This window comes from Oceanobacillus bengalensis, assembly GCF_003628445.1.
GTDB classification, from domain to species: domain Bacteria; phylum Bacillota; class Bacilli; order Bacillales; family Amphibacillaceae; genus Oceanobacillus; species Oceanobacillus bengalensis.
This window is the reverse complement of the sequence record NZ_RBZO01000008.1, coordinates 1-115,343: the sequence shown is the minus strand read 5'-3', so window position 1 is coordinate 115,343 and position 115,343 is coordinate 1. Positions and strand designations below refer to the sequence as shown.

The window sequence follows — 115,343 nt, the reverse complement described above, 5'->3', positions numbered from 1 at the left end:
TATTAGTCTTAGCTTTTAACTTGTTGGGAGATGCATTACGAGATTTCTTGGATCCAAAACTCTCTTCATAGTAGGTGTGTCAAAATATAAACTAGTTGTAAGCGAGGGGGACATAATATGTTAAAAAATTGGAAGCTATTATCAGCTGTATTCTTGTTTGGGATGCTGTTATTGGTATTAAGTGCTTGTTCATCAGAGGATAATGGTGGAAATAGTTCAGAATCACAACCATCGAATGATGAGGAAGGGTCATCAGAGCCAAAACATGGGGGGACATTTACAATGGCTACCCCTGCTGATCCTGATACATTGGATCCACATCGTCAATCATCTATTTATACACATCAAATGGCTGGATTTGTTTATAACAAATTGGTTACGTATGAAACAGGGCCAGATGTTGAATACACGGACTATAATGTTGTACCAGATCTTGCAGAAAGCTGGGATATTTCAGAGGATGGAACGGTATACACTTTTCATTTGCGTGAAGCATACTGGCACGATAAGGAACCCGTAAATGGCAGGCAAGTTGTTGCGGAAGACGTTATTTCAACGATGGAGAGAATTATAAATCTACCAGGTCATCAAGCCGCATTACTATCTGAAGTAGAAAGTATGGAGGCACTAGATGATAAAACCGTTGTATTTACATTAAAACAGCCATTTGCACCATTCTTAAACTTTATGGCAAACCATTTTATGTGGATTCTACCAAAAGAAGCGATAGACGGTGAGATAGACTTATCAACAGATGCTATTGGTACTGGACCATTTGTATTAGAGGAATGGGAAGACAATGTTCAAGCAACTTATTCACGTAATCCAAACTTTTTCGAAGAAGGTAAACCTTATTTAGACGAACTCATCTATAAGGTTGTACCTGATCAAGGGGCTCGTATTGCAGCATTCAGAACAGGTCAGTCTGATGCAATCGGTGGAATTTCACCTGAAGAGTTAAATACTCTAACTAAAAGCAATCCAGATACAATCGTAAAAGAAGTATTGTTTGCTACACAGGAACAAGTATTTGTGAATATGGAACGTGAACCGTTTGACGATTTAAATGTTCGTAAAGCAATCAGTATGGCTATAGATCGTCAATCTATGGTCGATAGTATTTACGGTGGAGGAGAAGTGAGTGGACCGGTTAATCCTTCCTTAGGTAAATGGGCATTACCATTAGAAGAAAGGGAACAACTCCAACCGTATGATCCAGAAGGAGCCAAAGCCCTTTTGGCAGAAGCTGGATTCCCTAATGGGTTTGATACAACGTTAATGGTAACAGATGGATATGGTGAACAATTAGTTCGTGTTGCACAATGGATTGCTGAAGATTTAAGAAATGTTGGTATTAATGCAGAGATTGAAGTTGTAGAATATGCAACGTATTTTTCCGAAAAATGGCCGAACGTTGATTATGATATCGGTGTAGGTTATCAAACGTATTTCCAAGAACCGGATGAATGGCTACGTACACAAATGCACTCTGAAGGCACGCGAAACTGGTTTAACATCAGTGATCCAGAATTAGATGTAATGCTTGATGAACAACGAATGATTATAGATGAAGATGAAAGACGTGAAATGGTATATGACATTCAACGATATGTATTAGAAAATGTTGTAAATCCAATTCCAGTTTCAACTTACTATGTTCAGAGTCCTCAACAGCCATATGTGAAAAATTGGGAACCGCATTCTTCCTATGGTTATATTCACATGAAAGATGTTTGGTTGGATAGATAATTAGTTAAAACTGCAAAGGGAATTTTTTTCTCCCTTGCAGTTTTTAACAAATGTTTGCAGATTCTATGAACATAAAAATCTCTTTAAAAAGGATTTGAATGAAAAGATGGTGCAAAGAGTAGAAAAAATAGAATTGACAACTAATTTTCCAATAGGACCTGTTAATGTATATCTATTATTTGGGGAGAAACTAACTTTAGTAGATGCAGGGTTAAAAACAGAGCAGGCCTGGAAGGAATTAAATGATGGCCTCCATAATCTGGGTCTGACGCTTAATGATATAGAGCAAATAGTGTTAACACATCACCATAATGATCACATGGGATTATTAGAGTGGATTTTAGAGAAGAATCCTGTGCCAGTCTATGCACACAAAAATACAGAAACTTATCTTTGTGATGAAGACTATATGTATTGGTGTGGGGAGTTTTTTGAAAAACTTTTCTATGAATTTGGTCTTACAGCTGAAATGGCAAAGAAATGGGCCTATCGTAAACGTGATAGGGATTTATTAGTAGGATTGAAGATAAACAAAGGGTTACAGGAGGGGGATGAGATTCCCGGATTACCTGGTTGGGAAGTTATTGAAACACTAGGGCATTCGCAGGATCATATCTCTTTATACTACGCTAAGGAAAAAATATTTATTTGCGGGGATCATGTAATTGATGGCATTCATGCGGGGATTTTTTTAGATGCACCGTTTCGTGGTAAGAAACGCGCAAAACCACTTTTGCAGTATATGGAGAACTTAGAAAAATGTGTAAGTCTACCTGCTCAGATAACTTATTCTGGACATGGGCCAGATATTTACAATTTAAGAGACGTTATTTATACCCAATTTGAAAGAACAGAAAAGCGCGCAAACAGAGTGAAAAGTGTTCTTGCAAAAGCTAGTGGAACTGGACTTGACATTATTAAAGAAATGTACCCTGATAGATACAAAAAGGGAGTAATAACTTTTGTTTTTGAAATAACTAGTGTGCTTGACCTTTTACAGGAACGTCATGAAATTACTGCTGAAAAGAAGAATGGAATCTATGTTTATAGCCTTTTATAGGGATGTAAATCTATTAATGATTCTAATTCTATGTTCTAAACCTACTAATCAGTTAGTATCCTTGTATTAATAAGTATTTTCTAAGGGAAATAAAGAATGATGGGAGAGATCTTTATGCATTTACGTCTATCAGAAGAACAAAAAATGGTTCAAGAAACAATTAGAAAATTTGTTGAGAAGGAACTCATGCCACTGGAAAATGAGGTACTTAGAAATGAGAGAGAAGGAAAACCAAGTTTGCCTGCAGCAACGTTAAAAGAGCTTCAATTAAAAGCGAAAGAAGCAGGGTTTTGGGGAATTAACACACCAGCAGAGTATGGAGGAGCGGAACTTGGTCAAATGATGCAGGCAATTGTAATGATGGAGGTAGCCAAAACTTTTGTTCCATTTGGCTTTGGTGGATCTGCTGATAACATTCTTTACTACGGAAATGAAGAGCAAAAGAAGAGATATCTTATTCCTACCATAAATGGTAAGAAACGCTCATGCTTTGCTATGACAGAGCCAGGGGCTGGATCTGATACGAGAAATATTAAAATGACTGCAGTTAAGGATGGAAATGAATGGATCCTAAATGGAGAGAAAACATTCATTACCGGTGGAAATGAAGCTGACTTTGTAATGGTGATAGCTATTACAGATAAGGAGTTACATGAGAAGACGAAAGGCAGAGACGGGGTTACTTGTTTTATCGCTGATCGCGATATGGGGTGGAAATCGGAATATATTCATACGATGGGCGAATGGGGACCAGCTGGACTAGTATTTGATAATGTCCGTGTACCTGAAGAGAATATCTTAGGTGAATTGCACGGGGGATATCGATTAGGTTTAGAGTGGATTGGTTTTGCAAGATGGATTGTTGGTGCACGTGCTGTTGGTAGCGCAGAACGATTATTACAAATGGCAATTGATTATGCAAAAGAGAGGGAAACATTTGGAAAGCCAATTGCTGAGAGGCAGGCAATTCAATGGCAAATAGCCGATTCTGCCGTAGAGATAGAGGCAGCAAAGTGGTTAGTATTAAATGCTGCATTTACGCTCGATAATGGAGAAGATAATAGACATTTAGGTTCTATGGCTAAGTTATACGGATCAAACATGGGCAATAGAGTGGTAGATCGTGTTTTACAGATTCATGGAGGCATGGGTTATACAAGAGAGTTGCCAATAGAGCGTTGGTATCGAGAGGCACGCTTATGGAGAATCTATGATGGAACAGATGAAATTCAACGATGGATTATTTCTAGGAATCTACTAAAAGGTAATGTGAAAATCGGAGAATTTGTATAAATTCAAAAATATAGGAGGAATTAAAATGGCAGGAAGATTTGACGGAAGAGTAGCTTTTGTAACTGGTGGAAGTCGTGGAATCGGAAAAGGAATTACTCAGGCATTTGCAGAAGAAGGAGCCAAAGTAGCGATTATCGATATCAATGAGGAAGCATTAAAGGAAACAGAGAAAGAATTTAAGAATAATGGTTATGACATTCTAGCTTTACAAGCGGACGTTGTAAATGCAGAAGAAGTAGAGTCTGCAATGGAGGAGGTTGTCAATAAATTTGGATCCCTTGATATCTTAGTAAATAATGCTGGTATTATCAGAGATAATCTGCTATTTAAAATGACAGACAATGACTGGCAACAAGTAATTGACGTCCATTTAAAGGGATCGTTTAATGCTAGTCGTGCAGCACAAAAATATATGGTCAAACAAAAATATGGACGAATTATAAATATATCTTCTACGTCTGCTCTTGGTAATAGAGGTCAGGCAAACTATTCAACAGTTAAAGCAGGTATACAAGGATTTACGAAAACACTTGCTATTGAGTTAGGGAAATATGGAATCACTTCTAATGCTGTTGCGCCAGGCTTTATTGAAACGGAAATGACGAAGGCAACTGCTGAAAGAATTGGGGTACCATTTGAGGACTTTGTGAAAGCTGGTGCTAGTAAAATTCCAGTTGGGCGAAGTGGAAAACCTTCAGATATTGCAAATACAGTTGCATTTTTTGCAGATGAGAAAAGCTCTTTTGTTAGTGGCCAAGTAATTTATGTAGCTGGAGGACCAAAAACTTAATGAAAGAGGAGATAAATGATATGTACAAAGAGCTAATTGGTAAAAAATCTAAAAAAGTAAAAAACACGATTGAAAGAGGATTGGTGAAACGTTTCGCCGAATCTATCGGAGACTTGCATCCAATTTATGTAGATGAAGAGGTAGGGAGCAATTCAAGATATGGGACGAATATTGCACCACCAACCTTCCCGCGTGTCCTAAGTTCTGGTGCCATAGAAGGGTTAAAACTCCCTAACAAAGGATTGATTCACGGGGAGCAAATCTATCATTATAAACGTCCATTATTAGTAGGAGAGGAAATATACTCTTATTCTGTAATTGAAGATTATTATGAAAAACAAGGTAGTAATGGATTAATGGGCTTTCTAGCAACTAAAAGATACGGGGAAGACGCACAAGGAGAAATAATATTTACAGAAGAATCGATTACAATTATTACTGAAACAGTAAGAAAGGCGATGAAAGTATGAATAACGTTTTAGAATTACGTAAAGGCGAATCACTGCGTATTACGCTAGATCCTGTTTCAAGAATGGATTTAATAAAATATTCAGGTGCTTCTTTAGACTTTAACCCGATTCATACGATTGATGACGAGGCAAAAAAAGCAGGTTTACCAGGTATTATTGCACATGGAATGTGGACAATGGGGAATTTATCTAAACTGTTCACACCTTATTATGAGAGAGGGTTTATCCAAGACTATCAAATTCGTTTTTCTGGTATGGTCTTTTTAAATGATGTTATCACACTTAAAGCTGATTTAGAGGATAAAACGGAAGAATACCTGGATTTTAATGTGAGAGCGCTAAATCAAAAGGAAAAAGAAGTAATTAAAGGTAAGGTCCGCTTCTCAATCTATTAATTGTAATGTAGCTAATGAAAGGTTTGTATCTCAGAAACGAATAGATGCAAACCCTTTCATCTATGCGGTTTATATGGAATTGCTAATAAGATGTAGGAACTATTAAAAAGGGAGAAATGATAAATTTTGCAAAATAGATTATTGCCCTAGAATAGATTGCAAACCAGTAATTTAATTGAAAAATATTGTTTATTAACTCTTAGATAAGGACTAAATCAATTTCGATGGATTAATTGGGGGTATCATAATGCATGTTAAAGAATTGTTTGATATCACAGGTAAAACGGCAATTATAACTGGTGGTGGACGAGGATTAGGAGAAGTGATTTCGGAAGGTTTTGCAGAGGCAGGGGCGAATATCGTTGTCTGCTCAAGAAAGGAGGAAAACTGCAAAGAAGTTAGTGAAAAATTAAAGAAACAATATGATGTGAAAACCCTGGCAATAAAATGTGATGTTACTAATCCAGAGGATATTAAAAATGTCGTTAATAAAACAGTCGAAGCGTTTGGTAGGATTGATATTTTAGTTAATAATAGTGGTGCTACATGGGGAGCACCAGTTGATGAAATGCCAATAGAAGCTTTCCAAAAAGTAATGAATGTTAATGTCTTAGGGACATTTTTAATGTCACAAGCGGTAGGGAAAGTAATGACGAAGCAAAAATCTGGAAAAATTATCAATATCGCCTCAGTGGCTGGCTTAAAAGGGTCAAATCCAAAGTATATGGATGCTATTGGATATAACTCTAGTAAAGGAGCAATTATTACATTTACGAAGGACTTAGCTGTGAAATGGGGAGAACGAGGTATTTATGTTAATGCGATCGCTCCTGGTTTCTTTCCGACTAAAATGACTAAGGTTTTGTTAGAGAGAGGCGGAGAGTCTATGACAAGCCGAACACCAATTCAAAGGTTTGGTTCAGCAGATGACTTGAAAGGTGTTGCTCTGCTATTGGCATCGAATGCTTCAAATTATATAACCGGTGAAACCATAGTCGTCGATGGTGGATCCAATGCAATGTAATTGTCAAACTAAAAATATGTTAGGAGTGTGTTGAACTATGAAAAGAGATGCTGTTATTGTATCAGCAGTCCGAACAGCTATTGCGAAACAAGGGGGAGCATTAGCAAGTGTTTCCGCTCATATTTATGGAGCAGAGGTAATAAAAGAAGCCGTGAGTCGAGTAAATATTGACCCAGAAACAATTGATGATGTCATTTTAGGAAATGTCTTAAGTGGCGGAGGGAATATTGCTAGATTAACAGCATTACAATCTGGGTTACCGGTAACTACACCAGGATTGACTGTAGACAGACAGTGTGGCTCAGGTATCAATGCAGTTGTTCTTGCGGCTCAAGCCATTCAGTCAGGAGCGGGGGATATTTATGTCACAGGTGGAATTGAAAGTATGACTCGAGCACCATATTTATTGGAACGTCCTGAACGTCCGTATAGTTCAGCACCACCGAAATTTCGTCAAACATTACTTGCTCCGCAGGAAATAGGTAATCCTCCTATGGGGATTACAGCTGAGAACTTAGCAAATAAATACAATATCTCAAGAGAAGAACAAGATGAGTTTGCATATCGTAGTCAACAAAAAATGGCAAAAGCAATGGAAGAAGGACGGTTTGATGAGCAAATTGTTCCTATAAAAGTTCCCGTAAGAAAAGGAGAACCAATTATCTTTAATAAAGATGAACATCCAAGGCCAAATACTAGTTTAGATGCACTTTCTAAATTATCTCCTGCTTTTCTGAAGGATGGTACAGTAACTGCAGGAAGTAGTTCGGGATTGAACGATGCAGCATCTGCTCTTGTTGTAATGTCTAGGGAAAAGGCAGAAGAATTAGGACTTACACCATTGGCAACTGTCCGTCAGTCTGCAATTGCTGGTGTCGATCCGAATATCATGGGGATAGGCCCTGTTCCTGCTACCAAAAAGGTGATGGAGAAATCTGGACTTCGTTTAGAGGATATGGATATCGTTGAGCTTAATGAAGCATTTGCTGCGCAAGTCCTTGCCTGTAACCGTGAATTAAATATTGATCCAGAAAAGCTAAATGTAAATGGTGGTGCTATCGCCCATGGCCATCCATTAGGAGCAACAGGGGGTATTCTAATTGCAAAAGCTGTATATGAGCTGAAACGTATAAGTGGGAAATATGCTCTTGTAACTGCTTGTATTGGTGGTGGGCAAGGTATTGCAGTAATACTAGAAAAAGAATAGACTACCTGAATGAATTAATATTAGTCGACTAGTATCTATAAGATTATGTTAAATAAAATATAAAAATAAGGGAGCCTGGTATGAGAGACAAGATTATAAATGAGAGTATAGATTTATTTGATACTAAGGGATTTAAAGAAACATCTATTCAAGATATAGTCGACAATATTGGTGTGACAAAAGGAACTTTTTATTATTATTTTAAAAGTAAACAGGAACTTTTAAAGGATATTCATCTATCCTTTATTGTGGATTTACTGAAAAGACAGGAAGAAATTATAGGTGATTCGAATAAAAACAATTACGATAAACTTTACGACATTATTTATTTGATAATAAGTAGAATAAAGACGCACGGAAAAAGTGCTCGAATCACTTTTAGAGAGATGAGGCATGTAGAAGAGCAGCATCTTGTTGAGATAAAAAGGAAACGTGAAGAATTTCGATTGAACCTAGAAAAATTACTAAAGGAAGGTATTACAAAAGGTGAGTTTAGAAATAAGGTAGAACCAGATATCCTTTCCTTCGCCATATTAGGAATGGTGAATCGTAGTTACTTCTGGTACAATCCTGATGGTGAATTATCGGAAGAAGAGCTGGTGAAGTCGTATAACGAAATCTTACTGAATGGATTGAAAAATGAAGAACCTTATACTCAAGGGATTCTCCATTAAGCATAGCATACAAAAGCTTATTAAAGGAGGGATATCTCTCGTGATTCCTAATCATGAAACGCAGGTATATGTTAGATTTGGAGAGACAGATGCAGCTGGACACGTGAATAATACGAGTCATTTTTTATATTTTGAAGAAGGTCGAACCAAATTCTTTAAGGAGTTCTTTTCAAAAAGAGACACATCTACAGGTTTTATTTTAGCAGCGATTAAATGTGATTATATAAATCAGGCCTATGCAGGTCAAATACTAAAAGTAGTTAGTAGTGTTATTAAAGTTGGTTATAAAAGTTTTACAATAGAACAGAAACTTATAAATACTGTTAACGGCCAAACAACAGCTATTGCTGAGGCAGTATCTGTTTTCTTTGATTATACGGAACAAAAGACAATCCCCATTCCAGAAGACTATAAAGAAATATTGTTGTCCCTAAAAATTGCGAAATCTTCTTGAAAACTGTTGATGAAGTATTCGAATTAAAGGAGGAACAGTAAGTGACAACTTTTAATAGAAGCATTCTTTTAGCTAGTAGACCAGAGGGTATGCCGAAAAGGGGGAACTTTCAATTAATAACAGAATCAATACCCATCATACAAGAGGAGGAAATGTTAATCAAATCAATCTATTTGTCTGTTGACCCTTATATGCGTGGAAGAATGCGCGGTATTAAAACCTACGTCGCCCCATATGAATTAAACGAAGTATTGACTGGTGGTGTTGTAGGGGAAGTTATTGACTCGAAAAATCCCATTTATAATGTTGGAGATATTGTGGAAGGGCGTTTAGGGTGGGCAGACTATTCTGTTTCAAATGGAAAAGGTATTCGAAAAGTTGATCCAAATCTAGCACCTATTTCAACAGCATTAGGAGTAGTCGGAATGCCGGGATTGACGGCGTATTTTGGTTTACTGAATATTGGAAAGCCAAAAGTTGGGGAGACCGTAGTCGTTTCTGGAGCTGCAGGGGCTGTTGGAACGATAGTTGGGCAAATAGCAAAACTAAAAGGCTGTCGAGTTGTAGGGATTGCAGGTACGGAAGAAAAAGTAAAGTATTTGAAAAAGGAACTAGATTTTGATGTAGTGATAAACTACAAAACAGAAAATGTTTTAGAGTCGCTGAAAAAGGCCTGTCCTAATGGAGTAGATATCTATTTTGATAATGTCGGAGGGGAAATTTCTGATTCGGTCATGTCATTAATCAACTTCTATTCTAGAATTGTAATTTGTGGACAAATTTCGTCCTATAATAAGGAAGCTATTGCTACAGGTCCGAGGGTGCAAGGGCAATTAATTCAACGGAGTGCTCTAATGAAAGGTTTTATTGTTGGCGACTATGCTGAGCAGTTTGAAGAAGGTTACTCACAATTAGGAGAATGGGTGAAAAATGGTTTATTAAAGTACCGAGAAAATATAGTTGATGGTTTGGAAAATGCCCCAGAAGCCTTTATGGGACTGTTTAGAGGAGATAATATCGGAAAACAATTAGTAAGAATATCTAACTGATTTTAGCATTGTAGTAAAGTTTAATGAAAGACATATTATAAATCGGTAACTCGAATTTGGAATTATATGAGGAGATTCATCAATAGGGAAATATTTGTGCCAAAGGAACCGTAGTTTATGTGAATTATAATGTTGAAAAACAGGTATCTGAACCGATACCACGGGGAATAAGAGAGCAGTTAGAGAGGCATTTATATAATGAAAATGAATTTGTTCAATATTAAAAATAAACGATTATCTCCGTTTTAGTACTGGGGGATAATCGCTTTTTTTCTCTAAAAATTTACTTTTTAACCCAATTTGATTTAACTTCAACACCAGCATCAATTAATAAGTTATACAATGGACATCTTTGCTCTACAGTTTCGGCTAATTTCTGTAATGCTTCATCACTTTCTTCTGTTTCCACAACAATATCAATTTTCACGGATTGGAAGTAAGTTAATACTCCTTCAACACCTTTAAACCCACGTGGATCAAGTGTGCCATCAGTAGAATACGTTACATCCTGATAAGAGAAATTTAAATCCTTTGCTGTGTAGGATAAAATGATGGATGTACATGCAGAAAGTGCGCCTAAAAAGTATTCTAATGGATTAGGCCCAGCATTGGTTCCACCTAATCGTTCTGGTTCGTCAACTATAAAAGCTGGTAAGTCACGTACTTGAACCGAATTTTTCAGACCTGATTCCAGTTTTCCATTTACGGAAAGGGTTGCTAAAGTTGGATTTGTCATGTTTATTCTCCTTTTGATAGACTTAATATAATTATAGCTTTAGTGTGTTGAATTGCAAAAAAACAGTTTTCTGTTCATTTGATAAAGGAGAATTTTCATAATATGTTAAAATAGATAAAAATGAATCACCAGAAGGAGGAAGCAACATGATCAGCAGTCTTAAGGATACAGTCACATTAAACAATGGAGTAAAAATGCCAGGTTTTGGTTTAGGTGTATATAAAATGGATGACGATATTACAGTAGAAGCGATACAAACAGCGATAAAAAATGGCTACCGATTAATTGACACTGCATCGTACTATAAAAATGAAGAAGCAGTAGGCAAAGGGATTAAGGAATCTGGAATTTCTAGAGATGAGATTTTTATAACATCTAAAGTATGGAATGACCAACAAGGATGTGAGAATACATTACAGGCGTTTGATGAGAGCTTGCGTAAGTTAGATTTAGATTATCTTGATTTATACCTTGTCCACTGGCCAGTATCTGGAAAATATAAAGAAACATGGCGGGCATTGGAGAAGCTTTATGCAGATGGGAAAGTTCGTGCAATTGGTGTATGTAATTTCCAAACCTACCATTTAGAAGACTTGCTAAAAGATTGCAAAGTGAAACCGGTAATTAACCAAGTCGAATACCATCCACATCTTACGCAAGAAGAGGTAAAAGCATTTTGTGAAAAAGAAGATATTCAGATGGAAGCTTGGGCACCGCTTAAACGTGGTGGCGTATTTGATGAGCCAGTCATTGTAGAGCTAGTTGAAAAATATGGGAAAACGCCTGCACAAATCGTGCTTCGCTGGGATATCCAAAATAATGTAATTACCATTCCGAAATCTGCTACAGAAAGTCGAATTATTGAAAATGCGGATATCTTTGATTTTTCTTTGACAGATGAGGAAATGACTCGAATTGGCTCTTTAAATAAAGATGAACGAACAGGTCCAAATCCAGATGATTATTGATTCTTTTAACCCTGTAGCTGTATGATGCTACGGGGTTTTTCTGTGTTATGAGGTCAAATTTCGAGCGACAGCGCTGAGAAATCGCGCGCCCCCCCTCGGGAAATCGAGCGACAGCCCTGGAAAATCGCGCGACAGCCCTCGAAATACGAGCGACAGCGCTGAGAAATCGCACGCCCCCCCTCGAAATACGAGCGACAGCGCTGAGAAATCGCACGCCCCCCCTCGAAATACGAGCGACAGCGCTGAGAAATCGCGCGCCCCCCTCGGGAAATTCGAGCGACCCTCCCTGATAACTTCACAATTAATTAAAATCATATTAGTTCCAACTTTTCCAAAAATAGCTTACAATTTTAGTAGTTATTTTTCATACATAAGGAGTACACAGAATGAAAAAAATAGGTGTAATCATTGGTATATCAACACTATTTTTACTTAGCGGATGCATGAATCCAACATCCGTTAGAATTGTTGAAGATATGTACCGAGCAGCAATTATGGAAGAGGATACAAAGGTAGAGTCTTATTTTTCAGAGGAATTTATGCTCGAGAATGAACCTTTTTCTGAAGTCAAAGATAAAATCCATACCGATGCAATTAACATGAAAGGTATTGAATTTATGAATACGACGGAAATACGTGAAAAAGATTTGAATCCAGAAATTGCAGAAGGCTTAAATGATACATTTGACGAGTGGAGTTATATTGTTACGCAAATAGATGAAGACCAAATAATGACGTGGGTCGTACAACGTGGGGAGACACAATACTATATTGTGGAAGGAAAAGCGTATCCTATTGACGCGTATAATGAAGAGGTTTTAGAGAATAGCTAATGTTAGATTCCAAGCCAAATTTTGGCGCAAGAGACTTTTAGATGTTATATTATTGGATAGACTGTAACCATATTGCTGGACAAAGGAGACATTATAATGAAAGTTAAAGTTAATCGCAATGCAGCTAAAGAATTGAAAAAAATGTTAGAAACCGAAGAAGCACAAGGAAAAATGATTCGCATCCATATCGACCATGTTCATGGAGATCATGCACATTATGGCATTAGCTATGATACACCTGGTGAGCATGATGAAGTTGTACAAACAGATAAAGATATTGATATTCTTGTAGATACGCGTGAAGATTTCTTAGATGGCATTTGGATTCAATATTTCTATGTGGATGATCAAGGATTTGTTATCACAAATCCATCAAAAGGTGGACATCATCATTAAAAAAATTGGACTCTGACTGTAGAAGGTAGTCAGTCGAGTGAGTTTTCTTTAAAATAAGGTCTGAGTAGAGAAGCGAATGGTTTTGAGCATTTGCTTCTCTATTTTTATTTGGAGCGTGAATATCAGTAGATTGTACGGGATATCAGCAGATGGAGCAAGAGAATCGACAGATGGAGTGACGAGCTTATATCCCGAGAAGCGAGAATATATCCCGAGAAGAGAGAATATATCCGTAGAAGCGAGCTTATATCCCGAGAAGCGAGAATATATCTGTAGAAGCGAGCGTATATCCCGAGAAGCGAGCTTATATCCCGAGAAGCGAGCGTATATCCCGAGAAGCGAGCTTATATCCCGAGAAGCGAGCGTATATCCCGAGAAGCGAGAATATATCCGTAGAAGCGAGCGTATATCCCGAGAAGCGAGAATATATCCCGAGAAGCGAGCGTATATCCCGAGAAGAAAGCGTATATCCCGAGAAGAAAGCCTATATCCCGAGAAGAAAGCCTATATCCCGAGAAGCGAGAATATATCCCGAGAAGCGAGCTTATATCCCGAGAAGAAAGCCTATATCCCGAGAAGAGAGAATATATCCCGAGAAGAGAGCTTATATCCCGAGAAGAGAGAATATATCCCGAGAAGCGAGCGTATATCCCGAGAAGCGAGAATATATCCCGAGAAGAGAGAATATATCCTGAGAAGCGAGCGTATATCCTGAGAAGCGAGAATATATCCGTAGAAGCGAGTGTATATCCCGAGAAGCGAGAATATATCCCGAGAAGCGAGCGTATATCCCGAGAAGCGAGCATATATCCCGAGAAGCGAGCGTATATCCCGAGAAGCGAGAATATATCCGTAGAAGCGAGCGTATATCCCGAGAAGCGAGCTTATATCCCGAGAAGCGAGCTTATATCCCGAGAAGCGAGAATATATCCGTAGAAGCGAGCGTATATCCCGAGAAGAAAGCGTATATCCCGAGAAGCGAGAATATATCCCGAGAAGCGAGCGAATATCCCGAGAAGCGAGAATATATCCCGAGAAGAAAGCCTATATCCAGAGAAGAAAGCTTATATCCCGAGAAGCCACCACATCCCCGAGCAATACACCACCTCCCAAAACCACACAAAAAAAGAACCAGCCCAAAGCCGGTTCCACACCTATTTAAACACTATTCCTCATCATCCAACACATTATATGCCATATCGTATAATGTCATTTGGCTATCAATCACTTCGACCCCAGGTTTACGTTCAACATAATGGTATGTTCCGTCACTAGTTTGCTCTCTAGCTTTTACGTTATCATTTAAGATGATGGTTAAAATTTCTTTGATTCTCATTTTTAGGTCCTTTTCGTATATTGGAAATAATAATTCTACACGTTTGGCCATATTCCTCGTCATCAAATCAGCAGATGATAGGAAAATTCTTTCGTCACCATTACTATGGAAATAATAAATACGGGTATGTTCTAGGAATCTTCCGACAATACTACGTACACGAATGTTTTCACTGACACCTTCAATTCCAGGCTTCAGACAACAAATTCCACGAACGATTAAGTCAATTTGGACGCCCGCCGCTGAAGCCTCGTAAAACTTTTTAATAAGCTCCTTGTCCGTTAACGAGTTCATTTTAGCGATAATCCGTCCATTCCCTTTCTTTTGATGGAAGCGAATTTCCTCATCAATGTACTGAATAAAATCTTTATGAATATCAAATGGGGCCATTGATATATGATGAAAATCTGGCTTTTCCGTAAATCCACTTAGGTAGTTGAAAAAGTTTGTTGCATCGATACCGAACTTGCGCTTTGTCGTTATTAGTCCCATATCGGTATACCCTTCTGCTGTTTTATCATTATAATTTCCTGTTCCCAAATGAACAAAACGCTCAATTTTATCTTTTCGTTTGCGAACAATTAATGTTATTTTACTGTGAGTCTTTAAGGAATTCATGCCATATATAACATGACAACCAGTTTTTTCAAGTTCCTTTGCCCAATGGACGTTCTGCTCTTCATCAAAACGTGCTTTTAACTCGACAAGAACGGTTACTTGCTTTCCGTTTTCTGCTGCCTGTTTCAACCCATTGATAATTGGAGAATTACCACTTACTCGATATAAGGTCTGTTTAATTGCGAGAACATCTGGATCATTCGCAGCTTCCGTGATCAGTTCTACGACAGGTTCAAAAGACTCGTATGGATGATGTAATAGGATGTCTCTTTTTTCTGCAGCTTCAAAGATCGTTTCATCCTCGTCGATATCTTGTGGATGTTGCGGAATTAAGGTTCGATAGCTTAAATGTTCTCCTTGGGCTTCTACTGCCTTTACAAAACCGAAAAGGAAAGTAAAATCGAGAGGTCCATCAACAATATATAAATCATTTTCATGTATTTCTAAAACGCGAAGCAAGAATGTAATAACATCATCATCATACTTCCCATCACGAACCTCTAATCGAACTGCCGCACCCCATTTTCGCTTTTTAACTTCCTTCTCAATTTCCTTTAAGAGATCCCGAGCACCTTCTTCGTGAATCGTCATGTCAGCATTTCTTGTAATGCGAAATTCAGTGATCGATTTCACGTGATAACCTTTAAATAACTTATGAATAAAATGAGAAATAATATCTTCTAGTAAAACATAGCGATGGCTATTTTCAATTCGGATAAATCGATTAAGTAAGGCTGGAACCTGTACGATTGCATTCTTTGTTTGACAAGCTACATCACGCACATCTTCGAGAACAATGGCTAAATTAATGGATTTATTCATTAGCATTGGAAATGGATGGTAAGCATCAATTGCTAGCGGAGTGAGAACAGGGAAGATTTGTTCGTCAAAATACGCTTCTAAATAATTCTCTTCTTCCAGGGTGAGTTCATCGATAGAAATAAGAGAAATAGCTTCTTCCTCTAATAACGATGCTAATTGTTTGAATGCTTTATATTGTTGCTCAACAATCACATGATTTTCTTCTGCAATTGCTTTTAATTGTTGTTTTGGTGTTAAACCAGCTTTATTCTCTGGTTTATTAAAGCCAGCTTTTACTTGGTCCTTTAATCCAGCGACACGAACCATAAAAAATTCATCTAAATTAGATGAACAGATCGCTATAAATTTTAGTTGTTCAAGAAGAGGATTTCTTGTGTCAAAGGCTTCTTCTAGAACGCGTTTATTAAATGCTAACCAGCTTAATTCCCGGTTGTTATAATATAAAGGATTGTCCAAACTTATCGCTTCATTCACTTTTTCCATTTCTTATCACCTTCTTAACTACAATATATTAATTATACTATAGAAGAATTCAGGGAAATGTAAAAATACTCTAAAGTTTTTGTGTCCTCTCTCCATTACCCTAATATAAACTGGAGGTTTATATCTTTATGCAATGCTTTTTCAAGATGTTTCTTCTGTTTATTGGTCTGGTATTGTTCTGGGTGAAAGTCTTTATCACAATAAAGGGTAATCGTAAGTTCTCTATCGTTCATCTCAATATCTAAATCCTTAACTACCTGCCTTTTCGTGGCGTCAAGGCAGTAGGAAAACTTCAGTAAGGCACCTAACACGCTTAGTTTTTCTTTTTCTTCTTTTAAAAACCACTCCTCGAAGGGACCTACAAACTGTTTAAAGGTATTCTTACTCTTAAAGGAAGCAATTAGAGCTAATCTTAAGCGATCAATATGCATTAGGCCATCAATTGTCCGGTTAGCAAGTAGGTAAAATGTGTGCTGTGCGCTGGATTCAGAATCAATATAGTTTCCCAGGTTATAGACAGAACATGCCCTTTCTAGTAATTCCCAGTCTCTTTGCGTGTGGGATCCAAGCCTTCGTTCCTTTAAACCATTAAAAAGCTTTTTCGTTAAAAATTGAATGAATTCAATTTGTGTCTGATCCAAACTGTATTCATGAATTAACTCCCTGATGCTATCTTGAAGGACATTTGGATACAAATGATCCTTTAGATTTTGCGTAGATTTCTCATAAAACACACCATCACGTAATCCTTTTCTACTCAAAACAAAGCAGTCAGCTTGTGTGGTTTGATATAAAGCGTGAAACACAGCGACGGCAGGAACAATCGTATCTGCTCGGTCGGTAGATAACCCATCTACCTTCTGTAATTCTTCTTCACATAATGGTGATAAATAATGTAATATTTTCGCTATATCACTATCATTCATCTTGTACTGATGAAGTCCTGCTAATGGATAGTCCTTCAAACTTTGGTCAATTTGTGCCATGTTTCGGGCACTCCCACCAATTCCGATTAAAGGGACTTCCCTTTCCTTTAACCAATCTAGTATACTAAACTGTTCCAACAGAAATGTCTGTAATTTCCCGAGTGCTGTTTCCGGCTTATTATCGGAGAAAAATTGCTTTAATGTTAAGGCACCGAATGGAAAACTATGAGATTCCTGAATAACACGGTCCTTAAAATACGTAACCTCTGTACTTCCGCCACCAATGTCAACGGTTATTCCCTCTTCAATCGAAGTCGAATTAACGACAGATAAATACCCATAATATGCTTCTTCTTTTTCCGATAAAATTCGCATTTCCCAGCCAATTTGTTGTTTTACCTTTTTCTGAATGAATGTATTATTGTTGGCCTGACGTATCGTTGCAGTTGCAACACAGGCTAATTCTTCTAGGGAATAGATATTTAATACTTCTTTGAAACTGTCAAGAACGCCGAGCATTTGTACAATTCCCTCATCGGTCAAATTGCTTTTTGCATCAAGGTAATTTCGTAATCTTGCTACAGCTTTTACATTTTCTACTTCATGTAATCTTCCCGTATTTACTTGCGAGTAAACAACTAACCGCATTGTGTTGGAGCCAATATCAATTACAGCGTAATATTTTTCCATCGTATCACCTCATATTAGTTATCAATATATCAGTAATTAAATCTGATGTCAGCTAATAGATAGTACGTGCGGAATATGACAATAAAAGATAAAAATTTCCCGGGTAATAGTATATGTTGGTTTTTGTCGGACTATGTAGGTCTTAACTTCTTAGCATGAAGGACCATGTACGTGCATATGCTTTATAAACCGCTGGACTTAAATGGAGGGAGAATATAGATGGATATACTTGGCAAGGTAAAGAACTATCGTGAGGAAGAAGAAAGTTTAAAATGGGAAGGTACATTTGCTGAATACTTATCTATTATTAAGGAAAGACCAGAAGTTGCTCAATCAGCCCATTCTCGTGCTTATAATATGATTAAAGATGCGGGAATAGAAGACAATGGTGTGAAGAATTATAAGTTCTTCTCTGATGAGATCTTTGGTTTAGAAGAAGCTTTAGAAAAGTTAGTAGAGGAATATTTCCACCCAGCAGCTAAGCGGTTAGATGTTAGAAAAAGAATATTACTATTAATGGGTCCAGTTAGTGGAGGTAAGTCAACGATTGTAAGTATGTTGAAGCGTGGTCTCGAACAATACTCGAGAACAGATAATGGTGCTGTTTATGCAATTAAGGGATGCCCCATGCATGAAGATCCACTTCATTTAATTCCACATCATTTACGGGATGATTTTTATAAAGAATATGGCATTCGAATTGAAGGAAGCCTGTCTCCATTAAATACGATGCGACTAGAGCAGGATTATGGAAATCGTATTGAAGATGTAAGAGTTGAGCGTATTTTCTTCTCAGAAGATAAACGTGTTGGGATTGGTACATTTAGTCCATCAGATCCAAAATCACAGGATATTGCAGATTTGACAGGGAGTATTGATTTTTCCACCATTGCAGAATATGGTTCAGAGTCAGACCCAAGAGCATATCGCTTTGATGGGGAACTGAACAAAGCGAATCGTGGGATGATGGAATTTCAGGAGATTTTGAAATCGGATGAGAAATTTTTATGGCATTTATTATCCTTAACACAAGAGGGGAACTTTAAAGCAGGGAGATTTGCACTTATCTCAGCAGATGAGTTGATCGTTGCCCACACGAATGAAGCGGAGTATCGTTCTTTCATTTCGAATAAAAAGAATGAAGCACTTCACTCGAGAATTATCGTCATGCCAATTCCATATAATTTGCGTGTTAGTGAAGAGGAACGCATTTATGAAAAAATGATCAAAACAAGCGACATGGCACATGTTCATGTAGCGCCACACGCTTTCAAAGTTGCTGCTACTTTTTCTATATTGTCGCGATTAAAAGAATCGAAAAAGCAAGGGGTAGACTTGCTGAAGAAATTAAGATTATATGATGGGCAAAGTGTGGAAGGCTTTAATCAGATTGATGTAGATGAACTTAAGAAGGAATATGCTGACGAAGGAATGGATGGTATTGATCCACGTTATGTCATTAACCGTATTTCTTCAACAATTATTCGTAAAGATGTCCCATCGATTAATGCACTTGATGTCCTGCGTTCTCTAAAGGATGGTTTGGAAGCACATCCATCCATCTCGAAAGAAGATAAAGATAAATATATGAATTTTATTGCGGTTGCTAGAAAAGAATATGATGAGATTGCGAAGAAAGAAGTACAAAAAGCTTTCGTCTACTCTTATGAGGAATCAGCGAAAACGTTAATGGATAATTACCTCGATAATGTCGAAGCTTATTGTAATAAGAATAAGCTGAGAGACCCACTAACGGGCGAGGAAATGAATCCAGATGAGAAATTAATGCGCTCGATTGAGGAACAGATTGGGATTTCAGAAAATGCGAAGAAAGCATTCCGTGAAGAGATTCTTATTCGATTGTCTGCATTTGCGAGAAAAGGGAAACGTTTTGATTATAATTCTCATGAACGTCTCCGAGAAGCGATTCAGAAAAAACTATTTGCAGACTTGAAAGATGTTGTGAAAATCACTACCTCATCCAAAACGCCGGATGAATCACAATTGAAGAAGGTTAACGAAGTCATTGCGAGATTGATTGATGAATACGGTTATAACTCAACATCGGCTAACGAATTAATACGGTATGTGGGTAGTTTGTTAAATAGATAATTGATAAATGAAATGCTTTTTAGAAGCAGGGCTAATTCATTATTTAGCCTTGTTTTATCTTTTAATCTGAGAAAAGTAGCAATATCTATTTTCTACTTGCATAGAATAAATGAAAGAATTAATCATTTTATATTAATAATAAAAGACTGAAAATTCAATAAAACAGGAGAGGGTTGAATGACGGAAAAAAAGGAACATAACTTTGTTGTCTCCCAGGAAGACTGGTCTCTCCATCGTAAAGGTTATCAGGATCAACTTAGACATGAGGAAAAGGTTAAAGATGCAATTAAAAATAATTTACCAGACTTAGTTACAGAAGAAAGTATTATTATGTCAAATGGTAAAGAAGTTGTAAAAATCCCGATTCGTTCTCTGGATGAATATAAAATACGCTATAGTTACAATAAGAATAAACATGTTGGCCAAGGCGATGGCGATAGTCAGGTTGGGGATGTTATAGCAAGAGAACCGGGCCAAGGGAACGGGCAGGGCCAGGGACGTGGGAAAAAGGCTGGTGATCAGCCAGGAACGGATTATTATGAAGCAGAAGTTTCGATTGAGGAAGTAGAAGAGGCGTTATTTAAGGACCTCGAGCTACCGAACTTACAGGAAAAGGAAAAAGATGAAATTACGATTGAGAAAATTGAATTTAATGATGTGCGTAAAAAAGGTCTAATGGGTAATATTGATAAAAAACGAACCATTCTATCAGCATTAAAGCGAAATGCAAGAGATGGGAAAAATTCAATTACACCAATTTATAATGATGACCTACGTTTTAAAACATGGAATGAAGTTGTTAAACAGGAATCAAAAGCAGTAGTGATTGCAATGATGGATACGAGTGCTTCCATGGGAACTTTCGAGAAGTATATGGCAAGGAGTTTCTTTTTCTGGATGACACGATTTTTACGGACAAAATATGAATCTGTCGATATCCAGTTCATTGCCCATCATACAGAAGCAAAAGTTGTATCTGAGGATGATTTTTTCAATAAGGGAGAAAGTGGTGGAACGATTTGTTCGTCAGCCTATAAGAAGGCGTTAGAACTAATTGAAGGGAAGTATGATCCGTCCCGTTATAATATTTATCCATTTCATTTTTCCGATGGGGAAAATATCACATCAGATAATGCAAAATGTATTGATTTGGTGAATGAAATAATGGAAGTATCTGCAATGTTTGGCTATGGGGAAGTGAATGGTTATAATCGGTATTCGACGTTAATGAATGCATACCGAAACATTGATGATCCGAAGTTTAGACATTATATTTTAAAAGAAAAACGTGATGTATATAAAGCAATGAAGACGTTCTTTATTAAACAAGCTGAAGTCGTTTAACCTCCACGATGTGGGGGTTTTTCGAATGGGAAGCCTGGAAAGAAATCGGCCGATGTTAGCCGATTTCTTTGTTGCATTAAAGAAGCTCAATTGAATACACACCTCTTGATGTGCTTACAATAAAGCGATTTCCATCAAATTCATATAGTGCATTTTCTTCTAATGGGATTTCATAGAGCTCAGAAGGAAGGGATTGATAATTGTTTTCAGTTGTTTCAATGACTCCACTTCCATTTAAATGAAGAGAATAAATTGGTTCATAACCATCGATGCTACGGGTTTCTTTCGCATAAGAAATAGCACTTAAGTCTATCAATGTTTCATCAAAGTCATCTAATTCATGTTTAATTACTTTTATTTTTCGCCCATTCCATTGCTTTAACAATGCATTAAATTCTTCAACCGACAAGAAATACTGGTCCATAAACAACATCCCTCCTACCTATTAACATTTCCACCTTTCCAGCAAATAATGCATAAGTTGCATCCGTGACAATCACCCTTTAGCATCCGACAAATTCTGCTAATTTCCGACAAGTGACAGGCACCGTAAAGGCACCCTAAAAAGAAATGGTTCATTATTCACGTTTTGTTTCATAAACTATAAAAAGCACTTTTGGAGGGGATTCTAATTGTCAATGACAAAGGAGCTAAGTTATGCCATTGAGGAGATAACAGAGATTGCTTCTGGCTTTGGCCTCGATTTCTATACAATGCGTTATGAAATTTGTCCAGCAGAAATTATTTATACATTTGGTGCATATGGGATGCCGACGCGCTTTTCACATTGGAGTTTTGGAAAACAATTTCACCGCATGAAGTTGCAATATGACCTTGGGTTAAGCCAAATATATGAACTCGTTATCAATTCAGATCCTTGTTATGCGTTTTTACTCAACACGAATAGCTTGGTTCAAAATAAGTTAATCATCGCGCACGTTCTAGCACATTGTGATTTTTTCAAAAACAATGTTCGTTTTTCAAACACGAGACGTGATATGGTGGAAAGCATGACAGCAACTGCGGAAAGAATTGCTGATTATGAAATGATTTATGGCAAGGATGAAGTAGAGAAGTTCTTGGATGCAATTCTCTCGATTCAAGAGCATATCGACCCATCGATTATCAAATCGAAACTTTCTTATGATCGTTCTGATGAGGACGACAATGAAGACTTTATTCCAAAAACACCGTATGATGACCTGTGGAATATCGGCGAAAAGCCACAGCAAAGGAAAAAGAGGGTGCTTAAAAAAGATAAGAAATTCCCACCACATCCTGAAAAAGATATTCTTTTATTCATCGAGGAATACAGCCGTGAGTTAGAGGATTGGCAGCGTGATATTCTAACAATGATGCGGGAAGAAATGCTTTATTTCTGGCCACAGCTCGAAACGAAAATCATGAACGAAGGCTGGGCATCATATTGGCATCAGCGAATCCTTAGGGAAATGGATTTAACGACAGATGAAACAATTGAATACTCAAAATTGAATGCAGGTGTTGTGCAACCGTCAAGAACGCAAATTAATCCATATTATTTGGGAATAAAGATTTTTGAAGATATCGAGGAAAGGTACAACAAGCCGACAGAAGAGATGCGTAAGTTGGGGGTTGCAGCCGGTTCTGGGAGAGAGAAGATGTTCGAAGTAAGAGAGATTGAATCGGATATTTCCTTTATTCGCAATTACTTAACGAAAGAACTCGTGCAACGCGAAGATATGTACTTGTTTGAGAAGAAGGGTAGAGATTACAGAATTACCGAAAAGGACCATGAACAAGTACGTGATCAGCTCGTAAATATGCGCGTAAATGGTGGGTTTCCGTATATAACGGTTGAAAATGGTGACTACCTCCGTAATGGCGAGTTGTATCTGTTGCATGGATATGAAGGTATCGAACTTGATTTGAATTATTTAGAGCATGTTCTGCCATATATTCATCAGCTGTGGGGAAGGACCGTTCATATTGAAACAATAGTTGAGGACCGACAGACTGTTTATTCATATGATGGGAATAAAGTGACGAAGCGGAGTATGTGATCTTTATAGGAAAGGACTTGTGATGCGTATACGTAATCTGGGCTTTTTCTTTTGGTTTCGGCAAATTTTGAGAGATGACATAAAAGGTAGTTGCAACAAAATGTGTGAATCTCATGAATAAGTAGCTCTCATACAGAAAATCACTAAATATATTTGCAATTCAAAGTATAATAAAGTATAACTTCATTTATAATAAAAATGAACGAGTACTTATAGCACTCGTTCAAAGGAACTACATGCCGCATCCAGAGCAGCTGACTAAAAAGATAAAGAATTAATTAAAAGTAACTATCCTATCCTTTGGGTGAGGGCTGGACGGTTACTTTTTTCTCATTTCTTTGACGATGTTCACAACAAGTGCTAAGCAATTTAATAGAACGATACTTGATGTTAGTGCTATGATGGTTGCTTCATATGCCGTCATTTTTTACCATCTCCCTCCTATGGGAGATGGCCAACCGTCCATCTGCTTTATGTAGTTATTAAAATTCTTACCAATTTTCAAGACAAAAGTTCAATGAATATATGAAACAAAGGGCTTGAATTTAAAGCTCTTTTTGCTGTAAAAGATAAGATTGACAGACAGGTACTGAAATGTCAGTTCACTGAGGTGGCTTTTTCACTTATATAAGTGTATAGTTATATGATAATATACTAATGAAAAGTAGGTGCGTGGAAATTGGTAAAAGCGGCAATAGAAATGGACAAGGCATCGATGCTTTTAAAACTTTTAGGGGATAAGACACGATTGTCGATGGTGAAGATTCTTGAAAAACATGAATGCTGTGTATGTGAATTTGTTGAGATTTTCAGGATGAGTCAGCCCTCGATTAGCCAACATCTCCGCAAATTAAGGGATGTAGGATTGGTTAAAGAGGAAAGAAAGGGTCAATGGATATTTTACTCTGTTAATAAAGGAAATGAGTACTATCCTTTCATCGAGCAGATTCTCATGCTAGTACCTGATCTAGACGATAAATTAAAAAAACTGGAAGAGCAAGGTACACGCATTTCTTGTTGCTAATTGGAGGTAAATATTTTGTCAGCAACGCTTATACTAGCAATTATTATTTTTTTATTTACCCTTATTCTCGTCATTTGGCAGCCTAAGGGATTAGACATTGGTATCACTGCCATTGGTGGGGCAATCCTTGCTTTATTAGTAGGTGTTGTTGGGTTAAGTGATGTCATTGAAGTAACGCAAATCGTTTGGAATGCGACACTTGCATTTGTCGCGATTATCATTATCTCACTCATCTTAGATGAAATTGGATTATTTGAATGGGCAGCACTTCATATGGCTAGAATTGCTAAAGGCAATGGAGTTAAGATGTTTATTTATATTAGTATTTTAGGCGCAGTAGTTGCAGCACTTTTTGCCAATGATGGCGCAGCACTGATTTTGACTCCGATTGTTTTAGCGATGGTAAGGAATTTGGATTTCAAGGAAAAGATGATTTTCCCGTTTATTATGGCAAGTGGATTTATTGCCGATACAACATCATTACCATTCGTCATTAGTAACTTGGTAAACATTGTATCAGCTGATTTTTTTGATATCGGCTTTGTTGAATATGCTTCAAGAATGATCATTCCGAACTTATTTTCACTAACGGCTACGATTACGGTATTATATCTTTATTTTAGAAAAAGTATCCCGAAAAGCTATGATATCTCAAAATTAAGTGATCCGAAAACAGCTATAAAAGACTTGAAAATGTTCCAGCTTTCTTGGTATGTTTTGGCAGTATTAGTAGTGGGATATTTCATAAGTGAATTCATTCATCTTCCGGTGTCCTTCGTTGCAGGAGCGATTGCAATTTTCTTCTTGTTAATGGCAAGAAGAAGTGATGTAGTAAACACGAAAGCTGTTATAAAGGGAGCACCATGGAATATCGTACTATTCTCAATCGGGATGTATGTTGTCGTTTATGGTTTAGGAAATGCTGGGCTAACAGATGCTTTAAGTAATGTCATCCAAGCAGCAGCAGATCAAGGGTTATTTGTAGCAACAGTGGCAATGGGTTTTATAGCAGCATTTCTGTCATCTATCATGAACAATATGCCAACAGTTATGATCGATGCCTTAGCAATTGCAGAAACGAGTACTTCAGGGGTGATTCGGGAAGCATTAATTTACGCGAATGTTGTTGGTTCTGACTTAGGGCCAAAAATCACGCCAATCGGTTCACTTGCCACCTTGGTCTGGCTCCACGTTCTTTCGCAAAAAGGCATCAAAATATCATGGGGAACCTACTTTAAAACAGGTATTATCTTAACCATACCAATCCTATTTATCACTTTATTAGGATTATATCTAACATTACGGTGACTAGGCACTGTCAAAATTCGACAAGTGACAGGCACCCCTAAAAAAGGAGAACGAAACGATGTCTAAAAAAACGATTTATTTCTTATGTACGGGTAATTCTTGCCGAAGCCAGATGGCAGAAGGGTGGGCGAAAAAATATCTAGGAGATGAATGGGATGTCCGGAGTGCTGGAATTGAAGCACATGGCCTAAACCCGAAAGCTGTAAAAGCAATGAATGAAGTCGGTATTGATATTTCTGAACAACAATCCGAGAAGATTGACACGGAATTTTTAAACAATGCAACATTGGCTGTTACTTTATGTGGTGATGCAGCTGATCGGTGTCCAGTCACACCAAAAGACGTAAAGCGTGAGCACTGGGGCTTTGATGACCCAGCAAAAGCAGAAGGAACTGAAGAAGAAGTTTGGGAAGTATTTAGACGTGTTCGTGATGAAGTTGGAGAAAGAATTAAATTGTTTGCTGAGACTGGCAAGTAATTTATATTTGGAGCTATGCTGCGATTCGTGAGCATAGCTCTATTTTTATTGACATTCGCTGAAGTTCACAGCGTTTTTGCCAAAGTTCACAGAGAACTCGCTGAAGTTCACAATAATTCCGCTGAAGTTCACAATTCATTCGCCAAAGTTCACATTTGCGCGTGCAGCTAAATAGACTTCAGGAAACATTACGCACTCCGTATTCTATTTTTGTATAAACATCTGTGTCCAATAGTTTCCATCTTGGACGTAACCAACACCAATATGCGTATACCCACCCTTTAGGATGTTTGCCCGGTGTCCTTCACTGTTCATCCATGCACGCACAACCTCTTCTGGACTATTCTGTCCGCGTGCAATATTTTCTCCAGCCTGACGATACGTGACCCCATATTGTGCCATCATATCGAATGGTGAACCATATGTCGGGCTAGTATGTGAAAAGTAGTTATTTGCTTGCATATCCTTTGACTTTTCCCTAGCAACACCACTTAAGGTTGAATCAACCTCTAAATTGGATAGGCCAGCTCTTCGTCTTTCTTGATTGGTTAATCGAACAACTTCTTGTTCAAATTCCGTTAATGCAACGTCTTGATTTTGATTTTGCCTATTTGGTGAAAGTTGCTCACCCTGGTTCTGTGTAGGAGGTTGATTCCCCTCACCAGACTGCATGCTAATCGGTCTGAAATTATTTCCAGATCCTTGCTCCTGCTGAACCGGAGTTTGCTTCTTTGTCAAATCTGTACTAGGTGAATTTGTGCTAGTACTAGAAATGTTAAAGTTTCTCGTATTATCTTGTGTAGCGCTGTCATTTCCACAAGCGGCCAGACCTACACAAAGGATCATGATGAAAAATAAAAGATACTTCTTACTCATGTTAGTAGCTCCTTTTCTTTTGATGTATGTAGTTTGGCTTTTTTTTTTGGAAAATATTTAAAGTATGGACACAACAATTTTTATGTCGGGATTTTGCTAGCTACCATGTAACCTTCTTCAATCGTTGTCGTCTATATTAATAGGAAGTACGTTTTTATACATTTTTATTTGGAAGAGGTGGGGGTCAATGGTAACTATGAAAAAATATGTATGCTATTTGTTTATCGTTTTTGTTGGAATGTTTTTAGCGGCCTGTAGCAATGATCAATCGATGGAATCTAGTGATTTAGCGGAAGTAGAGATGGCAACAGAAGATGCTGCTGTTGAGAGAGAAATGAATTCTTTTTCGAGTGAAGATCGTGCAGAAAAAAGTGAAGAAGCAGAAACTCTCCCAGATGAAGGCGAGACAGATGAGGTAGCTCCTCAAGAAGCAGACCGTAAAATCATTTATACAGCACATCTTAATATTGAAGTAAAAGATTTTGACAAGTCATTTACTGATATACAGACGAAGGCAGCGGATTTTGGCGGGTATGTCGTTGAATCAAATATGTATGGCGGAGCAGATGATAACCCAAGGAGTGGGCAAATTACTGCAAGAATTCCTCAAGGTTCTTTTCAAGATTTTATTCAATTAGTGGAAGACGGAAGTAGTGATGTCATAGAAAGCTCTGTTTCAGGTCAGGATGTGACAGAGGAATTTGTTGATTTGGAATCCCGTCTAAAGTCCAAACGAGTTGTTGAAGAACGATTACTCAGCTTTATGGAGCAAGCAGAGAAAACAGAGGATTTGCTCGCTATTTCAGGTGATTTATCGAAAGTACAAGGGGAGATTGAGGAAATCCTTGGTAGGATGAATTATTTACAAAATAAAGCAGATTTAGCAACAGTAACAATTTTTATGCAAGAAAATGATTTGAAGCTAACAGGAATAAACGAGGATGAGTTAAATACGTGGGAAAAAACAAAGCAACAATTCCTTAAGAGTATTAACTTTTTAATAGCAGCTTTTTCTAGTCTATTTGTGTTTCTAATTGGAAACTTGCCTATCTTTATACCTTTAATCATTGTTGGTGTTATTGTGTTTTTCTTTATAAGAAAGAAGAGAAGGGGAGAAAAACAATCATAAATTAGAGTGCCTTAGCAATATGACTAAATAGTTGCCAACCACCCCTCACTATCCGTCGACAATATTTGACAAAATCTGAGGGGTGACAGGCACCTAACGATACATTTTATACAAGCTTTTCAGTGTGCTGACATTAAGTTCCAAATCGTTTTCATAGGCATACCTAACTGCATAGCCTAATGCAAGTGTCATCCCGCCTGCAATACTACCACCAGCAATCGAGCCCGCCCCAGGAACAAATTTCACCACTTGACGAAACATTGTCTTTCCAATATTGCCCGTAATGGTGGCAATAATTAATTCCTTCGCCCGTTTCTTGGATAAAGGCTTATCATATAATGCTGCCAATTTTATCATTAGACCAACCTGAATTGCTGTTAATGGAATAAAATCAGATCCTGGAACTGGTGCAGCACCAATCGCAGTTGCAGAAGCGGATGCACTCAGTATCCATTTCTTTGCAATCGGGTATTTCGCTTGAATGGTTTTCGCGAACTTAATGTCTTTGTGCTTTTTTTCAAGAATATCTAATATCTCACTTCTCAGTTTATCGATATTTTCTCCAGTCTTTGAAGAAATCGGGATAACTTTATATTTATTATCTGTGTGTAATTTAATGTACTTAACGAGTGCAGGAATATCTTCTGCAGCATCAATCTTATTTAAAACAAAGAGAATATCCTTATTTTGTTTACGAATCAATTCAAAGGATTTCTTCTCACCTTCAGAAAAAACGGTACCTGCTGCATTTAGGAAAAACAAAATAATATCTGCTTCTTTGAAAAACTTCATCGTTTCCCTTGAGTTTTTGTTATTAATATCATCTAGACCGGGTGTGTCTACGAATGTTATGTCATCCGTGTATTGATAGAAATCGATTTGGACGGTTTCGCCAGGCCGGGCACCAACACGGGCTACTTCATCACCGGTAATTTGGTTTATCGTTGATGATTTCCCACTATTCACGTCACCAATCATTGCGAATAATATTTTGGCATTTGCTTGAGCTTGTACCTTGTCCGCTTCTTGATCAAATGCTTTATTAAATTCTTTTTCATTAAATTCCGCCAAAGCAATCACACTCCTTGCCCCTATATTCCCACATTCGTGCCTGTTACTATTCAATTTTCGACATATATAGACAAACTTCGACAAGTGACAGGCACCCTAATTAAAGTAGTTGTTGGTAGGCTTTGGCTTCTTCGGGTTTGCCTATTTCTTGGTAAATTTTTATTAAGTATTGGATGGGTTTCGGGTTATTTGGGTTGAGCTCCATTTCCCATTTGAAGCAGTCAATGGATTTCTCCAATTGATGAAAGTCTAGATACAACTCGCCTAAGGCAAATTGCTTGTCAGGATCATCTGCAAATTGCTGCATCTTTGCAATCTTTTGCTCAATAGGCAGATGAATTTCTTTACTGTGAAAGGGCTCAAACCACTCTATAATTTCATTTAAATCATGACTTTTTAGAAAGGAAGAGACAAAAGGAATACTCATTTTTTCTAAGGTAGAACCGTCCTTAATAGCAAGTTTCATCAATCGTTTACTTGATTTGTCAAAATGGGATGCAAGAACAGACGGATCTGCTTTTTTAAAATGATCACTAATCACAAGCAATTGTTCTGCTGTTGGTTTGTAATTCGTGTTCATCGTAAATTGAACAATTTCATTTGAATGATTACTTTCAAGTAACGTATCGAGTAATTTTGATTGCAACACTGCTTTATTATTATTTCGAACCAACTCTTTTCGAATGAGGATTTGATCATCGATCGAAAGGTCCTTAATCAATTCCCCTATTGCAGCTTCGTTATCTATTGAGAATTGATGCTGTAATCGTTCGATCCGAACAGCTAGTTCATCAATCCATCGGTTTTGGTCTTTATATAATTGAAACAAAACGTTAGAGGAGGTTGGATTAGAGCGGTCATCGAAACAAACAAGCTCAACGTAGTTCGGGTCTTTCTCGTAAAGGCTCTCTAAATCGCTATACATCTGTTCGTAACGTTGGAACTCAATATTGTGCATCATGTCATGTGCAAATCTACTTTTGGGATTGTAATTTTTATAGGATTTTAGCGCTCGATACGCTTTAAGATTTTTTCCGTTTCTACGGAAATGATAGAATGTTTTTTGAAAAAGTTTATTGCTGGAACCTTGTTTTGTGAAGGAATCAAAGAATAGGAAGATGAGTGCGACTTCTGTCATGGAGTAGGATTTTTCTACGTTTTTAATTAATTGATTAAACTTGATAAAATGAATAGTATTTTGCCTTGAGAGTAGTTGAAGACTAAGTGGATGTGTACCTGAAAAGGAAATTCCGTCCCTTAATGCTCGATAAATATAGGAATTGATCCTAATTTTATTTGCTTTTACACCGTTTATAAAATTATTTTTATAAAAAATGCTGTAATATGTATTTGCTGAACGGTCGGTTGCCTCAATAATTATTGTTTGCTTATAAACGACAAGTTTTTCTGCTGTTAAGGTGAGATGCTTTTTGTTTGATTGGACTTGAAATTGGTTACGTTTCATTACATTACCTCCCTTAGTTACATATCTAATGATAACATAAGATGCTTCGCACGAACAAAATATATCCTTTCATCTTACTATTAATATTATTATCTGATATAATGGGTAGAAGTTAGCACCTAGTAATAAAAAAGAGGAGTACGATAATAATGTTACGTGAAGAATTAATAGCTCCAAGTGATTATAATATTGTGATGGAATTTGAAAAATATATGAACGATCCTAAGCGTACTGCGATAATTTGGGAAGATGAGCAAGGAATGAATAAAGAAATTACATATAAATGTTTAATAGAGAATGCAAATAAAATTGGTAATGTGTTATTAGAACAAGGTCTTAAAAAGGGTGATAAGTTATTAGTCATGATGCCACGCTTAATCGAGACCTATGAGGTATACATTGCAGCACTAAAAACCGGAATCATTATTATTCCTTGCTCTGAAATGTTCCGTACGAAAGATTTACAGTATCGAATTACACATGGGGAAGTAAAGGGTGTAGTATGTTTCGCTCCCTACGCCAACCAGTTTACGGACATTAAAGAGTTTAATGAATTGGTGAAATTTACCGTAGGGGAAGAAGTGGAAGGTTGGAATCGATTAGATGAACTGAAAAATTCTGCTGAAGCTGAATTAGAAATCACCCCAACGACAGCGGAGGATTTAGCTTTTTTACCATATACTTCAGGAACAACGGGGAATCCAAAAGCAGTAATGCACACCCATGCTTGGGGTTATGCACATATGAGAACAGCAGCAACAAATTGGTTGGCAATTCATGATGGAGATACCGTATGGGCTACAGCTGCTCCTGGTTGGCAAAAATGGGTATGGAGCCCTTTCTTATCCATACTAGGTTCTGGTGCAACTGCATTTGTCTATAATGGAAAATTCGCGCCAAAAAAATATTTGCGTTTACTAGAAAAATATGCTGTTAATGTATTTTGTTGTACACCAACAGAGTACCGATTGATGGCGAAGCTGGATAATCTAGCAGACTATTATTTGCCAACATTACACAGTGCTGTGTCAGCTGGTGAGCCTTTAAATCGGGAAGTAATTGATCAATTTGAAAAATATTTTGGTGTAACAGTTAGAGATGGCTACGGTCAAACAGAAAATACGTTGTTACTCGGGTTTCTAAAAGGGATGAAGGTAAAACCTGGTTCCATGGGTAAACCGACACCGGGAAATAATGTGCAATTAATTGATGAGGATTGCAATCCGGTAGCGGTTGGGGAAGTTGGAGATATTGCAGTTCCACTTGACACACCTGCTTTATTCAAGGGCTATTACAAAGAGGAGGAGCGGACGAAAAAGGCCATTCGTGGGAACTTCTATATTACAGGTGATCAGGCGAAAATCGATGAAGAAGGCTACTACTGGTTTGAAGGTAGAAATGATGATATCATCATTAGCTCTGGTTACACGATTGGACCATTTGAAGTGGAAGATGCACTCGTGAAACACCCGACAGTAAAAGAATGTGCTGTCGTTGCAAGTCCTGATGAAATCCGTGGAAACGTGGTTAAAGCCTATGTTGTTCTTCAAGACAATGTTCAGGGTGATATGGATGCATTAGTGAAAGACTTGCAAAATCATGCAAAGCAATTAACAGCACCGTATAAGTACCCACGTAAGATTGAATTTGTTCGTGAGCTGCCAAAAACATCTTCAGGAAAAATCCGTCGGGTTGAACTTAGGCAGCGTGAGAAAGAGTTGGTTAAGTAATTACAATCGTGTACGTGCTCGTTTCTAATACGAAATAAAAATCCCACTTTAGAATCGCAGTCATTATCGATTTTAAAGTGGGATTTCTTTTTATATTTTCATTTTATCTGGCAATGCATGAATTGATTCTATCAACTGGTTTAATTTCCCCTCAACCCGGTGCAATAAGTAAAACGTTACCGCAATGGGGAATCCAACTTCTGTGATGAACGACACCCATGTTTCCACTTTCGTTCCCTCCAATCCGAATGTTTTATTAAAAATAGTGACCAGCGTACAGGCCGCTGGTCATGTTTGTCATCACATTCTTATAATCCTAAATCGATTTCTTCTACGATATTTTCAACGACACGTGCACTTTTTTTCAAAACAAGGTCTCCACCTGTAGAAGTGAATGCGTTCTGCGAAATAATTTCATCCATTGCTGCAATGACTGCAGCTGGATCTACAGGCTCAATGGGTTTCTCAAGTGAGTAGGTTACGATTTTGCCGTCTTGGTTCTGAAATTTAAGCTCTAGCTTTTTCACATGTTTTCCTCCTTTCTATTGATTTTTCAAAAATACGTTAGACCCCAATAATTTCTGAATCATCTTTACGGATGGTGTTGTATAGCACACGTTCCTGTAAGCTAGCGAAAGCTGTTGCTACAGCGTAAAGTTGATCAGCAGTTGCAGTTGTTTTGATGTTGTTAAAACTCTTATACTTGAAAACTGGCTCACCAGTATCCATGTTTGTTCCATCATTTAGGACCAACTGCAATGTGGATTTTCTTAAATCAGCAATTGCCATGTTCTTCACCTCCCTTTCACAACTACAATCGAACGAAATCATGGAAAGGGGGGAATGATTTTGAATCTTTTTAGTGGAGAGAGATTGACAAATAAAAATTGCTCTTCTTCTTAAAGTTTGTTGCTATTGATATAAACTGTGGACTAGTGTAATTCAGTATTGTGTAAATCATACCGTTCCGGAAACACACTTCGCGCACCTTAGGGCGGCTGGTGAGCCTCCTTCGTGCTAACGCACTACGTAGTCTCACCTAGGCCTATCCTCCCGCAGGAGTCTTCGTGTGTTTCCTCCACTAAGTTCCTGCTCTACTTGTATATAAACTAGAAATTTGTATTGTTTAAAGAAGAACAACTGTTTGAAACGTCATATCATAGGCCACAATCTTAAAATATCCAGCTATCATAGCGAAGTATTCTGCCGTAGCGAATGACAGCACACAACATTCATAAGTGTGAGCGAGAGCTACACTATTTTGTATAAATAGTTACACTTTTTATACAAAATACTAATTAATATTAATTGCTTAATAAAGCAACAACCTTTTAGAAGACAGCTAACAAAAAAGACCAGCAGAAATATCTACTAGCCTAGTCCAAACTCAAATTATGCTTTTAATTTTCGAATCATATCTAAGGGTTTTACGGCTTCTGTTACTTTCATTTTGACATGCATCAACGCATGTGGCGCTCGGTCGATCGCGTTTCCATCCTTATCTGTCATAGTATTAATCGTTTGTTTATGGTGCGTGAAACCAGGTCCGTAAAATTCAATTTCATCACCAATTCCAAAGTGATTACGCTGTTCGATTGTTGCTACCTGCGTTTCTTCATCATAATCAATCACTTGGCCGATGAATGTATAGCTAGGGATTTTCCGTTTTTTACCAAAGAGTTGCTCATCTTCTGTCGGGATACCATAATAAAAACCAGATGACAGTTCACGTTGTGCTACTTTCCATAATTCATCTTCCCATTCTTGCTGGAATTCGTAGTTGTCAGGATTAGCACAATATGCATCAATTGCTTTTCGGTAGACATTTGAAACGGTTGATACATAATGAATAGACTTCATCCGTCCCTCAATTTTCAGACTATCAATGCCGTTTTCCACTAAATCAGGAATATGACGAATCATAGCCATATCGACAGCACTCATGGAGAATGCTTCCTCAGGTTCACCGCCAAGTAAAGAATGCTTTTCATCGGTTGTGTCCATCTCAAATAAATCATATTTCCAGCGACAGGACTGGGAGCAGCCTCCACGGTTTGCATCACGATGTGACATATGATTGGACAGGACGCAACGGCCAGAATAGGAAATACACATTGCACCATGGATGAATGCCTCGATTTCAACATCCGTATTTCTCCGCATTTCTTTTATTTCATCCATGCTCACTTCTCTAGCTAATACGACACGTTCCAAGCCCTCTTCTTTCCAAAAATTAAGTGTTTCATAATTGGTTGCAGAAGCCTGTGTAGATAGATGGATTGGCAGACCTGGTGCATCTGTTGCGCATATTTCGATTAATGCAGGGTCTGAAACAATGACAGCATGAATGCCGATATCTCTTAATGTACGGAAGAAATCTCCTGCCCCCTCTGCATCGCCTTCATGTGTCACCATGTTTGCGGCTACATAAACCTTAGCTCCATGTTCGTTCGCAAAGGCTACCCCTTCACGCATTTCATCATATGTAAAGTTACCTGCACGACTTCTTAGTCCGTATGCATTCCCGCCAATATATACGGCATCTGCACCATAGGTTATTGCTACTTTTAATTTTTCTAACGTTCCAGCTGGAGCAAGAACTTCAGGTTTTTTTGTTATTGTTCTCATTTTTTTCACCTACTTATTGAATTTCACTTGGGTCTTTTTCATAAAACCCTTTATCTAATCCTCGTTCACCAGGATGGAAGGAAAGTAATTGTTTGTTTAACTCTTCTAGCATTGCTTCATTCCATTCCTCGTTTTCAATTGCCGTTTTGGCTTTGACGAAAATTTTAGCAATCGAAATAAAATCTTGTCCTTTTGTATAAATGCCGTCAAGCTTCCACTCTGTGACGCCCAAATCATTTAGTACCTGTAATTCATCTAGCAGATTAATATCATTGTTTGCGAAAATATGGGTACCATGGTTGTCTTCGTAAATGGAATAATGGGTATCCTTGTTTTTCGGTTCGGAAATAAATAAACCACGTTGCCTCTTCGTGGATACATCGCTACCCACAAATCCAAAGTAATTTTTTACGAGTGGACGTTTCGATTGATGGATACAGGTTGCACCATATACTAAAATTTCAAGTGGAACGCTTACACCACTTGCAAGCTCTTTTAGTTCGAGGTAGGGAATTTCCCTTGCAAGCACCGCAGAGATAGCACCTCTTTTTACCCAGAAATTTATTTGCCTTGCACTCGTTACAAGGGTCTGTGCATCAAATACATAAGGTAAATGGAGCGCATTCTTCTTCATTAAATGGATGACACCAGGATCCCCAACCGTAATCGAGTCAACTTCAATTTCCTGCAAAAATTCTAAATAGGGAATGACGCTTTTTATGCGATTATTATGCATGATTGCATTAACCGCAACACGAACTTTTTTACCATGTTCATGTGCGTAAGTAGTCATTTCAATTAATTCTTCTCGTGAAAAGGTTGTAGGTAGTCGTAAGCCAAATTCCTTTTCGCCTATGTATAACATATCGATGTCTGCCTGAATTAAGGCCTTTGCTTGTTCAACTGATTCTGCTGTGGTTATAAGCTCAATCATTCACAATGCTCCTTTACAAAAACTGTTACTCAGGATAAATCGTACCACAAAAAAGGTGAGGGAAATTTGTGCATTTTATGACAATGTATTATTTCTGACAAATGCAAATATAATTGGTAGATCGGTTAAAAAGTAGTAAACTAAGAGAAAGGAGGCGTTACCATTTGAAAGTTATCGATACACACTGTGACGCATTATTGAAATTACAACATGCGAAAAGGAACGCATATAAACCAGAACAATTACTCGACTACCGTAATTCGGAAAAACTTGATACGAATTTAGTACGGTTACAACAAGGGGAAGTAGCTGTACAGTTTTATGCCATTTTTATTAATCCAGATGTTCCTTCTGATGAGAAATGGCAGCATGCATTAGAACAAATTGACCTTTTCTATACGGAAGTAATCGAAAAAAATCCAGAAGTGAAGCATATTAGAAGGTGGCAGGATTTAGAAAGTCTAAAAGTTGGCGAAATAGGTGCAGTGTTAGCATTAGAAGGTGCCGATGCTTTCGGCAATGATTTGGCAAAATTACGGACACTTTATCGATTAGGTATGTTATCGATGGGGATGACATGGAACAATGCCAATCTTTGTGCAGATGGAGCAGGGGAACCGCGTGGTGGTGGATTGACATTACTCGGTAAAGAAGTGGTGAAATTAAACAACGAACATCATGTTTTTACCGACGTATCCCATTCGACTGTTAAAGGATTTTGGGATATTATCGAGCTCTCTGATTATCCAATTGCTACCCATTCAAATGCACGAGCAATCTGTGATCACCCGAGAAATCTTTACGATGATCAAGTAAAAGGTATGTTTGAAAAGAATGGATTAATCCATGTTGTCTATAACCCACCATTTATCAAAGCAGATAGTAAAGAGGCAACAATTAGCGATTTGCTTAAGCATATTGATCATTTATGTGCCCTTGGCGGTGTAAAACAAATTGGATTTGGTTCGGATTTTGATGGGATTAGCACGTTTGTGACAGGCTTGGAGAATGCGGCGAAATACCAAAACCTCATTGAAGCATTACTAAAACATTATTCAGAAGACGAGGTAAAAGGCTTCGCATATCAAAATTTCTTGGATCATCGTCCAGGATTATATGTATAATTTTTAATTTTTTAAGCGATGCTACTAGGGGAAACTTATAGAAGTGTGGTGAAGAAAATGAAAAAATATATGTTAATGTTTGGTATGATTTTGTCTGTTTCTTTAGTGGCTTTTTCCACTCAAGTTGTTGCGGAGGAAGTATTGGAGAATCCTATTCCACAGGTAAAGCATAACTGGGTAGAATATAGCACAGGTTTTGATGAAATCGAAGCTGGAACGCATGAATATACATATTGGAAAAATTTTATCAAACGTACGCGTACCTGCCTAATCACCCATAAGATAAAAACAGTTGTATATTATTGTGACCTACATGATCATACCAAATCCGAAACGTTTCTAGATGAAGTCATTCACAGTCACCAGCATAGTGATTAATCGGGAGCCTGCTCATTTTTTTTGATGGGTGGGTTTTTGAATGTTTTTGTACGTATGAATCTCAGAAAAAAATAGTGAAAAAGCTCTTCATCACTGCAATGAAGAGCAACTTCCAAAATATAGTAATAAAAATGCCTTTCATCGGGATGGAGATTCTAATTGCTCATCGAATGACGATCCAACATGTTTTTACAACTTCTGTCCATCATATTTATCCAATGAAAAACCGCGGCCCATAATTTCAGATGCATTCAGGAAGATGACAAACGATGTTGGTGCATCGTGTTCTAGGCGCTTTTTCAACTGTACTGCCTCTTGTTGCTGGGTCACACAAAGAATCATCGTTTTATCTTGATTACTGTAACCACCAATGGAGCGAACCTTTGTAAGTCCCCGGTCTAATTCTTTGTGAATGATCGTCTGAATTTTTTCCTCTTCCTCGGTAATAATTAGAACAAGTTTTGTTGTTGCTGTCCGTAATTGTACAAAATCAATTGCTTTTCCAGAAATGTATATGGCTAGTAAAGCAAATAATGTTAGTTCTAAATCAAAGACGATAATAGAAGCAATAACTACAGTCGCATCAACAATAAATTGCGAATAACCACTCGATATCCCAGTGAATTTCTTCACAATTTGTGCGATTGCTGCGGTTCCACCTGTGGACCCGTTTCCTTTATACACAATTCCAAGTCCAATTCCTAGGAGAACCCCACCATAAATCGCGCCAAGCAATGGATTCGTTACAACAAATGGTATATCCTTCGTTAGAAAAATTACAAATGGTATGCAAAACGTTCCAACTAACGTTTTCCATGTGAAATCTTTTCCCATCGTCAACCAACCAATAATGAACAGTGGAATATTAACGACAAATTGAACAAAAGAAGGACTAAGTCCATAAAGTTCAAAAAGGATGGTACTAACTCCTGAAATTCCGCCAGCCGCAAGCTTTGATGGCAAGAAGAACATATTATATGTTACCGCCACAATCGTTGCCCCAAAAATGATATAAAAATATTCAAGCCATGTTTTATTTTGTTTTATAAAAGTCATGAAAGATTATTCCCTTCCTTACTGATTGTTTGCCATCTTATACTTTAACACCAGAGTAGAAGGGAGTAAATAAAAGTGAAATGTTGAAAAAATAACAAAGACGAATTTCCTTAGGGGAAATCCGTCTTTGCTCGATGTCCAGCACCCGTGCTGCTAGTGGACTTTTCTCACCTCTGTAAGATAACAGTTCGACATAGCCGAACTTCCTTAATCAAAGGTTTCAAAGGCAGGCAGCCTAAATCCGAGCTTCGCCAACGTTAGCATACCCGATAAAGGGGCATGTTTCCTTATATCCTTCGATTGGAATGTTCGATTAAAATCGACCTGCAAACTATGGGAGCAGCCCATACGTCGCTACACGGGTGTTTGTGTTTTTCTTATTAACTTGTGGCACGTACTGTTTCTTTTTCAATAATTTTATTAGCAATCTTTTCTGTGAAGTCTTTGCCTACCTTTGGAACAATTGTTTTTAAGACTGGATTTACCACTGGTTTCATCATGCCTTGTATTTTAACATCTAGGAAGCCTGTCATTTTGGTTTTCGTCTGAGATAAGGATTCTGCTTTAAAGTAACCAGACCCAACACAGGTTTTTCCTGAGCTTGATAATTCAAAGCTGACATTTGATGGTTCATTCCATTCCGTAATATGAACGTTTACATGAACAGTTCTCTGTAAAACGCCAAGATCCCCATTAATTTTCCAGACTGATTTTCTATCGTTTATAATCGTGTGTTCCGTATAACCAGGTACAAGTGGTGCCCAGTTGTTGATGTCACTTACAAAATCCCAAATCTTATGAATCGGCATATCTATTTCAATCGCATGTGTTCCCTTTGCCATTCGTTTTTTTCCCCCTTATGTATTCCTGTGCATATTTTGCATGCAAGTTTAGTATATGGTCTATAATAGCAGATTAGAACAATTGGATAAAACTACATGATTAAAAAGAATTCGTTCAGACATGCTAATGGTGAACAGATATAATCTGTTCAAATACCCCCGAGGAGTGAGTTGTCGATGGCGAATAACAGAAATAAATTGTTAGTGCCTGGTGCTGAGAACGCGCTCAATAGCATGAAAGAAGAGATTGCGAAAGAGTTCAATGTAGAACTCGGAGCAGACACAACTGCACGTGAAAATGGTTCGGTGGGTGGCGAAATGGTCAAACGAATGATTCAAATCGCCGAGCAAAGCATGCAAAATAAATAGTTAGCAAAAGAGCCTTAATTAAGTTGTAACCGAATATTTGGTTGCAACTTTTCTTTAAAATAAGAAAGTTATAATACAGACAGCAACGCTAATTTTTCTTTAATTTTTTAGTCAGTTACAATTAGAGCTACTCATGAAATTAGGATTTTTGGAAAATTTCTATGCTATTGGTGTGCCATTTTTAACAGGTGCGTCAGGCTTTAAAAGTACTACGTCTCCTTCCTCTGGGATACCTCCAATAACCAATACCTCAGATTTAAAGCCAGCAATGCGTCTTGGCGGGAAGTTAACTACTGCTACTACTTGACTCCCAATAAGTTTCTCTGGATTATATCTTCGTGTAATTTGAGCTGAAGAATGTTTCATGCCCATTTCTCCAAAATCAATTTCTAATTTTATTGCAGGTGTACGTGCTTCTGGAAAAAGTTCAGCCTTCATAATTGTACCTATACGGATATCCAATTTTAAAAAGTCCTCAATTGTCGCCATCATAAACCTCCATGTTTTTTATATTTTTCTTTTCTGAAAGATTGTTGCTTTAGTAACAATAGTTATAAACGATGAGGTTGAAGAAGCAACATACATTACCAAAACAGCCTTTATTAATAATTTAAAGATCACAAAACAAATCTAATTTGGAGCTGTTTCATCTAATCCGCGAAGGAAAATGACAAATGTCATTTAAAGTATTTTCTTCCTGAAAATTGGACTCAGTTCACTCCAAACATCGAATTTATTACCATCTAAATCATAGAAAACAAAATTCCTTCCAGCATGTCCTCTATTTTCAATATCACAAACCCTAATCCCTTTATCTTTAAAATCCATATGAATTGATTTTAAAGCATTTAAACCATTCACTTCAAATGTGATTGAAAAACGTTCCTCACCATAAATATCAATGAAATTGGAACGTTGGTCTTCGTTTGATTTAACAAGAAAGATACTCTGGTTTGCAAGATTTAAAATCGCTTTATCATCATCCTTATAGCTTAGTTCTGCATCTAAATTCGTTACATACCATTCAGATGAAAGCTCCACATTCGTAACTGGAATATAGGTGGTTCCGATCCTTAGTAATTTTTCCTTCATTTAAAATCCCCTTCCGAATTCTGATAAGTAAACTTTTATCATAGTCTCATTAACAAAAAAAAGCAGTCCAATCGATATGCTAATTGGCTGCTTAATCATTCGTTGTTTTATTATTTGTACTTTAACTCAAACTGGTTATTGATTTTTTGAGGGACTTTTGTTTCACTTCAGTCTTTTTTCCGACTTTCACCAACCAGTTAAATGAATCTTCTATTTTTCCATATTGGATACCAGTAATCGTGTCGTATACTTTTTTCGATATTTCACCTGTTTTCCCGTTATTAATGGTTAGATGATGGCCTTCCCAATACAACTCACCAATTGGAGAAATAACAGCTGCAGTACCTGAGCCAAATGCTTCCTCTAATGTTCCATTTTGATGTGCTTCGTATACTTCCTCCATCGAAATTCTTCTTTCAGATACAGGTACATCCCAATGTTTTAGCAATTGGATAACAGAATCCCTAGTAATTCCAGAAAGGATGCTACCGTTTAATACAGGAGTAACGACTTCACCGTTAATCTTGAAGAATACGTTCATGCTTCCCACTTCTTCAATATATTTTTTCTCAACACCGTCTAACCAGAGGACTTGAGAGTATCCTTCTTTTTCAACTATTTCCTGTGCTTTTAAAGCGGAAGCATAGTTCCCACCAGTTTTCGCTTCTCCTGTTCCACCTTTTACGGCACGAACATATTTATTTTCAACAGCGATTTTAACTGGATCAATACCTTCTTTGTAATAAGAACCAACAGGTGACAAAATAATAACAAATTTAAAATGATGACTAGGTGCTACTCCTAGGTACGGTTCATTTGAAATAATAAATGGACGGATATAAAGCGATGTTCCTTCTGCATCCGGAACCCAATCTTTATCCATTTCAACGAGTCGCTTAATCGCTTCTAATCCGAAATCCTCATCAATTGGTGGAATTACGAGACGCTCATTTGAACGATTCAAACGCTGTACATTTTTTTTAGGTCTAAACAATTGAATGTCTCCATTTTGTCCTCGAAAGGCTTTCAATCCTTCAAAAACCGATTGACCATAATGGAATACCATTGCAGCTGGGCTTATGGATAGATTTTGATAAGGAACAATACTCGCATTATGCCATCCCAATCCCTCTGTATAGTCCATTACAAACATATGATCTGTGAAATGTCTTCCAAAGATTAATTCATCAGAATTTGGTTTTTCCTTTCTTGACCTGCTTTCTTCCACACGAATTGATTGTTCTTCCATTTTGAATTATCTCCTTAGCTTAAAGATTTCTATTTATCATAAAATAGATTTTTAATTAAAGCAAGACTAAATTTTAAAACTTTTTGTGTTAAATTAAGATTAGATGTTTTTAGATAACTCTAAGGGGGGAAATTAAAATGATAAAAGCAATAATATTTGATTTAGACGACACACTTCTATGGGATAAAAAAAGTGTAAAGCTAGCGTTTGAAGGCACATGTAGATTGGCGGAAGAGAGGTTTGGGATTAACCCCGAGGTGTTAGAGGAAAAGGTTCGCATGTTTGCGCGGGAGATTTACGAAAGTTATGACACTTATCGTTTTACCCAAATGATTGGGATAAATCCATTTGAAGGATTATGGGGGGATTTTAATGACCAAGGAGAGGAGTTTCCCCGTCTTAAAGAGATTGCCCCTGGCTACCGGAAAGAAGCTTGGACTAGTGGATTGAAAGAAATGGGAATTAATGATTCCGTATTTGGTGAAGAATTGGCAGAAACTTTTCCTACGGAGAGAAAAAAGAACCCTATCTTGTATGAGGACAGTTTAAAAGTACTTGATGCATTGAAGGGAGATTATAAATTGTTGCTCCTAACAAATGGATCACCAGAACTCCAAACTATCAAGCTCGAGATAACACCTGAATTAAGGCCGTATTTTCATGAAATCGTTATTTCCGGTGACTATGGCCGTGGCAAGCCGGATCAAGGTATATTTGAACACGCATTGGAGCTGCTTTCTGTTAACCGAGAGGAAGTGTTGATGGTTGGTGATAACCTGAACACGGACATCTTAGGCGCAAATCGTACTGGAATTAAATCTGTTTGGGTTAATCGAGAGGGGGTTCCGAGCGCTGGAGATATTGTGCCGACTTATGAGGTTGCAGAGCTTTGGGAAGTATTGGGGTTGTTGGGGAAATAGTAGCAAGTTAACGTAAACAAAAGAGCAGCCATTTGATTGACTGCTCTTTTGTTCAATTATAATCCAGTATGTTAATTCTTTTATTGGGAACATATGATTTTTGTGGGAAGTTATCTAATGAGGGAGCATGATATTTCCTCCCTTTGTTTTTTCCAGTTTGTTTTAGGCCCATTGAGTTTAAGAGTGTGTATGCGGTATTGTCATTATTTAGTTGAAGGATGCTTCGACATTCTTTATTTGTAATGCTTGAGTTGAACAGTAAAAAGTAATCAAGAATTTTTCTTTCATGCGCAAGTGGATCCTTATAATAACACTTTGCACATTGCCAACTTTTATACAGACGACTCATGGGACTGTGGCCACAATGACTACATTCAATTCCATTAATGAAATATTCACTAGGGATCTTGTATTGTTTGATTAGGTTTGGCTTTAGTGGGGTATCACATCGAAGAAAAGTTTCTTCGAGATAATCTATTTCTTCTTTCTTTAGTAATTTTTTTGTATGTTTTATTTTTAATTCATTAATTTTTTGGATTAAGCTATCTGCATAAATCATTTTTTTGTAAAGCTCTGGGTTATTATTAGGACTATTAAAAATTGTGGTAGAATCACTGATTACTACTAAAGATTCAATAGGTACACCGAATATTCCTGGTACCTCTTGTAACCAAGAATTTAATTGCATTTCATGGTTATTCACTTGTGTAATAGGATTTTGGTAATTTTTTTTAACGTTTTGGAAGGTTTGAGTAATGCTATTTGTTTCAGGATTATATTGAAGTGTGCCTTTCCAATTTTTTATTTCTAAAATGAGAATAAAGGAGTTGAAGAGTAGTACTCCGTCCATTTGGAAAAATTTGTGGTTAATCTTTAAACGAATTCCCTGAAAATAGCGGAAATTGTTATGTGGGTAAATGCTTAATTTGTAGTCAACCTGCTGTTCTCCTAAATGTCCAGCTAATTGATGGCCGTAATCTTGGTTCAAAATTTTATTATGTCTGTGTTTTTCTTTTAGCCACCTAAACAATGCCTCATAACATAAAACGGTATATGGTTTTGGTCTTGGGGTTATTGTCAAACTAGGTTCTCCTCTCTGGTTTTATTACATTCACTAAATTAAATTCGACATAATATTTAAAATTCCTTTTTTATATAGTTTTTTTAAAAAGAATTTTGGATATTCCGAGAAGAGAGGAGAGGAAATATCCGGAGAAGAAAAAATAAATCCGGAGAAGAAAGCAGATATCCGGAGAAGAGAGGAAATATCCGGAGAAGAAAGCAGATATCCCGAGAAGAGAGGAAATATCCGGAGAAGCGAGGATAAATCCCGAGAAGAGAGCAGAAATCCCGAGAAGATAGGATAAATCCCGAGAAGAGAGAATAAATCCGGAGAAGAGAGGAAATATCCGGAGAAGAGAGGAAATATCCGGAGAAGAGAGGATAAATCCCGAGAAGAAAGCAGATATCCCGAGAAGATAGGAAATATCCCGAGAAGAGCGGATAAATCCGGAGAAGAGCGGATAAATCCCGAGAAGAGAGAATAAATCCCGAGAAGAGAGAATAAATCCGGAGAAGAAAGCAGATATCCCGAGAAGAGAGAATAAATTCCGAGAAGAGAGAATAAATCCGGAGAAGAGAGGATAAATCCCGAGAAGAGAGGAAATATCCGGAGAAGAAAGCAGATATCCCGAGAAGAGAGAAAATATCCCGAGAAGAGCGGATAAATCCGGAGAAGAGAGAATAAATCCCGAGAAGAGAGAATAAATCCGGAGAAGAAAGCAGATATCCCGAGAAGAGAGGATAAATCCCGAGAAGCGAGCAGAAATCCCGAGAAGAGAGGAAATATCCAGAGAAGAAAGAAAATATCCCGAGAAGAGAGAAAATATCCCGAGAAGAGCGGATAAATCCCGAGAAGAGCGGATAAATCCCGAGAAGAGCGGATAAATCCCGAGAAGAAAGGAAATATCCAGAGAAGAAAGAAAATATCCCGAGAAGAGAGAATAAATCCCGAGAAGCAAACGCATATCCTGAGAAAAAAGAAGTTATCCCGATATGCCACCCAACTCGACCCCCACACCACCCCAACAAAAAACCAGCAAGCACCCAACATGCTTACTGGCAAAATCCCAACCCTATAAATCTATCGCTACAACTTCTTTAATTTCTTCCAAGCCACTTAATTCTTTTAACGCCTTATCCTCCAAATGGCGGTCGATTGTTAGCATCATAATCGCTTTTCCACCAACATCGGAGCGGTCCACTTGCATCGTTGCAATATTTACATCGTGTCTAGCAAGTAAACTTCCCACTAGGCCGATAACCCCTGGTTGGTCGATGTGTTGGATTACAACCATGTGTCCTTTTGGTGTTACGTCAACACTGTATCCATCCACTTTTACAATTCTAGGACCTAGGCCATTTAATAACGTTCCAGACACTTTTCTTACTCCAGATTTTGTCTTTACTTGGACAGTGATTAAATTTGTAAACCCCTTAGCGGCAGAGGTTTTGCTTTCACGAACAGTGATGTCTTTTTTTTCAGCGAGGTAAAGGGCGTTTACGTCATTTACGCTACTGCCTAAGTGTCGTTTTAAAATTCCTTTTACCGTATTTCTTGTTAATGGTGCAACTTCAATGCCATACAGATCTCCAGAGTAAGAAATGTTGATTTCCTCGGCAACTTCTTTTGTAAGATCAATAAGAAACGCACCTAACTTCTCAGACAGATTAAAATATGGTTCAATGACAGTCATCACATCTCGAGCGACAGATGGTAGATTGACAGGGTTTTTAACTAAATCGTTGTTTAAATAGCGAATGACATCACGGCTTACATCAACTGCGACCGTTTCTTGTGCTTCGATAGTGCTTGCACCAAGATGTGGTGTTGCTACAACTTCTGGTAGTTCGAGTAATTTATGATCGACAAATGGTTCCTCCTCGAAAACATCAAGAGCTGCACCTGCAACTTTTCCAGAAACGATGGCGTCATACAATGCATCCTCATCAATGATTCCGCCACGAGCGCAATTGACGATAAACACACCTGTTTTCATTAATTGGAAGGCATCAGCATTAACCATATGTCTTGTTTCTTTAAGAAGTGGCGTGTGTACGGTAATAAAGTCAGCTTGGCTTACAACTTCCTCAAAGCTGCCATATCCAATTCCCATTTTTTCTGCCTTTTCTGGCGTTAGAAATGGGTCGTATGCAACAACATTCATGCGCTGTCCTTTTGCCCGAGTTGCTACTTCCACTCCGATTCGGCCAAGACCAACCACACCTAGCGTCTTATCCTTTAATTCCACGCCAACATATTTTTTTCGGTCCCATTGGTGGTTTTTCAACGCATGATAGGCTTGAGGAATGTTCCTAGAAATTGCCATGATCATTGCCATCGTATGCTCGGCAGCAGAATTTGTATTCCCGTTTGGTGCGTTAACGACGATTACACCATGTTCGGTTGCGGCATCTAAATCGATATTATCAACTCCAACACCAGCACGGCCGATAATTTTTAAATTTTTTGCCTTACTAATTAGCGAGCGGGTTACTTGTGTGCTACTCCGGACAAGCAATGCGTCAAAATCTACAATTTTTTCTTCTAGTTCTTCTGGAGATAAAGCTGTTTCCATGACGATATTCATGTTTTCTTCCTGCGTTAAGGGGTAGATTCCTTCTTCACTTAGTTGATCACTTATTAAAATATTGAATGTCATACAAGTGCCTCCTGTTGTAAATAGATTTCTTGTGCAGCTTTCACGCCTTCTCCAAGATTAATCATTTTGCCAACTTTGACTATGCCGATTTCTAGAATGCCAATAATTTGCAGTACATCTGCTGGTGAGCAGTACCCCATATGCCCAATGCGGAAAATTTGTCCTTTTAAGTGTTGTTGGCCACCAGCAATGGAAAGTCCGAATTCTTTTTTCAATACTTTCCTTAACATTTCAGGGTCAAAATCTGATGGCTTTACAGCTGTTACGGTTGGGGATGCTGATTCGTCACTCGTTAATAGCGGTATATCCAATGCCTTCATTGCCGCTCTGGTCATGTTCATCATTAACGTATGTCTCGCAAAAACATTTTCTAAGCCTTCTTCTTCAAAAAGATTTAACACTTGTTCAAGACCAAACAAAAGGGATAATGCTGGAGTAAATGGTGTAGAATCATCTGCTAGGCGATCACGATATTTTATTAAATTTAAATAGAATCGAGATTGCTTGTTTTCCTCCATTACCTTCCATGCTTTCTCACTTGCGGCTACAAAAGTTAGCCCTGCTGGGAGCATGAAAGCTTTTTGTGAACCTGTTACAAGAACATCGATTCCCCATTCGTCCATTTTAGTTTCCACGCCGCCAACACATGATACACCGTCAACAACTACTAATGCATCTGAATTTTCGTGGACAACGTTAGCGAGTTGGCTGACAGGATTTAAGACACCAGTTGATGTTTCACAATATGTAGTGAAGACAACTTTAATCTTCTTGTTTGCAAGTAAATAGGTTTTTACTTCTTCAGGGCAGGCGGCTTCACCCCAGGTAGCTTCTAAGCGATGCACTTTAATATCGTACGCATCACAAATTTTTACGAAACGATCACCAAATGCTCCGGTAACAAGAACTAATACTTCATCGCCAGGATTGACAGTGTTTACAACCGCTGTTTCTAGTCCAGCTGTACCACTTCCAGTAATGATAAGCACGTCTTCTTTCGTTCCAAAAATCCCCTGGAGCTTGGGCTTTATGCTCTTTAATAATGCTTTTGTTTCCTGTCCCCGATGTCCAATCATTGGTTGTGTCATTGCACGCCCAACACTTGGAGGAATGGGACTTGGACCAGGTATTCGAAGTAACTGCTGATCTAACACTGCATCATTCTCCTTTTTTGGGTGCCTGTCACTTGTCGAGAATTGTAGGTATTTGTCGAATGGGACAGGTGGTGTTTTCCCTTATTTTTACGTTTAGCACAAGCGGACCAGCGACTAGCGAGACTCCCCTCACCTCATGACAATCTAAAGCAGGCATCGACTTAGGTGTTAAGGAAGGACGACTATCAGCAGGCTTGAGCCAACGTCGGCATATCCCATAAAGGGGGCATGCTTCCTTTCTCTCCTATGTAGGAATGGAACCACCCCCAACGTCCGAGCGCAGACCAACCTCGCTAAACGCGCGCTTCCGCTTTTGTTATTTGCTGTTTAATATAGCAGTATTATATCTCTTGTCAATATATTTTGCTAATTAAAATTATTTAAAAAGTAAGATTCGGATTGTAAGCGCATTTATATAATTATCAGAATGTTAATCGGTAAAAAAATACATTGAACTATCTGAAAATAAGTCTTATAATGATTCGAAAGAAAGGTGGGGACAAAATGTCAACAGATGTAAAAACAAAAGATCTACGTATTAAAAGTAAAGTATTTTCTGAAGGTGCGATTAAAGCTCCAAACCGTGCAATGCTTCGAGCGGTAGGGATTTCAGATGATGATTTCAATAAACCAATGATTGGGATTGCAAGTACATGGGCAGAGGTTACTCCTTGTAATATCCATTTAAACGATTTGGCGTCAAATGCGAAGAATGGCGCAAGAGAAGCAGGAGGCGTGCCACTGCAATTTAATACCATTACGGTTTCTGATGGAATTTCGATGGGAACACAAGGAATGCGCTATTCACTCCCAAGTCGTGATTTGATTGCAGACTCGATTGAGACGGTAGTTGGTGCAGAAAATTTAGACGGCCTCGTTGCAATCGGTGCGTGTGATAAGAATATTCCAGGCTGCGCAATAGCAATTGCAAATGCGGAAGTTCCAGCTGTATTTGTTTACGGTGGAACCATTGCTCCTGGTCGTCATAATGGAAAGGATATTGATATTGTTTCTGTTTTTGAAGGGGTAGGGAAACATAACAATGGGACGATCGATGATAATGAATTAAGAGGGATTGAATGTAATGCATGCCCTGGTGCTGGTGCCTGTGGTGGTATGTATACGGCGAATACAATGGCGTCAGCAATGGAAGCAATGGGTATGAGTTTACCTGGAAGTTCATCCAATCCAGCTGAATCTCCTGAAAAAGCAGCCGACTGTGCAGCAGCAGGGGAAGCGGTATATAACCTATTGGAAAAAGGAATTTATCCAAAAGATATCATGACGAAAAAAGCTTTTGAAAATGCGATCACTGTTGTTATGGCGCTTGGTGGTTCCACAAATGCAATATTACATTTACTTGCGATTGCCCATGCAGCAGAAGTTGATTTAACCATTGACGATTTTAATCGTCTTCAAAAAATAGTACCACATCTTGCTGATTTAAAACCGAGTGGTCAATATGTGATGCAAGATTTACATAAAGCTGGTGGTGTACAAGCAGTAATGAAACTTCTTTACGAAGCAGGATACCTTCATGGAGACTGCTTAACCGTAACGGGCAAAACAATTGCAGAAAACCTGGCAGAAGCAACAGACCTAGTAGAAGGTCAAAAAGTAATCATGCCGCTTGAAAATCCAAAACGTGAAGATGGTCCTTTAATCGTTCTTAAAGGAAACCTGTCACCAAGTGGTGCGGTAGCAAAAGTATCCGGTGTGAAGGTAAAGCGTCACACAGGTCCTGCACGTGTATTTGACAATGAAAAAGAAGCAACAGATGCAGTCCTAAACAATGAAATCAATGAAGGTGATGTTATCATTATTCGTTATGTTGGACCAAAGGGTGGACCTGGTATGCCAGAAATGTTGTCCATCTCCAGTATTCTCGTTGGTAAAGGCCTAGATGAAAAAGTTGCTCTTCTTACAGATGGTAGATTTTCTGGTGGTACACATGGTCTGGTTGTTGGTCATATCGCCCCAGAAGCACAAGATGGTGGACCCGTTGCTCTTGTAGAAGAGGGGGATATGGTAACAATTGATTCAGATAAAAGGGAAATTTCATTTGATGTGACAGATGTGGAATTAGAAGCGCGCAAAAAAGACTGGGTAGCACCACCATTATACAGAAAAGGTGTGTTAGGAAAGTATGCACATAACGTATCATGCGCATCTAAAGGTGCCGTGACTGACTTTCTATAAAACATAAATTCAAGAATAGTTTAACTCTAATATATTGCATATTAGGAAACGAAGGCATTCGCCATGTTTTTATAGCGAATGCCTTATTTGCACGAATCAGGTAGGAAAGTTTCATACTTGCCTACCTGCCAAATAAGAATAGCAAAAGGCAAAAAAAACTTTGCTATTCTTATTCTTTTAAAATTTTTACAAAAAAGTAATATGTAGTAAGATTGCGATAGATAAAGGGTTGTAAACGCGTTCAATATATTGCATATTTTTTTGTCTCAAAAAAATTTAAAAATACCTATTGACCTTAGGTGAAAATACGTTTAATATTATCGGCAATATCAGAAATATTAAATGATTGTTTTTATTGCTAAAGCTTAGAAATAGTATTTCAATTAAATCGATGACGGGACATTGGAGCATAGAACGTGTATTCACAGAGATCTAGGGTTGCTGGGAGCCTAGAAATACACAATTGCTCTAAACTCTTCCCTGAGTGTCAAGCTGAACGGTTACTAGTAGGCTTGGCCAGGTAAATCACATTACCTGTTACCAAAAATAGACTGATTCTTCAGTTAGTGAGGTGGTGTTCGTGAGAATGCTACAAAACTGGGTGGTACCGTGAAAAGAAGGCTCTTTTCTCCCCAATATTTTCTGCAAATATGCAGAGATGTAGGGAGAAATAGGGCCTTTTTCTATAACCAACTTTAACATTAGAAAATTTAAGGGAGGTAAGTAGTGGTGAAAGTTGAGGCAAAGCCGAAAGAACAGGTAGACAGAAAAACCATCACAGGTGCAGATATTTTCATAAATGCACTCGTGGAAGCAAATGTTGACACCGTATTTGGATATCCAGGTGGTGCAGTATTGCCAATTTATGATGCACTGTACCGTAGTGAAGCATCTTTTAAACATATCCTCTGTCGCCATGAGCAAGGGTTGATTCATGCAGCTGAAGGGTATGCAAGAGTGACAGGGAAGCCTGGTGTCGTTCTCGCAACATCAGGACCAGGTGCAACGAATGTCATTACAGGTATTACGGATGCAATGATGGATTCATTACCAATCGTTGTTTTTACAGGTCAGGTTGGAACGAACGTTATTGGTACAGATGCATTTCAAGAGGCTGACGTCATTGGGATTACTACTCCAATTACGAAATACAATTATCAGGTGACCAATCTAGCGGACTTACCAAGAATTGTTAAGGAAGCATTTCATATTGCTTCCACAGGGCGTCCAGGGCCAGTGGTTGTAGATATCCCGAAAAATATTGCACAATCCATTGCAACGACGGAATTTGATTCGGATTTCCAATTACCTGGATACCAGCCAACCGTGAAACCGAACCCATTACAAATTAAAAAATTGAAAGATGCCTTGAGTCGTGCAAAACGACCACTACTACTTGCTGGAGCTGGTGTATTATTTGCAGATGCGTCTGAGGAACTAAAACAATTTGCTGAAAAGTACCAGTTGCCTGTAACGACTACATTGCTTGGACTTGGAAGTTTTCCGGGGAATCATCACCAATCATTGGGAATGGCAGGTATGCATGGTACGTATGCTGCAAATATGGCAATTTACGAATCAGATTTACTAATCAACATTGGAGCAAGATTTGATGATCGACTCACAGGTGCTATCAAACATTTTGCGCCAAATGCAAAGGTCGCGCATATTGACATAGACCCTGCAGAGATTGGGAAAAACATAACAACTAAAATTCCTGTTGTTGCCGATGCAAAAGCATCCTTACTCGCATTATTAGTTGACGACATGGAAATGGAGAGTCATGAACCCTGGTTAGAAAGGGTAAGTAAAAATAAAGTGAACTATCCACTTTGGTATGAACGCTCAAGTGACCTTATTTCACCACAGTGGTTAATCGAACAGGTATGTAAGATAACAAAAGGTGAAGCAATCGTTACGACAGACGTTGGACAGCATCAAATGTGGGCAGCACAATTTTATAAGTTTGACCAACCAAATAAATGGGTGACATCAGGAGGTCTAGGTACGATGGGATTTGGATTCCCGGCAGCAATCGGGGCACAAATTGGAAAGCCAGAAGAACTTGTTGTTTCGATTGTTGGTGATGGCGGATTTCAAATGACATTGCAAGAGTTATCCGTACTGAAGACACAGAACTTACCAGTAAAAGTGATTATTGTGAACAACGAGGCACTTGGTATGGTTCGGCAATGGCAAGAGAAATTTTATGAAGAGCGTTACTCTGAGTCACTTTTACAGGTAAATCCCGACTTCGTAAAACTTGCTGAAAGCTATGATATCAGGGGGATACGTGTTGATCGGGAGGAAGATGTTCCTGCAATACTTGAGGATGTATTTTCCTATAATGGTCCAGTTGTTGTCGATTGCCGAGTAGTCAAGAAAGAGTGTGTATACCCAATGGTTGCACCAGGTAAAGGAAACCACGAGATGATTGGGGTGACGAAATGAAACGAATCATAACTGCAACCGTACAAAATCGTAGTGGTGTACTCAATCGCATTACGGGAATGTTATCAAAACGCCAATTTAATATTGAAAGTATTTCCGTTGGAGCATCCGAAACAGAAGGAATTTCCAAAATGACATTTGTCGTTGAAATTAGTGATAATCAGAAGCTTGAGCAATTAACGAAGCAATTAAATAAACAAATTGATGTGTTAAAAGTTTCAGATGTCACCGATAAAGCAATGGTAGCAAGGGAATTAGCATTAATCAAGGTAGGGAGTACCGGTCAGAATCGCACGGAAATTCAAGGAGTTATCCAACCGTTTAGGGCTTCTGTTATTGATGTAAGTAAAGATAGCTTAATCATCCAAGTAACAGGAAAGCCCGACAAGGTTGATGCACTCATTTCATTGCTACGACCATTTGGCATTAAGGAATTAACTCGAACTGGTGTCACAGCATTTTTACGTGGACAGCAACCACAGTCGTTGCACGAATTTAATACAGTAATTATTTAAACAATTGACTGTTTTCTATAAGATTGTTGTTTTTGTCAAATAGATATGAAATCCGACGCGAGTGCATGTTGATTTCCGCTGCGGGCAGTACGCGCAGCAGCCGCCACAGAAAGCGAAGTGTATTGCCGGAACGGTGGGAAGATTCATTATCTTAAATTATGTCGTAGTTTATATCAATAACAACAAACAATTAACCAATAAATATAAAAAGTAGAAAGGAAGATTATAATGGCAAAAGTACTATATGAAAACGATATTCAAAAAGAGGTTTTACAAAATAAGAAGATCGCAATTATCGGCTATGGTTCACAAGGGCATGCACATGCGAAAAACTTAAGAGATAGTGGGTATGATGTTGTAGTCGGACTAAGACCTGGAAAATCACAGCAAAAGGCGCAAGAAGATGGTTTTGCACCATACACAGTAGCAGAAGCCGTTAGTGGCGCAGATGTTGTTATGGTTCTTTTACCAGATGAATCACAACCGAAAGTATACGAGGACAGTATCAAACCGAATTTGAAAGCAGGAAGTGCGCTTGCATTCGCTCATGGGTTTAACATTCACTTTACACAAGTAGTGCCTCCAGAAAATGTAGATGTATTTTTAGTCGCACCGAAAGGACCAGGGCATTTGGTAAGAAGAACGTATGAAGAAGGAGCAGGCGTACCAGCATTATACGGTGTATATCAAGATGTTACAGGAACGACGAAAGAGTTAGCACTTGCATATGCGGATGGAATTGGTGCAGCAAGAGCAGGTGTACTTGAAACAACTTTCCAAGAAGAAACAGAAACCGATTTATTCGGGGAGCAAGCAGTATTATGTGGCGGACTTACAAGTTTAGTTAAAGCAGGTTTTGAAACGTTAACGGAAGCGGGTTATCAACCAGAAGTAGCATACTTTGAATGTTTACATGAGATGAAATTGATTGTTGATTTGATGTATGAAGGTGGTATGGAAAACATGCGCTATTCCATCTCAGATACAGCACAATGGGGAGATTTCGTCTCTGGTCCACGTGTAATCAATGGCGAAACAAAAGAACGGATGAAGGAAGTATTAGATGATATCCAAACTGGGAAATTTGCTAAAGGATGGATTTTAGAAAACCAAGCAAACCGCCCGCAGTTTAATGCAATTAATGCGAAGGAAACAGCACATCCAATTACGAAAGTAGGCCAGGAATTACGTGCATTAATGCCATTTGTTAACGACCCAATTAATAAAAAGGAAAAGGAAGGGAAAGTCCATGTCACGAATTAAGATTTTCGATACAACACTTAGGGACGGGGAACAATCACCTGGTGTAAATCTTAATAAACTAGAAAAATTGGAAATTGCTAAGCAGCTTGAGCGCTTAGGTGTGGATATTATGGAAGCAGGGTTCCCTGCTTCCTCAAAAGGAGATTTTGGGGCGGTTAAATTAATCGCAGACACGATTAAGGATACGTCAGTTACAGGGCTTGCAAGAACAACGAAATCAGATGTTGATGCGGCGTGGGATGCATTAAAAGGCGCAGCAGAGCCAAGATTACACTTATTTCTAGCAACGTCACCAATCCACATGACATATAAATTGAAAATGACCCCTGATCAAGTGATCGAACAATCGGTAAACATGGTTTCCTATGCTAGAAGTAAATTTCCACAAATTGAATGGTCTGCAGAAGATGCAACACGTTCGGATTGGAATTTTCTAGCACAAATTATTGAAAAAGTAATTGATGCTGGTGCAACCGTAATTAATTTACCTGATACGGTAGGTTACACGACCCCAGCAGAATACGGCAAAATGTTTCACTTTATCAGAGAAACCGTGCCGAATATTGATCGGGTTAGCTTATCCTGTCATTGTCATGATGATTTGGGGATGGCTGTTGCTAATTCAATTGCTGCTGTTGAAAATGGTGTGACACAAGTTGAAGGGACAATTAATGGAATTGGCGAGCGTGCTGGAAATGCTGCATTAGAAGAAGTAGCCGTGGCACTAAAAATAAGATCTGATTTTTATGCGAATGAAACGGGACTGAAGTTAAATGAAATTAAGCGCACAAGTGACCTCGTTTCCAAGTTAACTGGTATGTATGTGCAAGCAAATAAAGCAATTATTGGTCGTAATGCATATGCACATGAATCTGGGATACATCAGGATGGTGTGTTAAAGAATACGGAAACCTATGAAATTATTACTCCAGAGTTAGTCGGTGTAAATTCAAACACATTATTTCTAGGAAAGCATTCTGGTCGCCATGCGTTTAAGGATAAGGTGCAGGAATTTGGGATTGAACTTACAGATGAGCAATTAAAAGCTGCATTTCAGCAATTTAAACAATTAACAGACCATAAAAAAGAAGTAACAGATGACGATATTTATACGATTGTAATGGAAATTAAAACAGAGGCAGCTGCTGTGAATAAATATCTATTGGAATCATTCCAAGTGCAGTACGGAACATCGAACATTCCTACTGCTACCGTATCGATCAAAACACCAGATGGAGATACGGTGCAGACAGCTTGTACTGGAAAAGGTAGTGTAGAGGCCCTATACAACACCATTGGAACATTGATGAGAGAGGAATTAAAACTATTAGATTATCAAATCAATTCTGTTGGTGGTGGAAAAGACGCCCTTGCCGAATCACATGTCCAGCTTTCTGTTAATGGGGAAGTAATGAATGGAAGAGGAACTGCACAAGATGTCCTGGAAGCTTCGGGTAATGCCTTTTTAAATGCGGTAAATCGCTACATTATTAAACAACAATCTATCAAACAAAAGGCTGTAGTGAAATAACATTTGAGGTAATTTGATGTAATGCACTAACCAGCCGTTCCGGCAATACACTCCGTTTTTCGGGCGGCTGGTGAGCCTCCTCTGTGCTAACGCACTACGTAGTCTTACCTAGGCCTCTCCTACCGCAGGAGTCCACGTGTATTGCCTCCACTGTGTTTGTGCCATTCAACTCCTGAAATTATTATTGCTAACATTATGGTTGATTGTAGCGGAAAGCGTACTGGCTGCCCAGAGCGGAAATCAACGTGCACTTACTTCGCAGTTTATATCAACTCCGAAGAATAAAAGGCAAGAAACTTAGAAAAGAGCCTTTGTTATAAAAGCTCACAACCTATATAAGGGAGGAAATCGATAATGAATAAACAAATTATCCTTCTTCCAGGGGATGGTATTGGAAGAGAAATTATAGATTCAGCCAAAGTTGTTTTAAATTCGGTTGCGACTGAATTTGGCCATGAATTCACTTTCCATCAGCATGCAATAGGTGGAGATGCAATTGACAGGTTCGGTACACCTCTTCCAGATGATACGGTGAAAGCTTGTAGGAACGCAGATGCAATTCTCTTAGGTGCTGTCGGTGGGCCGAAATGGGATACCGTTCCAGCGAAAATGAGACCTGAAAAGGGATTGCTCGGAATTCGTAAGTCTCTAGGCCTATTTGCTAATTTACGTCCAGTAAAAGGATTTAAACCGTTGCTTCACGCCTCACCATTAAAAGAAGAAATTATCAATAATAGTGATATCTTAATCGTTCGTGAACTAACAGGTGGGCTCTATTTTGGAACACCAAGTGAGCGTACGGAGGATGGAAATGCGGTAGTTGATACTCTTTCTTATACACGATTTGAAATGGAAAGAATCATAGAAAAAGGGTTTGAAAGTGCACGAATACGGAGAAAGCATCTTACATCTGTTGATAAAGCAAACGTACTTGAATCTAGTAGACTATGGCGTGAAATTGTTAATGAAAAAGCAAAAGATTATCCAGATGTTACGGTAGAACACGTGTTAGTTGATGCATGTGCGATGAAACTAATAACGAATCCAAGCGAGTTTGATGTGATCGTAACCGAGAATTTATTTGGAGATATTTTAAGTGATGAAGCATCCGTCCTAACAGGGTCACTCGGAATGCTGCCATCTGCAAGTGTTCGTACAGATGGAGTTGGGCTATATGAACCCGTTCATGGCTCTGCACCAGATATCGCAGGACGTGGAATCTGCAATCCTTTAGGAATGATTTTATCAGCAGCATTAATGCTCCGTTTCTCTTTTGGGATGGAAGAGGAAGCATCAGAAATAGAAAGAGCAGTAGGTGCTTGCTTAGAACAAGGTTACCATACAGCTGATTTAAGAATAAAAGACGGAAAACAAGTAGGAACAAAAGAGATAACAGAAATTGTATTAGAAAACCTAACATCAAAAAGTGTCTCAGATAGCATTAGCAATATGTATAGTTGATTGGAGGGGCGAAAATGGGAAAAGCCAAAACAATAATCGAAAAAATTTGGGAGAAACACGTTGTTAGCCGTGAAGAAGGAAAACCAGATTTACTTTATATTGATCAGCATTTGGTCCATGAAGTAACATCGCCACAGGCATTTGAAGGTTTGAGGTTAGCAGGGAGAAAGGTACGTCGCCCTGACCTTACATATGCAACAATGGACCATAATGTTCCAACGAGAAATCGTGATGAAGTGAAAGATCAAATTGCCAAAAGGCAAATGGAAACATTGCGTGATAATACACAAGAATTCGGTATAAAACTTGCAGATATTTTCCATCCAGATCAAGGAATTGTTCATGTTATTGGGCCACAGTTAGGTCTCACACAACCAGGAAAGACAATTGTTTGCGGGGATAGTCATACCTCGACACATGGGGCATTTGGTGCGCTAGCTTTTGGAATCGGAACAAGTGAAGTAGAGCACGTACTTGCAACACAAACAATTTGGCAAGAACGTCCAAAGACATTGAATGTACATGTGCAAGGGAATTTAAGTCCTGGCGTTACAGCAAAAGACTTGATTTTAGCAATTATAGCTAAGTTTGGTGTGCGATTTGGAACAGGTTATGTCATGGAATATACTGGGGATGCCATTCATAAGTTATCAATGGAAGGACGTATGACCATTTGTAATATGTCCATTGAGGGTGGGGCTAGAGCAGGTCTAATTAGTCCTGATGAAAAAACGGTTGAATTCCTAAGAGGTAGGGAATATGTTCCGAAAGGGGAAGCTTTTGACAAGAAGGCAGAGGAATGGCTTGCACTTGCAACAGATGAAGGTGCGACATATGACCATACCGTTGTGATTAATGCGGAAGAAGTGGAACCACAAGTATCATGGGGGACGAATCCGAGCATGTGTGTACCAATTAGTGGTAGTACGCCAAGTCTTGATGAAGTGGAGCATAGGGATGATGTGAAACGTGCATTAGAATACATGGGACTAGAAGAGAATCAGTCGATTACCTCGATTGAAATTGATCATGTTTTTATTGGCTCTTGTACCAATTCCAGGCTAAGTGATCTTCAAAAAGCAGCATCCATTATTGAAGGGAAAACCGTCAAAGATGGCGTAAAAGCAATCGTTGTACCGGGTTCATTCGGTGTGAAATTAGAAGCGGAGAAACTGGGGATTGACCAAATTTTTAAAGCGGCAGGATTTGAGTGGCGTGAATCGGGATGCAGTATGTGCCTAGGTATGAATGATGACATCGTTCCTCCAGGTGGACGTTGTGCATCAACATCGAACCGCAATTTTGAAGGACGACAAGGAAATGGTGCCAGAACGCATCTTGTAAGTCCAGAAATGGCTGCAGCAGCTGCTACCCACGGGCATTTTGTTGATGTTCGTAAATTTTCTGCTGGCGTACTAAACTAGGAGGTGAAGTAGGGATGGAAGCCTTTAAAAAGCATGATGGATTTGCATTTCCATTAAATCGTACAAATGTTGACACCGATCAAATTATTCCGAAGCAATTTCTGAAACGAATTGAGCGAACAGGTTTTGGTGCGTACCTTTTTTATAATTGGCGTTTTGATAATGAAGGGAAGAAGCGTGCTGATTTTGACTTAAATAAGAAACAGTTTGATGGGAGTTCGATCCTATTAGCAGGTGAAAACTTCGGTTGTGGATCATCTCGTGAGCATGCGCCGTGGTCATTATTGGATTATGGATTCAAAGTCATTATTGCGCCAAGTTTTGCAGATATTTTCCATAATAATGCATTAAAAAATGGCTTACTTCTTATCCAAATGGAGGAAAAGCAAATGTTAGAATGGATGAAACAGGCAGAAGATGGTACATTTAAGTTAAGCGTAGACTTAGAAAATCAAACAATCACAGATGAGGAAGGAACCGTGGTGGGATTTTCTATTCCTGCATATCATAAAGAAAAGCTATTAAATGGCTGGGATGATATTGCATTGACTTTACAATTGAAAAAAAAGATTGAAGATTACGAGAATGCGAGATTAGTTTAAGACCAGATCATAAGGAGTGAGTAAGCTTGGGGATTCTATAAATGGTGACTTAGTTCACAAAGCATGGAAGCGGTTAGCGCATATTGTGCATCGTACGCCACTTGTTACATCCGAAACAACGAATAGATTAGTCGGGAAACATGTTTACTTTAAGATGGAAAATCAACAGAAAACAGGTGCATTTAAGTTTCGTGGAGCAAGTTATAAACTGATGCAATTAACAAAAAAACAACTTGCGAAAGGTGTAATCACGGCATCAGCGGGTAATCATGCACAAGGTGTGGCTTTGGCTTCTAAAAAGCTTGGAGTAAAAGCGACTATTTTTATGCCTGTGAACACACCACATGCGAAAGTAAACGCAACGAAGAATTACGGGGCAGAGGTCGTACTCATAGGTGAAAGCTTTCAAGAGGCTTATCGAGCAAGCTTAGAGCGTCAATTAATAAGTGGTGCTGAGTATATTCATCCGTTTAATGATTATGAAGTGATGATTGGTCAAGGGACGATGGTAATGGAAATGCTTCGGCAAGAGGACAGATTAGATACGATTCTTGTTCCGATAGGTGGCGGCGGGTTAATTAGTGGCGTTGCGGTCGCAGCGAAGCATGTAAATCGCAATATAAAAATTATTGGCGTACAAGCAAGTGGTGCTGCAGCAATGTATAATAGCTATCATAGTAAATCGCTTCGGACGTTAGACAGGGTTCAAACGATTGCTGAAGGCATTGCGGTCAAAGAGCCAGGTGATTTAACGCTACCAATCATAAGGAATTATGTAGATGATATTGTAACTGTTTCGGATGAAGAAATTGCATCTTCTATCGTATATATGCTAGAAAGAAATAAAACATTGGTAGAGGGTGCAGGAGCTGCAGCGCTGGCTGCTTTATTTGCCCATCATGAAAACATTCGTTCACGTCATTGTGGTGTAATTATAAGTGGTGGAAATCTTGACATTGGATTCATGTCTAAGATCCAGGAAATGGCGAATAGGCTTGGTAGTGAAAAAAATAATACATTTATGGCTTTATAGATTCAGCAATAGCCCATTGCCGGTAACTTGGTAATGGGTTATTTCCTTTGGATGTTTTCTTATTGTTTGTTGCTTTTTATAGTGTGCAGTTTATGTAAATAGTGGATTTGTTTAATTCAGAATAGTTTTGCTCTCGTTCACGCTTATTAATGTTATGTGCTGCTATTCGCTGCGGCGGAATGCTTCGCGGACCTTAGGGCACGGCCTCAGCCCTCCTCGCGAGCAAAAAACGCTCACTGCGGGGTCTTCGGACACGTGCTGTTCCCGCAGGAGTCTACGCATTCTGCCTACGCTATATTGAGTGCTCTAGATGTTATTAAAGCTATCGAACATAAAATTACGTTCTGGGCAGTTTTTCTTCCCAAAAGCATCGTTTTTTTGTGGAAATCAAGTAGAGCAGGAGCTTAGTGGAGGAAAGACACGAAGACTCCTACGGGAGGATAGGCCTAGGTGAGACTGCGTAGTGCGTTAGCACGGAGGAGGCTCACCAGCCGCCCGTGGAAAGCGAAGTGTCTTTCCGGAACGGTGTATTTAGGAAAACTCTGAATTAAAGAGATCAACACTCTATATAAAGAGTGTAATTAAAACAATCTTATAGAAAACAGCCTTTCCTTTAATAAATCAGCTCATCCATTCATAAGATGATGAAAGAAGGACAAATATACGTTTTCAACTTGTAAATAGTGAAAACGTCTTCTGAAAAAAAGGAGCTGGTTATAGCAATGTATAGAAATCGAAACAGCAAAAAACTCACTTTTTTTCTCTTAATCATTATTTTACTTTCCATCATTGTCTTTATTTTCTCACGAATAATCTTTTCTGATAAAAGCCAAGCAGAGCGTGCAGTGGAAAAATTTTATGAGTATGAGCAAGCTGGAATGTTTTCAGAGTCATGGGAGATGTTTCACCCTTATATGCAAGAAAAATTTACAAAAGGTGATTATATTGAGGACCGTCCCCATGTATTTTTTAATCACTTTGGGGTATCGTCCTTTTCCTTTTCAATTGATGATGTAGACAAGGTGAAAGACTGGTTCATAGAAGATGTAAAAGAACCAATAGCTCTTGCATATGAAATGACCGTATACCAGCGTTATAAGGGGAAATATGGGAATATGACAATCTATCAATCTGTCTACGCGACGGAAGTTGATGGCGAATGGAAAATACTTTGGGATTATAATTAATGAGGTGTTTTGTATTGTATGAAAAGATATAAGATCCGAATTTGATGTCAGTCGCCTATTCATTAAATTAAGTTCTTGACCCCTGATTCGTTCAATCTCATATTCAAGCACTCAATTTGTCAATCAGGCGCTCGTACCCTTAACGAAGGATCACGACCACTCAGCACCTGAACGAAAGGGATAATAAAACATACGAATAGATTTATAATCAAAAAATGCCACCTAATGTATAAAGGTGGCGTTTTTTTGTATAAATATAAACAAACGAGTTGTTTTTTCACTGCTAATTTTGATAGCAGAGTAATGGGGATAATTTAGTAGACAACAAAATACTGCAATTTTCACAGATTGGAATGAAAAAAATATCGTTGTTATAAAACAGTCGTAGATATTGATTTTATAGGACTTTTTCAGTAATGTACGACAAAAACAAACATCCATTTTTTGTAAATTCTATAAAATATATTGATTTTCTGAAAATATTAACATATAATTCATTATAACAATTTTGCAAATTATTAAATTTACTTTACAATTAAATTTCTGATTATAACAAAAAATAATATATTTCTGTTTTATTAATGTAATGTGAATAATTTGCGAAATAAAAATACTGAAGAATTAAAAAATGGTTTCATGGATTAATGTCGTCCTATTTTTTATCGTGAAAAGTCTTAATAGTATAATAAATGACCCTTAGCATGTGGTCTAAAAATATTAATTACTAGGGGGATTACTTTGAGTAACAAGTTACTAGAACTTAAAAATCTCAAAACATCATTTCAAATCGGTGACGAGTATTATGCAGCTGTTGATGATGTAACATTAACTGTTAATAAAAATGAAGTACTTGGAATTGTAGGTGAATCTGGATCAGGAAAAAGTGCACTTGCATTTTCTGTAATGGGCTTACATACACGTGCAAAAATTGAAGGAAATATCTTATTTAACGGAAAAGATATTGCAAATATTACCCCACAAGAATTGAATAGGCTGCGTGGAGATGAATTGGCAATGATTTTCCAGGATCCTCTTACAGCATTAAATCCACTTATGGAAATCGGCGATCAAATAGCGGAAACGTTAATTTTACATAATCAAAACATGTCGCAAAAAGCAAGAAAAGAACGTGTTATTGAACTTTTAAATATGGTAGGGATACCAAGGCCAGAATATGTATATGAACAATTTCCACATGAATTATCTGGTGGGATGAGGCAGCGTGTTGTTATTGCGATTGCAATTGCAAACCAACCAGAACTGCTAATAGCAGATGAACCTACAACCGCACTTGATGTTACGATTCAAGCACAGATTTTAGATCTCATCCGAAAGTTGAAAAACGATATGCATTCGGGTGTCATACTTATTACCCATGACTTAGGCGTTGTTGCAGAAATGGCTGATCGGATAGCGGTTATGTATGCAGGACAAATTGTAGAAGTCGCAGATGTACACACCCTTTTTGAAAATCCGAAACACCCGTATACAAGGTCACTATTGAATTCAGTACCTGCAGATGGACAGGACAAGCTCCATGTCATTCAAGGGATTGTACCAGCACTACAAAATTTACCAAGAGAAGGCTGTCGTTTTTCTGAAAGAATTCCGTGGATAGATGCCACACATCATGAAGTAAATCCAGTACTGCATGAGGTAACACCAGGGCACTTTGTTCGCTGTACATGCCATAAACATTTCTACTTCCCAGATAAAACAAAGGAGGCCGAATTACATGGCAATTCTAGAAGTTGAAGATTTAAAGGTATATTTTCCGATTAAAGCAGGGATATTTAACCGAACAGTCGATCATATCAAAGCGGTCGATAGTGTGTCCTTTTCCATTGAAGAAGGGAAAACATATGGACTTGTTGGGGAATCAGGTTCAGGAAAAACAACAACAGGTAGAGGGATTATCGGACTAGAAAATATAACAGCAGGTAAAATATTATTTGATGGTGTGGATATAACGGATAAGAAAAGTAAAACAAAGGATATAAGAAGAGATATGCAAATGATTTTCCAAGACCCATATTCTTCCTTAAATCCTAGGAAGCGAGTCTTTGATATTATTGCCGAACCGCTACGAAACTATGAAAGCTTATCGAAACTAGAAGAAAAGAAGCAGGTTCAGGAATTATTGCAATTGGTTGGTTTAAGTCCAGAAAGTATTTTAAAGTATCCACATGAATTCTCTGGTGGTCAAAGGCAGCGTATTGGAATCGCAAGAGCAATTGCTTTAAAGCCAAAATTAATCATTGCGGATGAACCAGTATCTGCATTGGATGTTTCCGTACAAGCACAAGTTTTAAACTTTATGCAGGATATCCAAAAAGAACTTGGTCTAACGTATTTATTTATCAGTCATGACCTTGGTATTGTTAAGCATATGTGTGACGATATTGCAATTATGTATAAAGGGAGATATGTGGAACAGGGGACGAAACACGATATATTCAACAACCCGCAGCATATTTATACAAAACGTCTTGTATCAGCAATACCAGATATTAATCCGAGAAATCGTGAAAAACAGTTCAGATTTCGCAGGGATGTACAGAAGGAATATGATGAGTCATACGATGATTACTTTGATGATAAAGGATTGGCATACGGCTTACAACCTATATCCGATACGCATCTAGTGGCTTTACCAGAGAGAGGGTGATGAATAAATGTGGAAGTTTATCGTTAGGAGACTATTAATCACGTTTCCTCAAATCATTTTACTTAGTGTATTGATCTTTTTAATGGCCCAGGCAATGCCAGGTGATGCATTAACTGGTGTGATTGATCCCAATGTATCGCTTGAAGAAAAGGAAGAGCTTAGGGAGAGATTAGGGTTAAACGCCCCTTGGCACGAGAAGTATGCGGATTGGGTAGGTGGAATTGTACAAGGTGATTTTGGGCAATCCTTCCGCTTTAAGATGCCTGTAACGGAACTATTAGAACAACGACTCATGAATTCATTTTGGCTTTCATTAATGACATTATTGTTTACATATCTTATGGCGATTCCACTTGGAATTATAAGTGGGCGTTATAATGACACATTACTTGATTCATCGATCACAGGATATACTTATTTGGGGTTTGCAACACCACTATTTATCTTTGCGCTCGTAATGCTTTGGGTGTTCGGTTATCAATTAGGCTGGTTTCCGACAAGTGGAAGTGTAACTCCAGGACTTGAACCAGGGTCAATGGAATATGTGATAAGTAAGTTTAATCACTTATTACTACCTGCTTTGTCGATGGCACTTATACAAACCGTTTCAACGGTTCAATATTTGCGTAGTGAAATTGTTGATACAAAACAAAAAGAATTTGTCATCACTGCTAGAGCAAAAGGTGCTTCAGAATCAAGAGTTTATAACAAACATATATTTAGAAATTCCTTACTACCAATCGCAGCTTTCTTTGGATATGAGATATCTTTTCTAATTTCAGGTACGATCTTCGTTGAAAAAATCTTTGGTTATCCGGGAATGGGACTACTTTTCCTAGAATCCATTCTCTTACGTGATTACAGTGTTGTAAATGCAGTTGTCTTAATATTTGGTGTAGCGGCAATATTAGGTGCACTATTATCTGATATTATTCTGAGCATTGTTGACCCACGTATTCGTATTAAATAAGAGAAGCATAGGTTACCTGTTATTTTGTCACAAAGAAGGTTTGCACTTGACAATAAGATAGACTCTGAGGTGATTAAAAATGGAAGCAAATAATGTGAATATAGTAGAGCAAACACAGGATCCTTCAAAGAGTCCATCAGGATTAAGAATTCTTTGGAGGGAACTTGTCAGAGATAAGTTAGCCTTATTTTCATTAATTTTACTAACGTTAATTGTCGTTTTTGTATATGGTGTTTCAATTATCTTGGATCAAGATGAAATTGTTACGGTTGATTTATTTGCTATACACGAAGCGCCATCTGAAGATTTTATTTTAGGAACAGACTATGGTGGACGTGATGTGTTTGGTCAATTAATCATTGGTACCAGAAATTCACTTACAATTGGAATCGCAGTTACATTGATTAGTGGAATTATTGGAATTGCCTTTGGGCTAGTTGCTGGTTACTTTGGTGGACATACCGATAACACGATGATGCGAGTACTGGATTTCTTTCAAATACTTCCTTTCACAATGCTTGTCATTGTGTTTGTATCTATCGTACCAGATTACACCATCTTGGCGTTCTCCCTCATTATGGCCGTCTTTAGTTGGATGGGAATAGCAAGACTTATAAGGTCTAAAGCATTGCAGGAAAAAGAATTAGATTATGTACAGGCATCGAAAACGCTTGGAACATCTAATACGAAGATTATATTTAGAGAAGTAATGCCAAATATTAGTTCTTTAATTATCGTTACGATGACATTGAATTTAGCAGCAAATATTGGTATTGAATCAGGACTTTCATTCTTAGGATTTGGTTTCCCTGAAAGTACACCAAGTCTTGGAACACTACTAAGCTATGCAACGAATCCACAAACACTTGAATTTAGATGGTGGATTTGGGTGCCAGCTGCAGTACTCATTTTAGTTCTTATGTTAGCCGTACGTAATGTTGGTGAAGCTTTAAGACGTGCCACTGATTCAAGACAAAGACGAGGTTAATGTCAAAAGCGCAAGTGCCTATTAGCGACGGACGGACTGCGCCTACATCGTTTATTGGTGGTTCAAATTTAATCGAACATTCCTTTGTAGGAGATTAAAGGAAACATATGCCATTATGGGGGATGCCGACGTTGGCTTAAGCCTGCTGTTAATCGGCCTTCCTTAAAATTTGAGTCGATGCCTGCTTTAGATTGTCATGAGGTTAGGGATGTCTCTCTACAGATTTAGCGCTGGAGTTAGACGCGACTATATTTAAGGAGGTGAGTGCTACATAACTTGTGGTATGACCCATCATTCAGTTACTAACATTGGTCATTTCCTACGATCGATGTTTGTATAAAAGTCAGTATTTACTGACATAAAACAAAGAAGTATAAAAAAAGGGAGGTTACAAGGATGAATAAGACAAGTAAGTGGCTTTTAGCCCTAATGCTTGCAATGGTGCTAGTATTAGCAGCATGTAGTGGTGGTGATGAAGAAGCAGATGGTAATGAATCTGAAGAACCAGACACAACAGAGGAAGAAGGTAATGAAGAAGAACCAGCGGAAGAGGAAGAACCTGCTGAGGAAGAAGCTGCCGATGATGGTTTAGTTTCGATCGATGATTTTGGTGTAGACAAAACGAATGCTGGTGAAGCAATCGATGGTGGTACATTAAATTTCGGTTTAGTAACTGATACAGTATTTGAAGGGATCTTGAATTGGACATTTTATGAAGGTGCCCCTGATGCTGAGATATTGCAATTTTTCGATGAATCTCTTTTAGCTATTGATAATAACTTTAACTTTACGCAAGATGGTGCTGCTACTTGGGAAATGGTAGAAAATGAGGATGGTTCCGTAACTTTCGAAATCACAATCCGTGATAACGTTAACTGGCATGATGGGGAGCCAGTAAAAGCGGAAGATTTAGAGTTCTCTTATTTAGTAATTGGTGACCCAGCATATGAAGGTATGCGTCGATATGCCCTTGATGGTGTTGTAGGTGCAGAAGAATATATGGCTGGAGAAGCTGATTCAATTTCAGGTATTGAAATTGTAAGTGATAAACAAATTAACATCACATATGCAGAACCAAATCCATCGCTACTTGCGAGTGGTATTTGGGCTTATCCTTTAGCAAAACATATTTTTGGTGATATTCCAGTTGCAGAAATGGTAGAATCTGATGAAGTACGTGTAAACCCAATTGGTTTTGGTCCATTCAAAGTTGAATCAATTGTTCCTGGTGAATCTGTAAGCTATACTGCAAACGAAGATTACTGGCAAGGTGCTCCAAAGCTTGATGGTGTAACCTTAAAAGTTGTAGCACCTACAACAGTAGTTCAAGCTTTAGAAACTGGCGAAGTTGACGTAGTGGATACCTTCCCAACTGACCAGTATGTAGATACAGTAGATCAACTTAACAATGTTGAGTTCTTAGGACAAACGGACTTAGCTTATACGTATATTGGTTTTAAATTAGGTACCTTTGATAAAGAAGCTGGTGAAAACATAACGGATCCAGATGCAAAAATGGCTGATGTAAACCTACGTCGTGCAATGTGGCATGCTGTAGATAATGATTCTGTTGGTCAACAGTTCTATGATGGACTTCGTTGGGCTGGTACAACGTTAATTGTTCCATCATTCCCTGATTATCATGATCCTTCAGTTGAAGCGCCAAGTTACGATCCAGAAATGGCCAAGAAAATCTTGGATGAAGCTGGATATGTTGATGTTAACGGCGATGGTATTCGTGAAAATCCAGAAGGTGAAGAGTTAGTAATGAACTTTGCATCGATGTCTGGTGGAGACACTGCAGAACCACTTGCTCAATACTATATTCAAGCATGGGAGCAAGTTGGACTAAAAGTACAGCTTTTAGATGGTCGTTTACATGAAATGAATAGTTTCTATGATCTTGTAGAAAATGATGATCCTTCAGTAGATATTTACCAAGGTGCATGGGGTACTGGTTCTGACGTGGACCAAAGAGGATTATACGGACGTACTGCAGCATATAACTATTCTCGTTATACTTCTGAAGAAAATGATCGTCTATTAACAGAAGGTGCATCTGCAGCTTCGATGGATGTAGAATATCGTAAAGATATCTACAAAGAATGGCAAGAATTAATGGTTCAAGATATTCCTGTATTCCCTACATTATATCGTTCTGTACTTGTCCCAGTTAACGAACGTGTAACAGATTATTCTATTCAATGGTCTTGGGATGATTTACATGAAGTTGGTGTAACATCTGAAGAAGCAATTGTTGCTGAATAATATTTGAAATTAGGAGACTCACTATTTATAGTGGGTCTTCTTTTTAGATTTTAATAAAATTCTAAAATTCGACAACTTTCGACGGGTGACAGGCACCTATTAAAAGGGCTATAATGAAAGAAATGGATATGGGAGGAAAGATAGATGTTAACGGAACAAGATCAATTAAAGAAGTTAGTCGGTCAAGAGGCAGCACATTACATAAAAGATGGCATGAAAATAGGGTTGGGTTCAGGGTCAACCGTTTACTGGATGATAAAAATGCTAGGTGAACGTGTAAAAGAAGGCTTACATATTGAAGGGATCCCATCCTCTAATCAAACGGCTGAGTGGGCCAAGGAATTTGGCGTTCCATTAACAGATTTTTCAAAAGTAGAAGGGCTTGATGTTACAATTGATGGGGCAGATGAAGTCGATGGTAACCTTAATTTAGTTAAAGGTGGCGGTGGTGCACTATTTAGGGAAAAAGTCATTGCTAAAGCTGCTAAAGAGCTTATTATTATTGTAGATGAATCAAAAGTCGTAGAGAAATTAGGAGACTTTCCTTTACCGGTAGAAGTTTTACCGTTTGGCTGGGAAATGACTGCAGCTAAAATAAAGGAGTTAGGTTGTGAGCTAACTGTCCGCTCGAAAGATAACGAAGTATATGTAACGGATAATGGCAATTATATTCTAGATTGCCAATTTGGAAAAATAGAGAACCCAGAAATGCTTGATCAGGAATTAATTCAAATAGTCGGTGTGGTAGAAACTGGATTGTTTACAAATATGACTGATAAAGTCATTGTCGGCAGTAAGGATAAGGTTAGTTTACTAGAAAGAAAATAATAATAAAATAAGAGAGCTTCTTATTCGTAAACGGATAAGGAGCTCTTTTTGAGGTAAAAAGGCAGTAGCACTAACCATAGCATTCGACAAAATTCGAGGAGTGACAGGCACCCTGTAACCATTTTTGTTTGGGCGCATACGATAATTCGTAGCTAAAAGAAAGGATGACTCACATGTGTGGAATTACAGGGTTTGTTGATTTGCGAGCAGATGCCAGGTCGAAGCAATCAATATTAGAGAAGATGACAGAAACATTGTCACTCCGTGGACCTGATGATACGAGGTATTGGATAAATCAACACACAGCATTTGGACATAAACGTTTAGCTGTTGTCGATCTTCAGGGTGGTAAACAGCCAATGAGCAAACAGAAGAATGGTTTCACATATACGATTTTGTATAATGGTGAACTTTATAATACAGAAGATTTACGAAAAGTCCTCCTACAAAAAGGATATGAATTTCATTCTACTTCTGATACAGAGGTTTTACTTACAGCTTACATGGAATGGAAAGAAGATTGTGTAGAATACCTAAATGGTATTTACGCATTTGGTGTGTGGGATGAGGATAAAGAACAGCTCTTTATGAGTCGAGATCGTTTAGGTGTAAAACCGCTTTTTTATCATGAAACAGAAGGACGTCTTATTTTCGGTTCAGAGTTAAAAGCGATTTTAGCCCATGATGATGTGGAGGCAGAAGTGGACCTCCGTGGCTTAGCTGAAATCTTTGGGCTTGGGCCATCGAGAACTCCAGGGCACGGACTTTTCAAAGGCATCAAGGAATTACGTGCAGGACATTCTTTAACATTTACAAAGGCAGGTTCCCTAAATCTATGGCGTTACTGGAATGTAAAAAGCAAAAATCACCATGATGATATAGAAGAAACAGCTGAAAAAGTAAGAGAATTATTTGTTGATGCGGTAGAACGTCAATTGGTAGCAGATGTACCTGTTTCGACATTTTTATCTGGTGGCGTTGACTCCAGTGCAATTACAGCAATAGCCGCCAATTATTTTAAGGAACAGGGGAAAAAACTTGCAACATTTTCTGTTGATTATGAAGGAAATGAAGAACATTTTAAATCAAGTAAATTTCAACCTTCAAGTGATCGACTGTTTATTGAGAAAATGGCAACACATTTTGAAACAGATCACTATGATGAAGTTATTTCTGGCTATGACCTAGCAGCATACTTGAAAGAAGCTGTTGAGGTTCGTGATCAGCCTGGGCAGGCAGATATTGACTCATCATTGCTATGGTTTTGCCAGCAAATCAAAAAATATTCCACCGTTTCTTTATCTGGTGAATGTGCAGATGAAATATTCGGAGGCTATCCTTGGTTCCAGGACCCAACACTGGCAGAAGAGGCTTTCCCGTGGATGAAGTCACTTGATTCTAGAATCGATTTACTTCATCCAGAGTGGCAAGAGAAATTGGACTTGAAGACATATGTCCATGATCGTTACAAAGAAACAATAAACGAGACACCAAAATTAGCTGGGGAAAGTGAAGCGGATGCAAGACGCCGAGAACTATTCTATTTGAATATGCATTGGTTTATGGCTCAGTTATTAGATCGTAAAGATCGTATGAGTATGGGGGCAAGTCTTGAAGTGCGTGTTCCATTCGCTGATCACCGCTTAGTAGAATACGCTTGGAATATTCCATGGGAAATGAAGAATTTGAACGGTAGAGAAAAAGGGATATTACGTAAGGCTTTAGAGGGGATTTTACCTGATGAAATCCTATATCGTAAAAAAAGTCCATATCCACGTACGTTTCAACCAGAATATACGGAACAAGTTGTAAAATGGATGGAGGAAATTCTTGCAGATCCAAATGCACGTTTATTTGAATTTATGAAACGTGAGAAAGTGGAAGCAATTGTGAAAAGTGAAGGGAAAGAATTTAAAGAACCATGGTATGGTCAATTAATGAGAGGACCGCAATTAATCGCCCACCTTTGCCAAATTGACCATTGGCTAAGGACGTATGATGTGAAGGTAAGTGAATAAGTTTAAGAGAAGGGACCTTGCTTTGGTAGGGTTCCGTTTGCTTCTATTGGTAAATGGAAACTCCTAAACTTTCAAAATACTTTAATGAACTATTCCTCTGTTTCCTTTATAATGGGAAGTAAATACATATCAGGAGGAATGAGGGAATATGAGTTATTTTGCAGTGTTTCTACCAATGAAAGATGAAGAAAAAAGTAAAGCATTTCGTCCAGCCCATCTATCATTTTTAGAGGAAAAAGAAGAGGAAGGCTTTATTTTCGCCAAAGGTCGTTTTGCTGACGGTTCTGGTGGGCTTGTTATATACAAAGGTGAGATTATGGAACAAGTAGAAGAATTGGTAAAACAGGATCCATACGTTGTAAAAGGTGCGAGAGACTATGAAATTCGTGAATGGGTAATGAGTTCAAAGGCAGTTTTACCTGAATAGAGATTAAAAAAGCTGTCTATTGTAGAAGGTGATAAGCCCTTGATAGACAGCTTTTTAGATTATACTTTTTGCAGTATTCTTTCCATTGCCATACCTAATATTTTTTCCGCATTTTTGACACGCTCCGTTGTTGGAGGTTCGACAGCTTCTAATGGATAACGTAAACCTAAAGCTTCCCATTTGTAGACACCAAGTTTATGGTAAGGTAATACTTCTACTTTTCTGACGTTCGTTAAATTACGAATGAAATCAGCCAACCTTATTAAATCTTCATCATGATCACTGTGCCCAGGAACAAGTACGTGACGTAGCCAAACGGGAATGTCTTTCTCTTTTAAATAATTAGCAAATGCTAGAATATGTTCATTGGAAAGACCTGTTAGTACTTTATGCTTTTCTGGATCAATTTGTTTAATATCTAATAGGACTAAATCTGTTAGTGAAAGAAGCTCGTCCAAAGATTCTAGAAAACTAGGAGAAGTAGAAAAACATCCTCCAGCTGTGTCAAGTGCCGTGTGAATCCCACGTGATTTCAGTTCTTTAAATAATTCTATTAAAAATTTCGTATGCAGTAGTGGTTCACCGCCACTAACAGTTACGCCTCCGCCAGATGACTTGAAAAAGGGGAGGTATGTTTCAATATCTGCTACCAACTCATCAACGGTTACTTGCTTGCCGTCACTCATTTTCCAAGTATCAGGATTATGGCAAAATTGACAACGTAGTGGACAACCCTGCATAAATATAACATAGCGTAGGCCTGGGCCATCTACCGTTCCACATGTTTCTACAGAATGAATGCGACCTTTCATTGTAAAACCTCCCCTGATTCTTTAGCTGCTACTTTTCTTGCCTGGGTTTGAGGCTGGCACATAATTAAAACCTTCCATACTAAAGCCGAACATGATAGGATATGAATCTTAGAATATTACCTTTCTATAATTGAATGTAAAATGATAGTTGATGTAAAGTGTGGACTATTTGAATTCAAGCAATTAAGCTCTCGCTTACACTTATGATTGGTTTATGTCGTCATTCGCTGCGGCAGAATACTTCGCTTTCCACGGGCACGGCCTCAGCCCCCTCGTGACGCAAAGAACGCTTCTTCCTGGTCTTCGGACACGTGCTGTTCCCGTAGGAGTCTTCGTATTCTGCCTCCGCTATGATACCTGCTCTAGATATTTTTATAGTTATAGTCCATATAATCACGTTTCGGACAGTTGTTTTCTGTAAAAAACAGCATATTTCTAATTTTAGACAAGTAAAGCAGGCACCTAGTGGAGGAAACACACGTAGACTCCTACGGGAGGATAGGCCTAGGTGAGACTACGTAGTGCGTTAGCACGAAGAAGGCTCACCAGCCGCCCGTGGAAAGCGAAGTGTGTTTCCGGAACGATGTGTTTTGCACAATACTGAATTAAAGAGATCCGAAGTCTATACAACATCCGAATTAATTTAAGATGTAATGGAAGGTTTTGAATCATCGTTTGTATTTATTTAAAATAAATTAGCCTTTGTCCTAGACTCTTTTGTTCTTATTTCCTCTCATGGAATGTGCGGTTAATAACATCAATTTGTTGTTCTCTCGTTAGTTTAATAAAGTTAACAGCATAGCCTGATACACGAATCGTTAATTGTGGATATTCTTCTGGATGATCCATGGCATCGAGCAATGTTTCTCGGTCAAATACGTTCACATTGAGGTGATGTCCACCTTTCATTGTATATCCATCTAACATTCCTACGAGATTTGCCGTTCTTGTATCTTCATCTTTTCCTAGTGCTTTCGGAACGATGGAGAATGTGTTACTGATCCCATCTAATGAATCCTCATATGGTAATTTTGCGACAGAACTTAGGGATGCTAATGCACCTTTCTTATCTCGTCCATGCATTGGATTTGCACCTGGAGCAAATGGTGCACCAGATCGTCTGCCATCAGGAGTGTTTCCTGTCTTTTTCCCATAAACAACATTCGATGTGATTGTTAATACGGATTGTGTTGGAATCGCATTACGGTATGTTTTATGTTGTTTTACTTTATTCATAAAAGACTTCACAAGGTATACAGCGATATCGTCAGCTCTGTCATCATTGTTTCCGTAAGTTGGGTAGTCACCTTCGACTTCATAATCAACTGCATAGCCCTCCGCATTTCGTAAAACTTTTACATTTCCATACTTAATGGCACTTAAGGAATCAGTAGCTACAGAGAGCCCAGCGATACCGCAAGCCATTGTGCGTAAAACATCTCGGTCATGTAGTGCCATTTCAATGCGTTCGTAGCTGTATTTATCGTGCATAAAGTGAATAACATTTAATGTATTTACATATAATCCCGCTAGCCAGTCCATCATTCGGTCGTATTTTTCCATTACTTCTTCATAATCTAAGTAATCGGAAATAATTGGTGCATAGTGTGGTGCAACTTGTTTTAATGACTTTTCATCAACACCGCCATTTATGGCATAGAGAAGTGCTTTCGCTAAATTTACCCTAGCACCGAAGAATTGCATTTGTTTTCCAATTTCCATTGCAGACACACAACAAGCAATTCCGTAGTCATCTCCATATTTATCACGCATGAGGTCATCGTTTTCATATTGGATGGAACTTGTCTTTATCGACATTTTTGCACAATAACGTTTAAAGTTATTTGGTAATTTTTCCGACCATAGTACGGTTAAGTTTGGTTCTGGTGCTGTACCTAAGTTATCTAAGGTGTGTAAGAAACGGAATGAGTTCTTCGTAACAAGGGCTGTTCCGTCTTTCGCAATTCCACCGATAGATTCTGTTACCCATGTGGGGTCACCACTGTAAAGCTCATTGTATTCTGGTGTTCTAGAAAATTTAACTAAGCGTAGTTTCATTACAAAATGGTCAACAATTTCTTGTACTTCTTTTTCCGAAATGCTACCATTTTTTAAGTCACGTTCAATGAAAATATCTAAGAAAGTAGAAACCCTACCTAAACTCATCGCTGCACCATTTTGTTCTTTGATTGCAGCAAGGTAACCAAGGTATAGCCATTGGAATGCTTCCTGTGTGTTTGTTGCAGGGCCAGAAATATCGAATCCGTATGACGCACCTAATTGTTTTAATTCGTTGAGTGCACGAATTTGTTCAGAGATTTCTTCACGGTCACGAATGACATCTTCTGACATGATACCATTTTCCCCAATGGAAGCGAGTTGCTCTTGCTTATCTTCAATTAGTCGATGAACGCCGTATAGTGCGACACGCCTGTAATCTCCAATAATTCGTCCCCTACCATATGCATCTGGTAGACCAGTAATAACACCAGCGCTTCTTGCTGCTCTCATTTCTGGTGTGTAGGCATCGAATACACCTTGGTTATGTGTTTTTCGGTAGTTTGTAAAAATATGCTGTACTTCTTCGTCAACCTCAAATCCATAAGACTCAGCAGCAGTTACAGCCATACGAATTCCACCAAATGGTTGGAGAGAGCGTTTAAACGGTTCGTCTGTTTGTACGCCAACAATCTTTTCCTTCGCTTTGTCTAAATAACCAGGTCCATGTGATGTAATTGTTGAGACAATTTTTGTGTCCATATCGAGAACGCCACCATTTTCACGTTCCTTCTTTGTTAAATCCATCACATGATTCCATAAATCAAGTGTTGCCTTTGTTGGTCCAGCTAAGAAGCTTTCGTCACCAACGTATGGAGTTATATTATTCATAATAAAATCACGTACATTAATTTCAGATTGCCATTTTCCACCTTTAAAATCCAACTTCTTTTGAGCAGTTACTGTCATTTGATAACCCTCCTAATTTGTAACAAATATATTGTGAAATGTTGAGCATGTTATATTTCGATTATAGCATCTATAAATAGGTGCAACAAGAGGGAGATTGTGACAAAGTAAGGAACGATTTTGGTTCTTGCTAAAAGTCAATGGTGTGGTACGCCTTCTAAATAGAAGCCACTGTTTATTTTATTGTAAATTTTTCGTATAATTAGTTTATATCAATTTAAAGGTGAGGGGATATTAAAATGGTAACAATTACTGATATCCATCAAGCAAGAATAAACATCGATGATACGATAAGCAAAACACTGATACTACGTTCCACCCAACTTTCAGAACGATGCAAAAACAATATATTCTTAAAAGCAGAGCATCTTCAAAAGACGGGATCCTTTAAATTACGGGGAGCAACAAATAAAGTAAAGCAAGTAGTGAAAGAAGGGGCAACATATGTCACTGCAGCATCGAGCGGGAATCATGGACAAGCTGTTTCATATGTTGCGAATAAGCTTGGTATTCCCGCAACCATCGTTGTGCCTGAAGATGCAACTATAAGTAAAATTAATGCTATTAAAACATATGGAGGAGAAATTGAGAAATGTGGGATAACCTCTAATGAAAGATTACCACGAGCTAAGAATATTGCACAAGAAAATAATGGTGTATTTATCCCACCCTATGACGACTCTTTTATTATAGCTGGTCAAGGGACAATTGGTTTAGAAATCATGGAACAACTGGATGAAATTGATATTGTTGTCGTCCCAGTGGGAGGGGGCGGGCTCATTTCTGGAATTTTAACTGCTATTAAGGAAACAAAGCCGTCTATAAAAGTGATAGGAGTAGAGCCAGAGACTGCAAATGATACCTATCTTTCCTTGCGAAATAATCGCATTACATCTATTCCCACAACGACAACAATTGCTGATGGGCTAAGAACAAGTCAGCCAGGCTCTCTAACATTTCCCATCTTGCAAATGTATCTTGATGATTTGATCTTGGTTTCAGAAAAAGAAATAAAAGAAGCACAAATCTATATACTAGAGAAAACGAAACAATTAATTGAACCTTCCAGTGCTGTGACAGTGGCAGCTGCAATGTATGATAAACTTGGGGTTAGGGATAAGAATGTTGTTTGTATTATTTCAGGAGGGAATGTAGACGTTCGAAAATAGTAGCAACAACACTTCAAGAAGAACCAAAAGAAAAAGAGAATACAAGGAGCACTTAGCTCCTCGCATTCTCTTAATCTATTAGATCTCATGGCATGCAACAAAATGTCCTGCTTCCATCTCGCGCCACTCAGGTACTACTTCCTTACATTGTGCAGTAGCTATTGGGCATCTCGTATGAAAAGGGCAACCAGTGGGATAGTTAGAAGCACTTGGTAAATCCCCTTGTAATTTAATACGCTCTCTTTTCCTACCTGGTATTGGGCGTGGAATAGAGGATAGCAAAGCTTTTGTGTATGGATGTAGGGCATTATTATAAATTTGTTCGGTTGTACCTAATTCTACTGTTTTTCCAAGGTACATCACGAGTACACGATCACTTATATGCCTGACAACGCCTAAATCATGTGAAATAAATAAATAGGTTAAATGATATTTAGCCTGTAATTCTTTTAACAATGTAATAATTTGGGCTTGTACCGAAACATCCAATGCAGAAACTGCTTCATCACAAACAATTAATGAAGGATTTAGTGCAATCGCACGAGCAATACCAATACGCTGTCTTTGTCCTCCACTAAACTCATGTGGGAAGCGATCATAATGCTCTTCTTTTAAACCAACTTCTGTTAAGAGCTTTCGAACCCGTTCTTTTCTTTCGCTTTTTGAAAGACTTGTATGGATAATAAAGATTTCTTCTAATGCATTCCCAATCTTTTGCCTTGGATTTAAGGAAGCGAAAGGATCCTGGAAAATCATTTGCATATCTTTCTTGTATTTCTTTAATTTTTTTTCTGACAAATCTCCAATGTCTTCTCCACGAAAATGGATGGTGCCACCTGTCTTCTTTTCTAATCCTAAAAGGGTTCTTCCAAGTGTCGATTTCCCGCACCCTGATTCACCAACAATACCAAGCGTTTCACCTTCGTAAACTTCCAAGCTAACATCATTTACGGCCTTAACGTTTGCTTTTGTCCGGTTTAGGATACCACCTTTAATCGGATAATACGTCTTTAAATCTTCTACTTCAAGAAGTGACTGTTGATTTGTCATGATTATTTACCTCCTGAAGCCAGCATCGGGAAGAATGGTTCTCTGAGACATTCATTACTGGCGGTTTTTTCTGTTTGCAAATATCCATTGCAAATGGACAGCGTGGATGGAACCTGCATCCTTCGATTTCGTCATCAACACTTGGCATGGAGCCAGGGATAATGGATAGTTCCTGTGTTTCATCATCAACATTTGGAACAGCAGCGAGTAAGCCCTTTGTATACGGATGTTGTGGATCTTCAAAGATTGTCTTAACATCACCGGTTTCAACAACTTCACCAGCGTACATAACCATTACTTTATCAGCAATTTCAGCTACAACACCCATATCATGCGTAACGAAGACAACACCCATGCCTAATTGCTCTTTTAAGTCATCAATTAAATCTAATATTTGCGCTTGAATGGTAACATCTAATGCAGTAGTTGGTTCATCTGCAATTAATAGTGATGGTTCACACGCTAATGCCATCGCAATCATTACCCGTTGACGCATGCCGCCACTAAGTTCGTGAGGATATTGATCTAATTTTTCTTTGGGATTCGGAATACCAACTTCTGCAAGGAGAGCCATACTCCTTTTTCTTGCTTCTTGTTTCGATAAATTTTGATGAATGATTAGTGGCTCTTGTAGCTGGTATCCAATTGTAAATACTGGATTGAGTGCTGTCATTGGCTCCTGGAAAATCATTGAGATTTTGTTTCCTCTTAATTTTCGTAAAGCTTCTTCTTTCTTACCGACGAGTTCTTCACCCTTAAAACGTATCGATCCTTTAGCAATATCCCCATTTTCTGGAAGAAGGCCTAATAAAGATAAGGAAGTAATACTTTTACCTGAGCCTGACTCACCGACGATACATAATGTTTCTCCCTCTTCAAGAGAAAAAGAAACATCCCGAACAGCCTGGGATGTACCTTTGGCTGTTCGAAACCCGATGACAAGATTTTCTACTTGAAGTAAATGTTCCATATTAACCCTACTCTCTCGTTACACGATATAGTGACCATGTTCCTGTTGGATCAATTTCAAATCCTTTTATCGATTTATCGAAAGCTGCAGTAACCATTCCGTGTTCCATAATGATCCAAGGAGCATCTTCAATTGCTAACATATTCGCTGCATGTAATTTTTCTTTGCGAACTTCTTGGTCAACTGTTACGCGCGACTCTTCAACAAGCTTATTAAATTCTTCGTTGTTATATCGAGCGTTGTTAGACGCATCGATATTATCGGAATGCAGATTAGGATAGAGCAATTCACTACCATCAGCTGTACTATTTGCCCAGCCACTAAATGAAATTTCATGTTCTCCTACTCTTGTTGCATCTAAGTAGGCACCCCATTCCATTGTTTCGATTTCTACTTTTAACCCAGCTTCGGTTAACTGTGATTGAACAATTTCTGCCATTTTCATATAGTTATCACGGTTAGGAGACATTAGTGTAACTGTTTCGTTTCCATATCCGTTTTCTTCAATGATTTGTTTTGCTTTTTCTAGATCAAATTCATATGCTGATTCGTTTGCTTCTTCGTTATAGCCAAAAACTCTTGGGCCAATGATACTTTCATTATGAACCCCTAAACCATTTAGTTGGCTTACATATGCTTCTTGATCAATGGCATATGCAACAGCTTGTCTGAATTCTAATTCGTTGTAAGGCTCTTTTTCCATATTGAATCCGAGGTAAGATACGCGTGTACCTTCTTTCTTCTGTACTTCGACATTATCAAGTGATTCAATTCTAGAAATATGATCAGATGGAATGGCATCTAAAAATTGAATTTCTCCAGTTTGCAACATGGATATAGCAGTTGAATACTCAGGTACAATTTTAAAAGTCACTTTTTCTAATTGTGCGGGTTCTCTCCAGTAATCTTCATTTTTCGTTAATGAAAGACTATCTCCCTCATTCCATGCTTCAAATACAAATGGACCAGTTCCAACAGGTTCTCGGTTAATATCGCCTTCTTGGTCAGCTGTTGGGCTTACAATAGATGCATTCGTATGACTAAGTGCGGCAAGCATTGGTCCGTATGGTTGTTCCGTTTTCAATACGACGGTATATTCATCTTGTACTTCAATAGAAGCTATTGGTTCTAGTAAAGATGCACGAGGTGCTGCGCGCTCAGGGTCTTTCAATTCATCGAATGTATATTTTACAGCTTCTGCGTTAAATGGTGTCCCATCATGGAAAGTGATACCCTCATTTAACTTAATAACCCAAGTATTTTCATCAGGTGTTTCATAGGATTCTGCAAGTAAAGGTTCAGGTTCCATCGTTTCTGGATTTAATCTAAACAATGTTTCATAGACTTGCGTAATGACATTACTAGATACAGAGTCATTTGTATCAATTGGTGATAGGCCTTTTGCATCTGTAGTAGATCCGTATGTAATTTCTTTCGGTACATCACCACTTCCTCCAGAACTACTTTCTCCACCGCTTGCATCGTCACTACCACTGCTACATGCAGCAAGGGTAAATAGGGCAATGATTAAAAATGCTATTAATGTTAGTCTTTTTTTCATTTTTTAAAACTCCCTTTTCAAATTATTCTATGTCTAGCTCCATCCTCCAGCACCCATACGTCACTAAACGTGTGCTTCCGCTTTTCTATGCTTGTATATCCATATTTGGATCTAAAGCGTCACGTAATCCATCTCCTACAACGTTGAATGCGAAGATAGTTAACATGATTGCTACCCCAGGAATAATTGCAATATGTGGTGCATCCCACATAAAGTCTTGACCCGCAGCAATCATTGCGCCCCATTCAGGTGTTGGAGGCTGTGCACCTAAACCAAGAAAGCTTAGAGATGCTGTTGATAAAATTGCAGTCCCCATACGCATTGTTGCATTAACAATGATAGGAGCTGTACAGTTTGGTAAGATATGTTTTAATAGAATCCTAGTATTACTTGCTCCTATGGAACGCATTGCTAAGATATATTCTTGTTTTTTGATGGATAACACACTACCTCGAACAATTCTCGCAAATCCAGGAATGGACCATATACTGATAGCAATAACAACATTCACTAAACTCGTTCCTAACGTAGCGATAATCAACATAGCAAGAAGAATTCCTGGAAAAGCAAACAATAGATCCATAAATCGCATAATAATGTTATCTAATTTCTTGAAATATCCTGCAAGAAGTCCTAATGTTATTCCGCCAACTAATCCAATTGCAACGGTGCTTATTCCAACAACTAGTGAGATTCTTGCACCATATACAATTCGCGACCACATGTCTCTTCCGTAGTTATCTGTTCCAAGTATATGACCCTCTGTACCAACACCTTGATTGGTAAGTGCGAGGTTCTGTTCATTTGGACCATAGCTAACGAGAAAAGGGGCAAATATAGCAAGTATAATTTGAAGGCTAATAATCACTAATCCAAAAACTGCTAATTTATTTTTGAGCAATTTTTTAAAGGTTTGAATGAAGAAACCATCTTTCTTTTCTGCAACTGCTTTTTTTCCTAAAACGACTTCAGCAGACAATTGATTAACCTCCTTTTCTAATGGCTGTTTTCTAAAAAATGTTGCTTTTACTAAATACTAAGTTGTGACGTAAAAGACATAAACTTCTGAGTAACTTGCCGTTCCGGAAAGACACTTCGCTTTTCGCGGGCGGCTGATGAGCCTCCTCCATGCTACGCATTCCGCAGTCTCATCTAGGCCTCTCCTCCCGCAGAAGTCTTCGTATCTTTCCTCCACTAAAATAGTGCTTCTCACCTTTTATTGACGGAAGAACAATTCTTTGAAACGTGATTTCATCGACTACGATCACACTTCAATCAGAACATTACTACCAGCGTAGGCAGAATATAGCTTTTATAAGTGTGAGCGAGAGCTTCACAAAATGAATATCCTTAGTCAAAAGCTTATATCAATAGCAACAAAATAAGAAAAGAGCCTTTCTATTAATCGTAACTAATTCTAGGGTCTATGACTGCGTAGACAATATCAACAATTAAATTAACTATTACGAAAATTGCTGCTACTAATAAAACTGTTCCTTGAACCATTGGGAAATCCCTGGAAGCAATCGCATCGATCATTAATCGACCAACACCATTAATTGCGAATACTTGTTCTGTTATAATGGTTCCGCCTAATAATCCACCAAAGTTAATACCAATAACGGTAATAACGGGAATCATTGCATTACGTAAGGCATGTACCCAAATAATGGATCTTTGTTTCACACCTTTTGCTTTAGCGGTACGTATGTAATCAGCTCTAATCACTTCCAGCATGGACGAACGAGCCATTCTTGCGATAAGTGCAGCAGAGCCTGTCCCTAATGTAATGGCAGGTAGAATAAGTTGCTTAAATCCCTCGGTTGTATAGAAAGGTTCACTTAATCCGCCAATTGGCAACCATTGTAGATTGACAGAGAAAGCAAGAATTAGCATGGTTCCTAGCCAAAAGTTAGGAATGGAAACACCAGCAAGTGCAAAGGTTGTACTTGTTACATCTAACCAAGAGTTTTGCTTCATTGCTGAAATCATTCCTGCGAAAATTCCGATAATTACAGCTACAATCATACTCGCTGTGGCAAGTTTAATCGTGTTCGGTAAACGAGTTGCGATTGCTTCACCTACAGGCTGTGCCGTTTGATAAGAGAATCCGAAGTCCCCCTGAACTACTCCCTTTATGTAGTCTGCATATTGGACAAGTACAGGATCATTTAATCCTAACTCATCTCTAATTGCTTCTAAATCAGATTCGCTAGCAGTAGGTCCACCAATAATTGTTGCTGGATCTCCAGGCGCTATATGCATACTCATGAAAACAATGAATGATATACCAAATAATAGTAGAACTAATTGACCCAAGCGCCGAATGATTAAACCTATCATTTCAGAACCTCCTTTTTCAATTATTTGAAAACTTATTGTAAATTTAAAATAAATCATACGCCACAAAAAAACGATTGTCAATACAGTTTTCCGACAAAAATAAACAATTAAATCATTCAAAACTATATTTCTGTTTAAACTAATGCGTTAAATTAAAACATTTTGCAAACGGTAACACGCTTGGTATCGTTACTACTCTCATTCAATAATATGAATATTTATGCGGGAACAAATTGGTAGGTTAAAAATTTTATTTTAATTCAAAAAGAAGATAAAAAAATCCTACCACTTGAAGGATGGTAGGATGCCCCTGAATTTCTATAGTTTATATCCATTTCTGCTCTTGAATCGTTTTAAGATAATCGAGCTTTCAATTCGGTTAATACCAACTACAGAGTATAACTCCTTGTTAATGAATGATTCTAGCATGCTAATATCTTCTACTAGAACATGCATATGTAATGTACTTGGACCAGTCATTTGATAGATGCTGGCAACATTTGGGTTGTTTGCTAGTTTAATTGCGACCTGTTCTAATTGCATCGGTTCAACCTCAACTTCAAAGAAGGCAGAAATTTTTTTACCTGCCTTTTCCGAATTAACAATGACACTAAACTTCTCAATGACACCTTTTTCGATTAGATTATGTATTCTATCCTTTACCGCAACGCGAGAAATACCAACTTTCTCAGCCAAGTGTACATAGGATATTCTTCCATCATCTGACAATAACTGGATTAGTTTCTTATCAATTTCGTCTATTCTCATTATCAAATGCTCCTATTTTGTAGTTTATTTAGATTATAACGAATTAAATTTAAAAGATAAACAATTATTTAATAATTTTGTGTAATAGATGCCTTTCATTCTGCAAGCAATATGTGTTTTATAGCAAACAAAAAGAAATCTGTTTTCTATATTTTATTAACTTCCTGAAAAATATCATTGACAAATTAACATTAGTTTCATACTATACAATTAATTCACAAAATAGCGAAAGGGGTATTATATATGAATTTATCGAACAAATTACATAATCCTTACTCAATTTCGAGACAACCGATTTACGCTAAAAATGGTATGGTAGCAACATCTCAACCACTTGCTGCACAAGCAGGACTGGACATTTTGAAAAAAGGTGGAAATGCTATCGATGCAGCGATTGCAACAGCTGCGTGTTTAACCGTTGTTGAGCCAACATCAAATGGGATTGGTGGTGATGCATTTGCACTTGTGTGGACAAAGGGGAAACTACATGGGTTAAATGCAAGTGGAAGGGCACCGAAATCACTTTCCATAGAAGTATTGAAGGAGAAGGGATACGAGGAAATTCCAACACATGGTTGGGTTCCTGTAACTGTACCAGGCGCACCTGGAGCATGGGCGGAGCTCTCTCGGCGCTTTGGTAAGCTTCCATTAACTGAAGTATTGCAACCAGCTATTACCTATGCAAGAGAAGGTTATCCTGTTTCGCGAGTTTTAGGGAAGTTCTGGAAAAGTGCTTATCGTAAATATAAGGCAACACTAACAGATCCCGTCTTCGAAAATTGGTTCCATACATTTGCACCAAAGGGAAGGGCACCTGAAGTTGGGGAGGTATGGTCCTCAGAGGATCATGCAAAAACATTACAAGAGATTGCGGAAACCAATGCGGAATCTTTTTATCGTGGTGAGTTAGCAGAAAAGATTGCGTTATTTTCTAGGCAGACAGGAGGATACATTACTGCTGATGATTTAGCAGCATTTAAAGCAGATTGGGTAGATCCTATCCATGTTAATTATCGTGGTTATGATGTATGGGAGATTCCTCCAAATGGCCAGGGAATTATTGCTCTTGAAGCTTTAAACATCTTAAAAGGTTTCGACTTTCCTGCTAAAGAGTCTGTGGATACATATCACAAACAAATCGAAGCAATTAAACTAGCTTTTGTAGATGCCCAGAAACATGTAACAGAAGATAAGCATATGCGATATTCCGTAGAAGAGATTCTAAGTGAATCATATGCTGATGAAAGAAGATCGCTCATTACCGAAGAAGCCATTCTACCAAAAGAAGGAGAACCAGCAATGAGTGGTACGGTATATTTAGCAACTGCAGACAATGAAGGAAATATGGTATCCTTTATACAGAGCAATTACATGGGATTTGGTTCTGGAGTAGTGGTGCCTGGTACTGGAATTGCTTTGCAAAATCGTGGGCATAATTTTTCGATAGATCCGGGTCATGTCAATGCACTTGCAGGTGGCAAACGTACCTATCATACAATCATTCCTGGCTTCTTAACGAAAGATGACAAGGCGGTTGGTCCATTTGGTGTCATGGGTGGTTTCATGCAGCCACAAGGTCATGTGCAGGTCGTAATGAATACGGTTGACTTTGGTCTGCATCCACAAGCAGCATTAGATGCACCAAGGTGGCAGTGGATGAAAGATAAAACCGTTGAAGTAGAAGATCGTTTCGAACATCATATAGCCCAACAATTAGCAGAGAGAGGGCATGACATTAATATACAAATCGAGCCCAATGGCTTTGGGCGTGGTCAGATAATTTGGAGAGATGCTGAATCTGGAGTATTAGTCGGGGGTTCAGAATCAAGAACAGATGGAAGCGTTGCTGCTTGGTAAAAAAATTATCGATTTTGGAATGAACAAAATCGATAAAGGGAACATGTAAAGAAATCGGCTACTTAAGCCGATTTCTTAATTTAATAGCAAAAGGTTCGTGACAAAATGAAAACACAATGGGATTTATTTATCGCCTTTTTTAGGGTTGGCATGCTTGGGTTCGGTGGGGGACCTGCATCGATACCATTGATTCAAAAGGAAGTAGTAGAAAAATACAAATGGATGAATGAGGAAGAATTTGGTGATATATTGGCAATTGCAAATACATTGCCAGGACCTGTTGCAACGAAGCTCGCAGGTTATATTGGTTATCGCGTAGCAGGTATTCCGGGAATGCTCAATGCCATTTTAATAAATATTGTTCCAACGATTATTCTGCTAATCATTTTACTTACTTCGTTATCATCTTTTAAAGACTTTGACTGGGTCAGGGGTATGGCGGCTGGAGTTGTCCCTGTTGTTGGGATGATGATGGCTGTATTAACATGGCAATTTATAAAAAAAGCTGGCAAGGGATTTGGTTGGACAAAAGCGATCATTATCGGTGCCGTACTATTTGTCGTATTGCAATTTTTACATATTCATCCTGGAATTGTTATTGCCGTACTGCTTATCCTTGCTCTATCAATGAAAGATAAGGAAAAAGACAATAGAGAAGGGGATAGGGCATGATATACATTCAAATTTTTATTGCATTTTTCATCCCTGGAATCTTAGGGTATGGTGGTGGCCCAGCTTCCATTCCACTTGTTGAAAATGAAGTAGTAAAGCGTTTTGGTTGGATGACCGTTCAAGAATTTAGTGAGGTTATAGCCTTTGCAAATTCACTGCCAGGTCCAATTGCAACGAAGCTAGCTGGCTATATTGGTTACGAGGTCGGTGGGGTGCTTGGATCGTTAATTGGCATATTTGCTACTGTTGCACCGTCATTAATCCTGATGGTTCTACTTGGAGGTCTTTTACTTAAATACAAAGATTCACCAAAAGTGAAGCGGCTAACACTATTTGTGCAACCTGTAATTGCAATCTTACTCGGTGTGTTAACGTGGAGTTTCTTACAAGAATCGTACGAAGGAGTAGGAATATGGCAGACCATTATTCTATTAGCAGTAAGTTATTATCTGATTGAACGAAGGAAAGTCCATCCAGCATTTGTCATTGCTGGAGCACTTGTATATGGTGGGTTCTTGTTATAGAAAAAGTGGCTTGCAGATTGGTGTGCAAGCCACTTTTTTTCATTATTACTCCACTAACCCCAACGCTTTCAATCCGTTGAAAATACCATCTTCATGGACGGTTGTTGTTTTTAGGTTGGCGTATTCAAGTAGTTCTGGTGCGGCATTACCCATTGCAAAACCAGCACCTACCGTTTGAAGCATTTCTTTATCGTTCATCCCATCACCAAAAGCAATCGCTTGCTCTTTTTCGATGCCCAAATGTTTTAGTACTTTTTTAATTGCTTCCCCTTTGTTTACATTGTTTCGAATAATATCAAAAGCATGCTGTGAGCCTTCTACATTTACTTGTGACAGATGGATGTTTCCATCAAATTGATAGAGAGATGCTTCGGATGGTTTAAGGTTCATTACGGTCATTCCTAACACATCCTTGGCTATTTCCTTTGTATAAGCGTTATTTTTATTCATTTGAAAGGCGACAGTAAATTGTTTTGATATCGGACTATCTGGGTTGGTTAAATAATTTTCTCCATTCGTAAACGTAATGACTTCATGATTATGTTCTTCAGCAATGGCAACAAAGCGTTTTACGATGTCCTCACCCATCGGTTCATCAACAATTGTTTCATTATTATAAATGGCATGCGCTCCGTTATAGCCGATAAACGAATCAATATTTAGCTCCTTGGCAAGTTCACGTACTTCATGAACCGGTCTTCCAGTAGCGATAAAAACTTCTACCCCTTGTTTTTGTACTTGCTTTATGGCTTCCTTTGTCGATGGGGCATATGTATGATCTGGCATTAAAATCGTTCCGTCAATGTCTAAGAATATAGCTTTATATGTCATGTTGAACTCCTTTTTCTCTTTTAATGATATATCTAGTTTAGCATAGTTTTGTTGGTAGTTTAAATGAAGTTAATGTAAAAAGAAAAGTAGTGAGGAACTCAGGTAGTTAAATTGTTGACTACAATGCAAAATATTAACTCTGAAGTTGCTTACGGATGTGCTATATATGAATAAGGATTTAGAAAAAAGGCGAGGGAGTAAAGATGATCGATAAAGTTAATTTATCGAAGCGAGAAAATATATTTTTGGCAAAGAAATCGCTGATAGCAAACATTTATTATACTGCTAAGTTTGAAGGAGTAATGTGACCTTCCCGCAAACGAAAACAATTTTAGAGGGAGTGTCCGTTAATAACTTAGATATGGATGATGTACAAAAAATCCTAAGTCTTAGGAATGCTTGGCGATATAAGATATAGAAATATAGAGAAACCCTTTTATTTATACTATACAAAACAATAAATCAATTTTTAGCATACAACGAAAGCATTGAATGGGGAGTTTTGCGCAAAGGAAATGTTGGGGGGAGCGGGAGTAGAATACAATCCTATCATTCTAGAAGAAAGTGAAGTTATAACTGAAATGGATAAAATCTTGGATATTTCTTGTGTGACAGAACTGGCATTAACTTATATGTTGTGGACGATGCGAAAACAATTACTTTGGGCTGGCGATAAACGTACAAGTATTATTTCAGCGAATAAAATTTTAATTGAAAACGGTAATGGTATTATAGCCATTGAAAAAAATTAAGAAAACTGGGATGGATATTCAGGATAAGGTAAATGCATTGTGGGGCAGCGAGTCTGTCCCCGTGGTTTGACGAATTTCCCCGAGTTTTTCGAAACTTCATACTTTATTAGTGTTATAATATGATTAAAGATATGGTAAAAGGGTGAGATATTCATGGGAGATACACCAGAGTTACTTGTTATTGCTCATCGTAATACGACACTTCAATCTATTGTTGGTCAACTGCATGATGTAGGTTTAGCTAACCAGTGCACAATTTCAGGAGCACTAGTAGGAGAAATAGAGTCTATGTCCAAGTGTGAAGCAGATCTTATTTTGGTGACAAGTAAAGTAGTTCTTGATATGGTTAGACAATTTCTACATAAGGATACACATTATATTATTGCCAAGCGTTCAATCAATTTTGCTAAAATTAAACCTTTGATTTCTCTTCCAAGAGGATCCCATCTCTATGTTGTTAATGATTTGAAGGAGTCTGCAGAAGAGGCAATTCAGACTTTATTAGAAGTTGGTATTGAGCATCACTATGTTCCTTACTATGGTCAGAAGGATTTAGACCCTTCTATAACAATTGCTGTTAGTCCAGGTGAGAGTCATATGGTACCTCCAGCTATCAAGACAAAGATGGAAATTGGGAATCGACTATTAGATATGACAACCCTATATGAAATCTATGAATATTTTGGTATTTCTACCTTTGCATCGGATAATCAATTATCGGCAAGATATATTCAGTCCATTATGTCCCTTGTGAAAGAGTTGAACCTTGAAATTACACAATCCCAAGGCCTGCAAAAAAGTATAGAAGGAATCGTTGACCAGATTGAAGAAGGAATGATTGTTTATGACCAATCCAATAATATTATTTCTATTAATATGCAAGCTCTGAAACTATTAAATCGTTCTTATATGGATTTAATTAGAGAAGATATGAGTCAAATCCCCCAGGCTTTTTACCAAGCGTTTATGAAGGTAGAAATGGAAAAGGAAAATTTTATTGATGTTGAAGAAGAATCATTTTATGTTCGTAAAAAACGAATATTCGTTGGGGCAAAAGTCTTTGCGACAATTATCCTGTTTGACAAAATGAAACGAATTAAAAGCATTGAAACGAAATATCATAAAAATGAAAGAGAAAAGGGGTTTGTTGCTAAACACACTTTTTCTGATATCAAAACAAATTCATCTAAGATGTTATCCTTGATAGATAAGGCGAAAAAATTAGCTCACAGTGATTCTACCATATTTATTTATGGAGAGACAGGAACTGGAAAGGAAGTAATGGCACAAGCAATACATCGTGCCTCAGAGAGAAATCATGGTCCTTTTGTTGCAGTTAACCTAGCAGCGATACCAGAGTCGCTAGCAGAAAGCGAATTATTTGGCTACGAAAAAGGGGCGTTTACCGGTGCTAATCAAAAAGGAAACATGGGACTCTTCGAACGAGCACATAAGGGGACTGTATTCCTTGATGAGATTGGGGATGCTTCACCTATTATTCAAAATCGTTTATTACGGGTTCTCCAGGAAAGAGAAATTCAACGGGTTGGTGGTGGACAGCCAATACCTGTCGATGTTCGTGTAATAGCAGCTACAAATAAAGATTTGCGGAAATTAATCGAGCAGAATAAGTTTCGAGAAGATTTATATTATCGACTAAATGTCCTGCCGATTCCACTAATCCCATTACGTAAACGAAAAGAAGATATCTTATTATTGTCGGAGTTATTCGCTAAGGAATTTGAAGAAAAGTTACAGCGGTTTGGTCTACCTTTTTCGCAGGATGCATTAAATGCGATGGTCCGCTATGATTGGCCTGGGAATGTAAGGGAATTAAGAAATACGATTGAATATTTAGCCCATGTCTGTAATGGTGAGGTAGATTTGTCTGCTTTGCCATCGAATATTCTAGAGAAACAGGCTACAACTTCTTTATCTAGGCAACAGGAGGATATTCTTTTATATAGATTAGAAGAAAAAGGTTTTTTACAGGACTGCCAACAAATTTTAATAATCTTAAATCAATTAGGGAGTAAAGGAACAGGACGTCGATCTTTATTAAAAGTTCTTTCCGAAGACAATCAAGACCTGTCTGAGCAAAAAATGCGCTACCGACTTGAAATCTTATCCGATATGGATTTGATTACAGTTGGTCAAGGTAGAAGAGGAACAACAATAAATGAGAATGGAAAAAAGTTCTTGCGATATATAGAGAACCAAATTGTTTCATAGATTAAAAAAGGAGGATATCACAATTGTGATAATCCTCCTTTTTTAAAACTATAAATTCCCTAACTTTGAAAGTGCTTCTGCATAGATGAATGCAGCTTTTTTTAGGTCATTTAGCTCTGCGTATTCATCCACTTGGTGGGCGGTATTTTGTTTTCCAGGAAATACTGCGCCATAGGCTACCCCATTAGATAAAAATCGTGCATATGTTGCACCGCCAGTGGTTAATAATGTTGCATCGTTATGTGTTACATCTTGGTAAGCCTCTTGAAGTGCTTTTATTCCTTCGTGTTCTGCATCAACATAATGAGGATTTTTCGTTCGGATGTTGGAAATACCCCATCCTTTTTGCTCTGCTAGTGTTTTTAATTGCTCTAATGTTTGTTCATAGGGTGTTTTTACAGGACAACGAACATTTAAAGATATTTCACCACCATCTTTTTCTGTATAACGAAAAATCCCTGCATTTACTGTCAATTTTCCAGTTATGGTATCTTCAAAGTCTATTCCAAGGTTCTCCCCACAAAAATCATTTTTTAAATATGTATGAATGAATGTTAAATATGGATGAATTTGTAATTCTTCTAAAGATAACAATACACTTGCTAAAGCAAAAGCGGCATTATTACCGTTAAATGGTTCCATTCCGTGTGCTGACGTACCACGGGTTTGTATAGAGTATGTATTCTCACCAACTTTTTCAACTGTTACATCTTTGTTCAACCGTTTCAATTCTTCTATTCTACTAATTTGATTAGCAGTAAACTCCCCATTAATAATTGCGGTTGCAGCATCTGGAACCATATTTCCCCTTTCCCCAGAATGAAAAGAAACTAAGTTTATGGAGTTACTAGCATGTTTTGGTTTGCAGTGGAGCTGCACATTTATTTGTCCTTTTTCTGCATGAATAATTGGGAATTCCGCATCTGGTGCAAAACCAAATAATGCTTCAGGTTCATTTTCAACATAGGATTTCATACAGCGCATCCCACTTTCTTCATTTGTTCCAACAATTAAGCGAATTCGATGTTTTAGGGCTGTGCCAGATTTTTTTAACATTTTTAATGCGTACCAGGCAGCCATTGTTGGACCTTTGTCATCAATTGCACCTCGTGCATAAATACGGCCATCTTTTACTTGAGGGTTGAATGGATCACTACTCCATGTCCCAGAAGCGGGTACCACATCAACATGACACAAAACGGCTATGTAATGCTCTTGATCTTGTGGTCCAAATTCAATGTAACCATAATAACCATTATGCTGATAAGTAACTAATCCTTCTTCTTCACCAATTTGTAGCATAAAATCAAGTGCTTTTTGTACATTCTCGCCAAATGGTTGTTTTTCATCACTTGATTCTACATCCATAATACTTGGAATGGAGAGTAAGGATGATAAGTCTTGGATAAATTTTTCCTCATTGAAATAACTTTTCCAGTCGTTCAAATTGCTTTCCTCCTTAGTAACTGTTCAGATGTTAGTTGGAATCACATTTCAAAAGAGCAGTCTTCAAATAATTTATTTAGTCAAATATGAATATGCAAAAAGTATGCCAATTAAAAAGTAATAATATAAGAATTGGTTTGTATTAATAGGGTGCTTTATGGGGTGTTTTATTCAATGTAGCAACCTTATACACACCCTATTTCGATAAAAGATTTGAAAATCCCTATGTTTTTAGTTGGCATGTTTTTTGCATGTATTTAGATAAATACCAAAAAGGGGGAATTTTAACAATGAAAAGAAATATTTTGAAAAAATGGGGCATTTTGCTTCTAGCAATATTGTTACTATCTGCTTGTAACTTCACCGGGTCTTCAGACTCTGGGGAAACAAGCACATCAGGAGAAGGAAATACTTCTGATGATGCAACAACAGGCAACGAAGAGAAGGTTTTAAATTTAAGTATGGAAAATGATATTCCAGATTTAAATCAAGTAACGACAACAGATGGAATTTCCTTTGATATTTTAAATAATATCATGGAAGGTCTATATCGATTGGATGCAGAAAATAATCCACAGCCAGCTATGGCAGAAAGTGTGGATATTTCTGATGATAAATTAACGTATACATTCCATTTACGAGATGGAATTAAATGGAGTAATGGAGAAGATGTTACAGCACATGACTTCGTTTACTCATGGTTACGTGCTTTACATCCTGATACCTCTGGTTCTTATTCGTTTATTCTATCCGATTATATTGTGGGAGCAGAAGAATATGCAAATGGAGAGGGAGCAGAAGAAGAAGTTGCGATTATAGCAGAAGATGATAAAACATTGGTTGTGGAAATAAAAGAACCTACACCATATTTCCTAGGTCTTACAGCATTCGCTACTTACTTCCCATTAAATGAAGATTTCATGAATGAAGTAGGAACTCAATTTGCCCTAAATCATGAATCTATCCTATATAATGGACCATTTGTTCTTACGGAATATGACCAAGCAATGGGTGTAACGATGGTGAAAAATGACCAATATTGGGATATTGAAAATGTAGATGTAGATGAAGTTTCCATGAAAGTAATTAAAGAGAAGAGCACAGAATTAAATTTATATGAAGCTGGTGAACTTGACCGTATTACATTATCTTCTAATGACGTAAATGAATTTAAAGATAGTGAAGAATTTGGTACAGAAACAGAATTTACATCATGGTATTTACAATTCAATTTAGGTAAAGCACCATTCGATAATGAAAATATCCGTAAAGCATTCCAATTAGCAGTTAATCCAGAGATTTTAGCAACGAATGTATTGAATAATGGATCTGAACCAGCATACTCCTTACTTCCGCCAGACATGCAAGGTATAGGAGACCAATCATTCCGTGAAATCGCTGGGGAAGTTATTGAACCAGACTTTGATATAGCAAAAGAATACTTGGAAAAAGGATTAGAAGAAATTGGAGGGGAACTACCTGAAATTGAAATCCTAACAGCAGATGATACGGTTGCAAAAGATGGAGCAACATTTGTCCAATCACAAGTTAAAGAGAACTTGGGTGTGGATATTTCGATCGTCACAAAACCATATAGCGGTCGTTTGGATGCCATGCGTGAAGATGATTTCCAATTTGTAATTTCTAAATGGGGTGCCGATTATAATGATGCGATGACATATCTTGATTTGTGGGTTGGCGATCCAGCTTCAGCATTCAGAGGAAACTACCATAATCCAGAATATATGGATTTAGTTTACCAAGCAAAAGAAGAAACAGATGAGCAAAAACGTATTGAGTTGTTAATTGAAGCGGAAAGAATTCTACTTGAAGAAGATGCTGTTTTAGGACCACTTTACTATCAAGGTTCTGCATACTTGCAAAAAACACATATTCAAAATCTTGTTGTACATCCATATGGGGCACGCCTAGACCTTAAATATGTGACTATTAACTAATTCATTCAGATGTAAAGGTGAGGTTGTCCTTTTATATTACTTCGGGCATCCTCATCCTATTTTATTAAATTACATAGATAATTTGGTCTTATCCACAGGGGAGGGAAGAAACGGATGAAAAAGTTTATTTTAGTACGATTAGTCAATATTTTAATTACGTTATTTCTAATTGCAACGCTAACCTTCTTTTTGATGAAAACATTACCCGGTTCACCATTTGATGAAGAGAAGTTAATGAATTTGTCAGAGGAATTACGTATGGAGTTCTATGCCAAGTATGGGCTTGATGAACCACTTCATATTCAATACTTCAAATATATGGGAGACCTCGTTCAAGGAGACTTGGGCTTGTCCTATTATTATAAGGAGCAGCCAGTTAGTTCATTAATTATGGACCGACTTGCACCATCGGCATTAATTGGTTTGCAGGCGGTAGTGCTTGGGTTATCGATTGGGATTATTTTAGGAATGGTAGCAGCTTTTAGGCATAATACGGGATGGGATTATTTTACAATGATTATTGCAGTACTTGGTGTATCTGTTCCAAACTTCGTATTAGCAGCCTTTTTCCAATTTTATATCGGTTTAAAATGGGGAATCTTGCCTGTTGCCTATTGGGAAAGTTATGATCACTCCATCCTACCTACAATTGCTTTAGCAGTCGGTGTTATTGCACAGATTGCTAGATTTATGCGAAATGAAATGTTGGAGGTCCTGCAACAAGATTATATCATTACTGCGCAGTCTAAAGGTTTAGGAGACTGGGTCGTACTTATCCGTCATGCGATACGGAATGCGATGATTCCTATTGTTACGATTTTAGGACCTGTTGTTGTTAGTTTACTCACTGGGTCATTAGTTATTGAAAATATCTTTAGTATACCAGGAATTGGTAGTTTGTTTGTCGACTCTATTAAGATGAATGACTATACAACAATTATGGGGTTAACCCTATTCTACAGTGCCTTTTTCATCCTAACGATGTTAATTGTCGATATCCTGTATGGAATTATTGATCCACGTATTCGGGTACATGGGAAGGAGTGATAACCAATGCAACAAACAGAACAAAAGGAGCAACAACATGAAATATTACCCAATGAGATGTTTGAAATTGTGGGTAGAAAAGAAGAAGAGAGTGAAAAGATAAATAAACCTATTTTGTCTAATTGGCAAGATGGTTGGTTACGGTTAAAGCAAAATAAGGCAGCTGTTATTAGTCTGGTTGTCATTTTACTTATCGTCGTCCTATCCTTTATCGGACCTTATTTTAGTGAATATAGTTATGAACAGACCAATTATGAAAAAGTATATTCAGAACCAAGTGGTGAGCACTGGTTAGGAACGGATAAATTTGGTCGTGATCAGTGGACAAGATTATGGGAAGGGACGCGTGTTTCTTTATATATTGCGGTACTCGCTGCATTGCTTGATATTTTAATCGGAATCACCTATGGAGCAATATCTGCTTGGAAAGGCGGAAAAGTCGATAATATTATGCAGCGGATTATTGAAATATTAGTCGGTATACCAAACTTAATTATTATCATTCTATTAATTATGATTATGCGACCAGGAATAATGACAATTATGCTGGCGATGGTCATTACTGGTTGGGTAAATATGGCCAGATTAGTAAGAGGACAAGTATTTAAGTTGAAAACACAGGAATATGTTTTAGCATCACGAGCATTGGGAGCAAGTACAAGTCGAATTATTTTAGGACATATGCTTCCAAATACATTAGGAATTATTATTATCAATTTGATGTTTACGATTCCAAGTGCAATCTTTACAGAGGCATTTCTAAGTTTTATTGGATTAGGGCTTCAGGAACCACTTGCATCACTTGGGGTACTTATTAATGATGGATTCCAATCAATGCGAAATCAGTTTTATTTATTGGCATATCCAGCAATTGTTATTGTAGCACTGATGGTATGTTTCAACATGCTGGCTGATGGTCTACGAGATGCATTCGATCCAAGAATGAGAAAATAAGAAGTAGAAAGGATGAGTAATTAATGGATCATTCCACAAAACCAATTCAAGTATATAGAGGAAAGTATGTAGAAAGTACACACGATGTACATATTGCAGTAGTAACCCCAACAGGGGAATTACTTGCTTATTATGGTGATACAAGTAGGCTTACATTTGCTCGTAGCTCGATGAAACCCTTACAGGCCGTTCCAATTGTGGAGTCGGGAGCAATGGAAGAATACCATTTATCTGAGCGTGAATTAGCTTTGTTTTGTGCTAGTCATAGTGGGGAGAAGGTTCATAGGGAAGCGGTAGCGAAAGTTTTAGAAAAGTTGAATCTAAATGAGCATCATTTACAGTGTGGTACGCATATCCCAAGAGATATGGCCAGTTATAATGAATTGATAAAAGCAGGTAAATCACTGACCCCATTTTTCAGTAATTGTTCTGGAAAACATTCTGGGATGCTTGTGGGTTGTGTGAAACAAGGGTTAGATATTGATACTTATCGAGACGTTACCCATCCATATCAACAGCAAATTATTGATGTCATCGCCAATGTAAGTGATTTTGTTAGAGAAGATATTATGACATCTGTTGATGGTTGTGGGGTACCAGTTCACCGTATTCCATTATATAACTTGGCACTAGCCTTTAGTCGTTTAGCTGTTCCTGGACAGTGGGGAAACGGATCTGAACGCAGGAAGGATGCTTTAAATCAAATTGGTAAAGCCATGGCAACTTATCCGGAGATGGTGGCAGGAACAAATCGTTTTGATACAGACCTAATGAAAGCCTTTGGTGGACGAATAGTTGCTAAAGGTGGTGCAGAGGGCGTTCACTGTTTTGCAGATAAAGAAACAGGAATCGGTGTTGCTCTTAAAGTTGGTGATGGCAATGCTAGGGGAACAAGTGTGGCTTCCATGGAAGTATTAAAACAACTAAATATTGGTACACCAGATATCTGGGAAAAATTGGAGGAGTATCACGAGGCACCAGTACTAAATGCTAGAAAAGAAAAAATCGGAGCGATTAAGGCATCATTTGAATTAAACTATTTGACACGGAGAGGGATTCAAAATGGCACCGTTACTATCGATTAAAAATTTACATGTTACTTTTAACACCTATGCTGGAAAAGTGTATGCCGTTAGAGGGATTGACTTAACGGTGGAAAAAGGTGAAACACTTGCAATTGTAGGGGAATCTGGTTCAGGTAAATCGGTATCATCTAAGGCGATTATTGGCTTGTTGCCAAAACAGAGTGCATCGATTGAACAGGGAGAAGTACTGTTTGAAGGAAGAGATTTATTGTCTTTAAATAAATCGGAAATGCAAAAAATACGTGGGTCAGAAATAGCGGTTATTTTCCAAGATCCAATGACAGCGCTGAATCCAACGATGAAAGTCGGAAAACAGGTTGTCGAGGGAGCTATGAAACATCAGAAACTAAGTAAAAAAGAAGCACATCATTTAGCAATCGAATTATTCGAAATGGTTGGTATTCCAAATCCAGAGGTACGAATAAATCAGTATCCACATGAATTTTCTGGTGGGATGCGACAACGTGTTGTCATCGCAATGGCACTTGCTAGTAAACCAAAATTACTTATTGCTGATGAACCGACGACGGCATTAGATGTTACGATTCAGGCACAAATCTTAGACCTGTTGCGAGATATTCAAAAGAAAACAGGGACTTCTATTATTTTTATCACGCATGATTTAGGTGTGGTGGCCAATATAGCTGATTCGGTTGCAGTTATGTATGCTGGTCAAATTGTTGAAAAAGGGAAGGTTGAGGAAGTTTTTCATAATCCTGTACATCCGTATAATTGGGGACTATTAAGGTCGATGCCTAATATGGAAACAAAAGGAAAACTTTACTCTATACCAGGGAGCCCACCGGATTTAATGAACCCACCAACTGGTGATGCATTCGCACCACGTAATGAATTTGCACTATCTATTGACTATGAAAAAGCACCACCAACTTATGCGGTTAGTGAAACACATACTGCAGCAACGTGGTTATTGCATCCGAAAGCACCGAACATTAACTATACGAAACAAAGTAATGACGACCTAGATGAAGAAGAAATAAGCGCGGTAAATATGAATGACACGTTGTTAAAAGTGTCGAATTTGAAAAAGCATTTTAATCTTCCATCCAAGCAAGTATTAAAAGCAGTTGATGGAGTAAGTCTTGAAATTAGAAAAGGAGAGACATTGGGACTTGTTGGTGAATCAGGTTGTGGTAAATCTACAACAGGTAGAACATTACTCGGACTGTACGAACCGACAGAAGGTGAAATCTTATACAATAATACACCCATTAAAGAAGGTAATAAAAAAGATTTCTCCCAAAAAATACAAATGATTTTCCAGGATCCATACGCTTCCCTTGATCCACGGAAAAAAGTAGAAGATATCATTGCAGAAGGCTTGGATATTCATGGGTTAGCTGAAAATAAACAAGAGCGACAGGAGAAAGTGCAACGACTACTAAAAGTTGTTGGCTTACAACCAGACCATGCTCAGCGCTTTCCACATGAATTCTCTGGTGGACAGCGTCAACGTATTGGAATAGCAAGGGCACTTGCAGTGGAACCGGAACTTATCATTGCTGATGAGCCAATTTCTGCATTAGATGTATCTATTCAGGCACAAGTTGTAAACTTACTAAAAGAATTACAGAAAGATAGGGATTTAACGTATCTCTTCATTGCTCATGATTTATCAATGGTAAAATATATCAGTGATCGTATTGGTGTCATGTATTTGGGAGCCATGGTTGAGTTAGCTGAGGCAGACGAATTATATAAAAAACCTTTACACCCATATACTCAAGCACTATTATCAGCAGTACCTGTCCCTGACCCTAAGATTGAAAAAACGAGAGAGCGAATTATTCTAGAAGGTGGATTGCCAAGTCCAGTCAATCCACCACAAGGATGTCGTTTTAGAACAAGATGTCCATTGGCGACTGAAAAATGTGCAGAAATCCCACAATGGCGCGAAGTAGAAAAAAGCCATTGGGTGGCCTGTCACTATGTTTAAGGGAGATAGACTGAGTGATTTTGCTCAGTCTTTTTATGTTATTAAATTGAAATATTAATTATTCAAAAAATGTATGTGATGGTTATAATCCTAACAAATAGTCCTATAGCGCTTGTTAAATTTGCGAAATCCACAAAAAAAGCAGCCCAATTTATTGGACTGCTAAATGGTCTTATTATAAATGCTTAAAAATAGACTACAATGCTTTATCATCCACTGAATCCAACCATTCCTCAATGGCGCCGATAACAGATTCTACTGTACCTTCTTCAAATGGGGAGCGGAGATTTGCTGCTTTTACGAGTTGCAAGAAAGGTTTAGAACCACCCAATTTACATAGGTTTAAGTAATCCTTCCATGCATCTTCATGATTTTCACGGTCGCGTTTCCAGAATTGGAATGCACAAATTTGTGCAAGTGTATAATCAATATAATAGAAAGGACTTTCATAAATATGTCCTTGACGTTGCCAAAAGCCGCCACTTTCTAAATACTCTATTCCATCGTAATCACGATGTGGTAGGTAAGTTATTTCAAGCTTCTTCCATGCTTGCTTACGTTCAGCAGGAGTCCATTCAGGATTTTCATAAACAAGATGCTGGAACTCATCGACACAAACACCATAAGGGATAAATGTTAATCCACCTGCTAAATGGCTGTACTTATATTTATCTGTGTCTTCCTTAAAGAATAGCTCCATCCAAGGCCAAGTGAAAAATTCCATACTCATCGAATGTATTTCAGCAGATTCGCTTGTTGGGAATCCGTATTCTGGTACACCTAGGTGTCTTGAAGAATAGGCCTGGAATGCATGTCCTGCTTCATGAGTTAATACATCAATATCACCAGAAGTACCATTAAAGTTTGAAAAGATAAATGGAGATTGGTAGTCTTCGATAAACGTACAATATCCACCAGATTCTTTTCCTTTCTTCGCTTCTAGGTCCATTAGATTGCGATCAAGCATAAACTGGAAAAACGTATTTGTCTCATCAGAAAGCTCTGCATACATTTTCTTTCCATTGTCAATAATCCAATCAGAAGAACCTTTTGGTGTTGCATTTCCTGTTTTATATTCAATGCTTTCATCATAGAATTTAAGCGAATCAACATCAAGTCGTTCAGCTTGTTTTTGATATAATTTTGTTGCAACAGGTACAATCGATTCGCGAACTTGTTTACGGAAAACATCTACCATTTCGGCATTATAGTCGATTCTCTGCATTTGTATGTAACCGAGTTCTACAAAATTCTTATATCCGAGTGTCGTAGCAATTTCATGACGGATTTTTACTAGTTTGTCATAAAGCTCATCAAACTTCTCTGCATTTTTCTCAAAGAAGCCGAATTTCGCTTCAATCGCTTTTCTTCGTATTTCGCGATCTTCGCTTTGTGCGAATGGGTCGAGTTGGGCAAGTGTGTACGTATCACCTTCGAAATCAATTTCCGCAGAAGCAACTAGTTTAGAATACGCAGTTGTAAGCTTATTTTCCTGCTTCATCAATTCAATTACTTCTTTTGAAAAAGCTTTGATTTCAAATTCTGCAATTTTAAATAATTGTGTACCAAATTTTTCTTCTAGTACATTTCGATAGGCAGAGTTGATAAGCTCTTTATAAAAATCGGTATCTAATTCATTTAATTCCGGTTGTACGTCATCAAAGAAATCTCGCTCTTTTTGATAATAGTCGTCCTTTGTATCGATGGAAGCACGAATATATACCAAATTTGCCATCGTTGATAGCGTATTTCGTAAACGGTTGATATCTTCAAGCGCTTTTGTTGCACCATCGACATCGGATGCATTTTTAAATTTCTCTAGAAGCTCTTTATAATCTTTTTTTACTTCTTCAACATTAGGTCGTTCGTACTTATAATCTTCAAATGTTTGCATGTTTTTCCCCCTCGATTATATTATACGACCAAAGGAGGCAGAATCCTTTTTTTTGCTACTATTTATTTTACAAATCGTCTTCAAGCTGGGAAAATAGGGATAATTGGTGATAGGGGAGTGTACAATGAAAGAAGCATTTGAATTAACAAAAGCACAGAAGGAAGAGTTAGTTGGTCGAATTAAAGGTTACTTTGAAAATGAAATAGGGGAAGATATTGGTGATTTAAAAGCGATGTTATTTCTCGAATTCATTAAAAAGGAGATAGCTCCGATTTTCTACAATTTAGGTATTGAAGATAGCCATGCATATATGACACAGAGGCTTGATGACATCTTTGCGCTTAATAAGTAGATTTAATTTGACTTGTTTAAAAGGGCAACGTAGACTACGGATAAGGAGGGGATTTTAATGTTTGAATCAGTTATAACAATTGGTGCTATTTTATCGTTTATTGTTTTTATTTTAGGACTGGTTTCTGTAAAAGCGCTGACAGAGCAGAATAGTGTTGTCTATTATCCAAGTTTTTTCTTAGCGGTAACAGGACTTACATTCCTTGCTGCAGCTTCCATGTTGAATGTTGAATTCTTAGGAGCGCCACTTGGTGGGTGGGGAATTGCATGTTTATTTTCTTCAGCAATCGGATTTATCTTCACATCGCTTTTTGATTCCTATAAAAATACAAAAACAATTGTGGACTAAACCAAAAGAAAAGCTCAAGCCTTGCTTGAGCTTTCTATATATTTAAAGGTGTAAAATCTTGGGCATTGCTGTCTGTCACAAGCGCTTTTAGCTTTTCTTATTTCAAGTATGTCTTTCCATCACGTTGCTCGATTTTTCCTTCTTTCATTAACTTACCAAGTGCTCGTTTAAAAGCAGCTTTACTGATTTCGAATGTTCCACGGATATCATCTGGATCACTCTTATCATGAAATGGAATAACCCCATCGTTTGCTTCAAGGTGTTCGATGATAATATCTGCATCTAGGGTCATGCCATGCTGCTTAAGTGGTCTAAGGGAAACATTTAATGTTCCATCATATTTTACCTCAATAACGCGACCAGTCACTTCTTCACCTAGACGTGGTTCTCTTTTTCGTTCGGTATGATGAATGAATCCACGATAGTACTCCTCTGTAATAATTGCTGAACCTTCTTTACTCGTATGATACACTCTTCCGGTAATCTGTTTGTTCAATAAATCTTCAGGTGCTAACTCAATTTCGCGGTACATCGCGCCTTCAGAGGCTGGAATTGCAAGTAATCGACCTTTTTGATCTAATCCTAATGTAACGAAAAGTTTGTCACCAGGCTTAGGCCATACACTTTCGAATAATGGCAGGTCATCTTTTGAAACGAGCATTTCCTTCGCTATCCCAATATTAACGAATGCTCCGCCGATTCGAGGACTTACATTAACAACTTCAGCCCAGCCGTACGTATCCATCCTGACAGTTGGTAATGTTGTTGTTGCAGCTATATTTCCTTTTTTATCATTGTATAAGAAAACGGTAACTTCCTGTCCTTCTTCAAGCTCTTTCTCCGTTTCATTATGATGTAAAAGTGATTGTTCCGCTTGTTTTTCTAAAACATAGCCTGTATCAATTTTCCGAAGTACTGTCATTGTTTCTACTGTACCAATTTTTAACATCTGCATATAAATAGACCTTCTTTCTTTTTGGTGTTGTATGTATTAAGGTTCGTGGCTATTGGAAAAGGGATACTCTATTTAAAGAGTACCCCTTTGATTAAAAAGTAACACATAGTTATTTATTTTAATCTCGATTCTTCAAAGTCCAGCTTAAGCGTCCAGCAACTAGCGAGACTTCCTTCACCTCATGACAAGATAAGTCAACTTCAGCTCCTTACAGTCGCTGTGTTTCCTTTATCTCCTTCGTAGGAATGTTCGACAAGTCGAACCACCCCCAAAGTTCGGGGGCGCAGTTCGTACGTTGCTATACGGACGCTTACGCTTTTGTTTATCGAGTGGGAAATTTAAGCATCATCATTTCACTTTAACCGCGGTACATGTTCTACTGGTCCAGCTACAGCTCCCAGCGACTAGCGTAACTTCCCTCACCTCATGACAAGATAAGTCAACATCGATTCACTACGTTCATCGTGTTTCCTGTATCTCCTACGAAGGAATGTTCGATTACAATTGAACCACCCGTGCGTTGCTTGGGCGCAGTTCGTACGTCGCAAAACGGTCGCTTCCGCCTTTCGTTAAATATTCTCTAACTTAAGCAACATAAGCCCTACCTGCTCTTATGTCCTTGCGTCCCTTTAGACGCTCCAGTGTGAATAAGCATCAACAAAAACATTGTAGAATGCCAGAAATACTATTTGTTACTTCAGCTTTAATAAGCATTATTTTATAATAACTTAAAATGCGGGGATTGTCAAATTAAGGTGTTTATTTTTTGAGGAGAAAACAACAGGGAGGAGATACTTTTCGGGATATATGCTTTTTTCTCGGGATAAAAGCTCTCATCTCGGGATAAAAATTTTTTTCTCAGGATAAAAGCTCTCATCTCGGGATAAAAGTTTTCTTCTCAGGATAAAAGCTCTCATCTCGGGATAAAAATTTTCTTCTCAGGATAAAAGCTCTCATCTCGGGATATAAATTATTTTCTCAGGATAAAAGCTCTCATCTCGGGATATAAGTATTCTTCTCAGGATAAAAGCTCTCATCTCGGGATAAAAATTATCTTCTCAGGATAAAAGCTCTCATCTCGGGATAAAAATCTTTTTCTCAGGATAAAAGCTCTCATCTCGGGATAAAAATCTTTTTCTCAGGATAAAAGCTCTCATCTCGGGATATAAGTTATCTTCTCGGGATAAAAGCTCTCATCTCGGGATATAAATTATCTTCTCAGGATAAAAGCTCTCATCTCGGGATATAAATTATCTTCTCAGGATAAAAGCTCTCATCTCGGGATATAAATTATTTTCTCAGGATAAAAGCTCTCATCTCGGGATAAAAGTTTTTTTCTCAGGATAAAAGCTCTCATCTCGGGATAAAAGTTTTTTTCTCAGGATAAACGCTCTCATCTCAGGATAAAAGTTTTTTTCTCAGGATAAAAGCTCTCATCTCGGGATATAAATTATCTTCTCAGGATAAAAGCTCTCATCTCAGGATAAATGCATTTATCACGGAATATAAGTACTCTTCTCAGGAAAAATGGTTTCTGAGGGATTCCTCCTCTCTTCTTATACCTTTTATGGTAAACTATCTATTACTTGATAGTTAAATAATTTATTAGTTTTGGAGATGTATGTATGAGTTTATTTTTTAATGTTATATTACCAATCATGTTGGTTTTTGCAACGGGTTTTATTTTACAAAGGATTCGTGTCCTTGATGTGAAATCAGTATCTGCAGTGTGTTTGTATATCTTATCACCTGCTTTAGTTTTTATTTCACTATATGATGCAGAGTTTAATAACGGATATGTTGTAATTCTGGTTTATACGTTTCTTTTATTTGGGATCATGGTTCTACTTAATAAGATTTTAGCTAGAATATTTAAGTGGTCACAAAACATTGAGAGTGCATCTATTTTAGCTACTGGCTTTATGAATTCTGGTAATTATGGGTTGCCTGTTGTGCTTTTTGCCCTTGGACCTGAAGCACTTCCGTATGCCGTGTTTATTATGGTTATCCAGGGGTTGCAAAATAACTTTTTCGGCGTGTATTATGCATCACGCAGTACAAGTGGCATGAAACAAGCGCTCATGAATGTTATGAAAATGCCCACAACCTATGCTATGTTTATCGCTTTTATTTTCCAATTCCTTGATGTATCCATCCCAATCTCCATGTATGATACATTATCCATGGTTGGGGATGCTGCAATTCCAGTAATGATGATTATGCTTGGTATGCAACTAGGATCAATGACGGGAATTAAATTGAATTGGCAAGTAATTACGTCGGCGGTTGTATTAAAGATGATTGGAGCACCACTTATTGCATTTATTTTTATTACATTATCAAATGTAGATCCACTTATTGGTGCGATTTTATTAATAATTTCTGCGATGCCAACAGCGGCAACAACAACGATGTATGCTATCGAGTTTGACACCGAACCTGAACTTGTTTCAAGCATTACATTTATCGCCACCCTAATCAGTATTGTTTCAGTAACTGTTTTATTGAATATTATGTAAAACGAATGGAAAGTCTATCGCTGGAGTAGGCTTTCCTTTTTTTGTGGAATGAGCGTGAAACGTGGAAATCGGCAGATGAGGCAGAGAATCAGCAGATGAAGCAGACTAATCAGAACTGGACCGATTTTTCTTTTCAACAACTAATTCATTTGTTTTTCCGTACGTCTCAGGAATAGAACTTCTCCTGCTGAATCAATATGTTCATATCCCTCATTTAGTAATTATCAAGCTCAGGTATAACCTAACTTCTAGATAGAATGACAATTTCTTCGATAATCATAACCATTTTTCAAAATATATAAGGCATTAAGGGAACCCCTTTTAAAATCTCACTGTGATTTTTGAAGGGGGTTGTGTCGTCTATATTAAATTCAAAACTCCCAACCCAATTAACAAGGTTGGCGGTAGAAATGATAGCTTCTGAAGTTTCTTGTTTTTGGATAACAAGATTCCAAGTTTTATACCTAGGAAAAGAAATCCCCCACTCATACCAGCGATTAAAAATGCGGTTAAAACGGGTGAATATCCAAGAAGTGATGCACCGATTCCGGCGCCAAAAGCATCAAGTGCGAGGGCAAAGCCTAGTAATAATGCTTCATTGACAGAGATGGTTCCCGACCTGTCCAAATCTGCTTTATCTGGTGTTGCTAGAACCGTTTTTATCTCACTAAATCTATTTTTTGAATAAAAGACGCTTGCCTTTTCTTTTTTGTCACGTATATTTGAACGAATCGTATTTACTAAAGAAAATATCCCTAGCGAAATTAATATGCATCCACCAATTGTTTTTGCCGTTTCAGCTGAAATGAGAGTTTCAAGTATATTTCCAAGGCTCATAGATGTTAGGAGGACGGCACCTGAGCATAGCATAATAATAAAGATGGCAATAAACGGTACTCTAATCTTTTGCATGCCGTATGTGATGCCAACACCCAACCCATCAACGCTTACAGCTATTACTAATAAAAATAACCCAGTGTAATAAAGCATCTAATCCATTCCTTTTACGTAATGTCTAAAATAGTGTATGGAATAAGAATTACAGATGTGCTTAAAATTTGGGTTTATGCAACTTTTTAGGCGAATATATGCTGGTGAGCGGTGAAAACATTCTGCATCTAGCTTTCATCTATGATAAAGTTAAAGGTAGATGTTTTATTTCTGGTGTAACCATCCGTAAGAATCCCACCTTAAAATAAGATGTTTAGGTGGGATTAACGGATGCTAACACCCCAATTCGTTCAACTAACAACAAGTGGGGGATGAACCGACCCCACTTATTGAAGTTTCACTTTATATATAGAAAGGAATTACAAACATGAGTAAAACGGTAGTGCTTGCAGAAAAACCTTCTGTTGGCCGTGACATTGCACGTGTACTAAATTGTAATAAAAAAGGTAACGGCTATCTAGAGGGCGGGAAATATATAGTAACATGGGCTTTGGGACATTTGGTTACACTCGCAGATCCCGAAGCTTATGATGATAAATACAAACAATGGCGCTTGGATGAGTTGCCAATGTTGCCACCAAATTTAAAGCTTGTTGTCATGAAAAAAACAGGCAAACAATTTAGCGCGGTCAAAACACAGCTAAATCGTAAAGATGTTTCAGACATTGTTATCGCAACAGATGCTGGACGAGAGGGTGAACTAGTTGCCCGCTGGATTCTGGAGAAAGTACATGTGAACAAGCCTGTGAAAAGATTGTGGATTTCATCTGTCACAGATAAAGCAATTCGCGATGGATTCAAGCAATTAAAACCAGGAAAGCAGTATGAAAATCTGTATGCTTCTGCTGTTGCACGTTCGGAAGCAGATTGGTATGTTGGCTTAAACGCAACGAGAGCACTAACTACTAAGTTTAATGCACAATTATCAACAGGCCGTGTTCAGACGCCGACCCTTGCAATGGTTGCTGCGCGAGAACAGGAAATTAGAGAATTTAAGCCACAGAAATTTTATGGTATCCAAGCGAAAACAAATAAGGGCTTTACATTAACATGGCAGGACCAGAAAAATAATGCGCGAATGTTTGCAAAAGAAAAAGCGGAAACATTGCTTCGAGAGCTGAAAGGAAAACCTGCAAAAGTTGTTGATGTTGCGAAAGCTTATAAGAAAAAATTTGCTCCACAACTTTATGATTTGACGGAATTACAGCGTGATGCTAACAGAATCTTCAATTTTGGTGGGAAACAGACCCTTTCCATCATGCAAAAGCTATATGAACAGCATAAAGTACTAACATATCCACGTACAGATTCTCGTGTAATTACAACAGATATTGTTCCAACATTAAAGGATCGCGTGAAGGCTTGTGGTACCAGCGAATACCGAAAAGTTGCTTCGGAAATTTTAAACAAAGACATAAAATTATCAAAAGCTGTCGTCGATAATGCGAAAGTATCGGATCACCACGCGATAATTCCAACCGAACAACGTGTTGTGTTATCTGATTTAAATGATAAGGAAAGAAAAATATATGACTTAGTTGTGAAACGATTCTTAGCTGTTTTATCTGATGCCTATGAATATGAGCAGACAACGATTACGGCAGAAATTGGGAAAGAGCGCTTCGTTGCGAAAGGGAAAATTGTTAAAAAATCTGGTTGGAAAGAAGTATATAACAACCGATTTGACGATGAGGATGCACATGATGATCAACGTTTGCCAGCAATTGAAAAAGGAGACACCTTCACTGGCGTTCAAATTAAGCTGACAGAGGGTGAAACGAAAGCCCCAGAGCATTTTACAGAAGGTGCACTCCTTCAAGCAATGGAAAACCCAGTGAAATATATGCGTTCTGATGAAAAGCATCTGGCAAAAACGATTAACCAAGCTGGTGGAATCGGTACGGTTGCAACGCGTGCAGACATTATTGAGAAACTATTCAATAGCATGTATATGGAACTGAAAGGCAAACATATTTTCCTAACATCGAAAGGCCGTCAAGTATTAGACCTCGTACCTGCAGATTTGCGCTCGCCAGCACTTACTGCCCAGTGGGAACAGAAACTACAGGCAATAGCGGAAGGAAAACTAAAGAAAGATAAATTCATCAGTGAGATTAAGGGATATACAAAGCAAATCGTTGGGGAAATTAAAGGCAGTGAAGAGAAGTTTAAACACGACAATATGACAGGAACAAAATGTCCAGATTGCGGTAAACTCATGCTTGAGGTGAAAAATAAACATGGTCGCATGCTTGTATGTCAAGACCGTTCATGCGGACATAAGAAAAATATTGCTAAGAGTACGAATGCCCGCTGTCCGAACTGTCATAAACGTATGGAACTTCGTGGAGAAGGAGAAGGACAAATGTTTATGTGTAAATGTGGGCATAGAGAAAAACTGTCTACATTTAATCAACGTAGACAAAAGGAAAAACAAGGAAAAGTATCGAAAAAAGATATTAATAAATATTTGAAGAAGCAAGATGACGATGGTTTTAAAAATAACGCACTTGCTGAGGCTTTGGCGAAATTGAAGAAGTAATGGTAGGGTGGACTCTCTATTGAGGGTCCATTTTTTTATTAGTGGGAGTGATTAGCTGAAGTTCACAGTGAATTCGCTGAAAGTTCACAGAGAATCGCCAAAGTTCACAATCATTTCGCTGAAGTTCACAACTATATCGCCAAAGTTCACATTTTCAGCAAGCGACCATTTCCAATATTAAGCTAATTGGTTTACTTGTAACGTGCAAAGCTTTATCATTTAATAGAATAGATAGATTTTTAATGAAGACATAAGGAGGAGTAGACATAGATGGCTTTTGTAATTTTAGATCCATGTAGGGGAGAGAAAGCGGGAGAATGTGTTAGCGTCTGCCCTGTTGATTGTATAGAGGAAGGTGTAGACCAATTTTACATCGATCCAGATATTTGTATTGATTGCGGAGCATGTAAAGCGGTTTGTCCTGTGTCAGCGATTGAAGAAGAGTACGATTTGACGCCACAACAAGAGATTTTCTTGGAAAAAGCGGAAGAATTTTTTGCAAATAGATAGGATAAAGTTGGCTACCAATTTTAGGAAAACGGTAGCCATCTTCTTATTATTGGATAAAAATGTAAGGAAGTCTCGGAAACATGTTCACTGAGTCCTGAAGATACAGGGGATATTTAGATGGATTCTCCTGAAGTGTGATACGTTAACCCTGTAGTAGACTTTGAGAGAGTTATAATTTAGATAAGTTTTTCATTATTCCGAGGTCACGTTCATTTTTAACGGTTTTATCCCAAATGTGATCTTGATCAGCTTGCATTTCTGTTAACTTCGTCATTACTTCTTGGTGACGGGTATTTGCTTCATCTTTAAAAGAAGTAAATTCTCCTTTCAAAGAATCAAACTCACCTTTGAAAGAATCGAATTCCCCTTTCAAAGAACTAAATTCTCCTTTCAAAGAATTAAATTCCCCCTTAAAAGAATTAAATTCTCCCTTCAAAGAACTAAATTCTTTTTCCATGGATTCTTGTTTTTCTTTCATTTCTTTTTGCTCTGTCAAAACGTTCCCTACTTTTAAAATTAACGTCGACAACATATCTTCTATTCGGTCCAATTTTTCCTCGCTCATTATATCACCTCCTTACGTCAATAGTATAACTCACATTGTTATTCTAAGCTACATGAATTGTCGTAATTTGCGGAGGAGGTGCGGCGCTCGAAAACATCTGAGCGCCATTTGCTTTTAAATCATTTTTAACGCTTTATCGAGTTCAGTTGTTGGTTGCTTGCAGGCAAAATTTTCACAAACATAGATAGTAGGTGCATCATCTAATTGCTTGTATTCGGTAGCGAATGGAGCTACGTTGGAAAAGTCCTCTGGTCGCTCCCCAACGAGTAATGTAATGTTTGGTATAAATTTTATTTGAAGTTCCTCTAAAAATGATTGAAGTGCTGGATCATTCTTTTTACCTAACACGACTACTTCTTTTGTCGGGTTCTCCATAAGTTGCAAACTTTGTAAGAAAAAAGGACTTGCTGCAGCTTGTCTATTCACGTCGGCAAAAAATGTGTAATACATTTCCTCCACTTTATCTAGATAAGAAGTTTCTCCGGTTAAATATCCAAGTCGAGTAAGCATGACAGCAGTAACACTATTGCCAGAAGGGATTGCACCATCATAGATTTCCTTATCCTTCGCAATTAATTCTTCACTATCTTTTCCACTGAAATAAAAACCGCCATCATCCCCGTCCCAAAATAAATCAATCATTTGATCGGCAAGGTTGCGCGCACTTTTAATATATTCAAGAAAAAATGTTGCATCATATAGTTCGACATATGCCCATAAAAGAAAGGCATAATCATCGATATAGGCATTGAATTTCGTTTCTCCATCTCGGTAGCGTGCCATTAACCGACCATCCAAGAATAGCTTTTCCTGGGCGAAGTTCATCGCCGTCTCCGCCATTTGAATATACTCGGTATTTCCTATCACCTTTCCAGCCTTAGAGAGGGCAGCAATCATTAGCCCATTCCAACCTGTTAGAACTTTGTCATCGACATGAGGATAAATCCGTTTTTCCCTAGCTGTTAATAATTTAGCTCGTGCCTTTTCCAATTTTTCTTTTAAAACTACCAAAGGCAAATTGTGTTCTCTCGCAACATATTCCAAGTCTTGGTCAATCAAGTTTGGAATGTTATTTCCTTCAAAATTCCCCTGTGGTGTAATATCGTACGTTTTTGTATATAGTTCTCCAAGTTCAGTACCTAGGATTTCATAAATCTCTTCATAATCCCAAACGTAATATTTTCCTTCCACACCTTCAGAATCAGCATCAATTGCAGAATAAAATGCGCCATCAGAGCTTGTCATTTCGCGTTTAATGAAGGTTATGATTTGTTCAGCAAGTTTACGATAAAATGGATCATGCGTAATCTGAAAGCATTCCGTATAAACGATTAAAAGTAAAGCATTGTCATAGAGCATCTTTTCAAAATGGGGAACAAGCCACTCATCATCGGTGGAGTAGCGGGAAAATCCATAGCCAATATGATCCCAAATGCCACCAGCTGCCATATCTTTAAGTGTTTTTTCTACTATTTTTAAAGAAGCACTATTTCCGGTGAAATGATAATGCCTTAGTAAAAATAAAGCGTTTTGTGGCATCGGGAATTTCGGAGCTTCCCCAAAACCACCATAAGTAAAATCAAAGATCTTTGCTAAGTGCTGGTATGCTTCTTGGAGCGTATCTGTTGTTAGGCGCTTCTTACTCTTTTCCATCACCGTTCGTTGTAAGGCATTCGTTACACTGTTTGTAATCTCTGTAATGTGGTTTGGATCTTCTATATATCGCCCATGAAGTTGGGTAAGTACTTCCATGATTCCTGGGCGCCCATATTTACTTGTTTTTGGAAAATACGTTCCAGCATAAAACGGAATTTTATCTGGTGTCATAATAATTGTCAGCGGCCAACCACCATGACCTGTCATCATTTGACAAACTTTCATATAAACAGAATCAACATCAGGTCGTTCTTCCCTATCTACTTTAATAGATACATACTTTTCATTCAAAACAGCAGCAACTTCATCGTCTTCGAATGATTCATGGGCCATGACGTGACACCAATGGCAAGTTGAGTAGCCGATAGAGAGGAAGATGGGTTTGTTTTCTTGTTTTGCTTTTGTGAATGCCTTGTCACCCCATGGATGCCAGTTAACTGGATTGTAGGCATGTTGTAATAAATATGGGGATTTTTCAGCGATTAATCTATTGGGTTCTCTGTTAGTTTTCATATGGAACCACCACCTTTCTATGTTAGGTATTACTTTTACCTTACCACGAAATGACAAAACCCATACTAATAACAGGATGTTTGAATATTTATAATCCTTTTTTTGTCTTTTATCCTTGATAAGCGTGCTTTTAGAAATACCTGTTATTTCTTCTTGGGCTAATCTTTTAAAATACATTTTTCTTAGCGATAATAAGTACACTGTATTTTTGAGAAACAGAAGTTGCAGAGGAAATCACAGTTTAAGTATATAATAGTTTTAAAGGGGAATTCAAAAATATCTAAAACAGTAAAATCACGTTTCTTATTAAACAAAGAAAGAGAGGAATAGTGTGAAAAGGAGATATAAAATTTTAATACTAATTTTTATTACAATATTAATGTTAGTTGGGTATAAAAAATACTTTTTCTCATTTGATAGTCTTGGTGAAGGCACACATTACATAGGGCCTATAGATTCTCCAACTGGAAAATATACAGCAAACTCTTATTTTAAAAATTATGGGGGTGCAGCTGGGGAGCAAATGTGTGGGTAGAAATTACTGATAATGAGAATAGCAATATTAAAACTATATACTATGCAGATGGAAAAAGTAATTTTTGAAATGAAGTGGAAAGATGATAGACATCTTTATATAAGAAACGATGCTGGGCCAGAATATCCCGATTCAGATAATAGTATTGAATTAGAAATAGGGAAAAGAAATATATGATGAAAAAGGGTTAGCGTGTAAAAGTTGGATAATGAAAGACGAGTATGAAACTTGTTATCAACACCAATGATTCTTAATCAAGGGGAATTATGGGACAAGATGAAAGCACTAATTTATACTTTATTTATTATCGATGACGCCATTAAATACATTTTTAACTCAATTATCATAGAAAATGGGATTGATTATTGATTGACGTAAATGCAATCGCAATATTATTCGCTGCTATGCCTTTACAACAAAAGATGGAAAATCGTTATAGTAAATAGAAAAATATTAATTGAGAAATTAGGCTTGGGTCGTTACTTTAAGAGTCGTTCAAATATGGATTGTTTTTCAGTTCACCTCGGCTTTAATAGCAACAATAGTAAGCGCAGTCAGATAAGCCATACTATATTCGCTAACTTAGCCAATTTCTATTTATCTATTATATCTCACTGGTATGAACAGAAGAGCTTAATCATTACCTCCAATCTAGAATTTAGTCAATGGAATCGTATATTTGTCGATTCAAGATAACTACAGCAATTGTTAATCAAGTAATTCATCACGCGCATGTATTAACGTTTACTGGAGATAGTTATAGGGGTTAACACACGTGTTATCACAATCCAAAAAAATAACCATAATAGGGGCTAGCAAGCTTCGGTACTTTTTACTTGCAAATTACAGGTGGGTATTAATATGTAGAAAGTGCTGTTATTATCTATGAAATGATTCAGAAGTATATAAATAAGCTTATTTATGATTGGAAAAAATCCTTGGATTTGATATCTAATTAGGTTCTTCAATTGGACGTATGGAAAATACAGGTAATAGTCAACGAATATATTAAAGGTTATTTTTTGTCAGTCAGGAAATTTTTCATAAATAATGGTTATTAAATTGAAAAAAGCAAATATTTACCTGCAAGTTGGGAAAAATCAGAATCCTGTGGTATTAATTACCTAATTTATTTATAATAAGAGATAAGAGGGGGATATTTATGGGGAAAGATATTGGGAGTAGGATAAAATACCATAGACTAAGCAATAACTTAACCCAATCTGACCTTTCGGAAGGAATCATATCTATTTCTTACCTATCGAAAATCGAAAATGGAGTTGCTGATCCACCAGAAGAAATTATAGGGCTTTTGTGTGCAAAACTAAACATAAATCCTAAGTCAATAGAAAGTCAAAAGCTTGTAGATTTGTGTGATAACTGGTTTAAAGCATTATTTCATAAAAATATGAAAGAAGTAGATGCTACATATAAACAAATAAATGAAAATATGAACTTCATAACAGATACTAGCTTATTACATCTTATAGAAATACATAAACTAAGGTATTATCTGATTCAAAAAAGTCAGCAGAAAGCAAGTGAACAATATATTTTACTACAGAGTTTATCCAAACATTTTAATAGTAGGGAAATGTATTATTGGTTAAAATTCTCTGGATATTATTATTTTACTAATTTATCCTACAGCAAGGCTCTAAACTTATTTCAAAAAGCGAAAGAATACATTAAAGTTTGCAAATACAATTGTTCAATTTTCTTTGATTATTTTATTAATTTTCGTAGGAACTAAACAAATTATAAACAGTACAATAAGCTTAGGTACTTTTGTTGCATTTTATTTATATTCATTTAAATTTTTTTCTCCTATAAATACAATACTTCAATTACTAATAGCTTATAAGGAAAAAAAGTATCAATTAATAGATTAGAGTCAATATTTAGTAGGGAGGATGAACCATCTGGTCAGAAAATAACAATGAATCATGGGGAAATTGAATTAAATAATTTAAGCATAAGATTAAAAGACAAAATTATATTTAAAAACTTAAATCATATTTTTAATAGAACTACTTTAAATTTTATTGTTGGTGAAAATGGTTCTGGTAAATCTACATTAATAAAAGCTTTAAATAGAATAATAAAGGTAGATAACGGAAGCATATTTGTCGATGGAAAAGATATCAATGATATTTCTGTTGAATGGTTAAGAGAAAAAGTATCTATTAATTTTCAACAGAATCAATTTATTAGTAATTTAATTAAAGATCATCTAAAGTTTAATACGGATTTTGATAGTAAAAACTACAGCAAAGCTATGTCTAAAATAAGAAAGTATATAAACTCATCAATTGGTGATGTTTCTTTAATAACAGAACTATCGGGAGGAAAAAGACAATTAATCTCCCTATATAGTTCTCTATGTTTAAACCCGGATGTCTTAATATTAGATGAATCTTTTTCCAATATAGACAAGCAAACAACTAATTTTATTCTTAAAACATTAAGAGAACTTAAAAGCGAAATAACAATAATAATTATTACTCATGATACAAGTTTAATAAATGAAGATGACAATGTTTTAAATCTATCAAAAAAGATTGAGGTGTGATGTATGACAAAACATTTGCTAGAAGGTTATAGGTCGCAAAAAGGTGTTCATTGCTCTTCAACGAGTTTAACAGAAATAGTAGACTACTACGGACTCCAATTAAATGAATCTTTAGTTTTTGGTATTTCATCAGGTTTAGATTTTATCTATGCTAAATATCCGTATTTCGATTTTTCAAGAATACTTTCAGGTAGAACACCAGTATTGGAATCAAACTTTTTTAAGTTGGTTGATAATTCCAATTTATGGAGAGGCGGAGAAATAATTGAGTGGGATACCATAAGAAGTTATATAGATAAGGGTATTCCCCTTTTATTTCTAACTGATATTTATCATCTCCCGTTTTATAACACAAAACGAAGTAATTTTACCGGTCATACTCTTACTGTAGTCGGTTACAATAGAAACGATAAAATCATCTATGTTTCAGATTATATTTCTGACCAATTATTTGAGTTGAAATTCTCTGATTTAATTAATTCAATTGAAAAAGCGAAGCCACTGTTTAATGCATAATAAAAGTACAGAGTATTGCAACCAAAATGTTAGAAGGTTGCACAAATAAAAAAGGCTTGCCAGCCCTAACAAAATACCCTACCGTTAATAGCGACTAAACAAATTAA

102 protein-coding genes and 1 pseudogene (1 of these 103 running past the window's edge) are annotated in these 115,343 nt (G+C 37.7%); 67 read left to right on the top strand and 36 right to left on the bottom strand.

The window, feature by feature from the left end:
- The 12 genes from D8M05_RS07080 to D8M05_RS07025 form a co-directional block, all read left to right on the top strand.
- Nucleotides 1-71: the 3' portion of an ABC transporter permease gene (locus tag D8M05_RS07080; RefSeq protein ID WP_121130066.1), read on the top strand. It extends 838 nt beyond the left edge of the window; only the last 71 of its 909 coding nucleotides appear in the window; the start codon falls outside the window, past its left edge; the stop codon is at nt 69-71.
- 46 nt (nt 72-117) lie between these two features.
- Nucleotides 118-1,749 carry an ABC transporter substrate-binding protein gene (locus tag D8M05_RS07075; protein ID WP_121130064.1) on the top strand — a complete coding sequence of 544 codons (1,632 nt, stop codon included), beginning with the start codon at nt 118-120 and terminating at the stop codon, nt 1,747-1,749.
- A gap of 106 nt (nt 1,750-1,855) precedes the next feature.
- Nucleotides 1,856-2,809, top strand: coding sequence for an MBL fold metallo-hydrolase (locus tag D8M05_RS07070; protein WP_121130122.1), 954 nt, complete (start codon nt 1,856-1,858; stop codon nt 2,807-2,809).
- 114 nt (nt 2,810-2,923) lie between these two features.
- Nucleotides 2,924-4,102: an acyl-CoA dehydrogenase family protein gene (locus tag D8M05_RS07065; protein WP_121130062.1), complete on the top strand. Its 1,179-nt coding sequence runs from the start codon at nt 2,924-2,926 to the stop codon at nt 4,100-4,102.
- A 25-nt stretch (nt 4,103-4,127) separates the two neighbouring features.
- The gene (locus tag D8M05_RS07060) at nt 4,128-4,892 is read left to right on the top strand and encodes a beta-ketoacyl-ACP reductase (protein WP_121130060.1); all 765 of its coding nucleotides are present in this window, start codon (nt 4,128-4,130) and stop codon (nt 4,890-4,892) included.
- A 20-nt stretch (nt 4,893-4,912) separates the two neighbouring features.
- The gene (locus D8M05_RS07055) at nt 4,913-5,362 is read left to right on the top strand and encodes a MaoC family dehydratase N-terminal domain-containing protein (RefSeq protein ID WP_121130120.1); all 450 of its coding nucleotides are present in this window, start codon (nt 4,913-4,915) and stop codon (nt 5,360-5,362) included.
- Nucleotides 5,359-5,757, top strand: coding sequence for a MaoC/PaaZ C-terminal domain-containing protein (locus D8M05_RS07050; RefSeq protein ID WP_121130058.1), 399 nt, complete (start codon nt 5,359-5,361; stop codon nt 5,755-5,757). Before D8M05_RS07055 ends, D8M05_RS07050 begins: the two co-directional genes overlap by 4 nt.
- 247 nt (nt 5,758-6,004) lie before the next feature.
- Complete coding sequence (locus D8M05_RS07045) at nt 6,005-6,781, top strand: SDR family oxidoreductase (RefSeq protein ID WP_121130056.1); 777 nt, start codon at nt 6,005-6,007, stop codon at nt 6,779-6,781.
- Nucleotides 6,782-6,818: 37 nt separating this feature from the next.
- Entirely contained in the window at nt 6,819-7,988 is a 1,170-nt protein-coding gene (locus D8M05_RS07040) for a thiolase family protein (RefSeq protein WP_121130054.1), read from the top strand.
- Nucleotides 7,989-8,068: 80 nt separating this feature from the next.
- Nucleotides 8,069-8,662, top strand: a complete 594-nt coding sequence (locus D8M05_RS07035; RefSeq protein ID WP_121130052.1) for a TetR/AcrR family transcriptional regulator — start codon at nt 8,069-8,071, stop codon at nt 8,660-8,662.
- Between the two features lie 40 nt (nt 8,663-8,702).
- Nucleotides 8,703-9,116 (top strand): acyl-CoA thioesterase, encoded by a 414-nt coding sequence (locus tag D8M05_RS07030; RefSeq protein ID WP_245985236.1) that lies wholly within the window; start codon nt 8,703-8,705, stop codon nt 9,114-9,116.
- A 41-nt stretch (nt 9,117-9,157) separates the two neighbouring features.
- Nucleotides 9,158-10,165 (top strand): NADP-dependent oxidoreductase, encoded by a 1,008-nt coding sequence (locus D8M05_RS07025; protein ID WP_121130048.1) that lies wholly within the window; start codon nt 9,158-9,160, stop codon nt 10,163-10,165.
- Nucleotides 10,166-10,448: 283 nt separating this feature from the next.
- Here the strand turns inward: D8M05_RS07025 and D8M05_RS07020 are convergent, their stop codons facing one another.
- Nucleotides 10,449-10,901, bottom strand: a complete 453-nt coding sequence (locus D8M05_RS07020; protein ID WP_121130046.1) for an OsmC family protein — start codon at nt 10,899-10,901, stop codon at nt 10,449-10,451.
- Nucleotides 10,902-11,047: 146 nt separating this feature from the next.
- Here D8M05_RS07020 and D8M05_RS07015 point away from each other — a divergent pair, with 146 nt between their 5' ends.
- The 4 genes from D8M05_RS07015 (at nt 11,048) to D8M05_RS19990 (ending at nt 13,813) form a co-directional block, all read left to right on the top strand.
- Nucleotides 11,048-11,869 carry an aldo/keto reductase gene (locus D8M05_RS07015; RefSeq protein WP_121130045.1) on the top strand — a complete coding sequence of 274 codons (822 nt, stop codon included), beginning with the start codon at nt 11,048-11,050 and terminating at the stop codon, nt 11,867-11,869.
- Nucleotides 11,870-12,255: 386 nt separating this feature from the next.
- Nucleotides 12,256-12,702 (top strand): hypothetical protein, encoded by a 447-nt coding sequence (locus tag D8M05_RS07010; protein WP_121130043.1) that lies wholly within the window; start codon nt 12,256-12,258, stop codon nt 12,700-12,702.
- Between the two features lie 96 nt (nt 12,703-12,798).
- Nucleotides 12,799-13,098: an iron-sulfur cluster assembly accessory protein gene (locus tag D8M05_RS07005; protein WP_121130041.1), complete on the top strand. Its 300-nt coding sequence runs from the start codon at nt 12,799-12,801 to the stop codon at nt 13,096-13,098.
- Nucleotides 13,099-13,174: 76 nt separating this feature from the next.
- Nucleotides 13,175-13,813, top strand: a complete 639-nt coding sequence (locus D8M05_RS19990) for a hypothetical protein (RefSeq protein ID WP_183072730.1) — start codon at nt 13,175-13,177, stop codon at nt 13,811-13,813.
- 450 nt (nt 13,814-14,263) lie between these two features.
- Here D8M05_RS19990 and D8M05_RS07000 read toward each other — a convergent pair whose 3' ends face one another.
- Both D8M05_RS07000 and D8M05_RS06995 read right to left on the bottom strand, forming a co-directional pair.
- Complete coding sequence (locus D8M05_RS07000; RefSeq protein WP_121130039.1) at nt 14,264-16,357, bottom strand: RNA degradosome polyphosphate kinase; 2,094 nt, start codon at nt 16,355-16,357, stop codon at nt 14,264-14,266.
- Nucleotides 16,358-16,452: 95 nt separating this feature from the next.
- A complete protein-coding gene (locus tag D8M05_RS06995; RefSeq protein WP_121130037.1) occupies nt 16,453-17,973 on the bottom strand; it encodes a Ppx/GppA family phosphatase in 1,521 nt (506 codons plus the stop codon).
- 219 nt (nt 17,974-18,192) lie between these two features.
- Here D8M05_RS06995 and D8M05_RS06990 point away from each other — a divergent pair, with 219 nt between their 5' ends.
- The gene (locus D8M05_RS06990; RefSeq protein ID WP_121130036.1) at nt 18,193-20,085 is read left to right on the top strand and encodes a PrkA family serine protein kinase; all 1,893 of its coding nucleotides are present in this window, start codon (nt 18,193-18,195) and stop codon (nt 20,083-20,085) included.
- A 177-nt stretch (nt 20,086-20,262) separates the two neighbouring features.
- Nucleotides 20,263-21,429 carry a sporulation protein YhbH gene (gene yhbH, locus D8M05_RS06985; protein WP_121130034.1) on the top strand — a complete coding sequence of 389 codons (1,167 nt, stop codon included), beginning with the start codon at nt 20,263-20,265 and terminating at the stop codon, nt 21,427-21,429.
- 76 nt (nt 21,430-21,505) lie between these two features.
- Here the strand turns inward: yhbH and ymzB are convergent, their stop codons facing one another.
- Nucleotides 21,506-21,853 (bottom strand): protein YmzB, encoded by a 348-nt coding sequence (ymzB, locus tag D8M05_RS06980; protein WP_121130032.1) that lies wholly within the window; start codon nt 21,851-21,853, stop codon nt 21,506-21,508.
- Nucleotides 21,854-22,067: 214 nt separating this feature from the next.
- Here ymzB and D8M05_RS06975 point away from each other — a divergent pair, with 214 nt between their 5' ends.
- From D8M05_RS06975 to arsC, 4 genes are all read left to right on the top strand, one after another.
- Nucleotides 22,068-23,471, top strand: a complete 1,404-nt coding sequence (locus D8M05_RS06975) for a SpoVR family protein (protein ID WP_121130118.1) — start codon at nt 22,068-22,070, stop codon at nt 23,469-23,471.
- 679 nt (nt 23,472-24,150) lie between these two features.
- Nucleotides 24,151-24,495 (top strand): ArsR/SmtB family transcription factor, encoded by a 345-nt coding sequence (locus tag D8M05_RS06970; protein ID WP_245985234.1) that lies wholly within the window; start codon nt 24,151-24,153, stop codon nt 24,493-24,495.
- Between the two features lie 15 nt (nt 24,496-24,510).
- On the top strand, nt 24,511-25,803 hold the full coding sequence (locus D8M05_RS06965; RefSeq protein WP_121130030.1) for an arsenic transporter: 1,293 nt from the start codon (nt 24,511-24,513) through the stop codon (nt 25,801-25,803).
- 58 nt (nt 25,804-25,861) lie between these two features.
- Complete coding sequence (gene arsC / locus D8M05_RS06960) at nt 25,862-26,281, top strand: arsenate reductase (thioredoxin) (protein ID WP_121130028.1); 420 nt, start codon at nt 25,862-25,864, stop codon at nt 26,279-26,281.
- A 204-nt stretch (nt 26,282-26,485) separates the two neighbouring features.
- Here arsC and D8M05_RS06955 read toward each other — a convergent pair whose 3' ends face one another.
- Nucleotides 26,486-27,157, bottom strand: a complete 672-nt coding sequence (locus D8M05_RS06955; RefSeq protein ID WP_121130026.1) for a CAP domain-containing protein — start codon at nt 27,155-27,157, stop codon at nt 26,486-26,488.
- A gap of 196 nt (nt 27,158-27,353) precedes the next feature.
- Here D8M05_RS06955 and D8M05_RS06950 point away from each other — a divergent pair, with 196 nt between their 5' ends.
- On the top strand, nt 27,354-28,286 hold the full coding sequence (locus D8M05_RS06950; RefSeq protein ID WP_183072729.1) for a DUF4349 domain-containing protein: 933 nt from the start codon (nt 27,354-27,356) through the stop codon (nt 28,284-28,286).
- Nucleotides 28,287-28,379: 93 nt separating this feature from the next.
- Here D8M05_RS06950 and D8M05_RS06945 read toward each other — a convergent pair whose 3' ends face one another.
- Both D8M05_RS06945 and D8M05_RS06940 read right to left on the bottom strand, forming a co-directional pair.
- Nucleotides 28,380-29,357 carry a GTPase gene (locus D8M05_RS06945; protein WP_121130114.1) on the bottom strand — a complete coding sequence of 326 codons (978 nt, stop codon included), beginning with the start codon at nt 29,355-29,357 and terminating at the stop codon, nt 28,380-28,382.
- Between the two features lie 100 nt (nt 29,358-29,457).
- A complete protein-coding gene (locus D8M05_RS06940) occupies nt 29,458-30,822 on the bottom strand; it encodes a tetratricopeptide repeat protein (protein WP_121130022.1) in 1,365 nt (454 codons plus the stop codon).
- Nucleotides 30,823-30,971: 149 nt separating this feature from the next.
- On the opposite strand from D8M05_RS06940, the gene mbcS reads away from it, so the two are divergent.
- Nucleotides 30,972-32,552 carry an acyl-CoA synthetase MbcS gene (mbcS, locus tag D8M05_RS06935; RefSeq protein ID WP_121130020.1) on the top strand — a complete coding sequence of 527 codons (1,581 nt, stop codon included), beginning with the start codon at nt 30,972-30,974 and terminating at the stop codon, nt 32,550-32,552.
- Nucleotides 32,553-32,642: 90 nt separating this feature from the next.
- Here mbcS and D8M05_RS06930 read toward each other — a convergent pair whose 3' ends face one another.
- The 5 genes from D8M05_RS06930 to D8M05_RS06910 all read right to left on the bottom strand — a co-directional run bounded on the left by D8M05_RS06930 (nt 32,643) and on the right by D8M05_RS06910 (nt 36,114).
- The gene (locus D8M05_RS06930; protein WP_121130019.1) at nt 32,643-32,780 is read right to left on the bottom strand and encodes a YvrJ family protein; all 138 of its coding nucleotides are present in this window, start codon (nt 32,778-32,780) and stop codon (nt 32,643-32,645) included.
- Between the two features lie 80 nt (nt 32,781-32,860).
- A complete protein-coding gene (locus tag D8M05_RS06925) occupies nt 32,861-33,079 on the bottom strand; it encodes a DUF2922 domain-containing protein (protein ID WP_121130017.1) in 219 nt (72 codons plus the stop codon).
- Between the two features lie 37 nt (nt 33,080-33,116).
- Entirely contained in the window at nt 33,117-33,341 is a 225-nt protein-coding gene (locus D8M05_RS06920) for a DUF1659 domain-containing protein (protein ID WP_121130015.1), read from the bottom strand.
- Nucleotides 33,342-33,944: 603 nt separating this feature from the next.
- A complete protein-coding gene (locus tag D8M05_RS06915; RefSeq protein WP_121130013.1) occupies nt 33,945-35,180 on the bottom strand; it encodes a peptidase U32 family protein in 1,236 nt (411 codons plus the stop codon).
- A gap of 13 nt (nt 35,181-35,193) precedes the next feature.
- The gene (locus tag D8M05_RS06910) at nt 35,194-36,114 is read right to left on the bottom strand and encodes a peptidase U32 family protein (RefSeq protein ID WP_121130011.1); all 921 of its coding nucleotides are present in this window, start codon (nt 36,112-36,114) and stop codon (nt 35,194-35,196) included.
- 164 nt (nt 36,115-36,278) lie between these two features.
- Here D8M05_RS06910 and D8M05_RS06905 point away from each other — a divergent pair, with 164 nt between their 5' ends.
- Together D8M05_RS06905 and D8M05_RS06900 are read left to right on the top strand one after the other, a co-directional pair.
- A complete protein-coding gene (locus D8M05_RS06905) occupies nt 36,279-37,238 on the top strand; it encodes a dipeptidase (RefSeq protein ID WP_121130009.1) in 960 nt (319 codons plus the stop codon).
- A 57-nt stretch (nt 37,239-37,295) separates the two neighbouring features.
- A complete protein-coding gene (locus D8M05_RS06900; RefSeq protein WP_147405163.1) occupies nt 37,296-37,616 on the top strand; it encodes a hypothetical protein in 321 nt (106 codons plus the stop codon).
- 189 nt (nt 37,617-37,805) lie between these two features.
- Here D8M05_RS06900 and D8M05_RS06895 read toward each other — a convergent pair whose 3' ends face one another.
- Both D8M05_RS06895 and D8M05_RS06890 read right to left on the bottom strand, forming a co-directional pair.
- Nucleotides 37,806-38,672: a YitT family protein gene (locus D8M05_RS06895; protein WP_121130004.1), complete on the bottom strand. Its 867-nt coding sequence runs from the start codon at nt 38,670-38,672 to the stop codon at nt 37,806-37,808.
- Between the two features lie 380 nt (nt 38,673-39,052).
- Nucleotides 39,053-39,514: an SRPBCC family protein gene (locus tag D8M05_RS06890; RefSeq protein ID WP_121130002.1), complete on the bottom strand. Its 462-nt coding sequence runs from the start codon at nt 39,512-39,514 to the stop codon at nt 39,053-39,055.
- 177 nt (nt 39,515-39,691) lie between these two features.
- Here D8M05_RS06890 and D8M05_RS06885 point away from each other — a divergent pair, with 177 nt between their 5' ends.
- Nucleotides 39,692-39,883, top strand: a complete 192-nt coding sequence (locus tag D8M05_RS06885; protein ID WP_121130000.1) for an alpha/beta-type small acid-soluble spore protein — start codon at nt 39,692-39,694, stop codon at nt 39,881-39,883.
- Nucleotides 39,884-40,042: 159 nt separating this feature from the next.
- On the opposite strand, the gene csaA is transcribed toward D8M05_RS06885, so the two are convergent.
- From csaA to D8M05_RS06870, 3 genes are all read right to left on the bottom strand, one after another.
- Nucleotides 40,043-40,372: a chaperone CsaA gene (csaA, locus tag D8M05_RS06880; protein WP_121129998.1), complete on the bottom strand. Its 330-nt coding sequence runs from the start codon at nt 40,370-40,372 to the stop codon at nt 40,043-40,045.
- A gap of 192 nt (nt 40,373-40,564) precedes the next feature.
- Nucleotides 40,565-40,975: a VOC family protein gene (locus D8M05_RS06875; protein ID WP_121129996.1), complete on the bottom strand. Its 411-nt coding sequence runs from the start codon at nt 40,973-40,975 to the stop codon at nt 40,565-40,567.
- 121 nt (nt 40,976-41,096) lie between these two features.
- The gene (locus tag D8M05_RS06870) at nt 41,097-42,224 is read right to left on the bottom strand and encodes a branched-chain amino acid aminotransferase (RefSeq protein WP_121129994.1); all 1,128 of its coding nucleotides are present in this window, start codon (nt 42,222-42,224) and stop codon (nt 41,097-41,099) included.
- A gap of 137 nt (nt 42,225-42,361) precedes the next feature.
- On the opposite strand from D8M05_RS06870, the gene D8M05_RS06865 reads away from it, so the two are divergent.
- Nucleotides 42,362-43,144 carry an HAD family hydrolase gene (locus tag D8M05_RS06865; RefSeq protein WP_121129992.1) on the top strand — a complete coding sequence of 261 codons (783 nt, stop codon included), beginning with the start codon at nt 42,362-42,364 and terminating at the stop codon, nt 43,142-43,144.
- Between the two features lie 52 nt (nt 43,145-43,196).
- Here D8M05_RS06865 and D8M05_RS06860 read toward each other — a convergent pair whose 3' ends face one another.
- The 4 genes from D8M05_RS06860 to D8M05_RS06850 all read right to left on the bottom strand — a co-directional run bounded on the left by D8M05_RS06860 (nt 43,197) and on the right by D8M05_RS06850 (nt 48,020).
- A complete protein-coding gene (locus tag D8M05_RS06860; protein WP_121129990.1) occupies nt 43,197-44,225 on the bottom strand; it encodes a nuclease-related domain-containing protein in 1,029 nt (342 codons plus the stop codon).
- A gap of 33 nt (nt 44,226-44,258) precedes the next feature.
- The gene (locus tag D8M05_RS19985; protein WP_183072728.1) at nt 44,259-45,206 is read right to left on the bottom strand and encodes a hypothetical protein; all 948 of its coding nucleotides are present in this window, start codon (nt 45,204-45,206) and stop codon (nt 44,259-44,261) included.
- A gap of 73 nt (nt 45,207-45,279) precedes the next feature.
- Nucleotides 45,280-46,866 carry a phosphoglycerate dehydrogenase gene (gene serA / locus D8M05_RS06855; protein ID WP_121129988.1) on the bottom strand — a complete coding sequence of 529 codons (1,587 nt, stop codon included), beginning with the start codon at nt 46,864-46,866 and terminating at the stop codon, nt 45,280-45,282.
- Nucleotides 46,863-48,020: a pyridoxal-phosphate-dependent aminotransferase family protein gene (locus tag D8M05_RS06850; protein ID WP_245985230.1), complete on the bottom strand. Its 1,158-nt coding sequence runs from the start codon at nt 48,018-48,020 to the stop codon at nt 46,863-46,865. Before D8M05_RS06850 ends, serA begins: the two co-directional genes overlap by 4 nt.
- A gap of 504 nt (nt 48,021-48,524) precedes the next feature.
- Between D8M05_RS06850 and ilvD the strand changes: the two genes are divergently transcribed.
- From ilvD to D8M05_RS06760, 18 genes are all read left to right on the top strand, one after another.
- Nucleotides 48,525-50,219 carry a dihydroxy-acid dehydratase gene (ilvD, locus tag D8M05_RS06845; RefSeq protein WP_121129986.1) on the top strand — a complete coding sequence of 565 codons (1,695 nt, stop codon included), beginning with the start codon at nt 48,525-48,527 and terminating at the stop codon, nt 50,217-50,219.
- 729 nt (nt 50,220-50,948) lie between these two features.
- Nucleotides 50,949-52,670, top strand: a complete 1,722-nt coding sequence (gene ilvB / locus D8M05_RS06840; protein ID WP_121130110.1) for a biosynthetic-type acetolactate synthase large subunit — start codon at nt 50,949-50,951, stop codon at nt 52,668-52,670.
- Nucleotides 52,667-53,185 carry an acetolactate synthase small subunit gene (ilvN, locus tag D8M05_RS06835; RefSeq protein WP_121129984.1) on the top strand — a complete coding sequence of 173 codons (519 nt, stop codon included), beginning with the start codon at nt 52,667-52,669 and terminating at the stop codon, nt 53,183-53,185. The genes ilvB and ilvN overlap by 4 nt, the downstream gene beginning before the upstream one ends.
- Nucleotides 53,186-53,413: 228 nt before the next feature.
- Nucleotides 53,414-54,448 (top strand): ketol-acid reductoisomerase, encoded by a 1,035-nt coding sequence (gene ilvC, locus D8M05_RS06830; RefSeq protein WP_121129982.1) that lies wholly within the window; start codon nt 53,414-53,416, stop codon nt 54,446-54,448.
- Nucleotides 54,435-55,979 (top strand): 2-isopropylmalate synthase, encoded by a 1,545-nt coding sequence (locus D8M05_RS06825; RefSeq protein ID WP_121129980.1) that lies wholly within the window; start codon nt 54,435-54,437, stop codon nt 55,977-55,979. Before ilvC ends, D8M05_RS06825 begins: the two co-directional genes overlap by 14 nt.
- Nucleotides 55,980-56,333: 354 nt before the next feature.
- On the top strand, nt 56,334-57,440 hold the full coding sequence (gene leuB / locus D8M05_RS06820) for a 3-isopropylmalate dehydrogenase (protein ID WP_121129978.1): 1,107 nt from the start codon (nt 56,334-56,336) through the stop codon (nt 57,438-57,440).
- A gap of 14 nt (nt 57,441-57,454) precedes the next feature.
- Nucleotides 57,455-58,864: a 3-isopropylmalate dehydratase large subunit gene (leuC, locus tag D8M05_RS06815; RefSeq protein WP_121129976.1), complete on the top strand. Its 1,410-nt coding sequence runs from the start codon at nt 57,455-57,457 to the stop codon at nt 58,862-58,864.
- A 14-nt stretch (nt 58,865-58,878) separates the two neighbouring features.
- Nucleotides 58,879-59,466 carry a 3-isopropylmalate dehydratase small subunit gene (gene leuD / locus D8M05_RS06810; RefSeq protein ID WP_121129974.1) on the top strand — a complete coding sequence of 196 codons (588 nt, stop codon included), beginning with the start codon at nt 58,879-58,881 and terminating at the stop codon, nt 59,464-59,466.
- Between the two features lie 16 nt (nt 59,467-59,482).
- Complete coding sequence (gene ilvA, locus D8M05_RS06805; RefSeq protein WP_121129972.1) at nt 59,483-60,499, top strand: threonine ammonia-lyase; 1,017 nt, start codon at nt 59,483-59,485, stop codon at nt 60,497-60,499.
- Between the two features lie 722 nt (nt 60,500-61,221).
- Nucleotides 61,222-61,686 (top strand): hypothetical protein, encoded by a 465-nt coding sequence (locus D8M05_RS06800; RefSeq protein ID WP_121129970.1) that lies wholly within the window; start codon nt 61,222-61,224, stop codon nt 61,684-61,686.
- Between the two features lie 738 nt (nt 61,687-62,424).
- A complete protein-coding gene (locus D8M05_RS06795) occupies nt 62,425-63,441 on the top strand; it encodes an ABC transporter ATP-binding protein (protein ID WP_121129968.1) in 1,017 nt (338 codons plus the stop codon).
- A complete protein-coding gene (locus D8M05_RS06790; protein WP_121129966.1) occupies nt 63,422-64,354 on the top strand; it encodes an ABC transporter ATP-binding protein in 933 nt (310 codons plus the stop codon). The genes D8M05_RS06795 and D8M05_RS06790 overlap by 20 nt, the downstream gene beginning before the upstream one ends.
- Before the next feature lie 7 nt (nt 64,355-64,361).
- A complete protein-coding gene (gene opp4B / locus D8M05_RS06785) occupies nt 64,362-65,324 on the top strand; it encodes an oligopeptide ABC transporter permease (RefSeq protein ID WP_121129963.1) in 963 nt (320 codons plus the stop codon).
- A gap of 79 nt (nt 65,325-65,403) precedes the next feature.
- Nucleotides 65,404-66,312, top strand: a complete 909-nt coding sequence (locus D8M05_RS06780) for an ABC transporter permease (protein WP_121129961.1) — start codon at nt 65,404-65,406, stop codon at nt 66,310-66,312.
- Between the two features lie 396 nt (nt 66,313-66,708).
- Entirely contained in the window at nt 66,709-68,580 is a 1,872-nt protein-coding gene (opp4A, locus tag D8M05_RS06775) for an oligopeptide ABC transporter substrate-binding protein (protein ID WP_121129959.1), read from the top strand.
- Nucleotides 68,581-68,724: 144 nt separating this feature from the next.
- A complete protein-coding gene (gene rpiA / locus D8M05_RS06770) occupies nt 68,725-69,408 on the top strand; it encodes a ribose-5-phosphate isomerase RpiA (protein ID WP_121129957.1) in 684 nt (227 codons plus the stop codon).
- Nucleotides 69,409-69,581: 173 nt separating this feature from the next.
- Nucleotides 69,582-71,426 carry an asparagine synthase (glutamine-hydrolyzing) gene (gene asnB, locus D8M05_RS06765; protein ID WP_121129955.1) on the top strand — a complete coding sequence of 615 codons (1,845 nt, stop codon included), beginning with the start codon at nt 69,582-69,584 and terminating at the stop codon, nt 71,424-71,426.
- 148 nt (nt 71,427-71,574) lie between these two features.
- On the top strand, nt 71,575-71,853 hold the full coding sequence (locus tag D8M05_RS06760; RefSeq protein ID WP_121129953.1) for a YciI family protein: 279 nt from the start codon (nt 71,575-71,577) through the stop codon (nt 71,851-71,853).
- A 59-nt stretch (nt 71,854-71,912) separates the two neighbouring features.
- On the opposite strand, the gene pflA is transcribed toward D8M05_RS06760, so the two are convergent.
- Together pflA and pflB are read right to left on the bottom strand one after the other, a co-directional pair.
- Nucleotides 71,913-72,665, bottom strand: a complete 753-nt coding sequence (gene pflA, locus D8M05_RS06755; RefSeq protein WP_121129951.1) for a pyruvate formate-lyase-activating protein — start codon at nt 72,663-72,665, stop codon at nt 71,913-71,915.
- 723 nt (nt 72,666-73,388) lie between these two features.
- A complete protein-coding gene (gene pflB, locus D8M05_RS06745; protein WP_121129947.1) occupies nt 73,389-75,632 on the bottom strand; it encodes a formate C-acetyltransferase in 2,244 nt (747 codons plus the stop codon).
- A 239-nt stretch (nt 75,633-75,871) separates the two neighbouring features.
- Between pflB and D8M05_RS06740 the strand changes: the two genes are divergently transcribed.
- The gene (locus D8M05_RS06740) at nt 75,872-76,801 is read left to right on the top strand and encodes a threonine ammonia-lyase (protein WP_121129945.1); all 930 of its coding nucleotides are present in this window, start codon (nt 75,872-75,874) and stop codon (nt 76,799-76,801) included.
- A 78-nt stretch (nt 76,802-76,879) separates the two neighbouring features.
- Here D8M05_RS06740 and D8M05_RS06735 read toward each other — a convergent pair whose 3' ends face one another.
- The 6 genes from D8M05_RS06735 to D8M05_RS06710 form a co-directional block, all read right to left on the bottom strand.
- A complete protein-coding gene (locus tag D8M05_RS06735) occupies nt 76,880-77,851 on the bottom strand; it encodes an ABC transporter ATP-binding protein (RefSeq protein WP_121129943.1) in 972 nt (323 codons plus the stop codon).
- Nucleotides 77,826-78,821, bottom strand: coding sequence for an ABC transporter ATP-binding protein (locus D8M05_RS06730; protein ID WP_121129941.1), 996 nt, complete (start codon nt 78,819-78,821; stop codon nt 77,826-77,828). The genes D8M05_RS06735 and D8M05_RS06730 overlap by 26 nt, the downstream gene beginning before the upstream one ends.
- 7 nt (nt 78,822-78,828) lie before the next feature.
- The gene (locus D8M05_RS06725; protein WP_121129940.1) at nt 78,829-80,382 is read right to left on the bottom strand and encodes a glutathione ABC transporter substrate-binding protein; all 1,554 of its coding nucleotides are present in this window, start codon (nt 80,380-80,382) and stop codon (nt 78,829-78,831) included.
- An 85-nt stretch (nt 80,383-80,467) separates the two neighbouring features.
- Nucleotides 80,468-81,361: an ABC transporter permease gene (locus D8M05_RS06720; protein WP_121129937.1), complete on the bottom strand. Its 894-nt coding sequence runs from the start codon at nt 81,359-81,361 to the stop codon at nt 80,468-80,470.
- Nucleotides 81,362-81,783: 422 nt separating this feature from the next.
- A complete protein-coding gene (gene nikB, locus D8M05_RS06715) occupies nt 81,784-82,725 on the bottom strand; it encodes a nickel ABC transporter permease (RefSeq protein WP_121129935.1) in 942 nt (313 codons plus the stop codon).
- Nucleotides 82,726-83,043: 318 nt separating this feature from the next.
- Entirely contained in the window at nt 83,044-83,493 is a 450-nt protein-coding gene (locus D8M05_RS06710) for an Lrp/AsnC family transcriptional regulator (protein WP_121129933.1), read from the bottom strand.
- A 243-nt stretch (nt 83,494-83,736) separates the two neighbouring features.
- Here D8M05_RS06710 and ggt point away from each other — a divergent pair, with 243 nt between their 5' ends.
- From ggt to D8M05_RS06695, 3 genes are all read left to right on the top strand, one after another.
- Nucleotides 83,737-85,350: a gamma-glutamyltransferase gene (gene ggt / locus D8M05_RS06705; RefSeq protein WP_121129931.1), complete on the top strand. Its 1,614-nt coding sequence runs from the start codon at nt 83,737-83,739 to the stop codon at nt 85,348-85,350.
- Nucleotides 85,351-85,455: 105 nt separating this feature from the next.
- A complete protein-coding gene (locus D8M05_RS06700; protein WP_121129929.1) occupies nt 85,456-86,022 on the top strand; it encodes a chromate transporter in 567 nt (188 codons plus the stop codon).
- A complete protein-coding gene (locus D8M05_RS06695; RefSeq protein WP_121129927.1) occupies nt 86,019-86,546 on the top strand; it encodes a chromate transporter in 528 nt (175 codons plus the stop codon). The genes D8M05_RS06700 and D8M05_RS06695 overlap by 4 nt, the downstream gene beginning before the upstream one ends.
- 45 nt (nt 86,547-86,591) lie before the next feature.
- On the opposite strand, the gene D8M05_RS06690 is transcribed toward D8M05_RS06695, so the two are convergent.
- Complete coding sequence (locus tag D8M05_RS06690; protein WP_121129925.1) at nt 86,592-87,377, bottom strand: HAD family hydrolase; 786 nt, start codon at nt 87,375-87,377, stop codon at nt 86,592-86,594.
- A gap of 515 nt (nt 87,378-87,892) precedes the next feature.
- Between D8M05_RS06690 and D8M05_RS06685 the strand changes: the two genes are divergently transcribed.
- Both D8M05_RS06685 and D8M05_RS06680 read left to right on the top strand, forming a co-directional pair.
- The gene (locus D8M05_RS06685; protein WP_121129923.1) at nt 87,893-88,129 is read left to right on the top strand and encodes a hypothetical protein; all 237 of its coding nucleotides are present in this window, start codon (nt 87,893-87,895) and stop codon (nt 88,127-88,129) included.
- 153 nt (nt 88,130-88,282) lie between these two features.
- Nucleotides 88,283-90,361 (top strand): sigma-54 interaction domain-containing protein, encoded by a 2,079-nt coding sequence (locus D8M05_RS06680; protein WP_121129921.1) that lies wholly within the window; start codon nt 88,283-88,285, stop codon nt 90,359-90,361.
- A 48-nt stretch (nt 90,362-90,409) separates the two neighbouring features.
- Here D8M05_RS06680 and pepV read toward each other — a convergent pair whose 3' ends face one another.
- Nucleotides 90,410-91,807 carry a dipeptidase PepV gene (gene pepV / locus D8M05_RS06675; protein ID WP_121129919.1) on the bottom strand — a complete coding sequence of 466 codons (1,398 nt, stop codon included), beginning with the start codon at nt 91,805-91,807 and terminating at the stop codon, nt 90,410-90,412.
- Nucleotides 91,808-92,097: 290 nt separating this feature from the next.
- Here pepV and D8M05_RS06670 point away from each other — a divergent pair, with 290 nt between their 5' ends.
- The 5 genes from D8M05_RS06670 to D8M05_RS20730 all read left to right on the top strand — a co-directional run bounded on the left by D8M05_RS06670 (nt 92,098) and on the right by D8M05_RS20730 (nt 98,808).
- Nucleotides 92,098-93,765 (top strand): peptide ABC transporter substrate-binding protein, encoded by a 1,668-nt coding sequence (locus D8M05_RS06670; protein WP_121129917.1) that lies wholly within the window; start codon nt 92,098-92,100, stop codon nt 93,763-93,765.
- Nucleotides 93,766-93,879: 114 nt separating this feature from the next.
- Nucleotides 93,880-94,812, top strand: coding sequence for an ABC transporter permease (locus tag D8M05_RS06665; protein WP_121129915.1), 933 nt, complete (start codon nt 93,880-93,882; stop codon nt 94,810-94,812).
- Between the two features lie 6 nt (nt 94,813-94,818).
- Nucleotides 94,819-95,766, top strand: coding sequence for an ABC transporter permease (locus D8M05_RS06660; RefSeq protein ID WP_220667578.1), 948 nt, complete (start codon nt 94,819-94,821; stop codon nt 95,764-95,766).
- A gap of 23 nt (nt 95,767-95,789) precedes the next feature.
- Nucleotides 95,790-96,851 (top strand): asparaginase, encoded by a 1,062-nt coding sequence (locus tag D8M05_RS06655; protein WP_121129913.1) that lies wholly within the window; start codon nt 95,790-95,792, stop codon nt 96,849-96,851.
- Nucleotides 96,829-98,808 carry an ABC transporter ATP-binding protein gene (locus D8M05_RS20730; RefSeq protein ID WP_121129911.1) on the top strand — a complete coding sequence of 660 codons (1,980 nt, stop codon included), beginning with the start codon at nt 96,829-96,831 and terminating at the stop codon, nt 98,806-98,808. The genes D8M05_RS06655 and D8M05_RS20730 overlap by 23 nt, the downstream gene beginning before the upstream one ends.
- A gap of 196 nt (nt 98,809-99,004) precedes the next feature.
- On the opposite strand, the gene D8M05_RS06645 is transcribed toward D8M05_RS20730, so the two are convergent.
- Nucleotides 99,005-100,702: a M3 family oligoendopeptidase gene (locus D8M05_RS06645; protein WP_121129909.1), complete on the bottom strand. Its 1,698-nt coding sequence runs from the start codon at nt 100,700-100,702 to the stop codon at nt 99,005-99,007.
- Nucleotides 100,703-100,826: 124 nt separating this feature from the next.
- Between D8M05_RS06645 and D8M05_RS06640 the strand changes: the two genes are divergently transcribed.
- Complete coding sequence (locus tag D8M05_RS06640; protein WP_121129907.1) at nt 100,827-101,054, top strand: DUF2164 domain-containing protein; 228 nt, start codon at nt 100,827-100,829, stop codon at nt 101,052-101,054.
- Between the two features lie 57 nt (nt 101,055-101,111).
- Nucleotides 101,112-101,402, top strand: a complete 291-nt coding sequence (locus tag D8M05_RS06635; RefSeq protein WP_121129905.1) for a hypothetical protein — start codon at nt 101,112-101,114, stop codon at nt 101,400-101,402.
- A gap of 97 nt (nt 101,403-101,499) precedes the next feature.
- On the opposite strand, the gene D8M05_RS06630 is transcribed toward D8M05_RS06635, so the two are convergent.
- Nucleotides 101,500-102,357, bottom strand: a complete 858-nt coding sequence (locus D8M05_RS06630; protein ID WP_183072727.1) for a CvfB family protein — start codon at nt 102,355-102,357, stop codon at nt 101,500-101,502.
- Between the two features lie 1,625 nt (nt 102,358-103,982).
- Here D8M05_RS06630 and D8M05_RS06625 point away from each other — a divergent pair.
- Nucleotides 103,983-104,876 carry an AEC family transporter gene (locus D8M05_RS06625; RefSeq protein WP_121129902.1) on the top strand — a complete coding sequence of 298 codons (894 nt, stop codon included), beginning with the start codon at nt 103,983-103,985 and terminating at the stop codon, nt 104,874-104,876.
- 360 nt (nt 104,877-105,236) lie between these two features.
- Here the strand turns inward: D8M05_RS06625 and ytaF are convergent, their stop codons facing one another.
- Nucleotides 105,237-105,866, bottom strand: coding sequence for a sporulation membrane protein YtaF (gene ytaF, locus D8M05_RS06620; RefSeq protein ID WP_121129900.1), 630 nt, complete (start codon nt 105,864-105,866; stop codon nt 105,237-105,239).
- A gap of 328 nt (nt 105,867-106,194) precedes the next feature.
- Between ytaF and D8M05_RS06615 the strand changes: the two genes are divergently transcribed.
- A complete protein-coding gene (locus D8M05_RS06615; protein ID WP_121129898.1) occupies nt 106,195-108,369 on the top strand; it encodes a DNA topoisomerase III in 2,175 nt (724 codons plus the stop codon).
- Between the two features lie 270 nt (nt 108,370-108,639).
- A complete protein-coding gene (locus D8M05_RS06610; RefSeq protein WP_121129896.1) occupies nt 108,640-108,879 on the top strand; it encodes a ferredoxin family protein in 240 nt (79 codons plus the stop codon).
- A 169-nt stretch (nt 108,880-109,048) separates the two neighbouring features.
- Here the strand turns inward: D8M05_RS06610 and D8M05_RS06605 are convergent, their stop codons facing one another.
- Nucleotides 109,049-109,444, bottom strand: coding sequence for a hypothetical protein (locus tag D8M05_RS06605; protein ID WP_121129894.1), 396 nt, complete (start codon nt 109,442-109,444; stop codon nt 109,049-109,051).
- A gap of 114 nt (nt 109,445-109,558) precedes the next feature.
- The gene (locus tag D8M05_RS06600; protein ID WP_121129892.1) at nt 109,559-111,613 is read right to left on the bottom strand and encodes a thioredoxin domain-containing protein; all 2,055 of its coding nucleotides are present in this window, start codon (nt 111,611-111,613) and stop codon (nt 109,559-109,561) included.
- Nucleotides 111,614-111,944: 331 nt separating this feature from the next.
- Here D8M05_RS06600 and D8M05_RS20895 point away from each other — a divergent pair, with 331 nt between their 5' ends.
- The 5 genes and pseudogenes from D8M05_RS20895 to D8M05_RS06575 all read left to right on the top strand — a co-directional run bounded on the left by D8M05_RS20895 (nt 111,945) and on the right by D8M05_RS06575 (nt 115,236).
- On the top strand, nt 111,945-112,148 hold the full coding sequence (locus tag D8M05_RS20895) for a DUF5412 family protein (RefSeq protein ID WP_121129890.1): 204 nt from the start codon (nt 111,945-111,947) through the stop codon (nt 112,146-112,148).
- A gap of 603 nt (nt 112,149-112,751) precedes the next feature.
- Nucleotides 112,752-112,918, top strand: a pseudogene (locus D8M05_RS20535) (ATP-binding protein); the annotation flags it as partial.
- Between the two features lie 392 nt (nt 112,919-113,310).
- A complete protein-coding gene (locus D8M05_RS06585) occupies nt 113,311-113,901 on the top strand; it encodes a helix-turn-helix domain-containing protein (RefSeq protein WP_121129888.1) in 591 nt (196 codons plus the stop codon).
- A 186-nt stretch (nt 113,902-114,087) separates the two neighbouring features.
- Nucleotides 114,088-114,720, top strand: coding sequence for an ATP-binding cassette domain-containing protein (locus D8M05_RS06580; RefSeq protein WP_121129886.1), 633 nt, complete (start codon nt 114,088-114,090; stop codon nt 114,718-114,720).
- A gap of 3 nt (nt 114,721-114,723) precedes the next feature.
- Complete coding sequence (locus D8M05_RS06575) at nt 114,724-115,236, top strand: BtrH N-terminal domain-containing protein (protein ID WP_121129884.1); 513 nt, start codon at nt 114,724-114,726, stop codon at nt 115,234-115,236.
- Nucleotides 115,237-115,343: the final 107 nt, after the last annotated feature.

What these genes read in the sequence shown, in the direction of transcription:
- D8M05_RS07075 (WP_121130064.1), top strand. Translation starts at nt 118, where the DNA reads ATGTTAAAAAATTGGAAGCTATTATCAGCTGTATTCTTGTTTGGGATG.
- D8M05_RS07070 (WP_121130122.1), top strand. Translation starts at nt 1,856, where the DNA reads ATGGTGCAAAGAGTAGAAAAAATAGAATTGACAACTAATTTTCCAATA.
- D8M05_RS07065 (WP_121130062.1), top strand. Translation starts at nt 2,924, where the DNA reads ATGCATTTACGTCTATCAGAAGAACAAAAAATGGTTCAAGAAACAATT.
- D8M05_RS07060 (WP_121130060.1), top strand. Translation starts at nt 4,128, where the DNA reads ATGGCAGGAAGATTTGACGGAAGAGTAGCTTTTGTAACTGGTGGAAGT.
- D8M05_RS07055 (WP_121130120.1), top strand. Translation starts at nt 4,913, where the DNA reads ATGTACAAAGAGCTAATTGGTAAAAAATCTAAAAAAGTAAAAAACACG.
- D8M05_RS07050 (WP_121130058.1), top strand. Translation starts at nt 5,359, where the DNA reads ATGAATAACGTTTTAGAATTACGTAAAGGCGAATCACTGCGTATTACG.
- D8M05_RS07045 (WP_121130056.1), top strand. Translation starts at nt 6,005, where the DNA reads ATGCATGTTAAAGAATTGTTTGATATCACAGGTAAAACGGCAATTATA.
- D8M05_RS07040 (WP_121130054.1), top strand. Translation starts at nt 6,819, where the DNA reads ATGAAAAGAGATGCTGTTATTGTATCAGCAGTCCGAACAGCTATTGCG.
- D8M05_RS07035 (WP_121130052.1), top strand. Translation starts at nt 8,069, where the DNA reads ATGAGAGACAAGATTATAAATGAGAGTATAGATTTATTTGATACTAAG.
- D8M05_RS07020 (WP_121130046.1), bottom strand. Translation starts at nt 10,901, where the DNA reads ATGACAAATCCAACTTTAGCAACCCTTTCCGTAAATGGAAAACTGGAA.
- D8M05_RS07015 (WP_121130045.1), top strand. Translation starts at nt 11,048, where the DNA reads ATGATCAGCAGTCTTAAGGATACAGTCACATTAAACAATGGAGTAAAA.
- D8M05_RS07010 (WP_121130043.1), top strand. Translation starts at nt 12,256, where the DNA reads ATGAAAAAAATAGGTGTAATCATTGGTATATCAACACTATTTTTACTT.
- D8M05_RS07005 (WP_121130041.1), top strand. Translation starts at nt 12,799, where the DNA reads ATGAAAGTTAAAGTTAATCGCAATGCAGCTAAAGAATTGAAAAAAATG.
- D8M05_RS19990 (WP_183072730.1), top strand. Translation starts at nt 13,175, where the DNA reads ATGGTTTTGAGCATTTGCTTCTCTATTTTTATTTGGAGCGTGAATATC.
- D8M05_RS07000 (WP_121130039.1), bottom strand. Translation starts at nt 16,357, where the DNA reads ATGGAAAAAGTGAATGAAGCGATAAGTTTGGACAATCCTTTATATTAT.
- D8M05_RS06995 (WP_121130037.1), bottom strand. Translation starts at nt 17,973, where the DNA reads ATGGAAAAATATTACGCTGTAATTGATATTGGCTCCAACACAATGCGG.
- D8M05_RS06990 (WP_121130036.1), top strand. Translation starts at nt 18,193, where the DNA reads ATGGATATACTTGGCAAGGTAAAGAACTATCGTGAGGAAGAAGAAAGT.
- yhbH (WP_121130034.1), top strand. Translation starts at nt 20,263, where the DNA reads ATGACGGAAAAAAAGGAACATAACTTTGTTGTCTCCCAGGAAGACTGG.
- ymzB (WP_121130032.1), bottom strand. Translation starts at nt 21,853, where the DNA reads ATGGACCAGTATTTCTTGTCGGTTGAAGAATTTAATGCATTGTTAAAG.
- D8M05_RS06975 (WP_121130118.1), top strand. Translation starts at nt 22,068, where the DNA reads ATGACAAAGGAGCTAAGTTATGCCATTGAGGAGATAACAGAGATTGCT.
- arsC (WP_121130028.1), top strand. Translation starts at nt 25,862, where the DNA reads ATGTCTAAAAAAACGATTTATTTCTTATGTACGGGTAATTCTTGCCGA.
- D8M05_RS06955 (WP_121130026.1), bottom strand. Translation starts at nt 27,157, where the DNA reads ATGAGTAAGAAGTATCTTTTATTTTTCATCATGATCCTTTGTGTAGGT.
- D8M05_RS06950 (WP_183072729.1), top strand. Translation starts at nt 27,354, where the DNA reads ATGAAAAAATATGTATGCTATTTGTTTATCGTTTTTGTTGGAATGTTT.
- D8M05_RS06940 (WP_121130022.1), bottom strand. Translation starts at nt 30,822, where the DNA reads ATGAAACGTAACCAATTTCAAGTCCAATCAAACAAAAAGCATCTCACC.
- mbcS (WP_121130020.1), top strand. Translation starts at nt 30,972, where the DNA reads ATGTTACGTGAAGAATTAATAGCTCCAAGTGATTATAATATTGTGATG.
- D8M05_RS06920 (WP_121130015.1), bottom strand. Translation starts at nt 33,341, where the DNA reads ATGGCAATTGCTGATTTAAGAAAATCCACATTGCAGTTGGTCCTAAAT.
- D8M05_RS06915 (WP_121130013.1), bottom strand. Translation starts at nt 35,180, where the DNA reads ATGAGAACAATAACAAAAAAACCTGAAGTTCTTGCTCCAGCTGGAACG.
- D8M05_RS06910 (WP_121130011.1), bottom strand. Translation starts at nt 36,114, where the DNA reads ATGATTGAGCTTATAACCACAGCAGAATCAGTTGAACAAGCAAAGGCC.
- D8M05_RS06900 (WP_147405163.1), top strand. Translation starts at nt 37,296, where the DNA reads ATGAAAAAATATATGTTAATGTTTGGTATGATTTTGTCTGTTTCTTTA.
- D8M05_RS06895 (WP_121130004.1), bottom strand. Translation starts at nt 38,672, where the DNA reads ATGACTTTTATAAAACAAAATAAAACATGGCTTGAATATTTTTATATC.
- D8M05_RS06890 (WP_121130002.1), bottom strand. Translation starts at nt 39,514, where the DNA reads ATGGCAAAGGGAACACATGCGATTGAAATAGATATGCCGATTCATAAG.
- D8M05_RS06885 (WP_121130000.1), top strand. Translation starts at nt 39,692, where the DNA reads ATGGCGAATAACAGAAATAAATTGTTAGTGCCTGGTGCTGAGAACGCG.
- csaA (WP_121129998.1), bottom strand. Translation starts at nt 40,372, where the DNA reads ATGGCGACAATTGAGGACTTTTTAAAATTGGATATCCGTATAGGTACA.
- D8M05_RS06875 (WP_121129996.1), bottom strand. Translation starts at nt 40,975, where the DNA reads ATGAAGGAAAAATTACTAAGGATCGGAACCACCTATATTCCAGTTACG.
- D8M05_RS06870 (WP_121129994.1), bottom strand. Translation starts at nt 42,224, where the DNA reads ATGGAAGAACAATCAATTCGTGTGGAAGAAAGCAGGTCAAGAAAGGAA.
- D8M05_RS06865 (WP_121129992.1), top strand. Translation starts at nt 42,362, where the DNA reads ATGATAAAAGCAATAATATTTGATTTAGACGACACACTTCTATGGGAT.
- serA (WP_121129988.1), bottom strand. Translation starts at nt 46,866, where the DNA reads ATGACATTCAATATTTTAATAAGTGATCAACTAAGTGAAGAAGGAATC.
- ilvD (WP_121129986.1), top strand. Translation starts at nt 48,525, where the DNA reads ATGTCAACAGATGTAAAAACAAAAGATCTACGTATTAAAAGTAAAGTA.
- ilvN (WP_121129984.1), top strand. Translation starts at nt 52,667, where the DNA reads ATGAAACGAATCATAACTGCAACCGTACAAAATCGTAGTGGTGTACTC.
- ilvC (WP_121129982.1), top strand. Translation starts at nt 53,414, where the DNA reads ATGGCAAAAGTACTATATGAAAACGATATTCAAAAAGAGGTTTTACAA.
- D8M05_RS06825 (WP_121129980.1), top strand. Translation starts at nt 54,435, where the DNA reads ATGTCACGAATTAAGATTTTCGATACAACACTTAGGGACGGGGAACAA.
- leuB (WP_121129978.1), top strand. Translation starts at nt 56,334, where the DNA reads ATGAATAAACAAATTATCCTTCTTCCAGGGGATGGTATTGGAAGAGAA.
- leuC (WP_121129976.1), top strand. Translation starts at nt 57,455, where the DNA reads ATGGGAAAAGCCAAAACAATAATCGAAAAAATTTGGGAGAAACACGTT.
- leuD (WP_121129974.1), top strand. Translation starts at nt 58,879, where the DNA reads ATGGAAGCCTTTAAAAAGCATGATGGATTTGCATTTCCATTAAATCGT.
- D8M05_RS06800 (WP_121129970.1), top strand. Translation starts at nt 61,222, where the DNA reads ATGTATAGAAATCGAAACAGCAAAAAACTCACTTTTTTTCTCTTAATC.
- D8M05_RS06790 (WP_121129966.1), top strand. Translation starts at nt 63,422, where the DNA reads ATGGCAATTCTAGAAGTTGAAGATTTAAAGGTATATTTTCCGATTAAA.
- opp4B (WP_121129963.1), top strand. Translation starts at nt 64,362, where the DNA reads ATGTGGAAGTTTATCGTTAGGAGACTATTAATCACGTTTCCTCAAATC.
- D8M05_RS06780 (WP_121129961.1), top strand. Translation starts at nt 65,404, where the DNA reads ATGGAAGCAAATAATGTGAATATAGTAGAGCAAACACAGGATCCTTCA.
- opp4A (WP_121129959.1), top strand. Translation starts at nt 66,709, where the DNA reads ATGAATAAGACAAGTAAGTGGCTTTTAGCCCTAATGCTTGCAATGGTG.
- rpiA (WP_121129957.1), top strand. Translation starts at nt 68,725, where the DNA reads ATGTTAACGGAACAAGATCAATTAAAGAAGTTAGTCGGTCAAGAGGCA.
- asnB (WP_121129955.1), top strand. Translation starts at nt 69,582, where the DNA reads ATGTGTGGAATTACAGGGTTTGTTGATTTGCGAGCAGATGCCAGGTCG.
- D8M05_RS06760 (WP_121129953.1), top strand. Translation starts at nt 71,575, where the DNA reads ATGAGTTATTTTGCAGTGTTTCTACCAATGAAAGATGAAGAAAAAAGT.
- pflA (WP_121129951.1), bottom strand. Translation starts at nt 72,665, where the DNA reads ATGAAAGGTCGCATTCATTCTGTAGAAACATGTGGAACGGTAGATGGC.
- pflB (WP_121129947.1), bottom strand. Translation starts at nt 75,632, where the DNA reads ATGACAGTAACTGCTCAAAAGAAGTTGGATTTTAAAGGTGGAAAATGG.
- D8M05_RS06740 (WP_121129945.1), top strand. Translation starts at nt 75,872, where the DNA reads ATGGTAACAATTACTGATATCCATCAAGCAAGAATAAACATCGATGAT.
- D8M05_RS06735 (WP_121129943.1), bottom strand. Translation starts at nt 77,851, where the DNA reads ATGACAAATCAACAGTCACTTCTTGAAGTAGAAGATTTAAAGACGTAT.
- D8M05_RS06730 (WP_121129941.1), bottom strand. Translation starts at nt 78,821, where the DNA reads ATGGAACATTTACTTCAAGTAGAAAATCTTGTCATCGGGTTTCGAACA.
- D8M05_RS06725 (WP_121129940.1), bottom strand. Translation starts at nt 80,382, where the DNA reads ATGAAAAAAAGACTAACATTAATAGCATTTTTAATCATTGCCCTATTT.
- nikB (WP_121129935.1), bottom strand. Translation starts at nt 82,725, where the DNA reads ATGATAGGTTTAATCATTCGGCGCTTGGGTCAATTAGTTCTACTATTA.
- D8M05_RS06710 (WP_121129933.1), bottom strand. Translation starts at nt 83,493, where the DNA reads ATGAGAATAGACGAAATTGATAAGAAACTAATCCAGTTATTGTCAGAT.
- ggt (WP_121129931.1), top strand. Translation starts at nt 83,737, where the DNA reads ATGAATTTATCGAACAAATTACATAATCCTTACTCAATTTCGAGACAA.
- D8M05_RS06700 (WP_121129929.1), top strand. Translation starts at nt 85,456, where the DNA reads ATGAAAACACAATGGGATTTATTTATCGCCTTTTTTAGGGTTGGCATG.
- D8M05_RS06695 (WP_121129927.1), top strand. Translation starts at nt 86,019, where the DNA reads ATGATATACATTCAAATTTTTATTGCATTTTTCATCCCTGGAATCTTA.
- D8M05_RS06690 (WP_121129925.1), bottom strand. Translation starts at nt 87,377, where the DNA reads ATGACATATAAAGCTATATTCTTAGACATTGACGGAACGATTTTAATG.
- D8M05_RS06685 (WP_121129923.1), top strand. Translation starts at nt 87,893, where the DNA reads ATGTTGGGGGGAGCGGGAGTAGAATACAATCCTATCATTCTAGAAGAA.
- D8M05_RS06680 (WP_121129921.1), top strand. Translation starts at nt 88,283, where the DNA reads ATGGGAGATACACCAGAGTTACTTGTTATTGCTCATCGTAATACGACA.
- D8M05_RS06670 (WP_121129917.1), top strand. Translation starts at nt 92,098, where the DNA reads ATGAAAAGAAATATTTTGAAAAAATGGGGCATTTTGCTTCTAGCAATA.
- D8M05_RS06665 (WP_121129915.1), top strand. Translation starts at nt 93,880, where the DNA reads ATGAAAAAGTTTATTTTAGTACGATTAGTCAATATTTTAATTACGTTA.
- D8M05_RS06660 (WP_220667578.1), top strand. Translation starts at nt 94,819, where the DNA reads ATGCAACAAACAGAACAAAAGGAGCAACAACATGAAATATTACCCAAT.
- D8M05_RS06655 (WP_121129913.1), top strand. Translation starts at nt 95,790, where the DNA reads ATGGATCATTCCACAAAACCAATTCAAGTATATAGAGGAAAGTATGTA.
- D8M05_RS20730 (WP_121129911.1), top strand. Translation starts at nt 96,829, where the DNA reads ATGGCACCGTTACTATCGATTAAAAATTTACATGTTACTTTTAACACC.
- D8M05_RS06645 (WP_121129909.1), bottom strand. Translation starts at nt 100,702, where the DNA reads ATGCAAACATTTGAAGATTATAAGTACGAACGACCTAATGTTGAAGAA.
- D8M05_RS06640 (WP_121129907.1), top strand. Translation starts at nt 100,827, where the DNA reads ATGAAAGAAGCATTTGAATTAACAAAAGCACAGAAGGAAGAGTTAGTT.
- D8M05_RS06635 (WP_121129905.1), top strand. Translation starts at nt 101,112, where the DNA reads ATGTTTGAATCAGTTATAACAATTGGTGCTATTTTATCGTTTATTGTT.
- D8M05_RS06630 (WP_183072727.1), bottom strand. Translation starts at nt 102,357, where the DNA reads ATGCAGATGTTAAAAATTGGTACAGTAGAAACAATGACAGTACTTCGG.
- D8M05_RS06625 (WP_121129902.1), top strand. Translation starts at nt 103,983, where the DNA reads ATGAGTTTATTTTTTAATGTTATATTACCAATCATGTTGGTTTTTGCA.
- ytaF (WP_121129900.1), bottom strand. Translation starts at nt 105,866, where the DNA reads ATGCTTTATTACACTGGGTTATTTTTATTAGTAATAGCTGTAAGCGTT.
- D8M05_RS06615 (WP_121129898.1), top strand. Translation starts at nt 106,195, where the DNA reads ATGAGTAAAACGGTAGTGCTTGCAGAAAAACCTTCTGTTGGCCGTGAC.
- D8M05_RS06610 (WP_121129896.1), top strand. Translation starts at nt 108,640, where the DNA reads ATGGCTTTTGTAATTTTAGATCCATGTAGGGGAGAGAAAGCGGGAGAA.
- D8M05_RS06605 (WP_121129894.1), bottom strand. Translation starts at nt 109,444, where the DNA reads ATGAGCGAGGAAAAATTGGACCGAATAGAAGATATGTTGTCGACGTTA.
- D8M05_RS06600 (WP_121129892.1), bottom strand. Translation starts at nt 111,613, where the DNA reads ATGAAAACTAACAGAGAACCCAATAGATTAATCGCTGAAAAATCCCCA.
- D8M05_RS06585 (WP_121129888.1), top strand. Translation starts at nt 113,311, where the DNA reads ATGGGGAAAGATATTGGGAGTAGGATAAAATACCATAGACTAAGCAAT.
- D8M05_RS06580 (WP_121129886.1), top strand. Translation starts at nt 114,088, where the DNA reads ATGAATCATGGGGAAATTGAATTAAATAATTTAAGCATAAGATTAAAA.
- D8M05_RS06575 (WP_121129884.1), top strand. Translation starts at nt 114,724, where the DNA reads ATGACAAAACATTTGCTAGAAGGTTATAGGTCGCAAAAAGGTGTTCAT.